This window comes from Saprospiraceae bacterium (genome assembly GCA_016717265.1).
Lineage (GTDB): Bacteria > Bacteroidota > Bacteroidia > Chitinophagales > Saprospiraceae > Vicinibacter.
On the sequence record JADKFX010000001.1, the window covers coordinates 2521274 to 2636616 of the forward strand.

General features: G+C 33.0%; 120 protein-coding genes and 1 tRNA gene (2 of these 121 running past the window's edge). 44 read left to right on the forward strand and 77 right to left on the reverse strand.

Going from position 1 to position 115343, the window contains the following annotated elements; all coding sequences use genetic code 11:
- On the reverse strand, positions 1-30 hold the 5' portion of the coding sequence (locus IPO86_09700; protein MBK9728379.1) for a UbiD family decarboxylase. 1800 nt of this gene lie to the left of the window's left edge; only the first 30 of its 1830 coding nucleotides appear in the window; it begins with the start codon at positions 28-30; its stop codon lies off the left edge, out of view.
- A gap of 108 nt (positions 31-138) precedes the next feature.
- On the opposite strand from IPO86_09700, the gene IPO86_09705 reads away from it, so the two are divergent.
- The 16 genes from IPO86_09705 (at position 139) to IPO86_09780 (ending at position 17646) form a co-directional block, all read left to right on the forward strand.
- Positions 139-933 carry a thymidylate synthase gene (locus IPO86_09705; GenBank protein ID MBK9728380.1) on the forward strand — a complete coding sequence of 265 codons (795 nt, stop codon included), beginning with the start codon at positions 139-141 and terminating at the stop codon, positions 931-933.
- Between the two features lie 218 nt (positions 934-1151).
- Positions 1152-2558, forward strand: coding sequence for a c-type cytochrome (locus IPO86_09710; protein ID MBK9728381.1), 1407 nt, complete (start codon positions 1152-1154; stop codon positions 2556-2558).
- 22 nt (positions 2559-2580) lie between these two features.
- Entirely contained in the window at positions 2581-5784 is a 3204-nt protein-coding gene (locus IPO86_09715; GenBank protein ID MBK9728382.1) for a 4Fe-4S dicluster domain-containing protein, read from the forward strand.
- Positions 5785-5802: 18 nt separating this feature from the next.
- Complete coding sequence (gene nrfD / locus IPO86_09720) at positions 5803-7233, forward strand: polysulfide reductase NrfD (protein MBK9728383.1); 1431 nt, start codon at positions 5803-5805, stop codon at positions 7231-7233.
- Positions 7234-7266: 33 nt separating this feature from the next.
- Positions 7267-7788 (forward strand): DUF3341 domain-containing protein, encoded by a 522-nt coding sequence (locus IPO86_09725; GenBank protein ID MBK9728384.1) that lies wholly within the window; start codon positions 7267-7269, stop codon positions 7786-7788.
- Between the two features lie 2 nt (positions 7789-7790).
- Positions 7791-8606 carry a cytochrome c gene (locus IPO86_09730; GenBank protein MBK9728385.1) on the forward strand — a complete coding sequence of 272 codons (816 nt, stop codon included), beginning with the start codon at positions 7791-7793 and terminating at the stop codon, positions 8604-8606.
- Positions 8607-8638: 32 nt separating this feature from the next.
- The gene (locus IPO86_09735) at positions 8639-9982 is read left to right on the forward strand and encodes a hypothetical protein (GenBank protein ID MBK9728386.1); all 1344 of its coding nucleotides are present in this window, start codon (positions 8639-8641) and stop codon (positions 9980-9982) included.
- A 21-nt stretch (positions 9983-10003) separates the two neighbouring features.
- Positions 10004-11509 carry an OmpA family protein gene (locus tag IPO86_09740; GenBank protein MBK9728387.1) on the forward strand — a complete coding sequence of 502 codons (1506 nt, stop codon included), beginning with the start codon at positions 10004-10006 and terminating at the stop codon, positions 11507-11509.
- Between the two features lie 10 nt (positions 11510-11519).
- A complete protein-coding gene (locus IPO86_09745) occupies positions 11520-13370 on the forward strand; it encodes a cbb3-type cytochrome c oxidase subunit I (GenBank protein MBK9728388.1) in 1851 nt (616 codons plus the stop codon).
- Positions 13371-13473: 103 nt separating this feature from the next.
- A complete protein-coding gene (locus tag IPO86_09750) occupies positions 13474-14283 on the forward strand; it encodes a protoheme IX farnesyltransferase (protein ID MBK9728389.1) in 810 nt (269 codons plus the stop codon).
- A gap of 14 nt (positions 14284-14297) precedes the next feature.
- Positions 14298-14864: a cytochrome c oxidase subunit 3 gene (locus IPO86_09755; GenBank protein ID MBK9728390.1), complete on the forward strand. Its 567-nt coding sequence runs from the start codon at positions 14298-14300 to the stop codon at positions 14862-14864.
- Positions 14865-14878: 14 nt separating this feature from the next.
- On the forward strand, positions 14879-15721 hold the full coding sequence (locus tag IPO86_09760) for a cytochrome c oxidase subunit 3 (GenBank protein ID MBK9728391.1): 843 nt from the start codon (positions 14879-14881) through the stop codon (positions 15719-15721).
- An 18-nt stretch (positions 15722-15739) separates the two neighbouring features.
- Positions 15740-16225, forward strand: a complete 486-nt coding sequence (locus tag IPO86_09765) for a cytochrome C oxidase subunit IV family protein (GenBank protein MBK9728392.1) — start codon at positions 15740-15742, stop codon at positions 16223-16225.
- 62 nt (positions 16226-16287) lie between these two features.
- Positions 16288-16869 (forward strand): hypothetical protein, encoded by a 582-nt coding sequence (locus IPO86_09770; GenBank protein MBK9728393.1) that lies wholly within the window; start codon positions 16288-16290, stop codon positions 16867-16869.
- Between the two features lie 4 nt (positions 16870-16873).
- A complete protein-coding gene (locus tag IPO86_09775; protein MBK9728394.1) occupies positions 16874-17407 on the forward strand; it encodes a DUF420 domain-containing protein in 534 nt (177 codons plus the stop codon).
- A gap of 2 nt (positions 17408-17409) precedes the next feature.
- Positions 17410-17646 carry a hypothetical protein gene (locus IPO86_09780; GenBank protein ID MBK9728395.1) on the forward strand — a complete coding sequence of 79 codons (237 nt, stop codon included), beginning with the start codon at positions 17410-17412 and terminating at the stop codon, positions 17644-17646.
- Between the two features lie 135 nt (positions 17647-17781).
- Here IPO86_09780 and IPO86_09785 read toward each other — a convergent pair whose 3' ends face one another.
- Entirely contained in the window at positions 17782-18270 is a 489-nt protein-coding gene (locus tag IPO86_09785; GenBank protein MBK9728396.1) for a hypothetical protein, read from the reverse strand.
- A 65-nt stretch (positions 18271-18335) separates the two neighbouring features.
- Positions 18336-19010, reverse strand: a complete 675-nt coding sequence (gene ung / locus IPO86_09790) for a uracil-DNA glycosylase (protein MBK9728397.1) — start codon at positions 19008-19010, stop codon at positions 18336-18338.
- A gap of 67 nt (positions 19011-19077) precedes the next feature.
- On the opposite strand from ung, the gene IPO86_09795 reads away from it, so the two are divergent.
- The 3 genes from IPO86_09795 to IPO86_09805 all read left to right on the forward strand — a co-directional run bounded on the left by IPO86_09795 (position 19078) and on the right by IPO86_09805 (position 22369).
- Positions 19078-21156: a hypothetical protein gene (locus IPO86_09795; GenBank protein MBK9728398.1), complete on the forward strand. Its 2079-nt coding sequence runs from the start codon at positions 19078-19080 to the stop codon at positions 21154-21156.
- A 392-nt stretch (positions 21157-21548) separates the two neighbouring features.
- Positions 21549-21622, forward strand: a tRNA-Arg gene (locus IPO86_09800).
- Positions 21623-21730: 108 nt separating this feature from the next.
- A complete protein-coding gene (locus IPO86_09805; protein ID MBK9728399.1) occupies positions 21731-22369 on the forward strand; it encodes a hypothetical protein in 639 nt (212 codons plus the stop codon).
- A 12-nt stretch (positions 22370-22381) separates the two neighbouring features.
- Here IPO86_09805 and yajC read toward each other — a convergent pair whose 3' ends face one another.
- From yajC to IPO86_09820, 3 genes are all read right to left on the reverse strand, one after another.
- Positions 22382-22663, reverse strand: a complete 282-nt coding sequence (gene yajC, locus IPO86_09810) for a preprotein translocase subunit YajC (GenBank protein MBK9728400.1) — start codon at positions 22661-22663, stop codon at positions 22382-22384.
- Positions 22664-22675: 12 nt separating this feature from the next.
- Complete coding sequence (locus IPO86_09815) at positions 22676-23128, reverse strand: DUF1573 domain-containing protein (protein ID MBK9728401.1); 453 nt, start codon at positions 23126-23128, stop codon at positions 22676-22678.
- 99 nt (positions 23129-23227) lie between these two features.
- Entirely contained in the window at positions 23228-23662 is a 435-nt protein-coding gene (locus IPO86_09820) for a DUF1573 domain-containing protein (protein MBK9728402.1), read from the reverse strand.
- 31 nt (positions 23663-23693) lie between these two features.
- Between IPO86_09820 and IPO86_09825 the strand changes: the two genes are divergently transcribed.
- On the forward strand, positions 23694-24230 hold the full coding sequence (locus tag IPO86_09825; GenBank protein MBK9728403.1) for a hypothetical protein: 537 nt from the start codon (positions 23694-23696) through the stop codon (positions 24228-24230).
- A gap of 2 nt (positions 24231-24232) precedes the next feature.
- The gene (trxB, locus tag IPO86_09830) at positions 24233-25171 is read left to right on the forward strand and encodes a thioredoxin-disulfide reductase (GenBank protein ID MBK9728404.1); all 939 of its coding nucleotides are present in this window, start codon (positions 24233-24235) and stop codon (positions 25169-25171) included.
- A gap of 3 nt (positions 25172-25174) precedes the next feature.
- On the opposite strand, the gene IPO86_09835 is transcribed toward trxB, so the two are convergent.
- Together IPO86_09835 and dapB are read right to left on the reverse strand one after the other, a co-directional pair.
- A complete protein-coding gene (locus IPO86_09835) occupies positions 25175-27121 on the reverse strand; it encodes a DNA primase (GenBank protein MBK9728405.1) in 1947 nt (648 codons plus the stop codon).
- Positions 27122-27185: 64 nt separating this feature from the next.
- Positions 27186-27905 (reverse strand): 4-hydroxy-tetrahydrodipicolinate reductase, encoded by a 720-nt coding sequence (gene dapB / locus IPO86_09840; GenBank protein MBK9728406.1) that lies wholly within the window; start codon positions 27903-27905, stop codon positions 27186-27188.
- 156 nt (positions 27906-28061) lie between these two features.
- Here dapB and IPO86_09845 point away from each other — a divergent pair, with 156 nt between their 5' ends.
- Positions 28062-28913 carry an acetyl-CoA carboxylase carboxyltransferase subunit beta gene (locus IPO86_09845; GenBank protein MBK9728407.1) on the forward strand — a complete coding sequence of 284 codons (852 nt, stop codon included), beginning with the start codon at positions 28062-28064 and terminating at the stop codon, positions 28911-28913.
- On the opposite strand, the gene bshC is transcribed toward IPO86_09845, so the two are convergent.
- Complete coding sequence (bshC, locus tag IPO86_09850) at positions 28914-30521, reverse strand: bacillithiol biosynthesis cysteine-adding enzyme BshC (GenBank protein MBK9728408.1); 1608 nt, start codon at positions 30519-30521, stop codon at positions 28914-28916.
- A gap of 56 nt (positions 30522-30577) precedes the next feature.
- Here bshC and IPO86_09855 point away from each other — a divergent pair, with 56 nt between their 5' ends.
- Positions 30578-31627 carry an ABC transporter permease gene (locus IPO86_09855; protein MBK9728409.1) on the forward strand — a complete coding sequence of 350 codons (1050 nt, stop codon included), beginning with the start codon at positions 30578-30580 and terminating at the stop codon, positions 31625-31627.
- Here the strand turns inward: IPO86_09855 and IPO86_09860 are convergent.
- Positions 31617-32252: a PorT family protein gene (locus IPO86_09860; GenBank protein ID MBK9728410.1), complete on the reverse strand. Its 636-nt coding sequence runs from the start codon at positions 32250-32252 to the stop codon at positions 31617-31619. The genes IPO86_09855 and IPO86_09860 overlap by 11 nt on opposite strands.
- A 94-nt stretch (positions 32253-32346) precedes the next feature.
- Between IPO86_09860 and IPO86_09865 the strand changes: the two genes are divergently transcribed.
- From IPO86_09865 to IPO86_09890, 6 genes are all read left to right on the forward strand, one after another.
- Positions 32347-32949, forward strand: coding sequence for a YihA family ribosome biogenesis GTP-binding protein (locus tag IPO86_09865; GenBank protein ID MBK9728411.1), 603 nt, complete (start codon positions 32347-32349; stop codon positions 32947-32949).
- A gap of 22 nt (positions 32950-32971) precedes the next feature.
- A complete protein-coding gene (locus IPO86_09870; protein MBK9728412.1) occupies positions 32972-34678 on the forward strand; it encodes a 1-acyl-sn-glycerol-3-phosphate acyltransferase in 1707 nt (568 codons plus the stop codon).
- A gap of 41 nt (positions 34679-34719) precedes the next feature.
- Positions 34720-35262, forward strand: a complete 543-nt coding sequence (locus IPO86_09875; GenBank protein ID MBK9728413.1) for an exonuclease domain-containing protein — start codon at positions 34720-34722, stop codon at positions 35260-35262.
- A complete protein-coding gene (gene mnmH / locus IPO86_09880; protein ID MBK9728414.1) occupies positions 35243-36307 on the forward strand; it encodes a tRNA 2-selenouridine(34) synthase MnmH in 1065 nt (354 codons plus the stop codon). The genes IPO86_09875 and mnmH overlap by 20 nt, the downstream gene beginning before the upstream one ends.
- A complete protein-coding gene (gene selD, locus IPO86_09885) occupies positions 36291-37340 on the forward strand; it encodes a selenide, water dikinase SelD (GenBank protein MBK9728415.1) in 1050 nt (349 codons plus the stop codon). The genes mnmH and selD overlap by 17 nt, the downstream gene beginning before the upstream one ends.
- A 126-nt stretch (positions 37341-37466) precedes the next feature.
- Positions 37467-37796 carry a hypothetical protein gene (locus IPO86_09890; GenBank protein ID MBK9728416.1) on the forward strand — a complete coding sequence of 110 codons (330 nt, stop codon included), beginning with the start codon at positions 37467-37469 and terminating at the stop codon, positions 37794-37796.
- A 129-nt stretch (positions 37797-37925) separates the two neighbouring features.
- Here the strand turns inward: IPO86_09890 and IPO86_09895 are convergent, their stop codons facing one another.
- Positions 37926-38159, reverse strand: coding sequence for a hypothetical protein (locus IPO86_09895; protein ID MBK9728417.1), 234 nt, complete (start codon positions 38157-38159; stop codon positions 37926-37928).
- A gap of 347 nt (positions 38160-38506) precedes the next feature.
- On the opposite strand from IPO86_09895, the gene IPO86_09900 reads away from it, so the two are divergent.
- Complete coding sequence (locus tag IPO86_09900; GenBank protein MBK9728418.1) at positions 38507-39286, forward strand: hypothetical protein; 780 nt, start codon at positions 38507-38509, stop codon at positions 39284-39286.
- Between the two features lie 172 nt (positions 39287-39458).
- On the opposite strand, the gene IPO86_09905 is transcribed toward IPO86_09900, so the two are convergent.
- The 32 genes from IPO86_09905 to IPO86_10060 all read right to left on the reverse strand — a co-directional run bounded on the left by IPO86_09905 (position 39459) and on the right by IPO86_10060 (position 59268).
- A complete protein-coding gene (locus IPO86_09905) occupies positions 39459-39731 on the reverse strand; it encodes a hypothetical protein (protein ID MBK9728419.1) in 273 nt (90 codons plus the stop codon).
- Between the two features lie 16 nt (positions 39732-39747).
- Positions 39748-40056: a hypothetical protein gene (locus IPO86_09910; protein ID MBK9728420.1), complete on the reverse strand. Its 309-nt coding sequence runs from the start codon at positions 40054-40056 to the stop codon at positions 39748-39750.
- 6 nt (positions 40057-40062) lie between these two features.
- Positions 40063-40512, reverse strand: a complete 450-nt coding sequence (locus IPO86_09915; GenBank protein MBK9728421.1) for a hypothetical protein — start codon at positions 40510-40512, stop codon at positions 40063-40065.
- Positions 40509-41108 (reverse strand): hypothetical protein, encoded by a 600-nt coding sequence (locus tag IPO86_09920; GenBank protein ID MBK9728422.1) that lies wholly within the window; start codon positions 41106-41108, stop codon positions 40509-40511. The genes IPO86_09915 and IPO86_09920 overlap by 4 nt, the downstream gene beginning before the upstream one ends.
- 2 nt (positions 41109-41110) lie before the next feature.
- Positions 41111-41653 (reverse strand): hypothetical protein, encoded by a 543-nt coding sequence (locus IPO86_09925; protein MBK9728423.1) that lies wholly within the window; start codon positions 41651-41653, stop codon positions 41111-41113.
- A 95-nt stretch (positions 41654-41748) separates the two neighbouring features.
- Positions 41749-41919 (reverse strand): hypothetical protein, encoded by a 171-nt coding sequence (locus tag IPO86_09930; GenBank protein ID MBK9728424.1) that lies wholly within the window; start codon positions 41917-41919, stop codon positions 41749-41751.
- Positions 41920-41942: 23 nt separating this feature from the next.
- On the reverse strand, positions 41943-42179 hold the full coding sequence (locus tag IPO86_09935; protein MBK9728425.1) for a hypothetical protein: 237 nt from the start codon (positions 42177-42179) through the stop codon (positions 41943-41945).
- 8 nt (positions 42180-42187) lie between these two features.
- A complete protein-coding gene (locus IPO86_09940; GenBank protein MBK9728426.1) occupies positions 42188-42583 on the reverse strand; it encodes a fibronectin type III domain-containing protein in 396 nt (131 codons plus the stop codon).
- An 11-nt stretch (positions 42584-42594) separates the two neighbouring features.
- Positions 42595-43893, reverse strand: coding sequence for a hypothetical protein (locus IPO86_09945; protein ID MBK9728427.1), 1299 nt, complete (start codon positions 43891-43893; stop codon positions 42595-42597).
- Positions 43887-45500, reverse strand: a complete 1614-nt coding sequence (locus IPO86_09950) for a hypothetical protein (protein ID MBK9728428.1) — start codon at positions 45498-45500, stop codon at positions 43887-43889. The genes IPO86_09945 and IPO86_09950 overlap by 7 nt, the downstream gene beginning before the upstream one ends.
- Before the next feature lie 12 nt (positions 45501-45512).
- Entirely contained in the window at positions 45513-46280 is a 768-nt protein-coding gene (locus IPO86_09955; protein MBK9728429.1) for a hypothetical protein, read from the reverse strand.
- 23 nt (positions 46281-46303) lie between these two features.
- Positions 46304-46678: a hypothetical protein gene (locus IPO86_09960; protein ID MBK9728430.1), complete on the reverse strand. Its 375-nt coding sequence runs from the start codon at positions 46676-46678 to the stop codon at positions 46304-46306.
- Positions 46668-47090: a hypothetical protein gene (locus IPO86_09965; protein MBK9728431.1), complete on the reverse strand. Its 423-nt coding sequence runs from the start codon at positions 47088-47090 to the stop codon at positions 46668-46670. Before IPO86_09965 ends, IPO86_09960 begins: the two co-directional genes overlap by 11 nt.
- The gene (locus tag IPO86_09970; protein ID MBK9728432.1) at positions 47091-47828 is read right to left on the reverse strand and encodes a hypothetical protein; all 738 of its coding nucleotides are present in this window, start codon (positions 47826-47828) and stop codon (positions 47091-47093) included.
- A gap of 3 nt (positions 47829-47831) precedes the next feature.
- Complete coding sequence (locus tag IPO86_09975) at positions 47832-48305, reverse strand: hypothetical protein (protein MBK9728433.1); 474 nt, start codon at positions 48303-48305, stop codon at positions 47832-47834.
- Between the two features lie 93 nt (positions 48306-48398).
- The gene (locus IPO86_09980) at positions 48399-49214 is read right to left on the reverse strand and encodes a hypothetical protein (GenBank protein MBK9728434.1); all 816 of its coding nucleotides are present in this window, start codon (positions 49212-49214) and stop codon (positions 48399-48401) included.
- 35 nt (positions 49215-49249) lie between these two features.
- The gene (locus IPO86_09985; protein ID MBK9728435.1) at positions 49250-49633 is read right to left on the reverse strand and encodes a hypothetical protein; all 384 of its coding nucleotides are present in this window, start codon (positions 49631-49633) and stop codon (positions 49250-49252) included.
- A 111-nt stretch (positions 49634-49744) separates the two neighbouring features.
- Complete coding sequence (locus IPO86_09990) at positions 49745-50005, reverse strand: hypothetical protein (protein MBK9728436.1); 261 nt, start codon at positions 50003-50005, stop codon at positions 49745-49747.
- Positions 50006-50187: 182 nt separating this feature from the next.
- Entirely contained in the window at positions 50188-50634 is a 447-nt protein-coding gene (locus IPO86_09995; protein ID MBK9728437.1) for a hypothetical protein, read from the reverse strand.
- A gap of 65 nt (positions 50635-50699) precedes the next feature.
- Positions 50700-52373: a transglutaminase domain-containing protein gene (locus tag IPO86_10000; GenBank protein ID MBK9728438.1), complete on the reverse strand. Its 1674-nt coding sequence runs from the start codon at positions 52371-52373 to the stop codon at positions 50700-50702.
- Positions 52370-52819, reverse strand: a complete 450-nt coding sequence (locus IPO86_10005) for a hypothetical protein (GenBank protein ID MBK9728439.1) — start codon at positions 52817-52819, stop codon at positions 52370-52372. Before IPO86_10005 ends, IPO86_10000 begins: the two co-directional genes overlap by 4 nt.
- Before the next feature lie 452 nt (positions 52820-53271).
- Positions 53272-53460, reverse strand: a complete 189-nt coding sequence (locus IPO86_10010) for a hypothetical protein (protein ID MBK9728440.1) — start codon at positions 53458-53460, stop codon at positions 53272-53274.
- 87 nt (positions 53461-53547) lie between these two features.
- Positions 53548-54288 (reverse strand): hypothetical protein, encoded by a 741-nt coding sequence (locus tag IPO86_10015; GenBank protein ID MBK9728441.1) that lies wholly within the window; start codon positions 54286-54288, stop codon positions 53548-53550.
- A gap of 6 nt (positions 54289-54294) precedes the next feature.
- Positions 54295-54840 (reverse strand): hypothetical protein, encoded by a 546-nt coding sequence (locus tag IPO86_10020; GenBank protein MBK9728442.1) that lies wholly within the window; start codon positions 54838-54840, stop codon positions 54295-54297.
- 17 nt (positions 54841-54857) lie between these two features.
- Positions 54858-55073, reverse strand: coding sequence for a hypothetical protein (locus tag IPO86_10025; GenBank protein MBK9728443.1), 216 nt, complete (start codon positions 55071-55073; stop codon positions 54858-54860).
- Between the two features lie 277 nt (positions 55074-55350).
- Entirely contained in the window at positions 55351-55629 is a 279-nt protein-coding gene (locus tag IPO86_10030) for a hypothetical protein (GenBank protein ID MBK9728444.1), read from the reverse strand.
- A gap of 891 nt (positions 55630-56520) precedes the next feature.
- A complete protein-coding gene (locus IPO86_10035; protein ID MBK9728445.1) occupies positions 56521-57015 on the reverse strand; it encodes a ribonuclease H-like domain-containing protein in 495 nt (164 codons plus the stop codon).
- Between the two features lie 94 nt (positions 57016-57109).
- Positions 57110-57721: a hypothetical protein gene (locus IPO86_10040; GenBank protein MBK9728446.1), complete on the reverse strand. Its 612-nt coding sequence runs from the start codon at positions 57719-57721 to the stop codon at positions 57110-57112.
- A complete protein-coding gene (locus IPO86_10045; GenBank protein MBK9728447.1) occupies positions 57718-57978 on the reverse strand; it encodes a hypothetical protein in 261 nt (86 codons plus the stop codon). The genes IPO86_10040 and IPO86_10045 overlap by 4 nt, the downstream gene beginning before the upstream one ends.
- Complete coding sequence (locus IPO86_10050) at positions 57975-58274, reverse strand: hypothetical protein (protein MBK9728448.1); 300 nt, start codon at positions 58272-58274, stop codon at positions 57975-57977. Before IPO86_10050 ends, IPO86_10045 begins: the two co-directional genes overlap by 4 nt.
- Positions 58271-58651: a hypothetical protein gene (locus IPO86_10055; GenBank protein MBK9728449.1), complete on the reverse strand. Its 381-nt coding sequence runs from the start codon at positions 58649-58651 to the stop codon at positions 58271-58273. Before IPO86_10055 ends, IPO86_10050 begins: the two co-directional genes overlap by 4 nt.
- Before the next feature lie 392 nt (positions 58652-59043).
- Positions 59044-59268, reverse strand: coding sequence for a hypothetical protein (locus IPO86_10060; protein ID MBK9728450.1), 225 nt, complete (start codon positions 59266-59268; stop codon positions 59044-59046).
- A gap of 418 nt (positions 59269-59686) precedes the next feature.
- On the opposite strand from IPO86_10060, the gene IPO86_10065 reads away from it, so the two are divergent.
- Both IPO86_10065 and IPO86_10070 read left to right on the forward strand, forming a co-directional pair.
- Complete coding sequence (locus IPO86_10065; GenBank protein MBK9728451.1) at positions 59687-60535, forward strand: hypothetical protein; 849 nt, start codon at positions 59687-59689, stop codon at positions 60533-60535.
- A gap of 25 nt (positions 60536-60560) precedes the next feature.
- Complete coding sequence (locus IPO86_10070) at positions 60561-61193, forward strand: hypothetical protein (protein MBK9728452.1); 633 nt, start codon at positions 60561-60563, stop codon at positions 61191-61193.
- An 85-nt stretch (positions 61194-61278) separates the two neighbouring features.
- On the opposite strand, the gene IPO86_10075 is transcribed toward IPO86_10070, so the two are convergent.
- From IPO86_10075 to IPO86_10100, 6 genes are all read right to left on the reverse strand, one after another.
- Complete coding sequence (locus tag IPO86_10075) at positions 61279-61674, reverse strand: hypothetical protein (GenBank protein ID MBK9728453.1); 396 nt, start codon at positions 61672-61674, stop codon at positions 61279-61281.
- A 9-nt stretch (positions 61675-61683) separates the two neighbouring features.
- Positions 61684-62232, reverse strand: a complete 549-nt coding sequence (locus IPO86_10080) for a JAB domain-containing protein (protein ID MBK9728454.1) — start codon at positions 62230-62232, stop codon at positions 61684-61686.
- Between the two features lie 114 nt (positions 62233-62346).
- Complete coding sequence (locus tag IPO86_10085; protein ID MBK9728455.1) at positions 62347-62862, reverse strand: hypothetical protein; 516 nt, start codon at positions 62860-62862, stop codon at positions 62347-62349.
- Between the two features lie 92 nt (positions 62863-62954).
- Positions 62955-63113 (reverse strand): hypothetical protein, encoded by a 159-nt coding sequence (locus IPO86_10090; protein ID MBK9728456.1) that lies wholly within the window; start codon positions 63111-63113, stop codon positions 62955-62957.
- Between the two features lie 240 nt (positions 63114-63353).
- Entirely contained in the window at positions 63354-65906 is a 2553-nt protein-coding gene (locus IPO86_10095; GenBank protein ID MBK9728457.1) for a DUF3854 domain-containing protein, read from the reverse strand.
- On the reverse strand, positions 65855-66088 hold the full coding sequence (locus IPO86_10100) for a hypothetical protein (GenBank protein MBK9728458.1): 234 nt from the start codon (positions 66086-66088) through the stop codon (positions 65855-65857). Before IPO86_10100 ends, IPO86_10095 begins: the two co-directional genes overlap by 52 nt.
- 118 nt (positions 66089-66206) lie before the next feature.
- On the opposite strand from IPO86_10100, the gene IPO86_10105 reads away from it, so the two are divergent.
- Positions 66207-66599 (forward strand): hypothetical protein, encoded by a 393-nt coding sequence (locus tag IPO86_10105; GenBank protein MBK9728459.1) that lies wholly within the window; start codon positions 66207-66209, stop codon positions 66597-66599.
- Between the two features lie 349 nt (positions 66600-66948).
- Here IPO86_10105 and IPO86_10110 read toward each other — a convergent pair whose 3' ends face one another.
- From IPO86_10110 to IPO86_10130, 5 genes are all read right to left on the reverse strand, one after another.
- The gene (locus tag IPO86_10110) at positions 66949-67233 is read right to left on the reverse strand and encodes a hypothetical protein (protein MBK9728460.1); all 285 of its coding nucleotides are present in this window, start codon (positions 67231-67233) and stop codon (positions 66949-66951) included.
- A 19-nt stretch (positions 67234-67252) separates the two neighbouring features.
- A complete protein-coding gene (locus IPO86_10115) occupies positions 67253-67690 on the reverse strand; it encodes a hypothetical protein (protein MBK9728461.1) in 438 nt (145 codons plus the stop codon).
- Between the two features lie 377 nt (positions 67691-68067).
- Positions 68068-69864, reverse strand: coding sequence for a thiol-activated cytolysin family protein (locus IPO86_10120; GenBank protein MBK9728462.1), 1797 nt, complete (start codon positions 69862-69864; stop codon positions 68068-68070).
- A gap of 652 nt (positions 69865-70516) precedes the next feature.
- On the reverse strand, positions 70517-71002 hold the full coding sequence (locus IPO86_10125; protein ID MBK9728463.1) for a hypothetical protein: 486 nt from the start codon (positions 71000-71002) through the stop codon (positions 70517-70519).
- A 540-nt stretch (positions 71003-71542) separates the two neighbouring features.
- The gene (locus tag IPO86_10130; GenBank protein ID MBK9728464.1) at positions 71543-72040 is read right to left on the reverse strand and encodes a ribonuclease H-like domain-containing protein; all 498 of its coding nucleotides are present in this window, start codon (positions 72038-72040) and stop codon (positions 71543-71545) included.
- A gap of 94 nt (positions 72041-72134) precedes the next feature.
- Between IPO86_10130 and IPO86_10135 the strand changes: the two genes are divergently transcribed.
- Positions 72135-72917 carry a hypothetical protein gene (locus tag IPO86_10135; protein MBK9728465.1) on the forward strand — a complete coding sequence of 261 codons (783 nt, stop codon included), beginning with the start codon at positions 72135-72137 and terminating at the stop codon, positions 72915-72917.
- Positions 72918-72931: 14 nt separating this feature from the next.
- On the opposite strand, the gene IPO86_10140 is transcribed toward IPO86_10135, so the two are convergent.
- The 5 genes from IPO86_10140 to IPO86_10160 form a co-directional block, all read right to left on the reverse strand.
- Entirely contained in the window at positions 72932-73006 is a 75-nt protein-coding gene (locus IPO86_10140) for a hypothetical protein (protein ID MBK9728466.1), read from the reverse strand.
- Positions 73007-73066: 60 nt separating this feature from the next.
- Positions 73067-73507 (reverse strand): JAB domain-containing protein, encoded by a 441-nt coding sequence (locus IPO86_10145; GenBank protein MBK9728467.1) that lies wholly within the window; start codon positions 73505-73507, stop codon positions 73067-73069.
- A 174-nt stretch (positions 73508-73681) separates the two neighbouring features.
- Positions 73682-73903 (reverse strand): hypothetical protein, encoded by a 222-nt coding sequence (locus tag IPO86_10150; protein ID MBK9728468.1) that lies wholly within the window; start codon positions 73901-73903, stop codon positions 73682-73684.
- Complete coding sequence (locus tag IPO86_10155; GenBank protein MBK9728469.1) at positions 73900-74238, reverse strand: hypothetical protein; 339 nt, start codon at positions 74236-74238, stop codon at positions 73900-73902. The genes IPO86_10150 and IPO86_10155 overlap by 4 nt, the downstream gene beginning before the upstream one ends.
- A gap of 500 nt (positions 74239-74738) precedes the next feature.
- Entirely contained in the window at positions 74739-74885 is a 147-nt protein-coding gene (locus IPO86_10160) for a hypothetical protein (GenBank protein ID MBK9728470.1), read from the reverse strand.
- A 200-nt stretch (positions 74886-75085) separates the two neighbouring features.
- Between IPO86_10160 and IPO86_10165 the strand changes: the two genes are divergently transcribed.
- Positions 75086-76717, forward strand: a complete 1632-nt coding sequence (locus tag IPO86_10165; GenBank protein MBK9728471.1) for a hypothetical protein — start codon at positions 75086-75088, stop codon at positions 76715-76717.
- Positions 76718-76936: 219 nt separating this feature from the next.
- Positions 76937-77302 carry a hypothetical protein gene (locus tag IPO86_10170; protein MBK9728472.1) on the forward strand — a complete coding sequence of 122 codons (366 nt, stop codon included), beginning with the start codon at positions 76937-76939 and terminating at the stop codon, positions 77300-77302.
- Between the two features lie 500 nt (positions 77303-77802).
- On the opposite strand, the gene IPO86_10175 is transcribed toward IPO86_10170, so the two are convergent.
- The 3 genes from IPO86_10175 to IPO86_10185 form a co-directional block, all read right to left on the reverse strand.
- Positions 77803-78414: a hypothetical protein gene (locus IPO86_10175; GenBank protein MBK9728473.1), complete on the reverse strand. Its 612-nt coding sequence runs from the start codon at positions 78412-78414 to the stop codon at positions 77803-77805.
- A 109-nt stretch (positions 78415-78523) separates the two neighbouring features.
- A complete protein-coding gene (locus tag IPO86_10180; GenBank protein MBK9728474.1) occupies positions 78524-81019 on the reverse strand; it encodes a T9SS type A sorting domain-containing protein in 2496 nt (831 codons plus the stop codon).
- Positions 81020-81646: 627 nt separating this feature from the next.
- The gene (locus IPO86_10185; protein MBK9728475.1) at positions 81647-82717 is read right to left on the reverse strand and encodes a PA0069 family radical SAM protein; all 1071 of its coding nucleotides are present in this window, start codon (positions 82715-82717) and stop codon (positions 81647-81649) included.
- A 94-nt stretch (positions 82718-82811) separates the two neighbouring features.
- On the opposite strand from IPO86_10185, the gene IPO86_10190 reads away from it, so the two are divergent.
- Genes IPO86_10190 through IPO86_10200 form a run of 3 tightly spaced genes read left to right on the forward strand, consistent with a single transcriptional unit; the run spans position 82812 to position 84267 of the window.
- A complete protein-coding gene (locus IPO86_10190; protein MBK9728476.1) occupies positions 82812-83396 on the forward strand; it encodes a hypothetical protein in 585 nt (194 codons plus the stop codon).
- A 28-nt stretch (positions 83397-83424) separates the two neighbouring features.
- Positions 83425-83874: a hypothetical protein gene (locus IPO86_10195; GenBank protein ID MBK9728477.1), complete on the forward strand. Its 450-nt coding sequence runs from the start codon at positions 83425-83427 to the stop codon at positions 83872-83874.
- A gap of 15 nt (positions 83875-83889) precedes the next feature.
- On the forward strand, positions 83890-84267 hold the full coding sequence (locus IPO86_10200) for a hypothetical protein (protein MBK9728478.1): 378 nt from the start codon (positions 83890-83892) through the stop codon (positions 84265-84267).
- Between the two features lie 6 nt (positions 84268-84273).
- Here the strand turns inward: IPO86_10200 and IPO86_10205 are convergent, their stop codons facing one another.
- The 3 genes from IPO86_10205 to gyrA all read right to left on the reverse strand — a co-directional run bounded on the left by IPO86_10205 (position 84274) and on the right by gyrA (position 88731).
- Complete coding sequence (locus IPO86_10205; protein MBK9728479.1) at positions 84274-84750, reverse strand: nucleoside triphosphate pyrophosphohydrolase family protein; 477 nt, start codon at positions 84748-84750, stop codon at positions 84274-84276.
- Positions 84751-84841: 91 nt separating this feature from the next.
- The gene (locus IPO86_10210; GenBank protein ID MBK9728480.1) at positions 84842-86134 is read right to left on the reverse strand and encodes a hypothetical protein; all 1293 of its coding nucleotides are present in this window, start codon (positions 86132-86134) and stop codon (positions 84842-84844) included.
- Positions 86135-86223: 89 nt separating this feature from the next.
- Positions 86224-88731, reverse strand: a complete 2508-nt coding sequence (gene gyrA / locus IPO86_10215; protein MBK9728481.1) for a DNA gyrase subunit A — start codon at positions 88729-88731, stop codon at positions 86224-86226.
- Between the two features lie 246 nt (positions 88732-88977).
- Here gyrA and ubiE point away from each other — a divergent pair, with 246 nt between their 5' ends.
- Together ubiE and IPO86_10225 are read left to right on the forward strand one after the other, a co-directional pair.
- Positions 88978-89655 (forward strand): bifunctional demethylmenaquinone methyltransferase/2-methoxy-6-polyprenyl-1,4-benzoquinol methylase UbiE, encoded by a 678-nt coding sequence (ubiE, locus tag IPO86_10220; GenBank protein ID MBK9728482.1) that lies wholly within the window; start codon positions 88978-88980, stop codon positions 89653-89655.
- Between the two features lie 8 nt (positions 89656-89663).
- Complete coding sequence (locus IPO86_10225) at positions 89664-90344, forward strand: PorT family protein (GenBank protein ID MBK9728483.1); 681 nt, start codon at positions 89664-89666, stop codon at positions 90342-90344.
- On the opposite strand, the gene IPO86_10230 is transcribed toward IPO86_10225, so the two are convergent.
- Positions 90316-90963, reverse strand: coding sequence for a DUF479 domain-containing protein (locus IPO86_10230; GenBank protein ID MBK9728484.1), 648 nt, complete (start codon positions 90961-90963; stop codon positions 90316-90318). The two genes, IPO86_10225 and IPO86_10230, sit on opposite strands and share 29 nt — an antisense overlap.
- A 31-nt stretch (positions 90964-90994) precedes the next feature.
- On the opposite strand from IPO86_10230, the gene ychF reads away from it, so the two are divergent.
- Positions 90995-92089: a redox-regulated ATPase YchF gene (ychF, locus tag IPO86_10235; GenBank protein ID MBK9728485.1), complete on the forward strand. Its 1095-nt coding sequence runs from the start codon at positions 90995-90997 to the stop codon at positions 92087-92089.
- Between the two features lie 18 nt (positions 92090-92107).
- On the opposite strand, the gene IPO86_10240 is transcribed toward ychF, so the two are convergent.
- The 7 genes from IPO86_10240 to IPO86_10270 all read right to left on the reverse strand — a co-directional run bounded on the left by IPO86_10240 (position 92108) and on the right by IPO86_10270 (position 107433).
- On the reverse strand, positions 92108-93004 hold the full coding sequence (locus tag IPO86_10240; protein MBK9728486.1) for a class I SAM-dependent methyltransferase: 897 nt from the start codon (positions 93002-93004) through the stop codon (positions 92108-92110).
- Between the two features lie 79 nt (positions 93005-93083).
- A complete protein-coding gene (locus tag IPO86_10245) occupies positions 93084-96698 on the reverse strand; it encodes a gliding motility-associated C-terminal domain-containing protein (protein ID MBK9728487.1) in 3615 nt (1204 codons plus the stop codon).
- 11 nt (positions 96699-96709) lie between these two features.
- Positions 96710-99124 carry a hypothetical protein gene (locus IPO86_10250; protein ID MBK9728488.1) on the reverse strand — a complete coding sequence of 805 codons (2415 nt, stop codon included), beginning with the start codon at positions 99122-99124 and terminating at the stop codon, positions 96710-96712.
- Positions 99125-99140: 16 nt separating this feature from the next.
- Positions 99141-100163 (reverse strand): PorP/SprF family type IX secretion system membrane protein, encoded by a 1023-nt coding sequence (locus IPO86_10255; GenBank protein ID MBK9728489.1) that lies wholly within the window; start codon positions 100161-100163, stop codon positions 99141-99143.
- 157 nt (positions 100164-100320) lie between these two features.
- Complete coding sequence (locus IPO86_10260; GenBank protein ID MBK9728490.1) at positions 100321-103935, reverse strand: gliding motility-associated C-terminal domain-containing protein; 3615 nt, start codon at positions 103933-103935, stop codon at positions 100321-100323.
- Between the two features lie 25 nt (positions 103936-103960).
- Complete coding sequence (locus tag IPO86_10265) at positions 103961-106414, reverse strand: hypothetical protein (GenBank protein ID MBK9728491.1); 2454 nt, start codon at positions 106412-106414, stop codon at positions 103961-103963.
- Between the two features lie 2 nt (positions 106415-106416).
- Positions 106417-107433, reverse strand: coding sequence for a PorP/SprF family type IX secretion system membrane protein (locus IPO86_10270; GenBank protein ID MBK9728492.1), 1017 nt, complete (start codon positions 107431-107433; stop codon positions 106417-106419).
- A 230-nt stretch (positions 107434-107663) separates the two neighbouring features.
- Here IPO86_10270 and IPO86_10275 point away from each other — a divergent pair, with 230 nt between their 5' ends.
- Positions 107664-109145 carry an NAD(P)H-hydrate dehydratase gene (locus IPO86_10275; GenBank protein MBK9728493.1) on the forward strand — a complete coding sequence of 494 codons (1482 nt, stop codon included), beginning with the start codon at positions 107664-107666 and terminating at the stop codon, positions 109143-109145.
- Entirely contained in the window at positions 109142-109846 is a 705-nt protein-coding gene (locus IPO86_10280; protein ID MBK9728494.1) for an NAD-dependent deacylase, read from the forward strand. Before IPO86_10275 ends, IPO86_10280 begins: the two co-directional genes overlap by 4 nt.
- Here IPO86_10280 and IPO86_10285 read toward each other — a convergent pair.
- The 4 genes from IPO86_10285 to IPO86_10300 form a co-directional block, all read right to left on the reverse strand.
- Complete coding sequence (locus IPO86_10285) at positions 109843-112704, reverse strand: outer membrane beta-barrel protein (protein ID MBK9728495.1); 2862 nt, start codon at positions 112702-112704, stop codon at positions 109843-109845. The two genes, IPO86_10280 and IPO86_10285, sit on opposite strands and share 4 nt — an antisense overlap.
- A gap of 72 nt (positions 112705-112776) precedes the next feature.
- Positions 112777-114021, reverse strand: coding sequence for a hypothetical protein (locus IPO86_10290; protein MBK9728496.1), 1245 nt, complete (start codon positions 114019-114021; stop codon positions 112777-112779).
- Positions 114022-114023: 2 nt separating this feature from the next.
- Positions 114024-114968, reverse strand: a complete 945-nt coding sequence (locus tag IPO86_10295) for a hypothetical protein (GenBank protein ID MBK9728497.1) — start codon at positions 114966-114968, stop codon at positions 114024-114026.
- A 68-nt stretch (positions 114969-115036) separates the two neighbouring features.
- A protein-coding gene (locus IPO86_10300; GenBank protein MBK9728498.1) for a CotH kinase family protein crosses the window boundary here: on the reverse strand, positions 115037-115343 show its 3' portion. It continues 2003 nt past the right edge of the window; 307 of the gene's 2310 nt are visible here — the last part of the coding sequence; the start codon falls outside the window, past its right edge; the stop codon is at positions 115037-115039.

A 115343-nucleotide genomic window follows, 5' to 3' on the forward strand; every position in this document is an offset into this window, starting at 1 on the left:
GCATGCATCCTGTAAGTTGTTGTAAGCCATTGAGTTTGATTCGATGTAAAATTACAGTCTTTAAGATCAGGAAAGAAATTTTTGGAAAAATTATATTATAAAAATTTTAATATGTTTCTTTGCCTTTGATTTTAGAAGATGCAGGTTTATTTAGATCTATTAAGAAAAGTTTATCAGGAAGGTATAGTTCGTTCTGACCGCACCGGGGTAGGTACTAAAAGTCTATTTGGCTATCAAATGAGGTTTAATCTGCTGGAGTCCTTTCCATTGGTAACTACCAAGAAAATGCATTTAAAGTCGATTATTTATGAATTATTATGGTTTTTAAAGGGTGATACTAATGTCCAATATCTTCGGGAACATGGGGTTTCTATATGGGATGAATGGGCAGATGAAGAGGGCAATTTAGGGCCTGTATATGGTAAGCAATGGAGGCAATGGTTAACCGCAGACGGACAAAATATTGACCAAATTGCTATTTTACTTGAGAACATTAAATCTAATCCAGAATCGAGGAGGCTAATTATTTCGGCTTGGAATGTAGGGGAACTTTCTAAAATGGCTTTAAGTCCATGTCATTGTTTGTTTCAGTTCTTTGTCGCCGATGGCAAGTTATCTTGCCATTTATATCAGCGTTCTGCAGATGTTTTCTTAGGAGTACCTTTTAATATTGCCTCCTATGCTTTATTGACAATGATGATAGCTTCTGTTTGCGAACTGAAGCCTGGTGAATTTGTACATAGCTTTGGAGATGTCCATCTTTATTTAAACCATATTCAACAAGCAGAGGAACAATTAAGTAGAAAGCCATTAAAGGCACCTATTATGAATCTTAATCCCGAAGTGAAAGATTTATTTAAATTTGACTTTAATGATTTCCAACTTGTTGATTATCAAAGTCATCCATCAATAAAAGCAACAATTGCCGTTTAATATATTAACAATATGTAAAAGATCTCATAATGCTTAACCAAATCGAATCCTGGCTGTTTTAATTTTAATGAAATTTTAACTTTTTTATAAGATAAATAAAACAATTTGATCAGATGTTTTGGGAAACGCAATTCTGGGCTATTTTTGCAGGAAAATTGATACTTATTAAATTGTATATCTTTTTTTAAAAATTATATTCATTTAGTTTTCAATAATTTATGAGCTACAATAGGATTCTTGCTTCCATTTTATTGGTTTTCTTTTCACTCGTGGCTCCATTCTCAGCCCCTGATATCGAAGTTGGAAAGAGTTCTTTTAAGAATAATTGTGCATCTTGTCATAATAAGAACATGAAAGATGCTTTGACGGGGCCTGCATTAGGGGGTACCGAAGAGCGTTGGGCCGCTTTTCCAAAAGAAGATCTTTATGCATGGATTCGGAATTCTCAAGCTTCTATTAAAGCAGGTCATCCGCGGGCTACAGAATTGTGGAATCAGTTTAAGCCGACTGTGATGACTGCGTTTCCAAATTTATCAGATGACGAAATTGCAAGTATACTTCTCTATATAGATGGTGTTTATAAAGGTACCTATGGTCCTAAAACAGCTGGAACAGCAGTAATTGGAGGCTCTGAAGCCAAACAGGAAAGTGGTTTTTCATTTTGGATGTATTTGATTTTTATACTTTTAATATGCTTGGCGGTATTCTTGTGGACCTTAATGTCTGATTTGGCTTATAATGTTAAAGTTAAATCAGGAGATAACTTAGCTGTCAGAAAAACTGTTTGGCAATTATTAACAAGTAAATCTGTTATCAGTTTTTTGATTTTCGGATTAGTCCTTTTTGGAGGATATACTACCGTTAATAATGCAATATCCTTAGGTAGGCAGCAAAATTATCAACCTGATCAGCCAATTAAATTTAGTCATGAAACGCATGCTGGCTTAAATAAAATTGATTGTAATTATTGTCATGATGGTGCTAGACGGTCAAAGCAATCCTTAATTCCTGCCACGAATACCTGTATGAATTGTCATGCTGCCATTAAAAAAGGTAGCAAATACGGAACTGCAGAAATTAGCAAGATTTTTGCATCTATAGGTTATAATCCTATAACCGACAAATACATTGATAATTATGTAAATCTAAGTGAAGAGGAAATTGCAGCTATTTATAAAAAATGGATCAGTGAAACTTTTGCAAAAGATAATAATATCAGTGCAAATTCAGATGCAGTCGTTCGGGAAACAGACTTGCAATGGGAAGGTATAAAAACATCCTTAACCAGCGAAACGAAAACAACCATTGCAGGACCTATTGAATGGAAACGAATCCATAATTTACCGGATCATGTTTATTTTAATCATTCACAACATGTTTCAATTGGTAAAATAGATTGCGCACAATGTCATGGTAAGGTGGATCAAATGCCTGTTGTTAGACAGTATGCACCGCTGTCCATGGGATGGTGTATTAATTGTCATCGTCAAACCGATGTAAAATTTACTGAAAACAAATATTACGACAGTTATAAAACCTATCACGACGAATTAAAAAATGGTGTAAAACAATCCATTAAAGTGAGTGATATTGGTGGATTGGAATGTCAAAAATGTCATTATTGATTAAGTAGCAACGAAGAATAATATGAAACTTAACGAATCAACTATTTGGATTGACGAAAAGGATTTAGTACAAGATCCGGAATTTATTTCAAAAAGTGAATCAGAATTAAATCCAGTAGCTCTTGAATCTATTATTAGTGATGAAAGAGCGGGTTTGTTCGAAACGAATCGCAGAGACTTTTTAAAAGTTTTGGGATTTGGAATTAGTGCAGCCACATTGGCATCTTGTGAAATTCCAGTTAAAAAAGCGATTCCTTATGTAATTAAACCGGATACTATTATTCCTGGAATTGCTAATTATTATGCATCTTCATTTGTGAATGGTGGGGACTATTGTCCGATATTAGTTAAAACAAGAGAAGGAAGGCCTATAAAAATTGAAGGAAATGCCTCTTCATCCATTTCAAAAGGTGGTACCAATGCAAGAGTTCAAGCTGCTGTTTTAAGTTTATATGATTATAATCGAATTAAGCAGGCTTCCAAAATTAACCAGTCTCAGTTGGTTGAGTCGAATTGGAATGATGTTGATGCTGAAATTAAATCGGCACTCGCAGCAAGCAGTAAAATTAGAATTGTAAGCAATACCTTAATGAGTCCGACAGCTCAAAAAGCGATCGGTGAATTTATTGCAAAGTATCCTGGTGCAAAACACATTAGTTATGATGCAATATCATCATCAGCACTTTTAGATGCAACAATGCAATGTTTTGGTGAACGCGTAATTCCAGAATATAGATTTGATTTGGCTGATACAATCGTTAGTTTTAATGCAGACTTTTTAGGTACCTGGATTTCACCTATTGAATATGCCGCTCAATATGCTAAAAGAAGGACTATCCAATTGGATAATATAAAGAACATGTCTCATCATGTGCAAGTTGAGTCACATATGTCATTGTCTGGTTCAAATGCTGATAATAGAATTCTTGTTAAGCCTTCCGAGCAGGGTGCTGCAATTGCACATTTATATAATGAAATTGCAACAAAAACAGGAGCAACTGCAATAGCAACTCCAGAATTAAATGATAAGGCAAAAGCAACGATTAAAAAATTGGCAGAAACCTTATTAAGTCAAAAATCTAAATCCATTATAGTTTGTGGAAATAATAATATTGGGGATCAAATTTTAGTTTTTGCAATTAATAATTTACTAGGGAATATTGGGACTACGCTTAATTTTAATGCTGCCTCTTATCAGCGGAAAGGAAATGATAATGAATTGTTTCAATTGTTGACTGAGATGAAGTCTTCAACTATTGATACGGTAATTATTTGGAATGCAAATCCTTGTTATGAATTGCCATTTGCAGCTGAGTTTAGTGAGGCAATGGCAAATGTTAAAACCAAGATTAGTTTAAATACTACATTAGATGAAACAACGGCATTGTGTAATTATGCAGCTCCAGATCATCATATTTTAGAATCTTGGGGTGATGTAGAAGCTAAACGGGGTGCTTTTAGTTTAATCCAACCAACCATTAACCCAATTTTTTCTACACGACAAGCAGCACATTCATTATTAACCTGGACAGGTAGTACAAATATAAATCAAAGTGCAGAGCAGCCTTATTATGAATATTTAAAAAAGAATTGGCAGGAAAAATTTTATACTGCAAACAATATGAATTCAGGATTCCAATTATTTTGGGATGAAACTTTGCATAATGGGGTTTATGAGATGCAAATGCCTTCTAAAGATTTAAGCTTTAAAGGAGATGTGCAAATGGCAGTGAATAAAATTTCTAAACCTGCAGCATCTGCTTTGGAAATTTCATTTTTCGAATCGGTAAGTATCGGTTCTGGAAATTATGCAGGAAATCCTTGGTTACAAGAAATGCCGGATCCTGTGACGAGATGTGCTTGGGGTAATTATCTTATGGTCCCGATTAGTTTTGATGGCGATCGAAGATTTATAAATTTTAATAATATAAATGAAAACGGAGAGCAAGTAGAAATTGCTATTTCTGGAAACAAATCCAAAGTTGCTGTTGTAAAACAATTTGGACAAATGCAAGGAACTGTGGCAATCGCATTAGGTTATGGTAGAACATCTGCAGGTGATTGTGGTACTGGGGTTGGTACAAATTTTTACTATGCATGCAAGTGGGTGGATGGCTATATTCAATATTATAATACAGAAGTTGAAGTTTCAAATAGTCTTGGATCTATTGAAAAGCATTTTGCCTGTGTACAGCATCACCATACATTAGGGGTTACTGCAACTGAAAAGAGTAGTGGAAATATTATAAATGCAGATGAAGCTGCATTAGTTGATGATGCATTTAAAGGGATTACCAAAGGTTATCAAGGATCATTGACCGATCGGTCAATATTGCGCCATAGTCATTTAAATGAAGTAGAAGCAAAAATTGACGCACTGAAAGAAGAGCGGGAAAAATTTCAAAAATTAAATTCATATACACTTTATTCCGGGCATGATTATAATTATAATTCAGGTCACCATTGGGGTATGCATGTGGATTTAAATGCTTGTATTGGTTGCGGTACTTGTACCATTGCTTGTATGGCAGAAAATAACGTACCGGTAGTAGGTAAAAAAGAAATATCTAGGCATCATGAAATGGCATGGTTGCGGATAGACAGATATTATTATGGGGATGTAGAAAATCCAAATGTGGTATATCAACCTATGATGTGTCAGCATTGTAATAATGCTCCTTGTGAGAATGTTTGCCCTGTGAACGCAACAAACCATTCTTCCGAAGGATTAAATCAAATGGCATACAATCGTTGTGTAGGAACTCGATACTGCGCTAATAATTGTCCTTATAAAGTGCGAAGATTCAATTGGTACGATTATACAACAGCAGATTTATTTCCAGTAAATCAATTTAATATAGCGGGTGAAAAAACCCAGCCTTATTATTCTGATAATTTAGTCAGAATGGTTTTAAATCCGGATGTTACAGTGCGGTCTAGAGGTGTAATTGAAAAATGTTCGTTTTGTGTTCAGCGAATTCAAGAAGGCAAATTAAATGCAAAACGCGACGATAGAATTTTACATGACAACGATGTTAAGACAGCTTGTCAAACTGCTTGTCCAACAAATGCGATAACGTTTGGTGATATGAATAATAAGGAAGGTGTCTTGTTTAAGAAAATACAGAACCCTTTAAATTATATTGTACTTGAAGAAATTAATGCTAAATCAGTGGTGAATTATACCATGAAGGTTAATAACCGTGATGTAAAATTTGACGCATAATCATTTAAAATTATTAAGATGTCAGGAGGAATTGTAGCCCCGGTAAGAAGACCGCTAATTGAAGGACATAAGACCTACCATCAGATTACGGAAGATCTATGTGCGCCAACGGAGCGAACTCCAAGCAAAGCATGGGTTATTGCTTTTATTATTTCTGCAGCAACCTTGTCTTTTGGATTGTTTTGTATCTGTTGGACAATTTGGATGGGGATCGGATCTTGGAATTTGAATCGAACCATTGGTTGGGGATATGATATAACAAACTTTGTATGGTGGATTGGTATTGGTCATGCCGGCACCCTGATATCAGCAATCTTATTATTGTTCCGCCAACGTTGGCGTACCGGTGTAAACAGAGCAGCAGAAGCAATGACAATTTTTGCAGTTATATGTGCAGCTTTATTCCCAGTTATTCACGTTGGTAGACTTTGGGTTGTATTTTATTTTTTACCATATCCAAATACAAGAGGTGCTTTGTGGCCTAATTTTAACTCACCATTATTGTGGGATGTATTTGCAATTTCTACTTATTTTTCAGTTTCTCTTTTATTTTGGTATACCGGCTTGGTACCAGATTTTGCTACCGTAAGAAATCGTGCTACCGGTTTGCGTAAGAAAATATATAACGCCTTGTCATTTGGATGGACAGGTTCTGCTAAACATTGGCAAAGATGGGAGTCCTTATCATTAGTGTTAGCAGGACTATCTACACCATTAGTATTATCGGTACATACCATTGTAAGTTTTGACTTCGCAACATCCGTAATACCAGGTTGGCATACAACAATATTTCCTCCTTATTTTGTTGCAGGGGCTATTTTTTCAGGTTTTGCAATGGTGCAAACATTGATGATTATGACCCGGAAAATTCTAAAATTAGAGCAATATATTACGTTGGAACATATTGAGTCTATGAATAAAGTTATTCTTGTGACGGGAACAATAGTAGGAGTTGCTTATTTAACAGAATTATTTATTGCATGGTATTCAGGATATGTATACGAACAATTTGCATTTTTTAACAGAGCGATGGGAATTTATTGGTGGTCTTATTTTGGAATGATGACATGCAATGTAGTTTCTCCACAATTATTTTGGGTTAAAAAATTCAGGAGAAGTGTTTTCTTAACGTTCTTTATGTCCATCTTTGTAAATATAGGAATGTGGTTTGAACGTTTTGTAATTATTGCAACCACATTAGCAAGAGATTATCTTCCTTCATCCTGGAGTTATTATCGTCCTACGTGGGTAGAAATTGGAATTTTTATTGGAACTCTTGGATTGTTTTTTACACTCTATTTAATATTTGTGAGAGTTGCACCGGTGGTTGCAATTGCAGAAGTAAAACATATTTTAAAAGTAGGTGGCGATCAATATATTGGAGAACATGCAATCCATAAACACGATGCCAACCATGCAAATCATAGTGAACATAAAACGCATCATTAATTTTAAATAAACGAAGATTAAAGTTATATATCAATGAGACGATACGATAAAGATGTGATCTACGGAATTTATTCAGATGAAGAATTGCTGTTAAGTGCTGTGCGTAATGCAAAAAGCAAGCATCTGGAAATAATGGATGTTTTTTCACCATTTCCAATTCACGGAATGGATCAAGCACTGGGTTTAGCTGAATCTAGAATCCATCAAGCTGGATTTGTGTATGGAGCTATAGGGACTTTGACGGCATTTTTAGGTATGACTTGGATTATGACAAGTGATTGGCCAATTATTTTTGGAGGCAAACCTTATTGGCCGGTACCTTCCTATATTCCCATTGTATTTGAAATGACCGTGCTTTTTGCATGTTGGGGAATGACCATTACTTTTTATACGATTTGTGGTTTATGGCCTGGAGTAAGTAATCCACAATTGGATTTGCGAACAACAGATGATAAATTTTGTCTTGCATTTGATCAAAAGGAAGTATCCGAATCTGCAGCTAGATCTTTTTTTGAAGAGACAGGTGCCGAAGAAGTAAATACTAAAAATATATGATGATGAAAGATTTTGTTAATAGTATACTTTTATTATTATTCTCTATTACACTTTTTCAGTGTAGCCCTGCTGAAGGAAATCACACAGGAACAGAATATATGCCAGATATGGCACATTCAATTGCTTACGAACCAAACGTAAACAGTTATTATTATTACCATAGTTGGGGATCAAAGGAATCCATTTATAAAATGTCAATTCCAAGAACTCCAGTAAGTGGAAGTATTGCCAGAGGCAGTATTGGAAACAGTTTAGATTCTATGCATTCTAAAATGTTTGACGGGTCTTTGAGCCCAAATGCAATGCAAGTAGCTGCTAATGGATCCGTGCATTATTATTATGGAAATACAGAAGAAGAGCGATTGCGTGCGATGAAAGAAATTACTGAAAACCCTGTAAAGCTTACGGATTCTGGATTGGCCCAAGGCAAAAATTTATACACCATTTATTGTGGAATATGTCATGGAGATTTAGGAGATGGAGCAGGTTATTTAGTAAGAGATGATGGGGGTAAGTATCCAGCGCAACCTGCAAATTTTTTGAAAGATGAATTTATTGCTGCATCCGAAGGTCGTTTTTATCATGGGATCATGGTAGGAAGAAATATGATGGGTGCTTATAATGATAAACTTTCATACCACGAACGTTGGAATGTAATTCATTATATCAGAGGGTTACAAGCGAGCTCAAAAAAATTGAAATATACTGAAAAGGAAAATACATTTTCAGGTTCACAGGTCATTAAAGATGCATTGAAAGCAAGTATTGTTGCTTCCGCTACAACACCAGTTGCACCAATTACCACGAATAAGAAATAGTAATTATTTGAAAAGAATTAATTTAAACAACAATGAATTCAATACAATTACCATCCAGAGATAAATTGATTTTAGGAATCATGGGATTCATTGGAATCATTTCACTGGTCGCCATTTTTTTAAATGATGATGCATTGCATACCAGGTTTTGGAGTAGTTTATTGCACAATGGAGTATTTTTTACGTTGATTTCCATGATGGCAATCTTTTTTGTTTGTGTCAGTAGAACGGCATATGCAGGATGGAATGTTGGATTTAAAAGAGTGTGGGAAGCAATGGCTCAATTTATGTGGGTAGGCTTTTTCATTATGATGATTATTGCTTTAGGCGTTTATTTTGGTTGGCATCATTTATACCATTGGTCTGATCAGGAAACAGTTGCAAATGATGCAGTTTTAAAAGGTAAATCCTCATTTTTAAATAAAAATATTTATACATTTTTAGGTTTGGGAATTTTAGCATCCTGGATATTTTTTGCAACTAAAATTCGCACGCTAAGTATTGCAGAAGATGATCATGGTGACGGTAAGTTTGAACATTATAATAAAATGAAATTTTGGGCTGCAATTTTTCTTCCTGTTGCAGGATTTACAAGTGCCGTAGTGATCTGGTTATGGTACATGTCTATTGATCCACATTGGTACAGTACGATGTTCGCTTGGTATACAGGAACCAGTTGCTTCGTAAGTATGATTGCATTGACAATCTTGTTTTTGATTTATTTAAAATCAAGAGGGTATTATCATAACGTAAATCAAGAACACTTTCATGATCTAGGTAAATTTATGTTTGCATTCAGTGTATTTTGGACGTATTTGTGGTTTTCTCAATATATGCTAATTTGGTATGGAAATAATGGTGAGGAAACCGTTTATTTTCAAACGCGTATTCAGCAATATCCAATACTGTTTTTTGGTAATCTTATATTAAATTTTGCATTGCCATTTTTAATATTAATGAGAAATGATAATAAGCGAAAGTATGGTACCTTAATAGGCGTAGGTATTATCGTATTTTTTGGACATTGGTGGGATACCTTTCAAATGGTAAAACCGGGCACACTGCATACTTCCCATGAAGTTCTTATGGAAAGAAATCATGCTGCAGCTGGAAATCCTAGTACCCATGAACTTAATTTATCAAAACAAAAGGATACAGAACATACTAACGCCGGACATGATCAAGGAGGTGCAGAACATGTTGGCCACGATACGAAACCAACGATTGGTTATTATATTCCTGGATTAGCAGATATAGGATTATTAATTGGTTTTCTAGCATTGTTTTTTGCTACAACCTTGCATTTTCTTTCAAAAGCACCGTTGGTAGCTAAGAATGATCCATTTTATGAAGAAAGTTTACATCACCATGTATAGTAATAGATAAAGTATATAATAATGACAGCTTTAATAACAATTCTTTCGGTCATACTATTATTTGTAGTATTACTTCAAATAGCGAAGATTAATGATATCACATCAGAAATTAAGGGTGATGAAGAGACACAAACCCAAAGTTCAGACCTTAATGGAAAGTGGTTAATGATCTTTTGTGTTCTATTTTTAGGATCATTTTTTTGGAGTGCACTTTATTATTCTAACAGATTACTTGGATACGGTCCATTGAAATCTGCTTCTGAACATGGCGGATCCATAGATTCTATGTTTAATGTGACTTTAGTTTTTACCGGAATTGTTTTTATATTATGTCATATTGCTTTATTTTGGTTCGCATACAAATACAGATATCGTACTGGTAAAAAAGCTTTGTTTTTACCGCATGATAATCGATTAGAAATAATTTGGACGGCATTACCGGCTTTGGTAATGACAATTTTAGTTGTTCAAGGATTAGTCACCTGGAATAAGGTTATGGCGGATGTTAGTGTTGGTGAAGATTTCATTGAAATTGAAGCTACTGCCTGGCAGTTTGCATGGAATCTTAGATACCCTGGAACAGATGGCAAATTAGGTGTAAAAGATTTTAGACTTATTAAACCGGGAGTTAATGAACTCGGACAAGATTGGCATGATGAACGAAATTTAGATGATTATAATGCAGATGAATTAGTATTACCTAAAGGTAAAAAAGTTCGTGTTCGTATCATTGCTCGGGATGTTTTACATAATTTTTATTTGCCTCACTTTAGAGTTAAAATGGATGCCGTTCCTGGTATTCCAACATATTTTATATTTACTCCCATTAAAACAACAGATGAATTCAGGCAGGAATTAAGAAAATATCCAGAGTACCAATTGCCATCAGATCCTAATGATCCAAATAGTGAACCTAAATGGAAAGCATTTAATTATGAATTAGCCTGCGCAGAATTATGTGGCAAAGGTCATTATAGCATGCGAAGATTAGTTAAAATAGTTTCTCCGGAAGAGTGGGAGAAGTGGAACAAATCTCAAAAATCTTTTTATTTTAGTGCTATTCGGAATACTGATGAAGATCCATTTAAAGGGAAACCAATACATGCAGAAGCACTACTTAAAGGGGAAGAAATGAAAGGCATGTTAAAAAAAGCATTAGATACAGCAAATGCTAATATGGATGATCGAACCCTTCGTTTAGATAATATTTATTTTGAAACGGGTTCTTCTAAATTAAGTATCGAATCCGAAATTGCCTTAAATATCTTAAAGGAAACATTTGATCAATATCCTAAATTAAAAGTGGAGGTTAGTGGCCATACCGATAATGTGGGAGACCTATCCTTGAATATGAAATTATCTCAAGAACGGGCCTTGGCTGTAAAAGATTTTTTAGTTTCTAAAGGAATACCTGGTGACAAAATATCATCATTAGGGCTTGGACCAAACAAACCAGTGGAATCAAATGATACAGATGCTGGTAAATCTAAAAACAGAAGAATTGAATTTAAAATTTTATCTTTTTAATACATAAACTATGTCAGCAAATCATCCAAACAATGTTGAAAAAGATAAACTAATCCAAGAATTGGGTTATGATGATCATTTTCATGAACATCATCATGGGGATAAATATCAGACTAATTTCTTAACTACTTATATTTTTTCCCAGGATCATAAAATTATAGCTCGTCAATTTTTAATTACAGGAATTTTCTGGGCAATAATTGGTGCAGCGATGTCAATTATATTCAGATTGCAATTAGGGTTTCCGGACGCAGATATGGCATGGTTACGTCCTATTTTAGGTCACTGGATAACTATAAATGATGCCGGAATTGGCCGCTTAGATCCGGAATTTTATTATGCCTTGGTGACAATGCATGGTACTATTATCGTATTCTTTGTATTAACAGCAGGCTTGAGTGGAACCTTTAGTAATCTTTTGATTCCACTTCAGATTGGAGCAAGAGATATGGCATCTCCATTTTTGAATATGTTGTCATATTGGTTCTTTTTCATGTCATCGGTGGTTATGTTTTACAGTCTGTTTATTAGTACAGGACCATTCTCAGGAGGCTGGACGGCTTATCCGCCATTAAGTGCATTGCCACAAGCTTCCATTGGTAGTGGTGCCGGTATGACCTTATGGACTGTTTCGTTGGTGTTATTTGTAGTTTCTGTATTATTAGGTGGAATGAATTATATCACCACGATTTTAAACCTTAGAACAAAGGGAATGAGCATGTGGAGAATGCCTTTAACAATCTGGGCATTTTTGGTGACAGCAATCCTAGGATTACTTTCTTTTCCAGTTTTAGCTTCTGGTTTTTTCCTTTTACTTTTCGACCGTAGTTTAGGTACAAGTTTTTATTTATCGGATATATTTATAAATGGTCAGGCTTTAGACCGAATAGGAGGTAGCCCAATTTTATATCAGCATATTTTTTGGTTTTTGGGTCATCCAGAAGTTTATATTATTATACTTCCAGCAATGGGTATCGTTTCGGAAGTTTTATCAGTACATGCTAGAAAACCAATTTTTGGTTATCGCGCCATGGTTTATTCAATTTTAGCAATCGCATTTTTATCCTTTATAGTATGGGCACATCATATGTTTATGTCTGGTGTGAATCCATTTATTTCAAACTTCTTTGTTGTTTTTACGCTCATTATTGCGGTACCCTCCGCCGTCAAGGTATTCAACTGGATAAGTACCTTGTATGGTGGTAATATTCGTTTAAATACACCTATGCTTTTTTGTATTGGTTTTGTGTCGATGTTTATTTCTGGAGGATTAACAGGTATATTTTTAGGAAATTCAGCAATCGATATTCAGCAACATGATACCTATTTTGTTGTTGCACATTTTCATATTGTGATGGGGGTAGCTGCATTTTTTGGAATGTTTGCTGGAGTGTATAATTGGTTTCCAAAAATGTTTGGTCGTTTTATGAATGAAACTTTAGGAAAAATACATTTTTGGATTTCTATGATTGGTGCGTATGCAGTTTTTGGTCCAATGCATTATATTGGAATGGCTGGTGTGCCAAGAAGGTATTATCGTTTTGATAGTTTTGATGCTTTCAAAGACTTTGATGATTTAAATAAGTTTATCACAATTGCTGCTATTGTTACTTTTTTCGGACAGATTTTATTTGTAGTAAACTTTTTCTGGAGTATGTATCGCGGCCGCAAGATGACAGAACAAAATCCATATGGTTCAAATTCTTTGGAATGGACAACACCAATTGATGCAGGTCATGGAAACTGGCCAGAAAAGATTCCAACGGTTCAGCGTTGGGCATACGACTATGGTAAAGATGATAAGGAATTTATACAACAGCATGTTCCTTTGCAAGAAGGCGAAGAACCAAGCAGTCATTAATTAAATTTTAATATTCAATACATTGAATCATTTTAAAACTACTGTTCTAAATTATTCCTTCATTCACGATGTTGGAATTTTGGTTAAGTTTAAACTTAGCTTGATGGTAGTATTTTCTTCAGCCTTGAGTTATGTGATTTTAGCTAAAGATAATTTTCATATTCAAGAATTTTTATTTTTATGTTTTGGTGGTTTATTTATAACATTTGCTGCGAATGCATTGAATCAATGCCTTGAACGGGATTACGATAAATTAATGCTTAGGACCGCAAATCGCCCACTTGCCGAAGGTCGAATGACGGTATCACTTTCTGTATTAATTTCGGGCTTATTGTGTACCATGGGAGTATTATTGCTGGCTATGATAAGTCCAGAAGCGGCTACTCTGGGAATGTTGTCATTTGTTTTATATGCATTTGTCTACACCCCTTTAAAACGGTATTCAACATTAGCAATTCCAATTGGTGCAATCCCTGGAGCACTTCCAACTTTAATTGCTGGAGTTGCAGCTTGTCAAGGTTTTTCATTTGAAGCATTTTGTTTATTTGGAATTCAATACTTATGGCAGTTTCCACATTTTTGGTCAATCGCATGGCTTGGTCATGATGATTATAAAAGAGCAGGATTTAAATTAATAAAAGATATTGAAGGTAGACCGGACCCCAAATACGGTTTATATTCTTCAATTTATGCTGCATTAAGTATATTTTTTATTTTATGGTTTTATCTCACAAACCAATTGGAAGTAATCATCGCTGCTTTATTGTTGTTTGTTGTAATAACTTATGTGTTTTACGGTTGGAATCTTTATAAATATAATGATGCAAGTGCAGCACGAAAATTGATGTTCTGTTCAATCCTTTATTTGCCAATTATATTATTTCTTTTTTTAATCAATAATATAATTCATTGATGCCAATAATTCAAATGATCGATAAAAACCTTGGCCCAAGCCGTTATCAGGCTTTGCGCTTTGGTTTATGGATTGCGATGGCATCCATAACAATGATGTTTGCAGCATTGACGAGTGCTTATTTGGTTAGAAAACCAGCTGGAAACTGGTATGAATTTAAATTACCATTTCAATTTTTTATTAGTACGATTTTAATTTTTCTTTCGTCCTTAGTTATTGAATGGGCTTTTCAAAGTTTTAAAAAGGGAAATGAGAATTCTTACAAGTTTGGAATTTTAGCAAGTTTTTTATTGGGAATTTCATTTTTAGGATCTCAGATTTTAGCTTGGAAATCATTGACTGCTCAGGGAATTACAATTGATCTTACAGTCTCTGGGTCTTTTTTATATGCTTTATCGGGAATTCATGCAGCGCACGTCTTAGGAGGAATTGCCGCATTAATGGTTAGTTTATTAACCGCTTTTTTAATCAAATTTGAAGTGAGTCCAATGCGAATTTTAAAATTCGATTTGGTAAGACAATATTGGCATTTTGTAGATATCCTCTGGATTTATTTATTAATCTTTTTAATATTACAATAGATAAAAAATTTAAAATGGCATCTGAACAAACTTTACATACACACGATATAAACGAGCAAGAATCGGTTTGGATGGGTGGAAAAGAACCATTTAAAGCGAGTTACGGCAAGCTTATGATGTGGTATTTTCTATTATCAGACGCATTTACGTTTGCAGGATTTTTAATTGCTTATGGAACTTTAAGGTTTAGTAGTGCAACATGGCCTGTACCGGATTTTGTTTTTTCAAGCTTACCAGGCGGAATTCATCATAAGCCATTGATATTTGTAACTTTCATGACCTTCGTACTGATTGTAAGTAGCGTTACGATGGTTCGTGCAGTGCAAGAGGGCCATCGCTATAACAAAAAAGGGGTTGTTTTCTGGATGTTGATGACAATTTTAGGAGGCTTATGCTTTTTAGGATGTCAGGCTTGGGAATGGACGACCTTAATGGGTGGAGAACATATGACAATTCATAAAAATCCATTTGGTACCCATATAGAATCAGGTGTTTATTTAGAAGGAGATGGGCACGATGTAAAGGCAGGTGATACATTTCATATTGGAACTACATATTTAATTCATAAACATGGTGAAGACTGGGCACCTTTAAAATACAAAGTGACTTCCGGGGATATTAAAGAACAGCAATTTGGGCCTAAAGCATTTGGCGCTTTATTCTTTTTTATAACAGGATTTCATGGTTTTCACGTATTGAGTGGGGTAGCGTTTTTATTAATTATTATGATAAATGTTGCTAGCGGTGTTTATGCCCAACGAAAAAATCATTACGAAATGGTTGAAAAAATAGGGCTTTATTGGCATTTTGTAGACTTGGTATGGGTATTTGTATTCTTGGTATTTTATCTACTTTAATTCAAATTTTATAGAAAAATGGCACATTTAAGTTACGAGGAAGGTAAAAAAGTAGTATTCAAAGGTTTTGTACTGTTGGGTATAGTAACGATTTTAGAAGTTATGGTGGCCTTAGTGGGTAAAGGCTATATTATTCATGGCTTTCATTTACCCCGTTCTATCATGTATTTATTGATGATTTCAATGTCAATTTATAAGGCATATTATATCATTTTCGAATTCATGCACATGCGATATGAAGTACCTGGACTTATGAGAAGTGTATTAATGCCAACAATGTTATTGATTTGGGCTATTATAGCGTTCTTTACAGAAGGAAATACATGGTATCATTGGAGAAAACAAGTAAATGATAGACCCATTGCACAATTTTCTATGCCGTCTTCTCATCATAATAAAGAAACCATACATTCAAATACAACGGATACCACCCAACATGATAATATCCTGAATGTGAAGCATAATACAGAAGCTGTTGATAGTAATGCACATAAAGCTCATTAATAATATTAATGAGTTTAAACAATAAAGCCTGTTCGATACTTATATAATCCAAACGCTTTGCTATGAAGAAAGTATTGACCAATCTTATGCTTGCAGTAATTTTGATTGGCTTGCCATTGTTTGCTTGGTATTACTTAGACTCAGGTACAAAGATGCGGAAGGAAGCTATGCTTGATTTAGAACCTAAAGCAGAGATGGGTAACTTTCAATCAGTGACGGATCAAGATTCTTTATTTTACTCCGAAAGCTTAATTGGCAAACGGTGGATTATCGGGGTCATTGGCGCCGATTCACTCAGAGCTAAAAGTGTTGAAATTTTAAAAAATGTTTATAAACAAGCTAAAGAGGAATTTTCAATAAATATGTATTCTATGATAGGCTTATATCCTGGAGAATTAATCGGCGATATGAGTAAGAATTTTTCTTTGAGTCAAGATAGAAATTGGATCAAAACATATATGGCTGAAAAGCATATTTATATATTTGGACAAGATGCTTTTTCTATCCCAGATCAGCTTAAGAATAAAGATCTGATAATTTTCTTAGATGAGTTTGGTAAAATTCGAAATTATTATGATTTGACGAATCCTGAACAGGTAAAACATATGGCGCGACAAGTTCCGGTATTTCTTAGTTTAAAATAAACGTATGCATTGGAGCGAATCAGCGATAAAAAAATTAAATATTTTTGCTACAATATTTAGTGTTTTAATATTGTTAGTTGTGGTATTTATGCGTAAAATTCATGTCGAATCTACCATCGATTTTTCATTCCTTCCGAAATTTCATTCGAGTTTAAATGCCTTGTGTGCAGTCGTATTAATTGCAGCATTTGTTCAAATAAAAAAAAGAAACATTCAGAATCACAAACGGCTAATGACTTTAGCAATCAGTATATCTTTTCTGTTTTTAATCTCCTATGTTATTTATCATATTACAAGTGTAGAAGTAAAATATTGTAAAGAAGGATGGATTCGTTTTATTTATTTTTCATTATTGATAAGTCATGTTGTTTTATCTGGAATTAGTTTTCCATTTATTGTTTTTACATATGTTCGTGGTTTAACGGAGCAGTTTGAAAGGCATAAAAAATTAGCTAAAATTATATTTCCAATTTGGCTATATATCTGCATAAGTGGACCCTTATGCTATTTATTATTAGTTCCTTGTTTTAATACATAATAATGAATAAAATTATAATTATCCTATTTTTAGCATTCGTTATATTATTTTTTAATGATGCTCTATTTGCGCAATGTCCAATGTGTAAGATGGCTGCTGAAACAAATCTTAAGTCTGGTGGTTCTGCGGGGAAAGGTTTAAACACTGGAATATTATACCTTCTTGCAATGCCTTACTTAATTGTTTTTACACTTATTGTGCTTTGGAGAAGGAATAAGAAAAAGTTGCTTCAAACCTAATCTGCCACTTAGAAAATCACTACTAGATTTTAATTATTTATAAGCGTGTTAGTGTAAGAATATTTAAAGCTAATTGTAAAAAAAAAGCCAGATCTAAAATTAGTATCTGGCTTTTATATTTAAAGTTTAATTTATTTATTTAAAAACGTAACGCACTGCAAGGGCACCATATCCAGCACCAAAGCCATCACCAAAACCATTTATAAAAAATGTAGGGATCCAATCAGCGGATAAATTTATTGGATAATCTGCAAATTTATAGTCTAAGCCTAAGCAACCTGAAAGTCCAAAGGAAGAAGATGAAAAATCATTATTTGGATAATATACATCATCAAAAGACCAAAAATAAGCATTGACTCCACCCCCAAAATACCAAGCCAACCCATCTACACTATTAATTGGCATATGGTGTTGATAATAACCACCAATGTTAAACCAGTTGTAGTAAGAATAACTTCTATATCCTGCGGCAATTTCAATAGCAGCTTTTTCAGAAATAAAAGTCTTAAAAGATAGACTCAAAGGAGAGCCTAGTCTTAAACCTATTGCTGATTTGTAATCCTGTGCTTGTAAACTAAATGTAATAGCAAAAAATACGAGAACAATCAAATTTCTGATTTTCATAATGAATTGTTTAAAGGTTTTTTAATAAGGCAAATTTATTCGTTTTATTTTAAAATCAAGTAATATTAGTTAATTTTCCAATCTATTGGTTGTATGTTATTGTCAATCAAATAGTTATTAGCTAATAAAAAATGAGAATTCCCTATGAATCCACCCCTTGCCAGAGGCGAAGGGTGAGGACTTTCTAAAATAAGATGTTTGTTTGAATCGATTAAGGGCTTTTTTGATTTTGCAAAATTTCCCCATAGCATAAACACAATTTGATTTTTATGAGTACTAATCTTGCGTATAACTTCATCTGTAAAATGCTCCCAACCTATGTTTTTATGTGAATTTGGCATTTTATGGCGGACTGTCAAGGAAGCATTTAATAAAAGGACACCTTCCCGGGTCCATTTACTTAAATCTCCATGAATCGGAATTTCAAAGCCAAAACTCCGCTTTAATTCTTTATAAATATTAAGTAATGATGGCGGAATATGAATCCCTTTAGGCACTGAAAAACAGAGCCCCATGGCTTCACCTGGACCGTGATATGGATCTTGGCCAAGAATTACAACTTTTAGTTTATCAAACGGGCAGGAGTTGAAAGCATTGAAGATTAATGGGCCTGGAGGATAAATTATCGATCCTTTGGCTTTTTCGGAACGAATTTGTTCAGAAACTTGTTGAAAATAGAGGGTATTAAACTCATTTTTCAATAATTCTTTCCAACTTGATTCTATCTTTACTGTATGCATTTTAAATTGGCATAGTTCTTTTAGGTAGAATCGCGAAGATATTTGAATAATTTCTAAATTTTTCCAAATGAAAAAAGGTATATTGTATTTATTGATTTTAGTTGCATTTTCATCAAATGCTCAACCCGTTAAATTGTGGAGTAAAATATTTGGTGGCAATGTTTCCGATATTGCCAATGTCATGGGTGTCTATAACGATACTATGTTGATTGCAGCAGGAAGAAGTTCATCTACCAATGTGGGTGGAAATAAAGGAGGTGATGATTTTATAGTTTGTCAATTCAAGCCGACAGGCGATTTAATCCGTTTGAAAACGTTTGGAGGTCCACAATCGGATCAAGTAAACTCCTTTGTGACATTACCAACTGGAAATGTAATCTTAGGCGGCTTTACAAATGGAAAAGGATCGGATGTTTCAAATTTATATGGTCTAACGGATATATGGATATTAGCCTATAACCCAGTTAACGGATCAAAAGTGTGGGAAAAAAGTATCGGAGGAACAAATAATGATCTATTGAATGATTTATTTTATTTAGAAGCAGGAAGAATTTTTATTGCAGGGCACACTAAATCAATCGACAGGGATCTTTTAAATAGTCCTACGAAAGGTGGAAATGATATTTTGGTTTCTTCTATTGATGAAGCAGGTGCTATTGTAAAAACTGCAACTTTTGGTGGTACCAAAGATGAAACGGCAAAAAAAATATTGAGAGCAGAATCATTTGGCGGTCAAATGCTCATTTTTGGTGAGACAGAATCAAATGATCTCGATTTTAATGGTATGAGCAAAGGAAAGAAAGATATTTTTATTTTAAAAATCAACCGAAATATCAATAAAGTTTTTCTTACGACAATCGGGGGGCCAGGTGATGATTTATTTGGGGATGCTGTTAATTTGGGGGATTCTGGCATGATCATTTTCGGCACCGTGAATACAGTAGGTGGGCAGGTAGATAGCCTCAAAGGAGCTAAGGATTTATGGATGGTAAAATTGGATAAAGCTGGCAACCTTCAGTGGAAAAAAAATATTGGCGGAAGAAATGATGAGACTTCAGTGAAAGCTCAATTAGATGCGAACAATGACATTATTTTATTAGCAAATTCGAGTTCCAGAGATCAAGATATGATTGCAAATTATGGAGGAAGCGATGTGGTTGTTATGAAGTTGGATACTTCTGGAAATATCAAATGGCAAAAAAATTATGGAGGTACCTCTGGTGAAAATGCTGGTGCAATGTGTTTTGGAAATGACGGATCCATATATTTTGCAGCGCAATCTTTCAGCGTTAATACAGACTTACCAGCGACAAATACAGTTCCTCCAGATTTCTGGACTGTAAAACTATTTGAATGTACAACAAAAGAATCATTTTATGATCAAAAGGCATGTTTCGGCGATACGATTGTTATACACAGTAAGAAATATTATTCAGGCAAAGAAACCGGAATTGATACTTTAAAAAATGCTACAATTAATGGCTGTGATAGTATCGTTCATATATCTACTGTCTTTTTTCAACCAGTTTTAGAACAAATCGACGACACACTCTGTAATGAAGCTACGATTACCATTAATAATATAATTTTTGATAAGAATAACCCGATTCATACTTTTAAATTTAAAAGCCAATTTGGTTGTGATAGTTTTTTATTAGTGGATTTAAGTTTTTCTCCAGCACTTGAAGTAATTGATACCTTAATCACGAAAGATGATGGCACTCAAAATGGCTGTATTGAAGTTGTTGTTGATGGTGGATGTAAACCTTATCAATATATTTGGACCACTGGAGATACGACAAGTCAAGTTTGTAGCCTTGCAACTGGAAATTATAAATTAGTAATTATTGATTGTAAAGCGTGTTCCAAGGAATTTTCATTTAAAGTTGGCACAACTGTAAAGACAGAGATTTCTGAAGAGGTAGAGCCGAAAGTATCATATACTACTGATCATATATTAATTGGCTTTGATAATCAAGAGATTATAAATATGAAGTTATATACACTTGGTGGTCAGCTATTGTTGAATCAAAATCCATTGACAAACGACATCATAATTTCTAGGAAATCACTTCCAAAAGGGATAATTGTACTTGATTTTGTATTTAAAAATGGTAAGAATCTTCAAATGAAGTTAACGAATTAAGTAAATTTCGCTGATAGTTCTATATTTGCGCCCTATTTAATATTAAAATGGTCTCGTAGCTCAGCTGGATACCTGTCTGCCCGCTTGTCAAAAGGAGAGTAAATGGGTTAGCAGGCAAGCAGGCAGGGAGCAAATTGCATAGGAATAAATGAAAAGCACATGGTAGAATGTTATTTTGTGTATGTAATTAAATTGAAAGTCACAATCGATAAAACAAAAATGGTCTCGTAGCTCAGCTGGATACCTGCCTGCCCGCTTGTCAAAAGGAGAGTAAATGGGTTAGCAGGCAAGCAGGCAGGGAGCAAATTGCATAGGAATATTTGAAAAGCACATGGTAGAATGTTATTTTGTGTATGTAATTAAATTGAAAGTCACAATTGATAAAACTAAATGGTCTCGTAGCTCAGCTGGATAGAGCAACTGCCTTCTAAGCAGTAGGTCTCAGGTTCGAATCCTGACGGGATCACAACTTATTTAACATTGCATGATGAAGCTAATGAAATTAACAACTCTTGTTTTTTTACTTATTAATTCTTTTATAGGGTTTAGCCAATTCACTACTGGAGCACTAAAAATGGAAGTCAAAGGAATTAAAATGAATGGAGAAGACGCTCCTCCAGAAATGGCTTCTGTCTTAGGTGCAATGGATATTTCCATATTTTCTAACGGTACTACCCAGAAATCCGTGATAAATATGATGATGATGAAAACCACCAATATCGTTGATCTTAAAGCAGATTCGATATTTATGTATCTGGATATCATGGGCAAAATGTATAAAATTGCACAACCCAGATCAGCTACTTTGGCAAATGCCGACACCTCAAATCCTGTGCAAATCATAGAACATCCTGAAGATACCAGAGAAATCTTAGGTTTTAAATGCCATCGCTATGATATTAAAATGAGTATCCCATCATCAAATTCAAAAGAAACCGATGTTCAAGAAATGAATTTAAAGTTATATGTTACTAATGAACTCAATTTCGATCCTTCTTTTGTTACACAAAGCAATCATAAATTAAAAATAAAAGGTACACCTTTAGCTTATAATATGGTCATGGGCGGAGGTGCATTTCAAATGGAATTGCTTATGGAGGCCAAAAGTTTTGATAAAGAAATTAATCCAAAAGATATGCTTCCTCCGGAAGGTGTTTATAAAAATTATACCATGGAAGAATTTCAAAAAGAAATGTCAAACAGGAACCGATAAGTCCAAATTGTCTTAATGCTCAAATTGAAATTTGTCCTTAATTGCATCAGTACCTTCCTTGGAAAGTGTGGATTTCAATACTTTAACATAAGTCTTTGAATCAATTTGGAGTTCAATTACTAAGTCTTCAATTTTAGTGATTCGCCCAATAATGCCAGATTGGGTGACAACCTGATCTCCTTTTTTAACTTCAGTAATAAATAAATTTTGTGCTTTCTGTTGTTTTGATTTTGGAAGTATGAAAAAAACATACATAATTCCAAAAAGAATAACATATAAAATAATTATACTCATATATTCAATATTTTATTGATTGACATAACCTGTTAATAATATTTTTGTTGAAGCTGGAAATGTATTAGCAAAAATTGTGATTTCTTTTTCTTGATACATAACCTTATCGTTTGTTGAAAATACAACTTTTAAGATTGAAGAATCTCCGGGTTCTAGTTTTTGTTTTTCAATTTTAGGAATTGCACATCCACAGGAACTGCTTACATTACTTATTAATAAGGTTGCTTTTCCTGTATTATAAAAACGATACTCATGTGTAATCGTATCACCTTGAGTTGCTATACCAAAATTGTAATTGGTTTCTTTGAAATATATCTTAGGAATATTGATGGAATCCTCAGGATTATTTGCAGAAGCAGGATTATTTATAAGTGTATCATATGAATTTGGTTCAAGCTTAGCATTTGGTTTGCAAGCAACAAATAGAGCTATGATTGAAATCAGTACAAATTTATATGAAATCATGCTGCAAAAGTATTCAATTCTAGTTTAATTGTGTGTTTCAATCCTTTTATTACCGAAAGTTTTGTTTTAAGCCACTTCGAATCTGCTTAGTTTGGAAACTTATTTAAATGGTTTTACAAATCCAGTGATTCTTAAAGTTGCCATTGGAGGAATTGTATTTGTACTAATATAGACTTCTTTTTCAACATAGCCGGGAGTTACTGCTGAATGATAAACAACCCGTATAGCAGAAGAGTCACCGGGTTCTATAATCATTTTTAATGCTTTTGGTGTCGCGCAAATACATTGCGCATCCATTTTTGTGATTCGCAGGATAGTGGTACCTTGATTTTTAAATTTAAAATCATGAGATGCACTATCTCCAAAATTTAAGGTGTCAAAATCATATAAATACTCTTTATAATATATTTTTGCTATTTGATTTGAATCCTGATTGCTTTTAGCTTGATTTGAATTTGGCAAAGAATCCGTTGTATTTTTACACCCTGCAATAAAAATTGTAAAAATCAATAAAAGAATTCGAAAAACATTCATAACACAAATATATTGAATTCAAACAAAAGAGATGTATAATTTAAACTCTAGTATTTGTTTTCTAGGGATGCCAGGGTGTGGTAAAACTTGGATTTCAAAAGAGCTTGGTCATCATTTTGAAATTCCTTATTTTGATTTAGATGCTGAAATTGAAATCCGCACAGGTATGCGTATATCTTTGTTTTGGGAGAAGTATGGAGAAATGTGTTTTCGGATTGAAGAACGGGCTGCCTTGCTGGATTTACTCACAGGGGATCCATTGATCCTGGCTTTAGGAGGGGGAACGCCTTGTTATTTTGACAATATGTCGATTGTTCAAGAATTTAGCACAAGTTTTTATTTGAAAAGTTCACCGGAGAAACTGCTTACAAATATTGAAAAAATCAGAAGGCCCGTATTTAATGGTAAATCAGAAATCTTACACCAAATTACTATTTTATTGAAGCAAAGAAGTACATTCTATCAAAGGGCTACACTTATTCAAAATGCATATTTAGATGAACCAAATCTTTTTAAGGATGTTAAACAAATTTGTATTGATCATCATTTAATTGAATATAAAATATAATCATGGAACAAACTATTCACCATACAATTATAATTGGTTCAGGACCGGCAGGTTATACTGCAGCCATTTACGCTGCCAGAGCGAATATGCATCCAGTGCTTTTTACAGGAAGTGAGCCTGGCGGTCAATTGATGATAACAACAGAGGTGGAAAATTATCCGGGTTACCCTGATGGTGTCCAGGGACCTAAAATGATGGAGGATTTTCAAAAACAAGCGCAACGTTTTCAAACGGATATTAAGTTTGAAATTATTTCTAAAGTAGATTTCACAGGACCTGTTCATAAAATATGGTCTGAATCCGGGGATATGTATCAAGCGCATACAATCATCATTTCTTCTGGTGCAAGTGCAAAATGGCTTGGATTGGAATCTGAAAAAAGACTTATGAATAGAGGCGTTTCTGCTTGTGCGGTGTGTGATGGATTTTTTTTTCGTGGAATGCCCGTTGCCGTTGTAGGCGCTGGTGATACAGCAGCAGAAGAAGCTTCCTATTTAGCGAAGCTTTGTCCGGAAGTCCATCTTTTAGTAAGAAAGGATAGCATGAGAGCATCTAAAATAATGCAGGAACGTGTTTTAAATAATCCTAAAATTATTGTGCATTGGAATACAGAAACACTGGAAGTACTGGGAAACGAAGATGTTGAATCCATCAAAATAGTAAACAATAAAACCAAGGAAATTTCTGAAATTCAGGTTAAAGCATTTTTTGTTGCAATTGGCCATCAGCCAAATTCGGGTCCCTTTATGAATTGGATTGATATGGATGAACAAGCTTATATTAAAACAATACCCGGTAGCACACGAACAAATAGACCGGGTGTTTTTGCATGTGGAGATGTTCAGGATCGAAATTACAGACAAGCAGTGACTGCTGCGGGCACTGGCTGTATGGCTGCTTTAGATGCAGAACGGTATCTAGTGTCTTCAGGCGTTCTATAAGCATTAAATGACAACCGTTTTTAATAAGCTTGCTAAATAATTCCGTTCGTTTACAATATGTTGATGAGACTTTAGTTCTAATTCCAGGTCTTCATCATTCAAACTATGGTTTTTAATTTTTTTCTCAAATTCAGAAATTGCTTTATTGTATTTCTTTAATTTAAACCTCAAGATAGAATTTGTAATATCGAGTCTAAAATTTTCCTCAGGTGGTTTTTGTGTGCTTAGATAAATTCCATACCGATCAACCCAATTTTGACTATATTCAAATTTGGACATTGTAAATTCTAAAGCTAAATCTGCAATACTTTTATTTGAATGTGTTATAAAATAATTGGAATCCGGTATTTTGCCCAGGGTCAATTGTTCTGAAATATCAAGAATAATATTTTTAATAAGTTCATTGTCAAAAAATGGAATCGTATCTGAAATATTTTCGATAATATATTCAGCACAAGAAATATTTTCAACCGTATCATACAATTCCTTTCCCCATAATATTAAAACTCTACAAATATCTTTCTCTTGAAATTCATCATTCGTTAAACTAATAATTTGCTGATGACTTACCAGGGTGTCTCCTTCATTTAAATCTTTTAAGATTTGTTGATCCCGATCTAAAGCCTTTCTTTTTTCCTGAAAGGAACGAATTCTATATTCTTCACGCAGGAGCTTATTACAAGCTTCAATTAAGCTTAATTCATCTAATTGGAGTGCTGAAGCAGTTTGTTTTAAATAAATAGATCGTTTGATTGGATCCTCAACTTTTGCAATGGTTTGTATGACATCTTTGGCTGCAACCGATTTTTTCAATGGATCATTTTCTGCATCTTTTGCATGTAAACTCAGTTTATAGAAAATGAAATCTTTTGCATCATTTTTTATAAATTCTTCAAATGCATCTGCACCAATTTTTTTTATAAAACCATCAGGATCTTCATTGTCAGGAATCATAACAATTTTAACATCCATACCTTCCAAAATCAGAAGATCAATTCCACGCATTGCAGCCTTAATACCAGCCGGATCACCATCATATAATATGGTGGTATTTGTAGTAATCCGCTTGATGCTTTGTACTTGTTCTTCCGTTAAAGAAGTGCCTGAAGAAGCCACCGCATTTTCAATTCCAACTTGATGTAAAGCCATAACATCTGTATAGCCTTCTACCAAAATACATTGATTCTTTTCCCGAATTGATTTTTTCGCTAAATGCAAACCATAAAGAGTCTTGCTTTTTTGATAAAGTTCAGTCTCTGGTGAATTAATATATTTAGGTGCCTTTGGATCTGAACCTAATATTCTGCCAGCAAAGGCAATTGGTTTTCCACTTAAATTATGAATTGGAAAAATTACCCGATTTCTAAAAAAATCCTTTTGATGATTGGTTACTAATCCTAATTTTTGTAAATAATCTAATTTATATGCTTCTTTTTGTGCAGCAATTAACAAACTGTCTTGTTGGTCAAATGCAAATCCGAGTTCGAATTTTTTAATCGTACTTTCCAGAAAACCTCTTTCTTTAAAGTAGGATAGTGCAACCGATTGACCTATCTGATTTTCCCATAAATTATGTTTATAAAAATCGAGCGCAAATTGATTTACTATATGAAGGCTTTCTGTTTCTTTGCGATCTTCAACCGATGATTCTTTTTGATTTGTTTCTTCTAAAGTGATTTGATATTTTTTAGCTAATTGCCGAATAGCTTCCGGAAAGCTCAATTGTTCAGCTTCCATCATAAATTGAACTGGGGTACCCCCTTTACCACACCCAAAACATTTAAAAATGTTTTTAGTAGGGGAGACAGAAAATGAAGGCGTTTTTTCTTTATGAAATGGGCACAAACCAATCATATTTGCACCCCGTTGTTTAAGATCTACAAAGTCACGAACAACATCGTCAATACGTGCCGTTTCAATAACTTCTTCAATAGACCTTTGACTAATCATTTTATAAATAGGTTTGTATTGATCTTTAAAGTAATGAAGTGATTCATTTTAGGAAGGTACAAATTTAATCCTCTAAATTTAACACATCTTTCATCGTAAAAATTCCTTGTTTTCCATAAAGCCATTCTGCAGCTATTACAGCTCCTAATGCGAAACCTCGCCGACTAAAAGCTTCGTGTTTAATCTCAATTTGATCAATATTTGAAGTATAGCTTACGATGTGTGTCCCAACTACTGGATCTTTTCGCTCTGAATTAATATGCAGGGTTTTTTCAATTAAAGGATCCGCAAGTGACCATTGATCATAAGCCGTATGATTTTCAATGATATCCAAAGCTAAACTCAGGGCTGTGCCGCTTGGTGCATCTTTTTTGTGGGTGTGATGAATTTCTTTTAAACTACAGGTAAATTCATTTTGATTGGACATCATCGAAGCTAATTTTCGATTTAATGCAAAAAATATTTGTACTCCGACGCTAAAATTAGAAGCATAAATAAGGGATCCGTTCAATTCTTTAGCTTGTTTTTCAACTTCATCCCAATTCTTATTCCAACCTGTGGTGCCACAAATAACTGGCACTCCTTGTTTAAAACATTGAATTATATTAGCAATTGCAGCATCCGGACTCGTAAATTCAATCGCTAGATCAGCTTCTTTTAAATAATCTGGTAAAGATTCCCTGTTGGATCCTGTAATCCTTCCACAAATTTGGTGAGATCTTTCTAAAAGTTCTTTCTCAATAGCTTCCCCCATCTTTCCATAACCAATCAAACACACCTTCATAATTATTTGTAAATCAATTTATTATATATTTAAATTCTCAAATCGCTTCAAAATTAAGAGATTATTCCAAATTACAAGCGTTAAGTGGTGAATAAAGTATATTTTTGCTTTGATCCCACAGACAATTTTATTTGTCAACTAAATTTAAATAAATATATGGGTTGGTTTAAACGACTCAAGGAAGGTATTTCAACAAAAACGAAAGGAAAGAAGGAAACTCCAGATGGTATTTGGTTTAAATGCCCTGAATGTTCTGAAATGCTTACTACGAAGCAATTAAAAGAGTCTATTTATAAATGTCCGAAATGTAATTATCATACAAGAATAAGTTCAGATAAGTATTTTGACCTTATTTATGATGATGATTATGTTTTGTTATTTGAAAATCTGATTTCTACAGATTTTTTGCATTTTAAGGACCTTCAATCGTACCAAAAAAGATTAGATGATGCTCGTGCTAATTCGGAACATAAGGATTCTATAACCGTTGCAATTGGTACTATTGGAAACCGTGAATTAGTCACTGCAGCGATGGATTTTACCTTCATAGGTGGTTCAATGGGCTCCGTTATGGGTGAAAAAATTAGTCGGGCCATCGATGTTTGTATTGAGCGTAAAGCACCTCTTTTGATAATTTCAAAATCTGGTGGTGCAAGAATGATGGAGTCGGCATTTTCATTAATGCAAATGGCAAAGACTTCCGCTAAATTGACACAATTAGCAAAACATAAAATTCCTTATTTTTCATTTCTTACGGATCCTACCACAGGTGGAGTTACAGCATCCTTTGCCATGTTAGGAGACATTAATTTTTCAGAACCTAATGCGTTAATAGGTTTTGCTGGTCCCAGGGTTGTAAAAGAAACTATTAAAAGAGATTTGCCAGAAGGATTTCAACGTTCTGAGTTTTTATTAGAGAATGGCTTTCTGGATTTTATTATTGACCGCAAAGATTTAAAAGCAACGCTTTCTGATTTAATTGAAATGTTGCAACCAATCGAAGTTTGATTATTTTATTTCTTTTATGATCGCAAACTGAGCCAGGTCTGGTTGGTAAGTATCCATTAACATATCTAAATATTTCTGGCCAAAGTTTAAATAATAACTTAAAAAATTAAAATGCCGCTCCTGGATGCTATTATCCGGAAAAAGAACCTCCTTTATTTTGCGTATACTTTGAATTTCTTGCTCGTGTTTTTGCTTTATAGACTTAGTATGCTTCGTTTCAATATGTTCCAGTGATTTGTAAATTTTTTGCAGTTCAGCTTCTATACTAATTTTTGTTGAGCTGTCTAAATTTGAACAACTAATTTTGATTTTTTCGAGTAATAATTTCGTATTGGATAGATCTTCTTCGTTTAGTGTATGGGAGTCTTTTTGTAGTTTTATAAATCCAACTTCTAATTCATTGATGGGCAATAAAAAGTCTATTGGTTTATAAATTGTTTTCGCTATTTTAGATAAAAGAGATTGATCAAAGTGAAATGCAGAAAGCCTTCTGAATAAAAGCGGATACGGAATATCGACTTCCTGGAAACAGTTTTTTAATTGCATCCAATAAGCTATTTCGCCTCCTCCTCCTACAAATGCCACATTCGGAAATAGGAATTCCTGATATAAAGGTCTCATTAATACATTTGGACTAAAATTTATAGGATTCTGTTTTAGTTCATTTAAAATTTCAGATTCAGTCCATTTTATATCTGTATCTATTAAATGAAAATATCCAGCTTCAATGGCTATGCGTTTTCTTCCGCTTGGATGGTGGTAAAATAAATTTAGAGTTCTTGGATTTACCTGGAGTGGGAATTTTAAGGATTCAAAGAATAAACTGCTTTTAATTGCATTCTCATAAATAAATCGTTCGCGTATTTCTTTTTCAATGATGCCAGAAAATAGTGCTTTAGCATCTTCGTCATCAGGGTTAAAATAAACCAAGCCTTCACTTCCAAATAATGCATCGACAAATAATCTGTAATAATCTGCATAGTTTGAACAAATGTTAAGCCATGCTTTATTTTTATTAAAAAATTGTGTTGCAAATTCATTTCTTTGAAATAGATTTTCAACTTGATCTAAAACGGAATGATATTGACCTAAACCCAAACGTCCGGTTGCAATCCCTGGCTGTTCTTGCCATACAATTTTATGTTGAAATAAATTAAGGTGATTGATTTCATCAAAGTCATGATCTTCATTTCCAGCGTAATAAATTGGAATAAAATTATACTCAGGATACTTTAACTGAAGAATTTTAGCAAGTTTTATAGTAGAAGCTATTTTGTAGACCCAGAATAAGGGACCACCCAGAAGACAGGGCTGATGTGCACAAATTACGGTAAAAGTATTCTTAAGTTTGAGTTTTTCAATCTGTTCAATAACTTTCGTACTGTGATTTATTCCAGCATATTGTTTAAGCAGTATTTCTGTAATTTTATTTCTAAATTTAAAATCCTTTCTATTTTCAATTTGCTTTTCAATATTGCTTATTAAAGGTACAGCTGATAATAGGGGCGAAAATTCCTTTGGAGTTTTCCAATAGCTCAGATCCAGGGGACCAAATCCAATAGAACTATTTGGTTCTAGGTATTCTATATCAAAATGAACTGTTTGCATAGGAAATAATTGGGCAAAGGTATTTACTTTTGTTCAATTTAAATCTGCAAGCTTTGATGCGTTTTATTATTATTAAATTAGGTATAATTCTGATCTCAGTCTTTTCAGTGATCAGTCTTATTAGTTTGATAATCTATTTAGCACCTATTGACCCTGCAAGAATTCAGTTTGGCCAACGAGCGGACCCAAAATCAATTGAAATAATGCGAGCTAAGTTGTTCTTGGATAAATCTTATGGTGAACAAATTTATCGATACTTTGAGGATTTGAGTCCTTTCCAAATAATTCATAGGAATAATTATCGGCTTGAAGATTATTCCTATTTGCAATTAGGATCTTTTAGTAACCAGATGATCATACTTAAATATCCATACTTAAGAAGATCCTACATTAGTGGTGAAAAAGTTTCTGATTTAATTGTTGGAGCTTTATTCTCAACCTTAGCACTCGGGTTTTGTGCCATGTTAATTTCTATTGTGCTTGGTTTGTTTTTAGGAATTACCGCTGCTATTCATTTTGGGAGTTGGTTAGATCAGAGTATTACAGCGATTACAACAGTATTTTATGCAATTCCAAGTTATATTTCTGCAATTTTATTTGCGGTTATTTTCGGTTATTATTTTGGTTCGTTTACAGGATTGCCAGTGCAGGGCTCATTAAATGCATTAGACGATTATGGGAATGAGTTTTATGATTTTCGGCGAATCATACTTCCGTCACTTGCATTAGGAATCCGACCAGTTGCGATGATTTGTCAGATGACCCGAGCATCGTTATTAGAAATTTATTCCCAAGATTATGTGAGAACAGCAGTATCCATGGGACTTAAAGAGGGTAGAGTATTACACAAACATATATTTCCAAATGCATTAAACCCAATAATAACAACAATCAGTGGTTGGTTTGCATCTTTATTGACGGGAGCATTTTTTGTAGAATATGTTTTTAATTATCGCGGTTTAGGGGACTTAACAATTCAAGCTTTGAATCAATTTGACCTGCCTGTTGTATTGGCTTCTTGTGTTGTTACTGTAAGTTTATTTATATTGGTAAACAGTTTAGCAGATATCTTATATACCTGGATAGATCCTCGTGTTAAAATTTAATACTTAAGGTTCCAATAAGCCGGGAAGCAGATTTATCGAAATTGTATTTTTTTCCAAAAAAGTTAATATGATCTCCGTATTTGCTAAAATTACCTTCATGACGAATGTCAATACCAATGAATGAAATATCAAATCCTATACCTGCCTGATATCCAAAAGAAGCAGTATTGAATTTATCTTTGTATCCAGAAATATTTGTTAATTCAGAAGAATTATTTATAAAAATATGTGCAACTGGTCCTGCAAAGAGTCTGAGTATTCCAAACTTTAATCCTAAAATTACGGGTATATCAAGGTATTGATATTTTTCTGTTCGAACGGAATCAACTAATTGGGGAATAGAAAAATCATTGAATTTAAAATTTGCCTTATTGGAATTAAAAAGTACTTCAGGTTGGATATAAAAATTTCCAAAATTAATCCGGATTCCAGCACCAAAGTGATAACCATAGGATGCATCTTCAAAAGATAGTTTAAAGGAATCCAAAGAACTTTGATTTGTTATTAGAAAATCATCAGCACTAACATCAACACTATGGAGCCCACCTGAAATAATTAAGTTTATTTGAGATTGCGCAGCGTTACTGCATATAAAGAAAGCTATAAAATACAAATATTTGAGCACTTGGAATTAATTTATAACAAATATACGTAATATTTTTAATATTATTATTTGTTACTTTTAAATTATGATAAACTTAACGAACTTTGCATTTCGTATGGACGCTCAAATACAACATGTTGAATTTATCGGTTCCTTTCCAAAATTTAAAGATTTACCGGAGTCTAAATTTCCTGAATTTTGTTTTTGGGGTCGCTCCAATGTAGGAAAGAGTAGTCTTATAAACTATTTATGTAATAGAAAAGAAATTGCAAAAGTCTCCTCAACGCCTGGTAAAACACAAGCGTTTAACCAGTATCTGATTAATAATTCTTGGATTATGATGGATCTACCAGGGTATGGTTATGCCCGTATTTCCAAAGATAAAAAGGAACTCTGGGCGCAAGAAATAAAACGGTATTTAAACGGAAGGCAAAATTTATGCTTGTTATTTTTATTAGTAGATTCTTCTATTGAGCCGCAAAAAATTGATATTGAAACAATCAATGATTTAGGCGAGAAGAATATTCCATTCTATATTTTATTTACCAAAACAGACAAATCAACAAAACGAAAACTAAGTATTAATAAGCAGAAGTTTGAAAATGAAGTATCTCAATTTTGGGAAACATTACCACCAATGTTTGAAACCAGTGCAGAAAAAGCATTCGGACGAGATGTTGTGGTATCAGCTATCAATGCAATTCTCAAATCAATTTAAATTTTAAAGTTAATTATTTAAAATGGATTTCAAAAATATTTCAACATATCAAAAATTTGAACATTTAGAATCGGATTTAAGTAAATGGCCAATTTCTAAATTTACCAATACAAGAAAAGCATTTTTAAAAAAACTAACAAAAGATGTAATAGGATATTTTAATACACTCCCTAAAGACGATATGGATCAGGCTATTGCCAGAACAATCTATCTTGAAAAGCAACGTGTCAAATCAAATCCATGGAATGCGGATCCTCCAAATGAAATGGAGTATTACCGAAAAATCCAGAATGAGTATAATGAAAATCAATTAGAATCTGACAAATACAAAGCAAATCAGGATACATTAATCCGACTTATAAAAAGATATGGTCAGGAAATTATCGGACATTTTAATCCGAAAACATTTTTAACAGCTCGTAAAATAAGTGATTTTGTATTTCACTTTTTACTATATCCTTTTAGTTGGCAATCTTTAATTAATTTTAAAAGAATGCGGCGAAAAAACCTTGAATCTATTAAAATTAATGGGCATTGTGAGGAAGTTCGCAGTTTGTTTAAAGATCATATTATTGTTTTAGTCCCAACACATTCTAGTAATCTGGATTCCATAATGATTGGCTATACCATTGATGTAGCTTTAGGCATGCCAGCATTTGCTTATGGAGCCGGATTAAATTTGTTTGATTCAGAATTTTTTGCATTTTTCATGAATCGTTTAGGAGCCTATAAGGTAGATCGCCGGAAAAAGAATGTGATTTATTTGCAAACGCTCAATAGTTATTCAAAGCTTTCTATTCTGGAAGGTATGAATACTATATTTTTTCCCGGCGGAACCCGATCCAGATCCGGGGAAGTAGAAACTAAAGTCAAATTAGGACTTTTGGGTTCTTTAATCCAGGCTCAAAGAAGCTTAATTGAGCTCGGTAGTGAAAAGAAAGTGGTAGTCGTACCGGTGGTATTAGGCTATGAAAGTGTTTTAGAGGCACGGTCATTGGTCATCCAACATTTGCGTACGACGGGTCAAGAGAAATATACTGCCAGAGTATTTAAAGATGGGTTTTCAGCTTATTTAAAATTTACAAAACGAATTTTATCAAATGCTTCCAGGATTGTATTGACTTTTGGAAAGCCAATGGATGTTTTTGGAAATGTGTTTAATGAAATTGGAGAAAGTATAGATTCAAAAGCGCATGTTATTCGATGTGCTGATTATTTTCTTACCGATGGAAAGCTCGCTGTAGATTCTCAAAGAGAAATGATTTATACCAGAGAATTGGGTGAGAAAATTGGTCTGGCATATAAAAAATATAATTTTATTCTTCCAGCTCATTTAGTAGCTTATGTAGCCTTTAAATTGTTGTCAAAGATGTATGCTCCTATGGATGTATATAGCGTAGTTCAAGTGCCAGAAGAAGAATTTGCGTTTCCAAAGCAGGCATTCGAAACACTGTGTTTGCAAGTGCGCACAATTCTATTTGATAAATCTCAGAATAACGAATTAATTTATCCATCGGAATTGGAGGGATCCATCGAAACTATTATTTCAATTGGCATCAAATCATTAGGTATTTTTCATATAAATAGAATTTTGTTTATCGATGATTTTGGTCGAATGGTGAGTCAGGATTTTCTAGGTTTATATTTTTACGCAAATAAAATGGCGAACCTGGAAATTGATGAACTTATAGATTGGGCTTCAATTCAATGGGAAGCAGAGCGATTTTAAAGATTAAAGGATATTCAAAGAGAAGTAGCTTATTTTAATGTATGAATTATTTTATTATCGATCTGGAAGCAACATGTTGGGGTGCAGATAATGTTCAACATAAACAAGAAATTATTGAAATTGGAGCCTGTTATATTAATTCGTACATGGAAGTTGAAAAAACATTTTCCAAAATTATTAAACCTGTAGCGCAACCGATTTTATCCGTTTATTGTAAACAATTAACAGGCATAACACAAGTGGAAATAGACAAGGCAAAATCATTTAATTTTGTTATGGAACAGTTTTTAGATTGGTGTGATCATACAGATGAGCCCATATCTCTTTATGCATGGGGTGCTAAAGATCGTCAGTTGTTTAATGCGGATTGTGAATTTCATCGGATTGGTATGGATTGGCTTCGTGAATATTTTGATTTAAAATCGCAATTCGCAAGAATCAAAGGATTGCCAAAACCAATTGGCTTGGATAAGGCTTTAAAATTAGAAGAAATCGACTTTGAAGGTGGCAGACATCGGGCTTTACCAGATGCAATCAACTTATCAAAATTATTTGTAAAATATTTTGAAGCTTGGGATACCTAGTATGGCTGTAATTCAAACTAAAATTAGTGATTTAATAAATAAAAGTTCGATACCATTTATCGATGTTCGGTCACCGGGTGAGTTTCAAAAAGGGCATATACCTGGGGCTATTAATCTTCCATTGTTTTCGGATTTGGAACGTGCAATGGTCGGTACCATCTATAAGCAAACAGGAAAGCAAGCTGCAATACTAAAGGGTCTTGAATTTGTAGGTCCAAGAATTAAATTTCTGCTTGAACAAGCAATTGATTATAGTTATCAAAATAATTTAATATTGTATTGCTGGCGTGGAGGCATGCGAAGTGCTAGTCTTGCCTGGTTATTTAGTCAAGCTGGTTTAGAAATTTCCATTGTAGAAGGGGGTTATAAAGCATATCGTAGATTGGCCAGGACTTTTTATGAGGAGTCTAGCATTAAATTTTTAGTTTTAAGTGGACGTACCGGCACAGGAAAAACAGATTTATTAAATCGATTGCAAATTTTAGGTGAGCAGATAATAGATTTAGAATTTATTGCAAATCACAAAGGATCTGCATTTGGATGGATAGGGCAGAGCGTGCAGCGTTCCAATGAACAATTTGAAAATGATTTATTTCAAGCAATTTATGGATTGGATTTTAATAAAATCATTTGGATAGAAAATGAGAGTAGAACTATTGGTCGAAATTTTATTCCGGAAGAATTATGGAATAAGATAAAATCATCTCCAATTATAAATATTGAAAGGACAATAGAAAGTAGATTGGAACAACTTTTGTTTTATTATGAAATTAAAAATGATAATGCTCTTAAAGTTTCCTTTGAAAAAATCAGAAAGCGATTAGGACATGAATGGACACAAAAGGCAATAGAATTTATAGAGCTACAGAATTATCATGAGGCTGCTAAAATTGCATTGCGATATTATGACACTTGTTATGATTATAATTTAGTTGAAAGTAGTAGTCCGCAAATTTTTAATATAGATTTTAGCGACAAATCAATACAGGATATAACCATCGATTTATTAAAATTTAAACAACTGCATTTTGGAAAGGGAGACTAGCAAAATTCGATTAACACAATTTAGTCATGGTGCAGGCTGTGGTTGTAAGATTGCACCTGGGATTTTAGAAGATATTCTAAAAACAACACGACATCAAATATTTCCCGGATTATTAGTTGGATACGAACATAAGGATGATGCAGCAGTATTGGATTTGGGAGATGGAACTGCAATTATAAGCACTACTGATTTTTTTATGCCCATCGTAGATGATCCATATGATTTTGGCAGGATTGCTTCGGTGAATGCAATAAGTGACGTATATGCTATGGGCGGTAAACCATTATTGGCAATTGGAATACTTGGATGGCCTATTGATAAAATTGCTCCTGAATGGGCTGCAAAAATGATTGAAGGTGCTAAGGCGGTATGTGCGGAAGCAGGAATACCATTAGCAGGTGGACATTCTATTGATTGTCCGGAGCCTATATTTGGATTAGCAGTAACAGGCAAGGTTAATATCGAACATTTAAAGAAAAATTCCGGAGCTAAGCCAGGAGATTTAATTTTCTTAACAAAACCACTGGGCGTAGGAATATTGACGACTGCAGAGAAAAAGAATATTTTGGCTACAGAACATCAAAATCTGGCAAAGGATTCGATGCTTAAGTTAAATGTGATTGGTGCTCGTTTATCTAAGTTTACGGAAGTACATGCGATGACAGATGTAACTGGATTTGGCTTATGTGGACATTTATTAGAAATGTGTGAAGCCTCAGAAGTTGATGCCACTATACATTATGTTAAGTTGGATGTTTTAGGTGATTGTGTATTTGATTATATTGAAAAAGGAGCTATACCAGGTGGTACGCATCGCAATTGGAAAAGTTATGGTCACAAAATTTCTTTAGGAGACGATTCATGGTTTATAATTTTAGCAGATCCTCAGACCAGTGGAGGATTATTAGTTGCGATTGATCCAAAGTTTGCAAATGAATTTGAGGAGGAAATTAAAATGGAAGGATTGGATTTAAAACCGATAGGAGAATTTACCGATATGGGGTCTGGTGATTTTAGAATTCAGGTAGTATAAGAGTGTGTTAAGGGTAGCAAAATAGTAACTTAACATAATATAAATTATGGGACAAAAGTCCCAAGTAATTAGAAAGCAAGGAGTTACAAGTGTAAAACGTCGGATTTTACAATTTAACCTCTATTTATGGAGCCAGAACTCTTTTATTACAGCTTTCAAATTGGCGAATATGGATCCTTAAGATCCACATGGCAATTAAAAGATATCAAAATTGCAGCCTATAATCCCAGACAAGCTATCGTTATGCTTTACTGGATGGATTACTTTAAAAACAAGATGACAATTAGGTCTATGACTAAAAAATCTGAATTTGGAGTTCCACATAAAAGCTATGTGGAGAGATACATCCGACAAGTAATTGAATACCGTGTAAAAAGTAAGGTTTATTACTTTCGAATGAATTTTACCAAAGTCAGGCTTATTAATTATCATGAACTTGTAAAAATGTTTGAGTGAAAATACATTTGGCTTGCAGTATTCTAACATTTGATTTTCTTACTAATTTCCTTCATGAAATATTTAGTAACAATAATTACAAAAAATTCAGCTACTACGTTTAGCAGCTGATTAAGGTCTTTATTGTGTTTATACAATCGGTGAAGATTCTGGATTATGGAGCCTGACAAAAAGCCTTTCAAGGGCTTCATCCAGGTTGTCACCTTTGGATCCATGCTTACGGCCATTGACCGTGCAATCCATAGTAACATGATTTGGTTTAAGGAAGATCCGGATTTTACGAGTACCGGAAATGTGAAGATGTTTTACCATCTGATCCAGGGTTGCCACCTGGTTACTAATTTTTGAATTTGTGACAGTCATAATACAAAGTTTAAAAAATGATCAATACCGGAAGTGACTGTCACCTCCTGCATGAGCAAGAAATCGTTGGACCTTACGGTATCCAACCTTCCGGTTATTCTTAAAATTAACTTCTTTTGAATTTGCCCATTATGAATAGAAAGTAACAGTCGGTACAAAGATAAAACAAAGCTTGGAAAATAAAATGTTAAAGTTTTATTACAATTCAATTCCTAAAGCAAGTCTATTTTCAACAAAGTTGAGTTCATTTTGAGATTTATTTGTTGCCATTTACAAGAATTGGGAAAATAATGACTTTTGATTTTGGAACGTATTTTGTTGATAATAAATTTTCTAATTTAAAAGCAATGGAAAAAATCTTGAATTATTCCTTTTCGATAATTTCTGGTCTTGCATTTATAATCGCAATTTATTGTACAAGACAAATTTCAAACATTAAATCGATTTCTGATCAAACTATCGGAATTTTAAAGCAAATCAATATAAATAACATTAAGGACACTTCAACAACAATAAATATAAAAGAATTGAATGCGAAAATTGCAGATATGCAATTTCAACAAGAATCTTATACTGAAATGTTGGGTCGTCAATCAGATTGGTTTATATTATATGTCACAATCTTGTTTGGACTTTTTGGCCTCATCGGCTTCGGCTACTTCATCAGTAAGGTGAAGAAAGTAAAGAAGGAATGCGACGACACCATTGCAACACAAAAAAAGGACTATAGGATGCATTTGAAAGATTTTACAGACTTAAAGGTAAAAATATTTGATAACATTGGAAATGTGTATTTACTACTTAGTGAATCAATGACTACAGATTTTTCAATGGCTTTTAAATTCAGAATAAATTCAATTGAACACTTTTTGTTTTCATATGAAATAAGCAAATCAAAATATAGAATAGAAACAGTAAAAGCAAATTTGGAGTATGCAATACAAATTATATCTGAAATTGAGAAAAACAACGATAGTATAAATCTTTTTTCTAGAGACATGAAAATTTATGGTAAGGAATTAATTAATGTTTTAAAAAAAGTGATGGAAATAGATGATAAAAATATAGAAAGTCATTGTTCCGATTGTATTTATAAAATTAATTTTTATAGTAAGCAAAAGACTTAATCAAAGATAATTAAAAAGCCAATCACTACATTTAGTAATTGGCCAGGTATTTTTCAAACTATAAAAAAAACTTACACCCGTTTTGTGAGGATTTAGAAAAACCGGCCAACAATTAAGTTAGCCGGCCCTTGGAAGAAAAGACTTCTTCAAACCAATCCCATTATCTCCGAAATTATTGAAAGCGTCTATCACCGTATTCTTGACCGGTAACAAAGCGCAATATTTTTATTAGTACTCCAATTACGACAAGCACCCCACCCCAGACAGCATTTCCATCAAGGCAAATGATATTTTGTTCGCAAAGTTTTTGAACAGCTTCGGTAGAAAACAGAATGCTGAAAGTTCCTACGATTGTTGTGAGCCAACCCAGGATCATAGTTTTTTGTTTTGGAGCTATTCCTCCGAATATTTTTGAAGCTAGAAATGAAAATAATTTTTGTAACATATTTGATGATTTAAGTTTAAGGAATCCAATTTAGTCTTGTCCAGAATTTGACATCTGTTACCGGTGGTACATTTGATTTATAAAAAATACCACCTGGCTCCCAAAGAGTCTTTGCATATCCATAAGTACCGATAGCAAGTTTTACCCATTCTTCCCAGGCTGCAGAATTACGTGGAGGTTCGGCGTAACCATTTTTTTGGTTGAAGGCAGATAATAGGCGGGCATATTCTTCCCTCCGTTTCTTTTCGTTGTAATTTGCGTACAACAAAAATCCTCCGGTCAATACCAGCCCGCCAACTATAAGCCATTTAGTGTTTTTATTCATTTGTTTTTATTTAAGAATTAATAAAAGCGCTACAATAGCTGCAGCTATAAGAATTGGTTTTTTATTGTCAGAGCTAGTCACCGGCCCAGGATCCACGCTTATGGGTGGAACATTAGGCTTAGTTGTAGTATTTGTTGGAACTGGATTTGCAGGTTTTGGAACTTTATTAATAGCTCTTTGATAAGCATTGGCCAGGAAATTTTCTTTAAATGAATTTTCACCTTCGTATAAAATAAATGTAATTGGTGTTGTGTCTTCAATAATTACAGCCGAAGGAGTGGCTACAACTCCAAAGGTACTTGCAAGTTTTGTGTCCGCTTCTTTTGAAGGTCCAGGCTTAAGATCTATGTGTGTTACATTTGGAAAGTTAGCTTTTATTAAAGCAATATCTGTTTTAACAGCCTCACAATGTGGACAATTGGGTTGTGTGAAAATTATAAGTTCTGGGTAATTCATGGGCTTACAAATTTTTGTTTACTTGCTTGTTGTTTATACTTGTAAGAATCGTAAGTCATTTTAACCGCAAACAATAGAAGCCCCCAATACAGAATAGATTTTTTCTTATCGGTAGCTACTTTACTACCGATTAATCCAGAAGCAATCAACCATAAATAGAAAGCAAGTTTACCATGGCCAGTTAAAGTGTTTAAAAGATCAACCAGCCATGCTGGAGCTCCGGCAATTGTAAATATTGGAAACAAACCACGATACGCTCCCCCACTTCCTTCAAGATCAATTAAAACGTCTTCTGGCTTGCCTGGATGGCTGCCAGCCTTAGGAATGTTATTTGGATCTAAACCATTAGAAGTAATTGAGTTTAATAAATCAATTACTTCATTTATAGATGCCGTAACTGGAAGACTGCGATATACTTTTTGTTTAGTATCTGAAATTGGTTCTGCAAAAAACCAACCATTGCGATTGTCGATTCCTTCGGTATCAATTACAAGAAATGAAAATGAAGAACTTGCAAGATCCTGGATAAGATCAAATTCAGAATCTGCAATTGAAGAACCTGGTATTGCTCTATATATTAATATAGTTCTATTCATGATTAGACGATTGGATATTCCATGTTTTTAATGATGGTTGCAGTATAGCCCGCTATTAGATCCGCGCGATCCACGCCATTTACAACTTTACGAGCATTGATATAATCTGCTTGTCCATTGTTAATATATCTTGATAAAGCAGCGCCTGTAAACAATCCTTCGAGCATTCCAATGACTAAAATGTCTGCAGAATAAATTCGATCTAGAGCCAAATCAGGATTTGTAACAAGATCAATTCCTAAAACATTGCCTAGTTTTTTATAATTTGATTCGTGTGTTAATTGCACATATCCACGACCATAGAAGCCAGTATTCCAATATCTTTCTTGTTTAGAATAAACATCGGTACCGGGCGCCGCTCTTTTTTCTTTTACCAATAATAGTTTTGATTCATGCCAGGCAGTTGCAAGAATGTACGCAAGCTTTCTAAGATCGCGATCACCATTTGCAATAAATGATAAAACGATTTGAGCAATTGATTTTGCTTGTGCTTCATTGAGAGCACCAAATGCTTTTGTGAATGAATCTAAAAATAGTTTTACCATTGCGTTGTTATTAGAATTGGAAGATTGACCAAAAGCTTTTGAGCTTAGCAGTGCAAAGCCGGCTATTAGAGCTATTACAATTTTCCAATTTAGTTTCATGCGATTGCATTACCAGTTCTTTTAGGAAGTCCATTCATACGTACATTATCAATGAGTACATAATCATCAAAACCAGAATCAACAGGTGTGTTTTTTGGAGGTGCAATCGCTTTTCTTTTTACGATCGCATTTATTATTACATACCCAAGACCGGCAATGATTGCCATTTTGATTAAGCAGCTAGGTTTCATTACAATTTATTATTTATTTGTTTAATGTCAGATTTGATTTCTTTGATATCGCCTTTAATTTCTTCCGAATGGCTTAAATTCTGATCTACTTTATTTAAAATAGATGCAAGTACTTCTGTGTTTTTGTCAATTAGTTTCACATAAGAACTTACTACTGGTTTAATTATGATAAACAGTATAAATCCTAGAACTAGTCCAAGAATACCATGTTCGGCAAATACATTAAAAATCTCCATATAATTAATTATTCAGTTACAAACCATCCAGAAACTGTGGCAGAATTTTCATCTCCACAAACACTTTTAATATTATAGTGATAAAAACTATTTGGATCTAGTCCTGAGAATGAATGAAGATTGATAGGACTTCCACTGTATGAAGCCCATGGTGACCAATCACCGAAAACTCCTTCTGATATTTTAATTCTAATTCTTACTTCGTAATCTGTTGGGCCTGTTCCTTTCCAACGAATATCTGCAGAACTTGAAGTAATGTTTGAAGCATAAACAGATTTTGGAGTTGGACAAACAATTAATTGAGAAGGAATTAATGAAGTAATAGGTTTACTTGCATCGACAACAAGGCAAGAAAATGAAAACATTGTTGTAATTGAAAGCAATAATAATTTTAAATTTCTCATATAAATAAATTTTAAGGATAAATCGCTGCGGTTATAAAATCTTGAATAGTAACTTGTCTAGGGTTTGTACCAGCACTTTTATAAAATATATGGGAAGCTGTAGCAGTTGCTGCATTTGGAAGATTCGCGTAAATACGTCCTACTGCTACACCATCAATATAATAATGTACTTCTGATCTTGCTTTATCAATTTCAATTCTTAGATCATAATTTGTATTTGTGGCAACAGTAATTCCAAGGTCAAGGGTTGTTTCTGTTCCTCCATTATCTTTTGAAAATCCTAGAAATTTACCAGAATTAGTTCCATGTGTATACCGAATTCCAACACTATTATTGATTGCAGTATTTCCAGTCGTAGGGGAATTGCAAATCCGGTATTCATAAGTATAGGTATCAGTTGCATCTGATAATGTTGGAATATTAATATTGGAGTTGGTATAAATATGTGCGTTACCAAAATAGGTGAATAAACCAGTTTTTAAATGGTAACATATTTCATATTGAGTATTAGCTGATCCTCCAATATAAATACCAGCAAAAGTATTTGAACTAGAAGTTTGCTGTCCTATGGTTCCGGTCGCTGTAGTAAATCCCCATTCACTGTAATCGGCTGCAGTAATTGAATATAATGGTGATCTAATTTTTAATTCTTTTGGATTTTCTCCATCCGATGTTTTAAAAATAAACCATCGATCTGCAATTGTATCGTAAGTAAGAATTGCAGTTTGGCCTGGATATACGAAGATATCCTTATTGCACTTAATTCTATAACTTGCAGTACTTCCTGTGTTTTCACCAGTAAAATAATACGGATAACTACCAGTATTTATAAACTTTTTTTCTTCACCATCAGATTGTGGTGCAAGTCCTGTTATTGCCCTGAGTCCATTATCGCCGCTTATCTTGATGATATTGGCTGCATCAAAACCGGACGGATTATAATCATCCTGGTCAGATGTTAATTGTGATGGATTTATTATACTTTTTGTAAGCACTGCATATTTCATGGCTACCCCATCACCGGTAACGGAGGCGTATACCGTATCACCACGATAAAAAAACGAATCAATACTTGCTGATCCACCACCGCCACCACTTGCACTAATGGAATCGCCTGCAACTGTTAGTCCGGATCCAATTCTTATTTGATCAATTCCTCCATAGCCAGAAGTTTTGCGTCCAATTAAATGCATGTATTTAATGCTATCACCAAGTGCCAATGAATCCCTACCTGGTGACCAGTGTATTTCAGCTTGTGAAAAAGCGAAATTCGAAATGAACAATAATAATAATATGATCCTGGCTACCATGTGTATGAGATTACAAGTTGTCCGGTTCCACTCATTGTATGTGAAACTGTTTGTTTATTTAGATATTTACATTTTTGTTCCGATTTTACTGAATATGTACTTCCTGACGACATTATGGTACTTGTAGTATTTCCTCCATAACGTTGAATCATGAATGTACCTGAGCCGGATTGCTGAAATATTGAAAATGAAGAAAATTTGGAAAGATCCCAACTGCGAGTTCCAACAGTATTATAAAATTCTTGGCCCCAATTACCTTTGTATATGCACCCACCAATTTCACTCATTTGATCACAAGGAATCATTACAGAAGCTTCCGGTGGACAGATTACGTTTTCGCCGTATTGATTGATTACGTTTATTACACCTCCTAATTCATTACGTGTAACATCAAAATATAAATAGTCCTTACAATCAGTTATTCCAAAGTAATATCGACCTCGATTTGTGCCAACGGAATCAAAAATTACATCGGAGTATTGAATAGATATTACCCAACCATCTGCAGATGCATTCTTGGTATTTTCAATAGAAATTTTACCGTATTTATTTGTGTTATGCAGCCACTTTTGAATCGTGTCTTGCAGTTGCTTATGATCTGGCTGTACAGTGGCATAATAATTTCCGTTAATTGGAATTGTAGAACCATTGGCCCAGATGGTTGTAATGGTATCTTTTGTTGAAATCAGAAGATAGTAACTACACAAACTTGAATCCGTTTTTGTGATGTAGCAATTTTGCGAAGCTGGTCTATCACAATCATCTCCACGATTAGATTGATAATTACAATCAATTCGTCGGCCTAATAATCCAAAGGAAGCATCATTAGGATAAAGTGGTGTTGTAGAATAATATGGAAGTATATAATAAACCGCTCCATTTTTTTCTTTTCTAAATACTTCACAAACTTCTTCTGTGGATACACTTGTTACAACTGTATTACCGCCAGTTTTGGTAAGCACTACTGGATTTGGATCTTTTAAATTAATAGTAAAAAGTGCTGTACTTAATTCTATATCCCAATTGTTGCGCACAGTATGAATTTGGAAGTCAAGAGCATACACTCCACGCATGGCCCAGGTTGAGCTATCAATATAATGCACACCTTTACAATCAAGCCAGTCTTTAAGATCGGCCACAAACCGAGAAGCTTCTCGGTCTGTATTTCCGTATGGATAGTTAAGTGGTATTGGCAGCTTTGCTTTTGCCGGACCAACTCCGGATCCCAAAAATTCCTCATAAGTAATCGATCCTAAATAGATATCATCATGGTATGATGATACATCTGATATTGCAAGTTGCCATTTTCTTTTGTTAGATGAATTTGAAACTGCTCGAAGTCTACATTCATTTACTCCATTTAAAGAAAAGCAAGGAATTAGTGTTCCAGTTGGAGTATAAGCAATTGTAGTTGTTTCATCGGTATAATAACCAAAAGCTTTACGGCCATAATCATACAGGCCCCATATTTGTTTTTGATTAGAAGGTGAAACAGAATCTACCATACAGATTGAATATATTTCGTAATCGTAATTAATGCCTGATTGTCCGATAAGAAAAGACAGACAGGCCATTATTATGGCTGGTATTATTAGAAGTCTTTTCATTGTATATGGGTATTAGTCTCCTTTTCGAACGATCAAAAATGTAGTACCACCATTGGCTGCACAATCCCATGTTAAGGAAGGACAACCAAGTAGTTCATTTGATATTGGATCCTCTTGAGAATCACAATACCATTCAGACCCTGGGTAAATATTTTGCACTGTTGAATTTACTGTCACGGTACCAAGGTTAGTTCCTACATTTAAAATATGTATAGAAAATTTTCCATTTGCCGCAGATATAGATCCTGTAGTTGAAGTTGAAATAATATTTTGCAAATTGGTTACAGTTTTATCAACCCAACCGGAACAAAAACCATCCATATAAGTACCAGTAGGTGTATATGAAGCTCCGTTATCTGCTCTAAAATTGCCCATGAATGAAACTGTTTTATTTCCTGGACTAGCAGTAGTTGTTCCAACCCGCCAAATTTTAATATATGGAGTTCCTGTAGCACCAGTAAAAAAGTCACATGCTTGGGTAAAATAATATTGATAAGTTGAATCCGGATTTGAAGTTGTTCCTGAACAAGGTCCTACTTTAATTGTAGATGTTGGCGTATATGCTGAACCATCAGGTTTATAATTACCAACAGTAACAACCGCTTGTCCTGGACGGTATAGATCCAAACGATAAAATGTTGTTGAAGATGCAGAGTCACATAACCAACGCATTTCATGATCATATACCTGGTATCCTGTGACACCAGCTTGTGAAAATAAATTCGATTGTACGATTAATAGTATCATCGAAATGAGAGAGAGTTTAAAAAGATTTTTCATTTTAATATTTTTGGTTTAAAAATTTACAAAGTGAATGGATCTGTTGGATCCGATTGAGGATATTTTACATACACCCAGAATAGTTCACCATTTGGTGAGCTACACGTAATAGGTTGTGAAACATCCTGACGTTTAGAAAATAAATTGATAGATGATTCAAAACTGTATTGACTGCCTACGGCAATTGGATCAACTGGTTTTGCAGATATACTTAATTGCAAATCATTAATTGTAGGATTATAAATATTTATAACTAATGCACCTGCAGGAATAGTTACATTATTAGTTTGAAAGCGGCGATCCTTTGCAGTTTCTTTTGTAAGCGGAAGATCAGCTACTCCCCCACCTTCTACAGCACTATTGCCAGCAAATATTGCACCCCACATATTAGTTAACATAGATTCCTTGAGCTTGATAAGATGAAGTAAATTTATCGGCTAATACGACCTCAATAATTTCAAGGCGATTAAATCCATTCGCATTGAAAGGATCACTAGGAAAATCATATGAATAAATCTGAAAGTTTAGATCTACATTATTAGAGGATCCAAGCTGCAATGATCCATCTGGTTTTAATTTGATATTGCCACAAATCATTATATCCGTGGTTCCAGCATTTTTAAAAATGATCATGTTACGAACATTATCGATGCGACCATTTTTAAAAACCGCACGACCGATGTTTGTAATAAATTCATTAATAGGTCTTCCATCTGCAGTTTTTAATATTGCTCTGCCATTATCTACACGACTTGCATTATTAAATGTTGGAAGTGTTATTCCGACCGATCTTGCAATGATTGGATTCATCTATGCTTGTTTAAAAAATGTTTTAGCCATTTCAGGATTTTTTTCAATCCATTTAGCTAGTTTATGTAAGAAATTAGGAATGTCTGGGAATACAACTTGAATGCGTATCAATGATTCATTGATTGCATCTGCTTGCTCTTGTGTAAGTTCATGCATATCTGCTTGTTCTTGTGGCGGTCCATTGATAGCAGTTTGCGGAACAAACTGAGATCCCAGGTATTTTGAAATCACGGCCATAATAATTTCCTGAATAGGAAGTTCATCAGCCACACGATTAAATACTTTTTGAATTCCGGATCCCTGATTTTTTTCTGCAAGTGCAGCTTTTAATTCAGCTATTTCACGGTCCTTTTCATAACCAGCAATTTTTGCATCAACTTGTTCTGCAACATATACTTCAATTGGTTTACCTGCAATAAAATTTGGATCTCCGGATCCAATGCCAGCTATGCCACTTTGAGAGTTATATGTATTCTGCAATTCTAAAAATTCCGTAAGTCCATTTGAAGTACCTGCCTTATCTGTAATGAATATGGTAAGTCTGCCACCACTAGCTATTTTTCTTCGCAAATGATTTTCTAGAGCATCCCAAGAATCTTGAAGATCCGGAATATCATTATTGACAGCAGCTCTATCTTTTTGATCTTTTCCAAAGCCATTCCATATAGTCCAAAATGGAAGTTTCATGGAAAAAAACCATTCTCTTAGATCATCTATTTTACGAATACTAGGTTTCATTTCTTATAATGGATTTGCACAATCAACTTCATCTGGATTAATATAAATCCATACTAATACAATTGCTTCATTGGTAGTAAGTGTTACACCATCTGCAACCTGGATGTAAGAAGAATTTGGAACAATTCCACTTGGAATTGAAAGTTGGACATAATGGCCAATACCTTCTGCACCATCGCATTTTTTAGAAAGCCAGGCTAAAGGACAATCGCGCAAAGTATCTTTTTGACCTGAGCGAATTGTGATATAAGAACCGTCTATGATTACATCGGAGGCAAGTGTTCTTCCTGTTGGAGACTTAGAGTTAGTTAGTTTACGCAAGACAACTAACCCAATAATATGTTTTCCTTCCAAGAGATTATTATCATCCAGTTTCATTCGGCGATTTGTGCCATCTGTGACAATTTCTTGGATGTGTGTATAACGTGCTGGATGCTCGCGAAAATGCGGATCCATTTGTTGGAGTAAACCGTTCATAATTGTTTTTTGATTTTTTAAAAATTCAGGCGGCAGTATTTCTACCGCCTGAAAAAATTACGTTGCACTATGATAATTATACAAAACAGTCAGTTATGCTCCAAGGCTACAACCTGGTCCAGAAGGAACAACTCCACCAAACAACCATCCGAAAACGTCTACTTGCAATACGTTGAAATTTGCACCACCTGCAATTGCAGCTTGATATCCTTTTAAGAAGGTTTTAATTTGGTTCACTTTATTTGTGTCCATAATTAAGTTCGGAGCTAATTGGATGTAACCTTTTTCTTCCAACGATGGTCCATAAGCTGGCCAAAATGGCTGTGCAGAAGCTACAAGCTCATATTGTTGCCCAGGATTTCTTCTGAATAGATTATTGTCTAAGTTTACTACTCGACCATTGTTATCTGTGATAACATCAGTAGTTCCGTTAAACAAAGAATACATTGAGTTTAATTCGTTTGCTACGGTCAAGTAGTTTGCATCTTCATGTGAAAAAGCTGGAAATAATAATTTGTTCGTTGCATCCCATTTTCTAAAAGCAACCCTTATGAAGGCGGCAAAGAAATGTTGTTTGTCTGGAGCAAGTATTTCAAAAGTTTGAATGTCTGTATTTGCAGCATTTTTACTTTTAATATCCATGGTATAAGAATTCGCTGTATTGCTAAGCTCTTTTATCATTCGGACATTAAATTGTTGCAAGCCAAGTTCTGAAATATCAGAAACGCCATTTACAGCTTTAAAATGTTCAACAGCTCTAGAAAAAGCTGCACGAATTGGATCCGGTGCAATCATCATGGATGCTACAACAATCCCAGATATATTTTCTGACGCGCCTAAAAAGTAAGGCATTCCTAATACTACAACAGCAGCCAGGAATATTGATAAAATGAATTTAATATTTTTCACAATTATAAGTTTTAAAAATTAATAATGATTTGATTTTAAGCGTGAGCTGCAGTTTCAGAAACTGGACAATTGATTCCATTTAATGCAGAAGATTGTCCTGCAATGGCTTCACGTCTGCGAGGTGCAAGTAGCCCATTCATAGTTACATCTTTAGGTGTAACCCCACCACCTGGAGTAAGTGAAGGCAAATATTTTTCAATGGCATCAGTGATACCTCCTACCATAACACCGGTAGCGATATTTCCAACTGTTCCGGATCTTGATCCGAATAACAAACCAAGAGCAATTTTTGCACCTGCAGAAATTGTAGGATTATTATTAATAAAAGGAATAGGAAGAGTGTTAATGAATTTACTCACTACCAAACCCCCTGCGACTTCCAAAGCAGGCTGGAAGTTTTTAAGATTGAGTTTTTTCATGTTTAATGCTTTTATTGATGATTTATTTGATTTACGACGGCGCCGACCAATTCCACGTACTGCAGATTTGCGACTGCATGATTTGCATGCTATGTTACCACTACACATGGCTTAAGCTGTTTTCTTTTTTGCACGAACAAATAAGCAACTACCTCCGGCTGGATTCTTTTTAACCATGGCCGCTTTTCCTCCACGACGTGCAGAAGTTGCGGCTTTATTTGCTGCAGCTTTTGTAGTGTGGCAAGATCTTTTGGTCCATGTTTTGCCAAAAGCTTTTACTGTTTTTCCCAATGGTTTTTTACCGATGGTTGTTTTGCGACGTTTAGAGGTTGATTTTCTCTTGCGTCCGATGGATGATGATTTTTTTGTCATGTCCTTTTTTTTATTTAACTAATGAAAAAATGATTACGATTTTTTCTGAGATGGTTTCTTAGATAATTTTTTTGGCTTAACAATTTTTGGAGCCAATGAAGGTGCTGCATCCGGTCTTGGTGGAATTACAATTCTTCTGCGATTTCTAACACTCATGGTTTTAATGTTTTATTTTGATTAATTTATTTTCTTAAAAAGATGAACAATAACACGAGAGCTGCACCTCCAATAATTAAATTTTTATTTAATCCTAAACTAGCTTCATCAGTAGCTTTTTTTGCATTATTGGTTTGCTCAAGTATTTTCTTTTGCTCATTTAATTTTTCCTCCAAAAGTTTTCTTTCAGCTTCAATTTTTTGAAGCTCACTAGATTTACGCAATTCATTGAGTTCATCCAGTGTATATTCAACTCCCCATTTTTTACTCCAATTATCCCAGTTGCCTTCTTTTAATGAATCTATATTCCAATTATCAATAATTTTTCCTTCTTCAAAAACTCTTAACCAAGGATATTTTGTAACTCCTATTACTGATATATCGGTTCTTGTAAAGGCTTCTTTATCTACATTTATAACTTTAAATGATAGATTTTTATAGAACTGTATTTCATTATTTATAAACTGAATCACTCTTTGTGATTCAGCCCAATTTGAGGACTTAATGTAATTGTCGTCTATAATAAAAACGATTTGTCTCATTTTGATTTTAATAATGATGGTACAATAAATAATGCAGCACCCCCAACAAGTGCATATGGCAAATACTTTGAAAAACTTCCTAAGCCTGAGCTACTTGATGATTCAATAAAATCTTTATAATCAGCTGAAAAATCCGGTGTAGCAGCTCCTGGTAATTTGGATTGTAATTGAATTCTTTTACTTTCATTCATTTGTTGCATCAGTAATGAAAAAGCACTGATTGCAGTAATTAAGGCCCCGATAATTTTTACAATTGCAACCGCAACCACAGATATTGGTTCTCCAATGCTTGGTCCTGAATAATTTTGAATGGCAGCATCCTTTAAAACTTTAATTGCATCACCTGGTGTGATCCCAATCTCATTAGGTAATTTCAAACCTGAGTTAGTTCTTAATATTCCATTTTCGCACATTAAGCGAATATTAGATCGATCGATATGAGCAAGCTGCCCAATGGTAGCAATTCCTGTTTTATGAAGTACAGATTTAGTGGCAACAATGTTAGTTGCAGAATTTGCATCTGTAATAAATTCATAGAGTAAATGATGTGCAGATTTATCAAAACTCTTTGCCGTCAATTCAGCAAACTCATTGGATAAAGCACATTCATTAAGATCCTTTTTCAGATCATTTTGAAAGTTTAATAATTCAAATCTTCTGTCTTCTTCTGAACGAGTTAAACCTCCTTTAAATACTTTACTATTTAGTAGGTTAAATTCATTCAGAAGCTTCTGATATTCATTGCTTATAAGATCCTTACAATTTTTAGGATATAATTTAGGCTTATTATATTCCAAAGTACCAATACCACTAAGCTTAAAGTTAGTACCACTAATTCTGGTATTTTGAGAAGCTTTTTGAATTTGTGCAATCAAATCATTCAAACGAGAATCAACATAACCGGTAGGTAGTGTATTATCGTAATGAAATGAACCACGACGCGCTCTGAATATTAAATTACGAGCTTTTTGAAGGATACCATCAGGATCTCCATAGTAACGCATTAATATTACGATTTGATCATCTAGCAGTTCAAGTGTAAGAGCGCCTTCTGTAAGACCTGCAGGAATAATATTACGACTAGGTGCAGCCTGACGAGGTGCATCAGCAATACGTTGTGTACGTGTTGGTTTAGCTTTAAAGTTAACCATTGGTACACCATGTAAATGAACAATTCTAGTCACGCGATCCCATTTTTTATAAAACTCTACCTCTTCATCAAAAGTGTCATGCACACTATCCAAAATCACTTCTCTATTATTGAGTGTAGCGACTATGTACACGTGTGTTGGTTCTTCACTGCGGCCATAAGCTGCAAATCGATACCGGTATTTTATACCTAAGCATTTCAAGACACTAGCAAGGAAGAGACTGAAACTTTTGCAATCTCCGTAACCGTCTTTCCATGTTACCCGAGGATCTTTTACTTTCTCGAGTCCTGGCCGGTCGGCAACGTACCGGATATTATTATGGACAAATGACCAGAGGTCATAGAGTCCTGCATATGATTTTTCAAACTGTGAAGCAAAATCACACATATATTGACCAAGTTTATTGTCGGCCATCAGTATGACTTTTATGATATCCCAGGTACCACCATCTTCATAATATGTTTTGCGCACTCCATCCGGTTTTGGGATGGCCCGGGTATCAAGTGCCGCTTGGATCATGCATTAAAAGGATTGATGTTTACATCGATAGGAATCGAAAGTGATTCATATGCCAAACTACCTTTTAAGCGAAGGCTTGACAGATATTCACCACGTTTGATAATATCTGCAATGCTTAATCCTATTTTCTGAAAATCTATAAAACTGTCAATTGCAATAATTGAAATACGGTTTGGCTCTATCACTACACTGCGATTAATTATAACAGGTGCTACAGGGCTAGCCCCATAGACGATATAACCGTTAAAGCCTTGTAGTGGAATAGCCAGGCTTGTATTATTTTGGATGTGAAGATTTGCTGTGACGGAAACTCCATTGAAGCTTATGGAGCCAAACTTTACCGTAGCTTTTACAAGCGAAAGGTTATTGGCAACCTTTTTGGCTATGCTGGTAACAAGAATGTACCCGATAAAAAATAAACCGACGAATGAAAGTACGTTCTTCAACAGCTAATTACATTTTATAAGAATTAATTACATTTTACAAGCGATATTTCTATCGAATCAAATAATATGTAATATTAATATACTATATATGTAATTGAAGAAAACTGCGAATTAATACTAAATAATCCTTCTAAGGAGTGGTTCCAAACGAAAGTATGTGATGATTCGTTTGGTTTTAAGAGCATCAAATTTACGGATCCGGTGGTACTCAGCCTCCGTAATTTCAAGCTCTGCAAGAGCTTTATCAGTAAAATATTGCAATTTAAGGGAGCGATAATCAAGATGACCACCAGGGTGATCGAGGCCAAAACACAAGCAGAGCTGCTTTTTGGTTAACGTTTTAGGAAGTATATATTGGTAAGGAGCGGCCAATAATTACATTTTTGTGATACAAATATAACAATATTTGTATATATAACTATAATTAGAAATATATTTGTATAGATTTATTTTTAACTACCATTATAGCAAATTAAAACTGATGCCACATAAGCATCTGAGTTATTCTGATGTAAAGAATGTGAAATACTAATAGTATTTATAGCCTCCCTATATTTAAAAAAATCAATTAATTGTTCATTAATTTGATTCATTGCAACTTTAGGGTCTTTATCTTTTGTAATAAAGTTTTGTATTACCATGGTTTTGTTTTTTTAAATATAGTTTAAAATTAATGCGAAGCATGAAATGTAAAGAATCACATTTTTATGTATAACAATATAAATAAATTAACCATTCAACTTATTTCTATTACTTAATTCCTTATCAAATTCTTTTAATGCACCTATTAAAGGTGTTGAATAAGCAGTTAATCTATTTTGAATAAGATTTGTATTACGATATATTAATAATCCAATTATTATAGAACAGAGCAAAGGCAAAACCCCAATAACAGTAATAGCAAATAAATTGGTATATACCGGGAATTTATTAGTTATATAATCAGTAAAATCAAATATAGTATTGAAAGGATAAAAAATAGATAAAATTAAAATTAAAAATAATAATACATGTCTAACCTTTTCAATAATATGAAAAGTACTTACTATGCAAATTACAAAAAAGAAGAAGTAAACACAAGCAATATTTTTAATCAGCCACACGTAAATCTTTCCATCTTCCCACTCTATTCCAATAGCAAATAGAGTATATAAAATTAACAAGGACGAAACTCCACTCATGACCATGATAATTTCTCTAATCTCATTGTAACTTGCAATAAGTTTATCTTTTTGAGTTTCTAAAAATATAATATCATTTGGATTTAATATTTTAATATTGGCCGTTTCTATTCCTTGGTCAATTATTAATTGATTTGCAGATTTGATTTCATTATTAACTTTGTAAAAATTATTGTTAAGATTTTCAATTTTCATTGATAGTATATCTCTTATTTGCTTTATGCCACTATAGGCAAGATTAATACCTCCTAGTATTTCAATAAAAGAAGAACTGTCAAGTAGTTTCATTTTAAATTATTTCAACAAAATGCTTTCCTTTAATAAGTTTCTAAAGATATTGGATATAATTAATGTTCTTTTTTCATCATTAAAGGAACACATTGCTTTATGCGTAGCACTTTCTGTTTCGTAACGAAACATTTGTTTATCTGCAATGCAGAAATTTAAATTAATATTATCGGTATTATTCTTAATATGCCAAATTTTTACTAACCCATAATCAACATAATCTAATAATATTTGCATTCCTTTTGAAACATTAATACTAACACATTTTTCATCATCAACTATGATTGTGAAATTTACACTTTTAGATAAGGCCATTTTTAACCCGTCAATATAATTATCTTCATTTGAAATTTCGCCTGAGAAATTATTTGCCTTTATATAGACATTATTTTTTGCACATGAAAATATTTTTCCAAGTACAATTGCAGCAAATTTAGAACCCCTATTTGGAAAAACTATAGGTGATTTTGAATTTGCCAATAATTCAACTTTTGCCATAAATGACAATAAATCCTCTTCTTTAGGATTAATGATTATTTTAGAATTATCCATAATTTTATTATAGTGATTTATTGTTTATTATTTTCTATTGTGTATTGAAAATAAGTATTAACCATTTCATCAAGACTTGAAATAGCTTCTTCTTGATTATTGCCATATCCTAAAATATCAAGTGAAGGCAAATTTGCATAGAAAATATCATCTTCTTCAAATAGAACTAAAGGAACATCCATGGAAATTGTAGCTGAATTTCCTTTATGTAGGATTTTTATGATATCAGCCATGAATTGTTTAGATTTTGAACGTCTTAGCAAAAGTACTACAGAGTAAACAAATTTATCAAATTTTTTAATAGATGATTAATAACCAGTCATTTAACGACAATCCCCTCCACTCAAGTATTTTTCTCCATTTTTGATACAACTATAACACATTCAACAAATTAAATGCCAAAATGATTGAAATTCTATCAATCATTAACCAAGCATTATACAGGGCATATATAAAAAAGGATCCTAGCTGTATGCCAGGATCCTTGCTAAAGACATTCTGTGACTGTTTTTAAGACTTAGGACCCATTAAATCAAATACTGTTTTACTTAGAGCTTCCATTTTAGCGAGATACTCTTTTGTAAGCCGGTATGAAGTAACCAGATCTGCACGCTGCATACAGTCTAGATCACTCAGGTCAGGCGCTGTCATAGCCATAAAGAAAAGCTCGTCGAGATCTTCTAAAAAGCCTCCTGGTCTTGCCAATTGAAAATAATCGCGTGTAGCGGTTTCTAAAGTCTCAGGATGTGTAGCGGATCCTGTTTCGCTCTGTGAATTTGTGGTTGTCATACAAATACATTTTAAAAGTGAATAATATAGGCACGGTCACTGACAACCACCTGTTATGCAATAACAGAAGAGCTTCCGGACTCTCACCGGTATGCCATGCCTTGTTCTTGAAATTTAACTTTTGAAAATAATGCATAATAAATGGTTGTCGATACAAATTTATAACAATCCACAATCCTGAAGCAAAATATTTTGTTAAATTTTATTTTGTTTTTGGGTGAAAATGCAAAATATCTATTCCACCGCTTCTCAGCCAAAACCACAGAAATCTCACGCGACTGACGAAAAGTTTTTGGGAAACTGAGTTTTTGGGTAAGAAAATAAAGTTTTTGGGAATTCTCCCAAAAACTATTCTATTATAATACTATTTCTCCCAAAAACTTTTTAATTTCTCCCAAAAACTTTTGCTGTTTTAAATATATTAAAAATTGATAATCAAGCAAGTAATGTTTTGAAAAGTGGGTTTCTCCCAAAAACCCAAAAACTTTTGACCAGTTGAGTAAAAAGCCCTTTTTTTGTTACTTTTTAGTTAATTTGACTAAAATTTCTCCCAAGAACACTCCCAAAAACATTTGAGTTTTTGGGTGAAAACGGCAAAAACATAGCTTTTACCCAGAAACTTTTCAATTTTGACCATTTTGAGTCTGTTTCAAAACACATTTTTAATGCAAATAAATGTACTTGAAATTCAGAATATAAATGATAACCTGTATAAAAAACACAGAATTATATTTGGTTCAAAAAATCCGAAGTTTCCTTATCCTCGTAACTGAAGTTATCGGATTGCTGGGTCGGCCATTGGCCGTTTTGGAAAATGGAGATTGGTGTCTTCAATGAATTGAAGACGGTTTTTATCTGATCACCTGGCGGTGATCAGCGAGATGTTGACAGCTAAACGAGTCTGCAAGTGAGTATTTGCTCGTCTGTAAGATCAAAGCGCCTGCAGATGATCTGGAAGAGTTTACGAAGGTTTACAACATCTTCTTGATTGTAGATGATAACATGTTTGCGCTTTTCGAGATTAAACCAGTCTTTCCAAATGGTGAATACACTGGTTTTGTATTTACGCTTTTGCCGGCCGACGGCATAAAGTTGCTCGATGTAAGCAAGTTTATAACTTGATAGTCCTGGTAAAACCTGCCTAAACAGTTTGAGTGCATTTATGCAGATATAATCATTGCGAAGCTCCATGCCAAAATGCTTTTCCAGATATGCAATGTCTGGTCCATAAATGATGATGTATTTTACTCCCTTCAACAGTGCGATAAAAGCTTTTTGGTTTAGCCTAGACTCGTACAATGCACCAGATCTGCCATCTGCAAAAGCATATCCTAATAGAAAAATGTTTTGATCAAGTGTCCATTCTGCATCAAGGTAAAGGGTCATAGTGTGGGGATTATAATATTAAAAAAAGGCAGGCTACTTTGTCTACTAAAGTTTTGCCTGCCTCCGTTTGTAATCTGACTTAGATTATTCTTGACTAGATTACCCAGCCTGTTTTTGGCCGGAATTCTACTTTTTGTTTTCCGTTTTTATCCTGGTACCAGATAGTTTGCCAGTTAGCTTTTTTAAATGTAAGTACATGAGTCCAGGATCCTGGTATATTACGCATATCAGCAAGTATTCCATTCACAGGAGATTTTGCCAAAACTTCTATTGGTAATGCCGGCAATGAAAATGGCTTAACCAGAAAAGAAATTACTTTATAATCTTTTGCAAGTTTTAAAGCAATCGCATCAAGACCAGCTTTGATTTCATAATATTGAGGAATGATGATACCATCTTGACGTGCATAGGATGCATACGCATGATGTTGATTTTCTAACCAAAGATCTTGATATCCATTGGTGAGTGTTCCTTCATAAGCAAAAAAGATTTCGATACTATCTTTTGTGCTGGATCCAAAACCACGTGCAGTAATGATTTTAGCTGCAGGTATTCCACAAGCAATTAAAAATCCTGTAACCCAATCATTGTTGATATTATCGATTCCAACACTAACTGATTTTCCAAGATATTTAAATGCGACTACTTCATTTGGTGAATAGTCGTATGCAGTTTTGTAAATAAGATTTCCTGTGACAAAATTCATGATTCTATTTTTGAATTGTTAATAATTAATTTTTCAACATGTTCCTCACATTCTTTTTTGTATTCATCTCCTGCTATAATTGCGGCATCAATGATTGAGTCTGCAGTTTTATTCGTAAAAAATTTTACTACATTTAGTGCAGCCTTAATGTACTTCCAGTAATGCATTATTCTAAATAATGGTGGTGTTGAAGGATGTGCAAGTTTAAATTCTAATGGAACATTATTTAGTTCCTCAATTTGTTTTAAAAGTTTCATTTGTTTATTGATTTAGGAAATAATAATTCACCAGCCTTATAAGTCCTTATCACAATAGGACTAGAATTATCCATCATAGCTTTTTTGCGTTGTGCCACTCCATATTTATGGCCATTTTGAGCGCATGCTTGAATGGTTTTAATTAGGATCTGAGCTTTCTGAAAAAGATCATCTGGCTCCTGGCCATTGGCTATAATGTCATTAAGTGCGGTCTTGAAATTATGGTAATCATTATGAAGCCGGTTACGATGTAACCGCATATAAGTTTGCGGATCGATACGGCGTTCAGTAATCATGATGGCTTATACTCTAATTCGTATTCTGATACTTCAATGAAATCAAACTTTACTTTTTTGCGCAGTTCATCGTATAGATTTAAGCAAAAGACATTGCGCTCATATGTTGACTTGCCATTGCCTTCTATGTGTAAAAGCCATTGGTAGACTTGCAGTTCATTTAGACAAAGTATTGATTCTTGAAATTTATCTGAAAAATTAAAATTAATTTCTGTGCCAGTAAGATTGAGATTTGGATGTGAGGCTAAATATTTTAATTCTGCAATTTCATTTAGATTTAAAGCCTTGATTACAGACAGTACATCAATCCATATCACATTATTGATTACTTGGTAATGGATCCATTTTTTGCGATATATGAAAGTTTTTGGTTTCATAACATGATTTTAAAAACGTGCCGGATTTAAGAAGTACCGGCACGAAAATGTATATGTATGCACAAATTCAAATAATAGAAAAAAAACAGCGCAATACTTCATTAAGCATTGCGCTGCAGGAGAAAACAACCTATGAGCTACAGTGGTTGGATTTGCTGTTTTTGGTTGGGAATACAAAAATTCCCGGACGGATGAATACAGGTCATTACGGTCAGATGCAGACAGATCCCGCCCGGGGGTTCTATTGATCACGTTAAAAATCTCATGTTGGCTTTGCATCTGACTAATAAATACAGTGCAAAAATGTAACTATAATTACATATTACCAAACATTATAGGTTAAAAATTACTTAAAATGTAATCAATAGCAAAATAAATGTAATTTAAGTCGATCAAGGGCTGACCTGCTTAACATTCTCAAGATCACTTATAAGCTTTATTAGTGACTTGATAGACCTGGCAAATGAAACCCTGGAAATGGTTTCATGGTTTTCAAAGTCCTCGCTACTGGCAGCCAGGATAAAGAGTTCATGAAGATCACGACCTATATCTTCAAGGTCATGATTATCTTTAAACTCTGATACAATTTCATCAAAGGAAAGATTGGATTTATTCATGGTTATTAATTTACAGGGTATAGTGTCGGTGTTAGGGAGTTTAAAGATAAGAAATTGAGCTTTTAGATATTTGTATTTTTGAAATATATTTTTATTTTAGTCAGGGTTTACCCTGATTTTTATCAGGGTAAACCCTGATTTTTGAATTAAAATATGTTAATTACTTGACACTTACTTCTTTTTACTGTATATTTGAAAAATCATTTTCAAGATTCAAATAACTGTATTAATTGCATTTACTTTTTCATAACAGAAAAAATGAATCAGGAAAACACCTTTTGTTAAATTAAACGCTTCATCTCTTCAAATGTCAAAGTACATCGCGAGTGAGCATTATCTGAACACCTCACTTAAAGCTTAGTAAGTAAGACGGAATCCTTAATTCGTCAATTAAGGAACAATTACTTAATACTTTTATATGAAAAAATTAAGTTTAAATCGTATAATTAATTATACCTTTATTACTATTATTATTTTTATACTTTATGCTTCTTGTAATAAAACGGATAGCATTGAGTCTATAAAAAAGGACTTTAAGTTGAAATCAAGAGGCATTATTAGCGAAGAGTATGTATATCATGGTGTTCATTATATACTTTACTTTAATGACAATGACACTTCTTCTACTCCGAATAATGAAACTACTGCAGACTCTTTAATTGATGCACTTGGTTCAAATGAATACACAATTGCTTATTATGAAGATTACCCAGCATTAACATTTATAGAAGACGTAACAACCGGAGAAGAATCTGACTCAACACTTTCGGCTTGGTCTCCTAATGCATGTTTATATGTTGAATATTTTGCTGATGCAAATTTTCAAGGAGCTTCGTTTTGTGTCGATAACCAATTTGATATTCATGAAGTTCTAGTGGCAAACAATGCTATTTGTGCTGAATTAATTGCTGAATCAAATTTGGCGAATAGATCATACGGTCAAGGCCAATCTTGGAATGATCGAATTTCATCAATCAAAATATATCGGGATGGGGCCTCTAAAACATCTTATGATAACGCTGGATTCACTGGGAATGGCACGATGGTTACAATAACACTATTCCGAGGTGCGAATTTACCTATTTCATTTTGTGATAGAACTAAGTGGGTTATGCGACTACCAGGACCTGGCACTACAGAGTCTGCATGGGAAGTGCCAAATTTAAAGAAAGAAAGATGGGGATTTTTATGTACAAACATGAATGATAAAGCCAGTAGTTTGGCAGTAAGTGCATGTAAATGCAGCGCCCCTTGTTATAATTTTTAAAAATTGAATTACAAAATTGAGAATTATGATTAAGCAAATTTCTTTCATATTATTTTTAATGTTAAATGCATTTAATTTGAATTCTCAGTTTAAATTTAACGCTACGGTGGGAGTGAATTATTCAAATCATTTATTAACGGCATTCCCACCGGATTTTGTTAGAGCTTATCATGATGATTATAATTATATGATTCAATGGAATGTTGGTTTAGGTATAAATTATGTTTACCACAATATTAATTTTGAATCTGGTTTTGCAGTTAATAATAAAGGGTCAAGGGTAATAGAGATTCCTGCTGGATTTCTTGGCCCCTTTAGCTCAGTTTATACCTATTATGAGGTTCCATTACTCGTTGCTTACAAAATTAATAGATATAAAATTGAATGTGGTGGTGGTTTATTATTAGAATATCGGACTGCATCTACAGAAAAAACTAGCGATGATTATTCTAGACCTTATGGTTTAGATATTAGAGGATTTGTTAGGTATAATTATAATGAAAGATTTAGTTTAACAGGATCTTATACATATGGCAATTTTGATAAATTAATCACACAACCTAAAGGTCGATATCATTATATACATTCAGTTTTTGCATTGAATTTGAGCTATAATTTTTGGATCTCAAATAAACTTAAAGCAAAATATTTAAAGTAATTTTAAAGGTATTCAAAAACCTTCCTGAATGTCATTATTATTTTATTTCAACCCATAATTGTCAGCTTATGAGTTAATTTTTGACCTAATCAAATATCGAAAGTTGATATCCAACCCATTTAACAAATCTTGATTTATGCAAGCCAATTGGGAAAGTATAGTATCGTTTGAAGACAAGATCGCCAATCCATTCTCCATGATTAGAATTTTGAAATCTTGTCACATAAGTATCATTAGTTTCACCAATAATAGTTTCCTCGACTTCAACCCTAACCCAACCACCAGGTAATTTATATTCTGCTGGATTTTTTTCTATACGAAATATTCCCTTCTTTGGAATTTGATATTTTTGATAATCAAGTAATAAATTAAAATTATCCATTCGTTTTCTTTTTAATTGGTATAGCCAACCCATGATCCAAATACCACCGATCCGGAAGACGTCCATTCTTACGGAGAAACTCGATGGTATCAGAATCATAGATATAATTCATTTTATTAAGCCTTCATCTGCAAATGAATAATAGCTTGATTGAGTAATGATAATATGATCAAGCAGATTGATATCAAGAGTTTTAGCACCTGTATTTATTAAAGCAGTTAATTTAATATCTGCATCAGATGGTTTTGTATTTCCAGATGGATGATTATGACTAAGCATAATTCCGGTAGCTCCACTTTTTAAAGCTGCAGCGAAAACCATTCTGGAATCACAAACAGTGCCGGTAAGGCCTCCGGAGGATATCTTAATAAAGCCAATTGTAGTATTCGCTCTATTAAGAAGCAAGAGTATCATTTCTTCACGATACTCAATCAAATCAGCATCATAGAGTTTTCTAAAGAAGTCGGCAGCTTCATAAGAAGATTTAAGAGTCGCTTTTTCAAAGTCGCCTCGTTTGTACTTAAAAGTAAGTTCTGGTAATGAAGTTTTGTAATTCATAACAATAGAGTTTTTATGCTCTTTATTGCCTGAATAGCATAGCGTTGGCAAGGCCAAAATAGAAAAAAATACTACCTGCAAGGTGGAGATTATTTTCATTTTGCCAAATGGTTTAGCCTTGCCTGCGCAAAGTGATGGCGCATAGATTTGCTTAAAAACGCTTAATGGAATGACACAAAACATTATCTGATTGAATTAAATGTTAAATGCCGACTAATTAAAAAGCGATAGCTGACCAATTGGTGCTTGCCGGATTTCTATGATTTCTGATTTGAGTCTCCTGATATTCTCTGAAATTACAGATTTGGCTTTCTTTTGATCATCCAGATCCCTTTCTTTGTTAGAGATTAGTTTTTCGCGACGTTCATAAAGCAGCCCTTTTTGTGAGAAATGATCATAAAGTACCTCGTAACACTCTCTTTTGAAATTCAGGAATGCAGTTTTTGCTTTTGGATTAACTTTAGATTCATCAATTGAAAACAACCATCCAAATACATATTTTATTGGAAGGCAAAACATAGCTTGCTTTCTTAATCCAGTAGAATCAGATGCGTATACCGTATCGGTATACACATCTCCTAAAATTGGATCGTTCTTAATTCTGTCATATTGCTTCTGGTGATCAATTTTTAATGCTTGACAAACAGATCTAACAGCAACAAAGTGCTGTTCATTTTCAAAAGGACATTCAATGTCGATGTCATTTACTTTTACAATTTCTAAACTCATGATAATTGGATTTATTGAATTAATAATGGAATTCGTTATTTTTTATACCAAAAGAAGCTTTGTGATCCTTTCCTATATTTATCAATTTTATCTTATGTTATTGTACTTCGTTCTATTACCCAGAATCTAACTTCTTCACCTGAAATGTTTGCAAAAGAATTCGTTTCACTTGTTACAATACCAAATTTTAAATAATTCATTGAAGGACATTCAATGTCGATGTCATTTACTTTCACAATTTCTAAACTCATGACAATTGGATTTATTGATTAATAATGGAATTCGCTATTTTTTATACCAAAAGAAGCTTTGTGATCCTTTCCTATTGGTTCTAATGGTAAGTAAATTTCGTTGTTTACAAATAACACATCTTCTTTGCATACGCATTGTTCGGCCTCTTTTGTCATTTAATTTCTCAATTGTCCATACATGGCCAAAAATACATTTCCAAGTAAAACGTCTCAAATAATTTACAATAATCTTAATTTTTTTCATTTGCTTGAATTTAATAAGTCAATACAAATATTATAGGCCTCAACAAATGTTGAACATTCAATAATTAAAGTATCAAGTGATTCATTGTCACGTTCTTTAAACACAGGAAGCTGTTTTAAAACGGATTTGTTTCTAGTACTAAATTTTTTCCAAAACAAACTGTATCCAAATATTTCTATTTCCTTTTTTTCCATTTCGTTAATTTGCTCAACACTAAATAAATCAAGTATTTCAGAGGCATTAAAAATTGACGATGCTGTAAATGTGTAAAAAATAGATTTCTTGGTTGAAACATTCACAACAGAGCCAGCGATTTCAGAATATTCAATAGAATATTTTTCGTATTCTTTTGACCAGCCTGAATTTTTTAATTTCATTTTCTGTTCTAATCCCCAACGAATTGATGTTAAAGCAATTTTGTTTTCGTCGATCATATCTCTAATATCTTTGGTAGATAAATAAACAATTGCTTTATTGACATTAGACATATGTTCTTTAAGTACATGTTCAATGGTAATTTCGATTCCGGAGCGGGATTCACTAACAACAGCATCAAGTGCATCAGTACGAATAAGATTTGGATGAAACCATTGTCGATGCTCATAATGTGTAACCATCTTTCTATTTTGCAAAAAATGAAGAAAAGCTGGTATTTCTTTACGCAAATTGTCAAACCAGTATTTATCAATTTTATCTTCTGGTATTGTACTTAGTTCTCTTACCCAGAATCTAACTTCCTCACCTGGAATGTTTGCAAATGAAGTCTTGTCATTTGTGGCAATACCAACCTTGAGATAATTATCGATGATATCGGCATCGATACCCTTGTACTCGATCCTACCTTTGTCCGAAGTAACCAGACTTTTTAATTTTTCGATAGTTTCTTTTTTGTCTAAAAATGCTTCATCAATATATACCAATAATGCAGAAGCAAATAGCGAAGTAAATTGTCCGTTCAATTGATGTGAGTTTATAGGTTTAACATTAGCTTGAAAAATTGCGGCTATCCATTCCCAAAATTTGGTTTTACCGGTACCGCGTTCCGACGAAACCAAACATACGATTGGAAGAAATTGAGTAGGTTCTAAATACAATATTTGTAGGTAATCAAGGCCAAGCTCCCATTCATTGTAAATTTTGCCATGATGTGCAACGGTACCGGATCCAAATATGTGTTTTACAAAATCTATTGATATTGTAGTATTTCCAGGCATAGGATTATGACTTAATTGAAGGTATTTATTAAAATACTTCATTGAATGACCTTCCTTATCAGTTGCCAGAAAATCTTTTTTGAAATCAATATGAGCTGGTCTGTTTATAAAGCCATTATAGTATGGAATATCAAAGAATAATTTTTTTAAGAAAATCTTTAAACTTGGATCATCTGCAAAGTTTTTAGATTTTTGTTTGAACATGCCTGCAATGCCTGCAGGCTTAATTGGTTTAAGAGCATTCTCAATTTCTCCATACTTAGTAGGTACCGGTCCTTTAATAAAAAAAGTAGAGTCTACCATTATAAACTGTGTAGACTCCCCACACTTTTCATACCTTACCTTATTGCTAACTTCATCAAATTTATATGCGCTCCTGTGAAATACAAATTCACGTAAACCAATTATATTTTCATACTTATTGTAAAATGATTCAACACCTTCATTCAGACCAAAATATTCTCTGATTTTATTGGACGACTTAGATCCAATTTCCATTTTTTCAAACCAGGTACCAGACTTGGTTTCATCGTCCAATTCTTTTATTATTAGAGCAACCTTTTTAGGATTATCTATAATCAAATCGTCAATTCCTTTGCTAGGTGAATTCTCCTTGATGTGTGCAAATACTTGTTTTAGATTAAAATCACGTGTACGCTCTTTAAATTGCGTTACAGCGTTGCAAAATGCTTCTGCTCTTTTGCCTAAGTCCTTTGCTTCAACCCATTGTACAGTTAAAGTATCAGCGTCGGTTAAAAAAGTGATTGTTTCAACCGAGCATTCAATAATTATCTTTTCTATGTCTTTAAATACACTAGCCTGATCTTTAGCATTCCATATTTGAATGCCAGGAATGCCAACAATATCTAATCCAAACCTTGCTGCACACTTTGCTTTGATTTGGCCTTCTGTAATGATCAGATTTTTGATTTTAGTTTTCTTCTGGTATTTATCTACGATCTCAATAGGGATATAAGGAAAAACTCCATGGCCAGCCTCAAATGGTGTGATTTTACGTTCTTCACCATCAATGATTTGTGGTTTAGCCCATCTTATAAAGTGAAAGATTTGATTTGCCAGGCGAGAATGACTTTTCTTAACATCGACGGTAATAAATTGTCGATCCAGTCCAAAAACGCCAATACAAAGGTTTCCTTGTTCGTCGGCCCAATCTGTAGGCTTTTTTACTTTACCTGCAATTGGTTCATCTGGATTTGCAGTATAGTAAGCCCAATCCAGATCAGGGTTAAAGCCAATCTGGGTTAACCTATTTTGAGCATAGATCATACAAACGACGCGACTACTTGTTCTGGTTTTATACCAATAATGCGACATATTTTAACTACGTCTGTCATTAATGGAGAAGTGTCATTATTTAATAGATGTGTCCACTTGGTTAATGAGATACCTTCACTTTCGAGGACTTTCTTTTGATATGGATTCAGAAGTTTTCCTGAAACTAGCCAGGATTCGCCAGGAGTACCGGCAACGATTGGTTTAACGAGTTCAAGCAACATATGGTTATAAATTGTAATGCAAATGTATAAAAAAAGAAACATAACTATAAGAAAATAGTAATTATATTTTAACAAATAAGCTATTTTAAGGATTTAACTTTGTCAAAAATTACAAAAAATGAAACTTAATACCAAAACAGTAGAGTTTGACGGCTTACATATAGGGCAAATAGTAAGAAAAGCTATAGAAACTCGGCATATGGATTTTGCCAGAGTAGCAGAAAAAATGAATGTTACACCCACTGGTATGCATCACCGCATGAAAAACCCTACATTTTCAGATATATATGATATCATAAGAGTTTCTCAAGTTCTAGAAGTCGATGTTTTTACATTGATATTCAATGAATTAAACAAAAGAATGCCAAAGCTTTTTTCACTTAATGACCATGAATTTAATAATACTAAAATCAAATCTTTAACAGAAATGGTTGAAAAATTAATGCATGAGAACAAAAGCCTATATGATATTATAGCTGTTTATAAGAATTCAGCGCTAAAAGAAATGTAATTAGTAAAATTGGACTCCTTGTTTAATTACTCTATTGGTAATCAATTATTACAAAATATGTAATAATTACTTACTATAAATTATGGGAAAAACTTATACAAAAAATAAATGAAGTAATTGGGTTTTTAATTTCTGGCCATCTGAATTTCCTTGATAAAATCATTGTAACCAACACCCATTGTCTGTATGTTGCTGTTTACCATTCGGCTGTTTATGTATTTAAAATGACTTTGAAATGTAATTGGTCTTTTCAAAGTTTTATCCGGGTAGTTCCAACATTCGTGGCCACCGTTATATCTAATGAAAACTAATCCATCATTGCGATATCTAGAAAAAAGCATAATTATAATTAGTACGTTTTACTTTTTCTTCTTTCAATATACAATAGCGTAAATATTTTTGAATCCTCTGAGATCAAGAAAAATACCCTCCAATTACCGAACTTGTATCTGTAGGTTTTATCTTTCAATTTACCAGACTGAATAAATTCAATGTCGCAATTATGTGTATTCGGATTCTCTAACTTTTTCAGATACTCTTCAATGCTATCATGATATTGCTTATCGACATTTTTACTGAGCGACTTAGTAAAGTATGCAGTCTTGCCGACTTCGATTGGCTCCGGAAAACTCAAGGGGATATTAGCTTAGATTTTATGACTTTACTTCTGCAATGGCTTCATTCAATTCATCAATCAAAGAATTGTCTAAAATAATATCCACCATCTCAAGAACTAATCTGGATTTATTATGAAGCTTTTCAATCAGTTTTTTTAATTTTTGGGGAACATGTGCGGATTCATTTGCAAATTCATGTAAGTTGGCAAAACGTTCATTTAAATTTTCCAGTTTGGGATAGATTGATTTAAGTTCATCATCAGATAATACAGGAATGGAATTATTGATATCTTCTAAATACGCCAAAGCGTTTTGGTATGCTCTTGAAAGTTTAAAATTTAAAAATGGCATTAAAAGAAAGGATAATGGAAAAGTATCTAAAATGATAAATGCCAAATTGATTGTCTTATTGCTTTTTTGAACCGATGACAATAAATCGCTTTGGTGATCCTGCTGAACGGAAACTGAATTCATTTTTTGACTATTTGACTGAATTACAAAGATAAAACAAATAATATTGGTTAGTTAATAAGGTAATAAACTAAAATTAAGCGATTATTTAACGATTTTCCAAAATGAGCACCAAAAAATGGTTTTTACTTCATTAGGAAGTACAAATCAAATCCTTATGAGTAAAAATAATCCATTATTTACCGAAGTTTTAACGGTAATTATACAAGATATCTGCATATAAGCTTCATTCATCCCTTATTATCTTACTTTGATCCAGACATCAAAATTATATCACAAGAAATTTAACATGTATTTATTTCGTGCCAGAATTCATCCAGCAGCATCTTTTAGTACATCGAAAATTGACTTAAAAGAATCGAATGAACTCAACAAATAAATTAGGGAACATATTTATAAATGTCTCTAACTTTAATAATTTTATATAAAACTTCCATATTACAATTACTACCTGGATCACTACTTACAGAAATGCGTAGTCTTTGATTATATTTATTTTTAAACTCGCTGTAAGGAATAATAACATCAAAACCTTGATTTAAGCTATAACCACCAATTGGATCCCAATCTCCTAATAAACCATTAATTGAAAATCCATCAGAATTATTATCATCATACAATATTTTTTTTGAATTATCGATCCTAATTTCTGGGTACCCTTCATTGTTAGCATTTGATTCATTACCAGTAAAATATAGACGATGATCTTTAATGTTTAAGATTTGTCCGTTACCAATATCATCTAATTTACCCTGATCGGAATCATTGCGTATCCAAGCATTGTCTCCATCTACATTAATTTCTCCAAAAACATCTGCAAGATGATCATCAGTTATTCCCCAATCACAATCATTTAGAACTTTTATACCCTCGATTTTTACATAAGCTTCATCACCAATATCTACCGCACTATTTGGCAATGGTGTGCATTCCTTTAAATTGTACTTAGTAGTTTCTACAAACTTCGCATTTGTTCCATTTACTAAATTTGAGAATTGGTAAAATATAGGTTGTAAAGTAAGAATATCAGTTTCTCGATTAAAGTAATCAAGAATTTTTCCAGACCTTAATACTTCAACAACATCATCCAATCGACCTCCTAACCCTGTAGCATTTATACTTGAATTTTTTAAAAGTGCAGCATATTTATAGTCAGAACTCCCACTAAAACCCATATACGATGCTGAAACTGCAGCAATAATGCTATCAGCAGAAGTATTTGATACAACATTAAAAATAAGTATTCTGCCGTAACTAATATTAGAAATATAAACGGGCAAATTTGTATTACTTATAGTTCCTGAATTGAGTTGATCATTTAAGTCTAACATGGTAAACTCATGACTGAACCATCTTGCTGGTGATGCCGGTGGAACAATAAAAACAGAAAATGCCCTTTGAACGATATAAAAAGTGGCTGAGTTCTGAGTGCTTGATTTCGCAATAGAAAGATTTCCTTTTGCTTCGGCTCCCATATAGTTAATAGAAAACCCTAAATTAAAAAGTGATTCTTCTAATTTTTCAGTCTTTGCTCCATAGAAATATATATTATTTGCGTACGGTATATTTTTATTTTTAGCATCTAACAAAAGTTCAGCAATTGCAATTTTTACCGAAGTTCCGTCTGGATTTTCTATATACTTCGCTATTGTTTGGCTAGGTATGTCTAAAGCGATCATCAACGGCGCACGTTTTCTAATTGGAACTTCTGCTAAAGATCCTAATCCGCCTTCAATACCGTTTCCTTGAAGTAATGCACCTGGCCATAGTTTACCAACATCAGGATTCATTGTCACAATTTTATCAGGTGATTTACGTACATCAAGCGCTGTTGTAGTACAATTCAATTTTAATTGACCGCTTTTAGTATTTTGATTATTAAGTGTATCAAGACTTGACGTACTGCTTAAAGTGACTTTTTTTTCAGTTAAATCATGTGTACTGATCCAAGATGGTAATTTCCAAAAGTAATTATTTATTTTGACAGAATTATCTGTATTTGGATATAAACTATCTTGTTTTGCCTTCCAATCATTATAATCTTTCAAATCTTTAACGCTAATTACAGGTTTTTTCCACACTACAGTTAATTTTTTTAATCCATTTAAGGGTTGACTACTAACGAAATTACTAAATAAAATAAAAGAAAGTAAATGAATTAGAATTGAGAATTTCATAATAATGGATTTTATTGAAGTGAACATTAAATTGCCTTCTTTGAAACGAATATTTATAACAGTATACTGCCCATACTAAAAAGTAAACAGGTTAATAAATATAAATTCATTTCATTCTCCCCTATCTAAAATCAAATTTAATAACTTTTCAATTAAGTCTCGAATAAAATTAAATAGTGAATACTTTAAAAATAGTAAATATCGGTTTTCCAATAAATTATTCTATTTCGAATATTATATGATTAATAAAAAATAGACTAACGTTAGAATTTTGCTTTCTTTATAAAGGTCTATAAACTAATTAATTATGAATTAAACATTCGATTATTTAGCTACTATAACGGTTAATCTAAAGGTTAACCGTCTAAAAGATTACGCCAAGCTTCAGTTCCATACTTCTTTCCTGAATTAATCGATTTTGTACCCATGAATTTAACAAGAGTTTAGCTGCCTTTGGATTTAATCCAGCAGCATCTTCTATTAACTTTGAATATCTGTTTCCATACAAACAGAAATTAGGGTGTTACAAGCTTCCGGTTCTCAGCCTGGGGCTTTTTTGTTGTAATTCAATCAGTCCTATTCTAAGGAGAATCATGACTAAAAACCCTCTTGAATTAATCACGCGGTTTTTTATGAGCAAACAGATTTTTAATTAATCGATTTTTTGAATCATTATTTGCGCGAATATATCCCGCGTGTTAGGGATTTTGGAGGGTAAACCAAAGGCATTTGCTCCACCGGTATTATTATGTATCCAATGGTCTAAACTTAATGCAAGATTAAGATTTGTATTATCTATAACAATGGTCCCTAAAATAAAAGACCTTGTTACAATACCTAAACTTAATTCATCATTAGGAATTGCGGAAGAAAATTCTGAAGTTCCTAAGATTTTAATTAACTTAGGACTTCTAGCCTCTCGAAGACATAATTTATGTTCACCAGTTTTATAAGCGGGCGCAGATCCAGATATTAGATAGCTTCCTTGGAAAGGGAAAACTAAATTAAACCCTTGTAACCTAACGAATGGATTTACAGGTGGGATTCCTAAAAAAGTCAAATGACGTTGAGTCCAGCTATTATCAACTGGATTAATATTTGGTTGAGTTTGTTCAACAAAAATAAGAATTTCTACCATGGCAATAATTTAATTTGTGAAGTTAAATTTTTTAATCGTGTAAATGTACAATATTCAATTGATAGTTTGCTTTAATAAAAAACAGTATTATTCCTGTTTTTTATTTCAATTTTAAATTGTATTAGGACATTTTTTGAAACTTTCGAAATTCACGATTGAATTGTAAAAAGTTTCTGAAAACCTGTGTTCCTGTGAATCTTTTTGGATGGAAGAAAAGTTTTTGAGAGCTTACTCAATAACTTATACTCTTTTCTCAAAAACTATTTTATTTCTCCCAAAAACTTTTCAGTGGTTTTCCGAATCAAAAATTTGAAAATCAATCCGGAATATTTAAAGCACAGAAGTGTTTCCCAAAAACTCAGGAAGTACCCGGCTGATTAGGAATGAACCGTTTCCCTGTGAATTTACGAAAAACGGTCACTCAGAAACTCTCCCAATTTCATTTGAGTTTTTGGGTGGACAATAAAAAAGATTGAAAAAAAATTCGATGATTCCTGATCCTCCTTTCAGTAGATCAGGGTCAATCTGAATCCGAAAGGATTAGATAAGCCTGCAGGTCATTATCTGTTCGTCAGTGAGATTAAATCTATCAGCAATGATACGGAAGAGCTTTAAGAGATGGACTACATCCTCCTGATTGTAAATGATTACTTGTTTTCGCTTTTCCAGATTGAACCAGTCGCGCCAGATGGAAAACACACTGGTCTTGTATTTGCGCTTATTGCGGATGATGGAATAAAGTTCTTCTATGTAAGACAAGCGGTAACTTGGAAGTCCAGGTAAAGTCTTGCGGAATAACTTCAATGCATTGATGCAGATGTAATCTTCGCGAAGATCTATTTCAAAATATTTTTCCAGATAAGCAATATCAGGTCCGTATACAATGATGTAATCTACTCCTTCCAGGAGTTGCATAAAACCTTTTTTGGAAAGCTTGGAGTCGTAAAGTGAACCTACAAGTCCATCAGAATAGACATATCCGATTAAAAAGATATTCTGATCAAAGGTCCAATCACAGTCTAAGTAAAGAGTCAGTATTTGGTAGTTAAGTGATAGGGAAGATTAATAATAAATAATTTTCTATATTTGAAGAAGATTAGAATAATTATTTATCACTTAATAATCTTTTAAAATGGTCATTAGATCCGATATGTATGTTTGTGTTCAAGGCAGCCTAAATACCCGGGCAATAAAACAAAATTCTGGAACCGCAAATGAATTAAAGCAAAATTCTGGAACTGGAAATGATATAAATCAAAATTTGGGATCTGGAAATGATATAAATAAAGCTCAACCTCAAGATGTTTTAAATGATGTAGTAGAAGATCCCCTTTCCTATGGCGATATTTCAACATCTAATGTCATTTATCATAATGACCTTCCAGCTTCTGTAAAAGAATATAGAAACTATAAATATATATCTGAGTATAGTGGAAAAACTCATTACTATTATTCATTTGATAATACAAGAGCTTTATTGGAGTTTAAATCTCTTGGCATTTCGTTAATTTTATCAATCTTCAGTTTTTACTTATATTATGTGGCAACTAAACTTTATCGAGAGTATTTCGACAAAGAAAAAAAAGAAGAGATATGGAATTATGGATTTTATATTTTATCACTTCTTATAGTTATTATATGGGTTGGTATTATTATTAAATCAAAAGATTTAATTCCTGATTTTATTTTAAATGAAATCATTAATTATCCAAATCAATTTGTATTAGGTTTAGTTATTTCTAGTCTATTGCTATTCGGAATTGGAATATTTAGATTCATTGTTGTAGCATTCATTCAACATGCGGAAGATCAAATTCGTCTTGTAAAAGATATAAGGTTTTCATTTGTTGGTTTAATGTTTGGTCTGTTGAGCATATTAGCTGATTTAATTGCCCTTTGGTCAATATTTAGATAAAATGCATTTAATTATTACACCCTCCCCTCATCCTCAAAAAAATAAAAACTCTTATCATCAGCAATGATGATGTGATCAAGCAACTTGATATTAAGTGGTTTGAGAGCTTCTTATAATATTTTGGTAAGATCAATATCTTGCGATGAAGGCTACAAACCACCGCTGGGATGGTTGTGGCATAGGATCATGCCCGTGGCCAAAATCAAAATTGCTTTTTGCAAAATGAATTGTGTATCGACTACTGTTGATGAAATTCCACACAATGAAATTAGATCATAACCAATGATGAAATTTGCTCGGTTGAGATAAAGCACAACAAAGAATTCCCGGCGGTCTAATTCGGATTGTGGAACAATTTTTAAAAGTTTTTCGTAACAATCGTTGCTGGATGCTATTTTTTTGAGTTTTGATTTTGGTTTGTTGTATTTGTAGATCAGATCGACATTGGAATGTTGGAATTCCTTTGCTTTTGCAAGTAGTTCTTTTCGTTCTGCTTGGGATTGAGTGGTAGTGAATGATAAATTGAGATCCCTACTCCATTGATCATATCGTAAAGGAGTTTTTCTTTGCGCTCTGGATATTTTCCGAATTGTGCTTTACTGGATTTGTTGAGAAGCAGATAAGCGAATATTAGGATAGCCGCTGCTTCAAAGATGTAATTCTCTTTTTGTTTTCCCATAGTGAAAGGTGTTAAGTGATAGACTTATGAATGATCATTTCTCCGAACTCGTACTTGCGGATTAAAAGGCATGGATCTGTTTCCATTATTTTTTTTTCTTCCGTGCTTCTGCGTATTTGCGTGCATTATTTGTACAAGCCTGAATAGTTTTGATTAGCTCAGAATCTTTGCCGTATATATCATCAGGCTCAGCTCCATTTGCAATGACTTCAATGAGTAATGTTTTAAAATTGTAATAGTCGTCATGCAGTTTGCTACTATGTAGTTGCATGTATTGGAATGGTCCGATCTGTTCTTCATGGATCATGCTTTGCTCAATGATATTGCAGTATCGTTTTCCGGAATTTCTCTAAATTGAAATTTTACCTTACGCCGGAGATGTGTGTAGAAGTTAGAGATAAAAATATCACGCAGATTTGCTTTATGACTAAAACTCAAATGCTCAAGCCATAGATATAAATTCAGTTCAGTGATGCAAAGTGTTTTTTCAGAGTACGATTCGGAAAAATGAAAATCAATTTCACGGGCTCTAAGATCCAGGCTAGGATGCTTACCAAGATATCTGAGTTCTTCAATTTCATCCAGATCGAGGGATTTGCAGACTGATAGTATATCAATCCAAATCACATTGTTGAGAAACATGTAGTGTATCCAATTTTTCCTGAATATGAATGACTTTGGTTTCATACTGCAGAAAGATTTGAAATAAGCTAGGGCCGGGCGACCCTGACTTTTACTCTGCGAAAACTAAAAATTACGACCTTGTAAAAAAAGCAGCACCTGAGCACATCAGACCATGAGCTGTTGTCTGGAAAACCGACTGAGTTGCGAATGCGGTTTTAATTTACTTTTTTTGCTTGGGAATTCAAAAAATCCCGGACGGATGAATACAGGTCAGTATGGTCAAATGCAGACAGATCCCGCCCGGTGGTTCTATTGATCACCTTAAAAATCTCATGTTGGTTTTGCATCTGACTAATAAATACAGTGCAAAAATGTAATTAATATTACCAAACATTAAAGGTTATAAATTGCTTAAAATGTAATCAATAGGCAAATAAATGTAATTTGAGTCGATCAAGTGCTTGAACGATTAGCTTTTTCTAAATCACTTATAAAGATAGGGAGTGATTTAATTGACCTTACAAATGATACCCTTGAAATGTAAAATCCTTGCTACTTGCAGCCAGGACAAAGAGTTCATGAAGATCAAGACCTATATCTTCAAGGTCATGATTATCTTTAAACTCTGATACAATTTCATCAAAGGAAAGATTGGATTTATTCATGGTTATTAATTTACAGGGTATAGTGTCGGTATTAGGGAGTTTAAAGATAAGAATTGATGAGGTTTTTAGAAAGGAAATTGAGCAAAGTATAAAACTTTAACTAAAATTATGTCAGGATTGATTTAGTTGCTAATTTTGGAAATGCAAATACGAAATATTTCGCATATTTTTATATTATGCACAAGCAAAAGACAAAAAAATTGGAAATATTTGAAATAAATAGAAAAGCAAATCCGGATAAGCAGGAAGTACTTGTAAGCAACATTAAAATTAATCAACCATTCCTTATTCGAGGAATCAAAGAGAACATACTCCTATTTACTCAAGTCGAAAAATTAGCAATAAAATTTGAAGGCTGCATATTCGCAAAGAATGTATTCTATGAAATTGATCTTAGCAAATTCAAAATGCGAAACTTATCAATTTCATTCTCTAATTGCTTCATACATGGAGATGATAGAGCTTATTCTAATAAAATAAACACATTTGAATCTTATGAAATTCATATATCTTATTTCAATTGCATTTTAGAAAATATAAGCCTTGATAACTTGGAATTTACTCATCTTAGTGTATTCAATTCCATAATAACTAAAAATTACTTCAGTGTTCGTAATTGCAATATTAACTCCATTCAATTCTATAATGTCTTAGGAAAATATGGAGTAAATAGATCAAAAGAATCGAACATCAACGTAAGCTTTGGAGATGTTAACCTCTATTTACCGTCTAAAGCAATCAAAGATGCATATCAAGAAATTTCACAGAAATTTGGTAGCATATTTTCCTTCCCTACAAGTATTTTAATTACTGAACCTAAAAAATTATATATAGAATTCAAATTATCAAGCGGATCTGGATTTAAAAAATCTTATCTTGGTTATCATTATAGATTAAAAAACGAAGAAATTAAGGGATTAGACATATCCTTTAATATCCAAACTGAAAATGACACAACAGATTCAATTGTAATCAACAAAGCAATATTAGAAGGAATTGAATTGAGTAATTTCTCCAAAGCGAAAATCGAAATACTTAGGAGCAAGATTAATAAAGTATTTATTAGAGATTTAGGATTTAGTTCATTAAAAATATATGACCTTTCTTCACGTGTCAAAGAAAGCAGTGTATTTGAATCGAGAAATGTAGATTTATCCAACGCTACATTTGACAAGACAAATTTGTCTGCTTATGAAATTGTAAGTTTCTACAGATCCACGTTAACTGATATAAATTTTATATCTCCAAAATTTCCAAATGAAATTCATGTTTTGGAAAATATCCATCACCCAGATAAAAAGGAAGAAGGGTATTATAAAATGCAATCAGAAAACTATAGACAGATTAAAAATTCTTTAGTTGATTCAGGTAATCAGATTGAAGCTTTGGAGATTCATTCTAAAATGTACTCAAGTTTGCAAAAAGATAAAACGTTATCAAAAGAAGACCGTGCAATACTATTTTTGAATAAAGAATCTAATAGTCATGGAGTATCCATCATAAGGCCATTTTTTATATTGCTAATCTTAGCTTTTATCACTTTTTTTCTATACAGAACATCGTTAAATGAAGCACCATATGATTTTGGATTCAAGAGTTTTAGATCATGTGGGCAAACTATTTGGGCTAACATAGTTTTTGTCTTTGATGATTTTCGTGTATTCTGGCTGCTGATAGATCCAACACATAAATTATCTACACTTGAAAGTTTAGAACCAGAAAGCAGCTTAAATTCTGCATCACTCTTTTTTTCATACTTTTCACGAATCATTATGGCATGGATTATGTATCAATTTATTATAAGTTTTAGAAAATTTGGAAGAAAATTATAAGGACGAATGCCAGTGCCTAACAAGGGCTATGATGTCCATGCTCCTAAGGTCTCACGGCACATAGCCAAACCGTCAGGTTGTGAAAAAACTCCCACCTTGGCTCAATTTATTCGGATACCTATCTTAGAAATTTTCTAATATTGCATTGTAAATGCATTGAATTTAGGTATTTTCACACACTGCCGTAATGCGCCACTTAACTAAACCAAATTTTCAATAATGAAAACAATAAATTGGAAGTATAGCATAGGAATAATCCTAATAGGTCTCGGAATTTTGACCTTTAAACCTATACCGATTGCATCCGAGCATACCTATTTAATATCCAAAGGAATTGTTGTTGATATCTATGAAGGAGGTCACAAGGATGCTGTTTTCAAATTGAAAGGTCAGAATAAGATATTTTATATAAATCGCGGATTACTCAGAGGACTTGACTTGCTGAATATTAAAAATGAATTAATTAATAAGGAAATTACAATAAAATATCCTAGATATTGGACACCATTGGATCCATTAGGTTTTGTAAAGCAGGTATCAAAAATTGAAACCGGAGGAAAAACTATCTTTAATGAAATGAATTAAAAAGCGGTGCATAATTGAGTAGACGGCCCTGCCAGATCATTCTAACAGGGTGCGCCTCTAACACCACCTGCAACGTTATGATACACTTTTAATTTCTGCAGTATGTAAAATTAAAATTACATAATTTTCAAATAAAAAAACAGACCACCACCTGCATGATGGCCGGTTGTAATCCGAAAGGATCTAAGAAAACCAATCTCATGAAAATGTGTGAACCTATTTGCTATTCCGTTTTATCCATCTTTAAAAACTTTTCATCTCCGTAAGATTGTCCTGTAGCAAAGCGTAAAACTTTTGTGATCTCCCCTATCATTATAGTAATTGCTCCCCAGGTGGCATTTCCTGCAAGGCAGATATGTACTGTGTTGTAAAGACTTTGAATTACTTCTGCATTGACTACAATATTCCATGCACCAAATGCAGTGAGCAGCCATCCAAGGATTAGTGTTTTTTTACCTAATATTTTACTGAGTAAAAGTCGAGCGACTGAAGAAGATACTTTATTGATACTTCGACCAAAATTTTATTTGTTGCAACCTAATAGTATCAGGTTCAGTTCGTTTTCGTCCTTGGTTAAAATCTTCAGAAAAATAATATTGTACTGAAAATTCGCCTTTGATAATTTTTAATGTACTGTCTATTGCGTTTATTGTTATAAAGTTATTTGTTACATTGGAATCTATTGAGTATTCATATAATACATAATCATCCTCCAATTTAAACATTGGTGTAATGTTTGATTTAATAGGATGCCTCCCGATGGAAAATGGGACGTTTCCAATAACGTATAATTCTTTGTCATAATATTCAAAAGGATTTAAGTAACATTGTAATGAAATAGTAATATCTGTTTTTAGTTTATTTGCAAATTGAGCAGAAGAATTTGCTCTAAATTTGTAACAATTTTTATACCCAAAAGCAACTCCATTCGTGGTATCAATATGTGCAAAAAAAATATCAGGTTTCTCATATTTTCCTATATAGCAATCAATTTTAGGAACATCTATTGTATCAATAGGATCCATTGGCTCATCAATTATTGTGATAACATTGTCATCTTTACAAGATGCAACTAAACAAAAGATTATAAACAGCTTAAATAGTCTATTCACAAAATCTAATTATTAAATTTAAGTTTATAAATACCAAGCATAAATTAATACAAATATGTAATTGTCAACGCAAAATAGTCAATTTCCTTAAGTTTAAATTTTATTATTCCTATTTTGTTACTACAAATTTTAAGGCTGCAATTTTATTCTCTGAATTGAGTTTTAAAATGTACACACCAGAAAGTAAGGAACTAAGATCCATTTTAAAAGTATGGATTCCGGCTTGTCTCCTACCCTTCTCAACTACTTTTATTAATTTGCCGTCTTGATTATATAATTCCATTATTATGTTCCTGGATCTGCCAATTCCATATTTAAAATTGATTTGGTTTTGGGCAGGATTTGGATAGGCTTCAATTAATTCAAATAATTCTTCATCATGGTCTTGTTTTATATCAATCAGAGAAGTCGTTATAACGTTTGTATTCTGAAGCACTTCATATGCATCCGTATGAATTAATTCACCTTCTGTATTAAATAAAGTAAATTGAAGTTTTGTGGTTTTGCCTTTTAATAATTTTAAAACAATATTAAATTTTTCAGAAATTTCATCTTTCTTTAATTTTAGTACTTCTTCTAATTCAAAAAATGCGATTCTCTTTCCCATTTTTGCTGATTCAGATTTTGCCAGGTTATTTGGTAATGGATCAGAAGGATGAACAGAACCAGATATTGCAAAAAATTCAGGATTTTCTGTTGCAATTTGTGCACTATCTGAAAAGCCAATAGATACATATTTAATATCTGGACTACCATCCTCTAAGGCTTTTAAACTTATTTGGTATGCACTCAGTCCATATCCGGTTTCTAATGCTATACTGTCATTGTTAAATAAAAATTGTCCAAATGGATTTTTATGTGCAGGCCAAAGAAATGTTGATGTGCAAGAACTGCTGTCACACTTTATAACTTTTATGGTAATATTACCTGTGTATGCAAAATTAGTAGACATTTTAAATTTTATCGAATTTGTTGCTGCAATGCTTCCGTTGGCAGGGAGTGAAAATGGTGAATTTGTGGATGTCCATAGAAAAGGACAAGTAGAACATGGTGTGCCGTCAACAAATGTTTGGGAACCAAAAAATGTTGTAGTTGGGTTATAATATATTAGTACATTGCAAATTGGAGAACTAGGATCTAAATTATTGATCGTTATATATCCATCTCGTTTTATCTGACCAAACGGAACAAAAAAGGCCTTATCAATAGTTGCACAACAAGGTGTTGGCGGACAAGATGGACCGCCCCTAATTTGTCGACATGAACTTCCATCTGCAAATGTGATGTCATACGTTATCGTTACCGGTGAATTTAAATCTTTTTGAATATAACAACAACTAAAAGAATTTGTAAAACAAGGTGCCAGAGTTGTAAAAGTATATGAATTTGTACCATAAAAACCAGGTGGTACATTTCCACAATCCCAACTCGCTTCTGAAAAAACTGCATTATTTAAACTTACATGGAGTGATTTAATTTTACATACGGAACTCAAAGCACTGCAACATGCAGCAGTTCTTGGAAAAGTAAGCGAATCGCAACAACTAGCTTTCGGACAATTATAAAAAACAACAGATTGAACTTGATTACTATTGATTGGTATGGTAATTGTCCCATTTATAGGAGAACTGGGAATCCAACCTGCTTGGTTTATTTCTGTTATCGTATAGCTACCATAGTTTATGCCGGAAACGTAAGCAGTGCCATAAGAATCTGTAATCACATTTGAATTGTATCCTGGGCCAGATATGTTGAAAGTCCATCCAGCTCCTGCCTCCCCTGCATCCAGAACACCGTTGCAATTTCTATCTAAAACTTTTTGAATAGCTATAGTACCCCTTTTTTGACAAGAGTCTGCGCATAAAAAATTGTTTGCAATCGTTCCTGTGATATTTCCAATTAAATTAAATCCGCAAGATTGACTTGAGTTATTGCGCAATCTAACCTGTAAAGAATGGGTAGCATTATTAGCGGGTAGATTAATTACGTAATTATTCACTCTCGTTTCATGTCCTGCTTGAAATGTTCTTTGATCATTCCAGTTATTACAAAAATCACATAGAATATTTTGGTTAGGATTGAATGTTACAGGGTTTCCACCAGGTACTGTTACAGTAGTCAAAGGGACGGGTGCGCCATCTAGAAAAATACATGCGGAGTTATCAAATCTGCATTGAATGTTTATAGTTACAATATCACCTTTTAACATGCAAAACTGCCTTTCAAATATTATTGGAAGATCGGGGCAACTATTATTACATGCCAGTTGATAATCGAATCTAAAGGAGAGCCATTTTGATAATGGATACGGTAGTGCCCAGGTAGGATCGGGAATAATTGCAGCACTTGGACCTCCGCTAACGATATTCGTACAGGTCGATAAATTTGGCATTTGAATTACTTTCCAATAAGGATCATAATCACCAATTTGAATTGGGCCCATAAAAAATAATGGACCTCCTGTGGCATAGAGTGCATTTGTTGAGTGATTATATCCAGTATTTAATAATACTTGATTTTGACATCCTGTTTGAGCCAGAATAATATTATTTTGAATGCTGACACTTAAGAATAGTAAAACGAAAACAATTAATTTTTTCATCATGATATTTTTAATTTGAATATATACCCCAATGGGCTGTTATCTTTAAAAAAGATGTATAATACAATCGGATTTGAGAGACAAATAAATTCAGGTCGTTTAAAATATTATAACGACCGATTGAAATCAGCTTTTGGAAAAATATAGCTTATAAGTCCTAGAATAGAATTTAGATAAATCTACGAAATTTATGAATGGCTTGTATTTTTATTTTTAAAAATCATTCAAATTTGAATATTTAAAATCGTCTTTATTGTTGTAATTATAAGAAAAACAAGACATTTTGAGATTGTTAATGGGGATGGTGGTTTAATTCATTGGTGTTGATAAACTGCTTTAAAGTAGGCAATCATTGGTTTAGAAATTAAACAGCCCATTCAATATGAACAGGCTGTTTGTTCAAAGGACCAAGGTCTATTTCAACTGATAAGAATTTAAACAAATTTTCTAATCCAGTTATGTTAGCATGGTTAAAACTACTTGAATTAATACTAATAAAGTTCTAGAATTATTGAGCTTGCCTGCTTTTTGATTGAATGAACAGACTTTTTGATTGAATTTAATTTTTTAATTGTCAAATTCAATGAATTGTTAAAAATTCAAGAGTCTTGTTTAAAATTTATTCTTGATTTACCAAAGTCTTAGCTGTCCATTTTTTATCGGACTAAACAAATCGCATCTCAAATTAGCTTTCTGGGGATTTGGAAAAAACTTAGCGTAAGCGAGCTTAAATTGTTGGTTTATGATTTCCGAAATGCTACCCTCCCCTTTCATTCGGAAGCCAAATCTTGAGTCATTTAAGTTGCCACCATGGCAGGAACGAATTGCATTTAAAACTTTGGCTTTTCTTTCAGGCATATTCTCTTCCAGCCAATTATTAAAAATTGCTTGCAAATCACCATTTAATCTTACGATCTGATAGGAGGCGGTGTTTGCCCCTGCTTCTGAGGTTAGTCGCAACATGTTAAAGAGTTGACTATCATTAATTCCTGGTATAATGGGTGCTAGCATTCCATGAATTGGTATCTTATTTTCTGCTAACTTAGAAATAGTTTTTAAACGACTTTCAATACTAGATGCCCGAGGTTCCAGGGTTCTTCTTGTCTTATCATTATCTGCAGTAACTGAAATAGCAATAGAACATAATTTCAAATTGTTTAAATCAGTTAAAATATCTAAGTCTCTTAAGATTAAGGCATTCTTTGTAATTATCTGTACCGGATGTTTCCAATCAAGTAAAACTTTTAATAACCCACGTGTTAATTTGTATTTACGTTCGGCAGGCTGGTAACAATCTGTGTTTCCAGATAACATGATGGGTTTTACCTGGTAATTTTTTGATGCTAATTCTTTTTTTAAAATTTCAATGGAGTTCTTTTTTGCTAAAATGGTATTTTCAAATTCATCTCCTGCGCTATATCCCCAATAATTATGTGTTGGCCTTGCATAACAATAACTGCACCCATGCTCACAGCCTTGATATGGATTTAATGAATAATCCATTTTAAGATCCGGTGATTTTACAGTATTTATGATACTTTTGGCAATTACTTCAATGATTTTAGTCTTGGGATTTGAATTGATTTCCAGATCAGAATCTATGGATTGATAAAATTCTTCATCAATACTATGGTTGTATTTTAAATACTTATTTTCAATATGAAGCGTAGAACCTCTGCGACTTATAATTTTATCAGGCATTAGACGATATATTATATATTTATGGACGACAAAATAGGCATTTTGATTCGATTTAAATGAATTCTTTGTTGTATTTTTGTAGAAATATTGAGAAATGGGCATTTTCGATTCAATAAAGAAAGTATTGGGTATTACAAAAGACAAAGAGGAACCAATCCGTTCTTATCCTTATTCTGAAATATCTGCTGAGGATAAATTTGAAGCTATGGCTAATGAAAACCGAGATAACCAGGTTGATATTTCATTCACAGATAAAGCTAAAGAATTTGTTTCAGGTACGCTGGATGAAGTAAAAGAGCAAGGTTCTGCTTTATGGAGTGAAGTAAAGGATAAAGCAGCAGATCTTGACGAAGCGACCAAGGAATACAGAGAGAAAATTGCGCAAAAAGCAAAAGATACCTTGGAATCCTTCGATCAATTTGTGGATGAAACTGTTGAAAAAGCAAAAGGCTTAACCGATGAAGATCATAAAATGGATGCAGATAAAGATGGATTTGCAGATAAACCAATAGATTTTGGCTCAGAAACCAACTTGAAAAATGAATCTTTTTTTAATAAAGCCGAAAAATGGTTGGAGAAAAATAATAAGGAGTCGAAAACTCAAGACATAGAGGAATCGAATGAAGGTCAAAAAGTTATACATCCTTTAGAATTGCCACAAGAACCAGAATCAAAATAATTCGTCACATTTTAAAATATTTAAAATTATGTCCATAAAAGATTTCTTTTCAAAACTATTGGGTAAAACCAAAGAAACTACTAAACAAGCTTATGATAAAGCTGAAGATTTTGCTGATAAAACTTTAGATACTCTAGAAGATAAAGCAGAAATCGCATTTGAACAGGCTAAAACCTGGACAGAAACAAAAGTTCAAGAAGCAAAAAATGTAGCCACTGAAACACTGCATAATGTACAAGAATCAGAGCTTTATAAAGCTACCGAGCAAAAGGCTGAAGCTGCCTGGGATAAAGCTAAGGAAATTTCGCAGGATGTTGTTGATTCAGCTCAGGAATTGGCTGCAAAAGCGACAGATAAAATAGAAGATCTTGCAGATAGAATCCAAGGAGATGATACACCCGTTAAAGCTGCAGAAAAAAGTGCTGAAAACATTGCGCAAAGTGCAACAGAAAAACCTACGGATGAAAAACAAGTTTAATATTCAAAGTTGAATATGCTAAGATTGTTTTATTTTATACTCGTAGTGTGCTTCACAGCTGCATGTAAGCCTAATGAAAATCAAACAACATTTTATGTTGATCCGGATTGGATTGAAGTCCACTTCCATAAGAATATGAAAACCGAAGAATTAGTAGACATTCGCGATCGCTTAGTACCTATGGGAGTTATTTTAAAATATTTAATTATTCAAAGAGATAGTTCCAAGGTTATTAATATGCTTCAAATAGAGGTACAAGATGGAAAAGGAAAACTAGCGAGATCAAGAACAGAATTTTTAGATGAAATTCCTTACGGAATTCGGATTAACCGAAAAGACTATACCGATGAAGGATTTAAAATTGGACCCTTATATTCTAAACGGCCGAAATAAGCTGAACTAAATAAATTTAGATAAATCTGCCGGACTATAATTAATCGACTTCAGGACCTTACCATCTTCAGCACGATAAACTAAGAATACATCTTCTTTCGTACGAATTTCAGAAACGGTATCTTTTTCACGTTGATATTTATCCTGTGTTAATTGTGCTTCTTCCATAGTTTGACATGCTTTGCTCATATTAGAGCGTTGCACTTCTTCAAACATAGTATGAAATTGGTCGCCTAAACCAAATTCATGAATGGCACCTGAAAGTACATATTGTAAATCACAAAAAGCATCCGCCGCTTCCATTAAATCATTATTGTTGATAGCTTCTTTTAGCTCGTTTAATTCTTCTTCTAATAAAGCAATACGGAGTTTACAACGTTCGACAGAAGGAATTTGCGGACTTTCTAAAATAGGTAAATCGAATAATCGGTGAAAAGCCCCTACTCCATTTAGCGCGTTTGCTTCTTCAAATTTTTTTGACATGCTTATGGTTAGAATAGAAATAAATATTTTAATATCTTATAGATTCAATAAATATAATAAATCAGGAATCTCTTATTGAAATGCAAAATTACTAATTTCCTAAGGCTTCTAATTTTACTTTGTAAGCATTTGATTTGTCAAATTGCGATTTCTTAGCAAATATTTCTTTAAGTGCAATTAATGTATTTTTATCTTTTGGATCTTTTAATTCAGCTTTTTCAAAATATGGTAATGCCTTATCAAAATAGGATTCCATTTCAGCTTTTTTCTCGTTATATTTTTTAGTTCCTTCTTTTGTATAGTCAGAACTTAGTTTATTAGCTTCTTTTGAAATAAGCGCAGCCTTATTATAATATAATGCACCTAAGCTGTACAATGTATTAAAGTCATCGGAAGCAATTTTTAATGCCTCAACATAATATTTTTCTGCATTTAAACAATATTCATCTCCTTTCATATTGTTGTTGGCTTCATATTCTTTTTGACAAAGGTTGTCATAGACATTTCCTAAAGTAGTATAAACAGAAGCATTCCCAGGTTCTTTTTCAATAGCCACTTTTAATTTTTCAACGAGCTCATTTAATCTTCCTTTTTTTAAAAAATGGTTAATCTCTGAAAATAATAAGGTAGTTTCATTTGGAAACTTTTGTCGTCCTTCAGCTAATGCATCTTCTGCTTTCTTTTCATCTGTCGGAAGATAATATTTATATAAGCCTTCATAAATGAAAGATTCTGGATAATTTGCTTTGCGAAGTTCTTCTAGATATGGATACGCTTCATTTAGCATGCCTGCATTTACGGCACAAGCTGCGACCAAATATTTTTGTTTCTTTAAATCTTCTGGGTTTGGTAAAATACTTTTCATTCCGCCTGTTGTAACTAAAAGATCAATTTTAACAACGGCATCAAAATGTATATACGCTGATTTATAATCACCCGTTTCGTATGCTTGAATTCCATAATTATTCAGATACCTGGATGTTTCAGTAAGTGCATTTAAAGCATCTTTTGTTTCAAATGATTTAACTGCCAATTCTTTTGATTTAGTCCAAGCATTATAAGCTTCTAAAGCGGCTTCCTTATATTTTAACTTATATGATTTTCCAAACTGTTGCGCCAGAATAATAGAATCACTTTCAAATGAACATATCGCATTATATATTTTTCCTTTCACACTCCAGGTTCTGCTTTGTCCTTTTACCAGATCATTTTCACTGGATGCATCAATTAAAGACTTAGCTTCCCAGAGCTTAGAAATATTTGCAACAGGATCTAGATAATAATTTGCAACTTTACTATCAGCTTTTTTAACATCCTTTTCTGGATCCTGAGTAAATGCTTGTGTTGAAATAAAAACGAAGAATAGAAGTGAAAGGTTTTTCATGTTTTCAGTATTTTTATTTAGTATAACTATAATCTCAAAAAAATAATTCTGTATTTGCTATACGTTTTAGTTAAGTTTTTATTAATAAATTATTCCTCCGATTCGTCTCCAATTATTGGAGGCACTATAATTTCTACATCTTCTATAACTTCTTCTTCACGGTCAATAACCGCTACATCAGCAATTTCATCGCCTTCATCTAAACGTATAAGTCGCACACCTTGTGTCGCTCTCCCCATTACCCGAAGATCTGAAACATGCATCCGAATGATGACTCCTTGTGTAGTCGTAATCATCAAATCTTGCTGCTCTGTTACATTTTTTATAGCTACTAATGCCCCGGTTTTATCTGTAAGTTTTAAAGTTTTGACACCTTTGCCACCTCTATTTGTTACACTGTAATCATTGATATCGGTACGTTTTCCATTTCCTTTTTCGGAAACTACTAAAATCGTGGATTCAGTGTCTGATGGATCAATGCAAACCATTCCAACTACTTGATCACCGGTACTTTCCAGACGAATCGCCCGCACTCCGGCTGCATTTCGTCCCATGGTACGAACTTTAGATTCTGAAAAACGAATGGCTCTTCCTTTTCGATTTGCAATGACAATTTCAGATTGACCATTCGTTAATTTTGCCTCCATTAATTGATCCCCTTCATTGATGCTGATGGCAATAATACCATTGGATCTTGGCCTACTGAAATCATTCACGCTACTTTTTTTAATAGTTCCTTTTTTAGTACATAACATGATAAAATGGCTATCTAAAAATTCTCGATCTTCAAGATTTTGAATATTGATATAAGCCCGAACTTTATCTTCTTTTGGTAGATTTATAATGTTTTGAATAGCACGTCCTAAATTCGTTTTTGCGGCTTCTGGTATTTCATATACTCTAAGCCAAAAACATTTACCAAGTTCTGTAAAAAGCAATAAATAATTGTGATTACTGGCAATAAACATGTGTTCAATAAAATCTTCTTCTCTGGTTTTACTGCCTGTAGATCCTCGTCCTCCTCTGCTTTGTGTACGATATTCAGATGATTTTGTCCGTTTAATATATCCTTGATGAGAGATGGTAACAACCACCTGGTCATTCGCAATAATATCTTCCATATTAATATCACCTTCGGCATGTGTGATATCTGTACGCCTTGGATCCCCAAATTTTTGTTTTATAACTTCAAGTTCGTCTTTTATGATTGTCCGCCGCAATGATTCATCACCTAAAATCAATTCTAATCTTGCAATTTCAAGCAATAAAGCATCGTATTCTTCTTTTATTTTTTCGCGCTCTAAACCTGTTAATTTTTGCAATCTCATGTCTAAAATTGCTTTTGCCTGGATTTCAGAAAGTTGGAACTGGCTCATAAGACCCGTTCTGGCATCTTCAACAGTTCTGGATGCACGGATTAATTTTATAACTTCATCTAAATGATCTATAGCAATTAATAAACCTTCAAGTATATGTGCCTTTTCTTTTGCTATTTTTAACTCATAATTAGTTCTTCGAATAACAACTTCTAATCGAAATTTAATAAATTCACGAATCAAATCCTTTAATCCTAAACTTACAGGTCGTCCTTGAACTAAGGCTATATTGTTGATTCCAAAGGAAGTTTGTAAAGGGCTATACTTATATATATTGCTTAATACAACACTGGAAATAGCATCTTTTTTTAATTCGATGATAACACGAATCCCATCTCTATCAGATTCATCTCTAACATCACTGATTCCAGTAATTTTTTCTTCATTCACTAGATCCGCAATTTTTTGGATCATAAGTGCCTTGTTCACTTGATAAGGGATCTCTGATATTAAAATAAATTCCCGATTATCATTTACTTGAATTTCAGCTTTACCACGAACTATGATTTTACCTTTCCCTGTTTCATAGGCGTCTTTTATTCCGGAAATTCCATAAATAGTTCCTCCTGTAGGTAAATCGGGTCCTGGAATAATCGTCATCAATTCTTCCAAATCAACCTCAGGATTATCAATCATTCGAATAACTCCATCGCAAACTTCAACTAAATTATGTGGAAGCATATTGGTAGCCATCCCTACAGCAATCCCAGAAGAACCATTGATAAGTAAATTCGGAACCTTTGAGGGTAATACCGTAGGCTCTTCTAAACTATCATCAAAATTCAATCTGAAGTCAACTGTTTCTTTGTCAATATCATCCAATAACTCATCCGAAATTCTTGACAATCGAGCTTCCGTATATCGCATAGCCGCCGGACTGTCGCCATCCATGGAGCCAAAATTTCCCTGGCCATCTACTAATGGGTATCGCATCGACCATTCTTGAGCCATCCGTACCATGGCATCATAAACAGAAGAATCTCCATGAGGATGATATTTACCCAGAACTTCCCCGACGATTCTGGCAGATTTTTTATAGGATTTGTTGTAACCGAGTCCGAGCCCACTCATTCCATACATTACCCTTCTGTGGACCGGCTTTAAACCATCTCTCACGTCTGGCAATGCTCTGGCTACAATCACTGACATAGAATAATCTATGTACGAACTTTGGAGCTGTTTTTCAATACTTACGGGAATAATTTTATCGTGTTCTGACATGCTGATTTTGTGCCTTTTAAAAAGTCAGCAAAGATATAAAAAAACGATTTAAAATTCATGGGAAATATTGCTTTTTTTTGAATAATAATTTACTGTATATCAAATCATAATGTATAATTTATTTAATAATTTATCATACATTTTAACATCCTTTTAAAGGAGGTAGTACCTTTGCAAAAATTTTCTCTATTGAATAATATAAGTCCTTATAAGACAGACGATTCTAAAAAAATCCAAATTGCAAAGATGTTTGACCATATATCTGGCAACTATGATTTCCTTAATAGCTTACTCTCATTAGGCATTGATCGATTTTGGAGAAAAAAAACTTTGCAAGAATTGCCAATTGACCCTGTGAATCAATATAAGGTTTTAGATGTTGCTTCTGGTACTTGCGCCTTATCCATACAAGCGGTTACGATGTACCCTAACATAAAAATAGCAGCGACCGATATTTCTTTAAAAATGTTACAAAATGGATTCCATAGAATCGAAAAATTAGGATTCCAAAAGAACATTGAAATTTCAGTTGAAGATGCAGAGCATCTCAGTTTTAGTGATAATACATTCGATGCAGTGATGGTCGCTTTTGGGGTACGGAATTTTGAAAACTTGGAAGCAGGTTTGCAGGAAATGAGACGCGTTTTAAAACCTCATGGCAAAATCGTAATTCTCGAATTTTCTAAACCAAGAAAATTTCCAATTAAGCAATTATTTAATTTTTATTTTAAAAATATTCTTCCAATTATTGGAAATCTGCTTTCCAAAGATAGCAGAGCCTATACTTACTTATTTGAATCTGTACAACATTTTCCAGACTATGAACGTTTTACAGCCATTCTTTCTAACATAGGATTGATTAAATGTTCTTACAAACCGCTGACTTTTGGAATATGCACAATCTATTCAGGTTACAAATTGTAATTCTTTTTATCAGCCTATTCCTATTTCCTGATTTGTTGCTAAGTCAGTCCAATTCAAATAGTTATAATTATTTGGCATTTAAGAGAAAATCGCATTATTTCGGATTGACTATTGGCTATAATTCTTCTGGATTTAAAATTGAACACTCTAGACGCTTTATCAATAATGCCAATTATAAATGGAATGAAGGAATTCGAAAACCGGGTTTAACACTATCCATGATTACTAATTTTAAAATTGGTGAATATTTCGATTTTAGAGTTTTGCCTAGTATTTCACTTTCCTACAGAAGCTTAGGTTACATAGGTGTTAACTCAACCATTGAACGTCAAGACCGGATTGAATCTGTTTTTGGTGAATTGCCTATGTTGATTCGATTTACCTCTGCTCCTTATAAAGATAAACGTGTTTTTTTTATTACCGGTGTGAAGTATTCTTATGATTTTTCTTCTAATAGTCGCTCTGATAAAAATCAATTTCAAATTGTTCGGATTTCACCTCATGATTTTCAATTTGAAATTGGAGCAGGTTTGCAGTTTTATCTCCCCTATTTTATTTTCTCGCCAGAGATTAAATTTTCTCATGGAATAAACAATATTTTAATTTACGATAATAAATTACCGGAATCTACGATCATTGAAAAATTATTTTCAAGATCATTTACTGTTTCGTTTCATTTTGAAGGTTAATTTGTGCTTGTACTTTGGCGTTACATTCTTTAAAAAAGTATCCAAAAAGCTGTTGAAACAAATCTATGTTTTTAGCTAAAACTGGCAACACAAGCCTAAAGTCGACAGGAAATTTCGTTTTCTTATTCATTCGAACATATACGTTTTCAAGTCCTTCGTAATTTTTATATTGAGACATAAAACGATGTGTTGTCATGTTTAAGCAAATATTCGCAATTCGGTCTGGCATAAATTGCATTACTTCTCCTAATATTTGGTAAGTTGTATTTTCAAATTCTTCAAATGTAAATTTGAAATATTGATCCCATTGTAAAAATAATAAATGATCACAAAAAATATCAGAAGCCACGGGTGCATATTTGTGCACTACCGGATGTAAATAAGAATTAATTTCTTTTAAATGTTCACTATTATTGGAAAAATTATCAATCCATTTGTGGAGTTGTATTCCTTCATGGAAGAAAGAATTAATTTGTTTTGATTCTGAGTAATTGAGTAAATCATAAATATAATTTCCTCCAAGAAGTCCAGGATTTGGATAGGAAAGAGATAAATGTGATAAATAATTCATTTTATTGCTAAAGTTAATGATTTCTAATTGAAGGGTTTCCCATTTCATTTTTCCTAATTTTGCTTTTAAAATTAGAATTATGGGTTTACAGTGTGGAATAGTAGGATTACCAAACGTTGGAAAGTCGACTTTGTTCAATGCATTAACTTCAGCAGGAGCATTGGCTGCGAATTATCCATTTGCTACTAAAGATCCAAATATTGGTGTTATTTCTGTTCCAGATAAGAGATTGGATGTATTGGCAGAGATCGTTAAGCCGCAACGTACAGTGCCTACTTCTGTTGATATTTTGGATATTGCGGGTTTGATAAAAGGCGCTTCTAAAGGAGAAGGATTGGGGAATCAGTTTCTAGCCAATATTCGGGAAGTAGATGCTATTTTACACGTAGTCCGGGCATTTGAAGATGATAATGTAGTCCATGTAGATGGTTCGGTGGATCCTTTGAGAGATAAAGAGATTGTAGATACCGAACTCATATTAAAAGATATTGAAACACAAGAGAAGAGAATTGATAAAATTCGGAAGCAGTCCAAAGGTGGTGATAAGGAAATCTTTAAGGAATTAGGAATTGCTGAAGAATTATTAAAGCATTTAGAACAAGGCAAACCAGCTCGGTCTTTTATTACGGATGAAGAAACTGCGGCTTATGTAAAAGCAACGCAATTGCTAACCGGAAAACCGGTATTGTATATTTGTAATGTAGACGAAGCCTCCATTCACACCGGAAATAAATTTACCGAAGCATTTATTAAAGGCATCGCTGCAGAAAAATCAAAAGTAATTTTTATTTCTGCAGGAATAGAAGCTGAAATTGCTGAATTACCAGAATCGGAACGCGCAGATTTTTTTAAAGAAATGGGTCTTGATGAACCTGGAGTTTATAAAATTTCAAGGGCAGCTTATGAACTTTTAAATTTAGCTACCTATTTTACAGCTGGAGAGAAAGAAGTTAGAGCTTGGACTATCATAAAAGGAATGAAAGCACCTCAGGCAGCCGGTGTAATACATTCTGATTTTGAAAAAGGTTTTATTAGAGCAGAAGTCATTAAGTATGATGATTTTATTCAATTCAAATCTGAAGCTGCAATCAAAGCTGCCGGAAAGATGTCCACCGAAGGCAAGGAGTATATTGTTCAAGATGCGGACATTATGCATTTCTTATTTAATGTTTAATTTTAAGAATTGCTTTTGCTAAGTTTTATTTGCGTTTTTAAATATGTAAATTTGACTTGAATATCTGGATGTTCCCGATATCAAAGCGGTGATATTGGAAATAAATCCAATGGTCAATCCTTTAAGAAAATATAAAAGAGAATTTTTATATTTTTCACTCAAAAGTGAAACGTAAAAAGCATCAAAATACATGGGCAGAATTGCATCTAACTTAAAATTATATTTAGATGCTAAAGATTCCATTGTGCTTGGATTGAAATGCCACAAATGTCTGGGCACATCAAAGCCGGCCCAATAATTCTTATAATACTGAGCATCAAAAGAATCACAATTTGGCAAAGCAATGATCAAAATTCCATTCGGTTTGAGTAAATTTTTTAATTGTTCTAATCGTTCATTTAAATTGGGTACATGCTCTAATACATGCCACATCGTAATAATATCAAATGAATTTAAATTTATACCTGGAATATATGTTTCGTCATATACTTTTAAATCAAATTGTTGAATTGATTTTTCTCTTGTTGTAGAATCAGGTTCTATACCGATGGAGTCAAATTTGTATTTTTTTGTTTCATTTAAAAAATATCCAGCTCCACTACCGATATCTAATAAAGTGCCTTGTTTAAAATATTTATGGATTAACTTAATTTTTTGCTTCAATGTAAAGTTTCGGATGAATCGGTATATTTTATTGATAAGACCTTTCGAGGTATCACTATGGGATATATAGTTTGTAGAATTATAATATTGTCCTAAATCATTTACTGCAGGTTGAGGTGATGTCAATATAAAATGACATTTGGTACATTGTATTAATTCAAAATTTTGTCCTGTAATAGAAAAATCCTTACAAGTTAAGAAAGGTTGAAATAAGTTATTACTACAAACTGGGCATTCACTAATGTTTACCATATGTAAGTGTATCTTTGAAAAGGCAATTGAAATTGCAGCATTGAGTTTAAAAAACCTTGTTTTTAAAAAAGCGGCTTCGTTATTTTAAAAGACTTATGTTTCCTTTTTTAATATATTCCTGGTTATCGATGCATTTATATTTTAATCCGTAACCAAAAACATCAGGGGTCAATATTTTTCCATTAAAGCGTCCGTCCCAACCAATATTAATATCATTTGTACTAAATACACGTTCACCCCATCGGCTATAAATAATAAGTTCAATTTTAGTAATTGCAGATGCTCTGGCTCGAACAAATAAAATATCATTTTTGGTATCTTGATTCGGACTAAATGCATTCGGTATAAATACAGCTTCTTCGCAACTTGTTACGACGATGGTCACAATGCCAGTTGCCGTGCATCCATTTTGGTCAGTTGCAGTTACAGTATAGGTCGTTGTCTTATTTGGATTCGCTACAGGATTAAAAATACTAGAATCTGATAAACTGCCATCATTTGGTTTCCAAATATATTTCCAGGTAGGATCAAATGTTGCAATTAATTGTGATTTTTGTCCTGGTACAATCTTTGTAGGGTCTGCACTTACAATAAAATCCTTCTGAAGGTCATTTACTTCAACAGTGAAACTGCGCTCCCAACGGCAACCTTTGCCGTTGGTTATGATGACATTAAAAGTGGTTGTTTCTGTTGGGTTTACAAGCACTATGGAATCTGTATTGCTACCAATAATATTTTGTTTAGGACTCCATTCATAGGTGTACATAGAATCTGGTCTTGCAGTGGCTTTTAATTGAGTTTGATTTCCCTTGCAGATAATATGATTACCTGAAATTTCAGCTTTCAATTCAAAAATAGTCACATGAATTGTATCCCGTGTTTCGCAATCATAAGAATCTATTGCTTTAATTATATAAAATGTTGTTTTTTCCGGAGTGACTTGTATTTGTGGGCCATCACCAATAGATTTATTATTTTCATCACACCATTGGATTTTAATATTCGTTAAATTGGCATTAGATTTTAAGGTTAACAACACAGGCTCACATAAAATAGAATCCGGACTAGAACTCAAAATAATTTTAGGGGGCACTACTACACAAATACTATCTTTTATTGAACAGGCATCAGAAAAGTTAGGGTCCGAAATAATTACGAAAAATTTGGAACTAACCGAAACCGTAGCAGTTGGATTTGCAATGGTGCTATCACTTAAACCTTCCGATGGAGACCATTTATATTTATAGCTTGTATTGCCACCTGGATTTAATGCAACAGATTGTCCTAAGCAAGCAATAACAGAATCTTGTAAAGTTGCTTTCAGTTCAACGATCACGATTTCTTTAGAAGTTGATCTTAGACAAATAGAATCCGTTTCCAACGTAATCGTATACCGACCCGCTTTTTCATATTTGTAAGTCATAGTCTTTAGAATTCCACTACCCTTTCCATCTCCAAAATCCCAATGTATATTCCCTATTGCATTCGTGCTAACCTTAACTTCTAAAGACCCACATATATTCTCAAAAGTGAATTCAGGAATTTCTGCAAAAACTGCAATTATAATGATACTATCATTAAACACACAACCGTATTGATTCTTAGTTGTAAAATGGAGCACATATCTTCCTGGATTTGTTATAGAAATTATTGGATTTAGAACATCGAGCGCGCTAAGAATAATAGCATTTGAATCCCATTTTACAGATAAAATATCACTAGAATTTAGATTCTTAAGGTCCAATTCAAAAGTATCACCTGTGCAGGTTTGTTTTTCTTTAGTGTAGCTTAATTTTACAGAACGATCTGTGACTAAAATTGAACTTGTGTCTTTACATTGTTCTGAACTACCTGCCTGAACATAAAATCTTGTACTTCCTGATATGGTGGTTAATAATTTATTGCCACTAAATAGTATTGGATTAAAGTTTGAATTTTTAGACCAAACAAAAATAGTAGTAGAATCTGATTTTGCATTCAATTCTACGCTTCCATTACAAATGATGGTATCTCCAGATATTTCGACTTTTACTTTATCTAAAACGATTACTTTAATTTGTTTTATTAAGGAGCATAAACCATCTGTTATAGTGACAGTATAGGTAGTTGTAATATTTGGTCTTGCTATCGGATCACTTGGGTTGCGAAGATCGAGACTCGAGGTAGGACTCCATTGATAATTGAAATTTACATTTGGATTTCTAACAAGTTTAGTAGAATCTCCGTTGCATATTTTTGTTTCATTAGCGATAAGATCAATATCTATAATTTTTGCAAAAAGCTCTTTTGTAATACTTGAAGTACATCCATTCTCATCCGTTATAATTAAGTTTATTGTAATTTTTCCATCGCCATTCAAATTGAATACGGGATCTTTTAAATTAGATCTTAAACTATCTGAAGTTCCGATTAATGTCCAGTTGTAATTTATAATTGTTGAATTTGCAGTAGAGGTATTACTTATTTGGATTCGAAGTTTATTAATACAATCTACTTGAAAGTCAAATGCTGCTTTTAATTGTGGATCAATTACAGTGATATTGAGTCGAGCAGTATCATCGCATTCGCCATTTTTTGCAATTAGAATTACTTCATAAATGCCTGCTTTCGAATATTTAAATACTGGATTTGTTGCTGTGGATTGTAAACTTTTATCATTTTGCCAATCAAAGAACCATTGATAATTGATTCCATCAATACTATTGTTCTTAAAGCTTTGCTGAAGGCCATCACAAAGCGCTGATGTTTTATCAAATGCTGCAACAGGTTTTATACCACAGGGTACGATGTTTAATTCAAAATCTCTTCTTGCATAACCTATTAGTTGACCTTTCCGATATTCATATACACAAACACCAACCAGAAATTGTCCAAGAATTGGAGGGGTACCTTCTATAAGACCAGTATTAGGATTAATCGTAAGCGGACTACCAAATAAATTATTAATATTAAATGGACTTTTCCAAGTTACGGTATCATAAGGAGGAAAGCTTGGTCTTCCAGCTGGATCTAATCTGGTTTTGCCTAAGTAGGGAGCACACAAAGTATATACTAAAGAATCTCCATCCGAGTCGATAGCGCCATGATCAAACGTAAATGGTTTATTGGCACAAGCATAAATTGGAGGAAAGGACCCAAAGAGCGGGTTTGAATTTCCTTCAATTAAATTTTTGGCAGTAATCTGAGCGGTATATGTAGCTCCGGTTTCTAATGGATCTACTATATTCGCTAAGGTAGTATTTCTACAACACCTTTGATAGACTAGAATATAGCCCCGTTCATCAAATGGTAATTGCACCGTATCTCTATAAATAGTTTGGTGAACACAAACTTCTTTAAATTTATCAACACAAAAGTTATCAATTGTTTCTGTAAGTGTATCATCAACGGTTTGTTTAATTGGAATTACACCATCAAATCCAATTCTAAATGCTTTTTGGTTATCTCCATAAAATACACCTAATAATGCTGGGTTGTCAAAAGGCACCGTATCTGCTCCATTTATACAATCACGTCGGAATATAATGGATATTTCAAATTGATTTTTGCCAAGATTCCGATAACTGAGCTGCCCTCCTACAATATGTGTTGCATGAATATAATTTGTATGAATAAAGAATAGAAAAAAGCTTAGTATAGACAATATTCTAATAATGCCCTTTTTTAAAATGAAAATAAATGTATCTGCTTTCATAAGGATGTTATTTACTTTATCTCAACAATTTCAACTCTTCGTTCTTTGGAAGCTTCAACAGTAAAGATGGATCGTAAATCTTGTTTATTATCACTAATCCCATTTGGTGCAGTATTCTCACCAAAAGGTTTTTCACTTAATTTTAGTTGACCAGAATTAATATATTTTATTAAAGTACCACTGCGATATTTATAAAATTCATTAAAAATAGAGTGGATTCTTCTATGCGATAAATTTAGATTATACTCACGTTTTGCGAGCGGTGATGCATACCCTTTTACAAATATTTCATATTTTTTTCCTTTTCGTAAATCTTTTTCAAGAATTAATAAAAATTCATTAAACCGATCGTATCCATTTTTAATTCCTTTTTCAAAGAATTCTAACATATCATTTGGGGAGCTGGCGTTTATAAAAGGTTGAATTTTTATATAATTAGTTTGATATTCTTCTTTTTTAGAATAATACTGAAAATACGTTTGAGAATAACTTAATTTCGTTATTTCTGCCAATGTTGAAGGATCCGGTCGATCATTATCAAAATATAAGCTCACTGGTAATAAACTAAAAATGGTATCAATTAAATACAATTTATGGGTAATGGTGCCAACAGAATTACAATCAATGGTAAACTTTAACTCAGCTGGTGAAAATTCTTTTTTTAAGCCAGTGATCTTATAAGTATGACAAGGTATAATATTGAATTGCGTTAAATTACTATTCAAATTTGTAATCGTAATAGGCGGAATTGTCCGATCGTCCAGATCATATAAAGTCACAGTAACATTGTTTAAACTATCACCTGTAATTTTATGAAATGTTAAAACTTCCAGTTTGACATCTTTTGGTTTTAAAAATAATTTTTTTGTAATGATTGTAAATTCTGATGGTTTGCCAGAATATAAGTTTGCAGTATCCGGTATATAGCCTGGTTTTGTAGCAATAATTTTATAATTTCGATCGCAGAGAATATCAAAATTGTACTTATTTGTTTGTTCGTATGATAATACAATAGGTTTTGCCAGGGGTCTGTCTATATCATATAGCGTAACGGTAGCATTATATAATTCCTTTTTACTGTAAAAATTGTAAACCAATGCTTCCAAATTAATATTACATGCTGGGAGTTTTAGTTTAAAAATATCAAGACAACAAGCTTCGCTGGCATCATCAAGAAATTGTGATCCGGTTCTATTGGATGCTAAAAATCCAATGGTATCTAAATCAGAGATCATAAAATAGACATCATCAAAGCTACTATTAATAGGAACTCCTGAGTTTTTTGCAGTGCCCCAATGGTCATCTAAATAATGCGTTGAATACACGTCATATCCACCCATCCCTAAATGGCCTTTTGAGGAGTAATATAAAGTGTTTGATTTCGTATGAAAAAATGGGGTAATATCATCCTGATTTGTGTTCAAGTCAACACAATTTATGGGTTCTGAGTAATTACCAATCTTATCTATTTCAGTATACCAAATATCCAATTGACCTTTTCCACCGCTTCGATCAGAAACGAAGAAGAGTGTTTCCTTGTTTTCAAGTCCGATATAATTTAAATGAGGTTGTGTGGTAGTTGTTCCGGGTTTGTTTATATAATCTGGTAATTTAGTTTTACTACCCCACGTTCCATTTTTATCAACTGGACTTACAAACAAATCGCAGCGTTTATCATAGTCATTCAAATCCTCACAAATTGTAAAATATACCTTTGTAAAATCTTTATTAAAACTAGAATGTGCAATATTTAAACCTCGGTCAATATAATTTTCATCGATTACTTTAACTGGAGAAGTTTCATTTTTAGTAGATAAAACCGAAGCCACATATCGTTTAGGAATATATATTTCTTTTGTATTTTCAAATCGCAAGGAAGAGTACCAAAATTGTTCTTTCCAAAATGCAGGTGCAAAGTCTGAGAATGTAGAATTTATACCTTCTGGTAATCTCACAACTTTAATAGCACTCACTGGATTCTGTAATTGTTGAATAGCCCACTCACATGCTTTTATTTCTTTTGTTGCAATAGCTATCAGTGATGGATCTTCTCCGGAATGTTCTGAAATGAAAATTTTGTAAGCAGTTATTGCCTTTTGATAATCCCCTTGAATTTGATGTGTTTGTCCTAACCAATAACTGGTTTGTGGAAATTGGTTATTATTCTCATGAACTAATAAGGTGTAATAATAGTTTGCTGCGATTTTATAAGCGCCAAAAAGTCTTGCAGATTCTGCTGCTTTATTGATAAAAATTGCATTCGTAGGTTCAAACTCAAGTGCTTCTTTAAATTTTGAATAAGCATCATAATAGTTTTTACTGGATAAGGATTTTTCTCCCGCCTCAACAATTCTTTCCAGGCTTTGACAATTCGACTGAATTGAATTAAATAAGAATATTATAATGAATATATAAAAGGATTTCATAAGGTAATTCCAGTAATTAAAAAATTGGACAAGACTTCAAAACAGTAAGGGGATGCGCTTTAGTCAATATATGTACTAATGAAAATTCAGGACCTCCTTGTTGATTTGTAAAAGCTTTGAAACCTGACGTATTGATATCATAACTTAAACCGGCATACCAATTTTTCCATTCAATAGCAATTTTAGGAATGATTGCATCCTCTAGTCGAGTTCCAATTCCAAGTAATACATTAAATTCTTTACCTCGCTTTTGATTTAAATAAAATTTTCCAAATCCACCAAAAACGATTTCCTGAAACGGATTTTGATTTTGATATTGAGCATAAAAAACGAAATCAAATAAATTTGTAATTTGAAAACTGGGTGTCAAACACAGATTCAATCGAATGGGTAACTTAATTGATAATGTTTGTTGAAAGAAACTTTGCTTTGGTTGATTTAGATGATATGCTGAAATTCCAAAATCGAGTTTAGTTCTTTTTGATTTTTGCCATCTATAATTGATGCCGGCATTGAAATCAAAAAAATTGGTAGATGTTTTGGTAAAATCTTCTTGTGTGATTCTGGATGGGTCAAAAATATCCCCATCCCATTGTGAATCCCATTGCAATTCATCCGGATTAAAATGCCGTTGCGAGATGCCTACCAAACCACCAAAAGTCAAAAAATGATTCGCTTTAAGCGGATAGGTATAGGAAGCACTTACTCCTAAATGTGCTAGACCTAATTTAGAATCTCCGGCACGATCGTAATTAAAAAGGATTCCACCACTCCAGAATCCTTTGGTTTTCCATTTTTTAGGATAAAATCTAAGATCATAAGAGCCAGTTATTGTCATGTACCTAACAATATCATCCACAAACCACTGTCTTCGATAATTTACACTAAATCGGTTATCACCATTAAAAATTCCAGTTAGCGCTGGATTTACATTCAATGGACTTGTATAAAATTGGGAATGGTGAATATCTTGGGCATTTAAATCGGAAGCATAAAAAATGACATAAAGGAATAAAAAATACCGATAAAAATGCTTCATACTCAGTTTGTTATCTCGAAACTACTTATAAGAAATTGGTATTCAACTACTTAAAAATAATTTGCAAATAATAGGTTCTTTAAATTCGGTCGAATTGGGTTGTTTTCGAATCCGAAAGTTATAACAAACTTACTACATATTAAAAACTTTCCTATATTTATTTTATCAATGTGACATTCCCTTTTTTTGAGAATTTTTTGCCATCTACACAAACAACTCTAAAATAATATCCATATACATCTGGCGGTAAATCAACCCCTTTATAGCTGCCATCCCACCACATTGATTTGTCTTTAGTTTCAAAGACTTTTTCACCCCAACGGTCATAAATATAAAGTTCAACGGATTCTAGAAAGTTACTTCGTATTTCTAAAACATCATTTTCCTTATCATTATTAGGACTAAATACATTTGGCATAAATACATCGGTATCATCACAATTAGGTCTAATGACAATAACCCGAACATCTGCTTGATCTTCACATCCATCTTCATTTTTAGCTTTTACCGTATAAAGTGTTGAGAAAAGTGGACTCGCAACAGGATCTGTACAATCTGTGCAACTTAAATTATAAGGAATCACCCAATTATAATTAGAATACCCTAAATTAACGTGCAATACTGTAGATTGACCAAGATAAATTGTATCATCTTCTGCAAAAGCTTCAAGTGGTGGGTTAAAGCGACTAATATTTACTTGGAAGCTATCTTTAAATGCACAACCATATTCATTCACAATGCTTAAATAAAAAATCGTTGTATCGGTAGGCTTTACAAGAATTCTTGATAAGGTAGGATCAGATACTATAAATCGACCTGGCGTCCAATTTAGAGCATATTGGTGTCCATCATTATTGATAAATTCAATAAACCCATCAGCACCTGGACAGAGGTTTACTTTACCGCGGACAATATAATTGGTATCCAAAGGAACGACTCGAAAAGAATCTTTTTCACCGCAACCATATTGATCTGTAGCAAATGCGTATACATACATTGAGTCAATGAATTGTTGTTCTAATTGATATCCTCTTCCTAATAAGATTCCAATTTGATCCGTCCATTCAATATTTGCAGTTACATCTGTTGCAGCTTGTAGTATTATTTTTCCTGGATTGCATAAAATAGTATCATTATTTACACTCAAATTAATGGTTGGGGGTACAAAAACCGTAACCGTACGATCAATAAAACAATCCGGTATGTTTTTATCAAACACGCGCACTTTGTAGATGGTCGTTTCTGTTACTGAAGCCGTTGGATTTTGACTATTTGGATTGTCTAAGCCATTTGCAGGCGACCATTCATAGGTATAAGTTGTATCTGGATTTTCATTTAATTTAACAGGCGTACCTAAACAACTTACTACACGTTCTTTTAAACTTACCATAATAAAACCAACATCTACGATTTTGGATATTGCATTCTTACATTCGGCATTCACACCTAAGCTTACCGTATATCTTCCTGGTTTAGCATACAAATGAACTGGACTTTTATCGGTAGCTGAGGTACTGTCTCCAAAGTCCCAATAATAGTTGCCATTCGAGCTTAAGTTAGAAAACGTGACTAAGGTATTATCACAATTTTTATCAACTTTGAAATCTACTGTCGGCTTGCAAATGACTCGAACTTGTACAGAGTCTTCTCCGGTGCATTTATATTGATTTTCAATTTTAACATGAAATTGATTTATTCCACAATCAGGAAATATAGCAGAAATTTTATTAGTACTTTGACCAGATAATATTGAAGACACAGGACTCCATTCAATTTGAAATTGATGTTCTGGACGAAGATTATTTAATTCCAATTCAAATGTATCGTCTTCACAAACAACTAAGGAATCTATAGTTGTTTGAAAAATAACTTTCTGATTTTCTACAGATATACTATCAGAGCCGGGGCAATTGGCATTACTTTTTGCTCTTACATAAAATGTTTTTTTACTTTGAATGCTAGTATTAAAAAGGAATGAACCTGATTTTAATATATTGCCAAAATCAGAGACATCAGACCATTCAATAGTGCTCTCGACGCCTCCAATAGCAGATAAATTAACTTCATCAGCACAAATTACAGAGTCTCCTTTAATATCTATATCTAACAATCTGGATACGGTAACTAATATTGAATCTTCTTCTGTACAATTACCATCGGTTATCGTGACTTTATAAAGGATGTCATTTGCAGGATTTGCAATAGGATCCGGACAATCGTTACAACTAAGATCAGCTGAAGGAGACCAATTATATTTAAATCTTCCATCTGGATTTGAAATTAGTTTGGTAGATTCACCAATACAAATTGGAATTTTTTCGGAAAGAAACATAGGCTTCAGCCGATTTAATTTAAATTCTTTGTCTAATGAATCTGTACAACCACCAGAGGATGTAACGATCAATCTTACAGATAAAGTTCCGGTATCTGAAAATGTGAATTTCGGATCTTGCTTTGTGGAAGTGACAATGTTATTATTTAATTGTATAAACCAATTCCAATTCGAAATATTTAATAGAGAATCAAATGATTTATCTTTGAATGAAATTTCAATACTATCATCACAGGAGCCATAATTTGCATCAAAGTCACTGCCTAATAGATTTTCATCATAAATAAAAATATTTTTATAATTGGTATCTATACAATCTTTTGCTCTTACTGCAATTAAGGCGACCGTGTATTTTCCTGGTTTAGGAAATGTAAATACGGGATTTGTATCTATTGAAGTATAATTCGTATTTGGATAGTCAAAATACCAGGTATATGCTTTAGAGTTGATACTATTATTCGTAAATTTAACGGTACTATCCCCTTTACATAAAACCGAATTATCAGCATCAAAATTTGATACTGGATTCGTGGTACAAAAACGGACATTATATTGAAAATCTCTACGTACTCTAGAAAGTAGACGGCCATTTCGGTATTCGTCTACACAGATACCCACTAAATATTGTCCAATAGCATTCGGTTGACCAGTTAGCAAACCGGTAGTTTTGTCAATTTTTAAAGTGGGAGTACCCCCAAGTAAATCATTTAAGCTAAAAGGTGATTTATAGTTTACCAAAGGAAATGGTGGTTTACTAGGACGTGTAGGCTTTGAATTAGAAGTATCAGCGCCAGCAAAGGGTACGCATAAACTATAAACTAAAGAATCGCCATCTGGATCTTTTGCGGAATTGTCAAAACTAATAACGCGATCCCCACAAACATAAATTGGGGGAAAAGCACCAAATCTAGGGGAACTATTACAATAACGCAAAGCATCTTCAGATATCACAACACTATAGGTTGCTCCTATTAATTCAGGGTCGGAAATGTTTGTAATGGTTTTATTTCTGCAACACCTTTGATATGCCAAGGTATATCCTCCTTTTGCAAAAGCTAATTCTATTTTTCCTCGATAGGTTGTTGTATGAACGCATACATCCCCTCCTACTACTTCACACTCAGTTCTTAAGATTTCATTCAGTGTATCATCATTTCTAAAATCCAAAAGAAGTAATCCAAATTGACCAACATTTCGAGCTGGATTACCTTCTGTATCAAAGATCCCAATATGTGCAGGATCATCAAATTCAGCTTCCGGACTTCCGTTAAAACAATCTCTGCGCAAGGTTAATGTAATTTCATACACCTGGCCGCCAAGACATTTATAGGACATCTCACCGCCAACAATATGGCTGGCATGTGCTTTCGGTGAGTAAATGCACACCAGAAATAGAATCGTTAAAAAAAGATTTGTGCACTTATTTAAGAAAATTTTCATCGATTTAAATTTAAAATATTTAAGACTATTCTTCAACCCCTTTTAATATTTCTAATATTTCTACCCTTCGTTCATATGCAGCTTTTAGATTGTAAATTGAATTTCGGGTATCATCTAAACTGTCACTTACATCACCTGATGAAAGGGATTCACCAAATGGAACTTCCTTTATTTTAAAATTTTTATTCTTTATGTAGTCATGAAAAACATGTTCATTATATCTGTCAAATTCATTTCTAACACTGGTAACCCGTCTGGATGAAAGATGCTGATTATAATCTGATTTTGCACGTGGAGAAGCGAATCCCTTTAAGAAAATATCAATTTCATGTCCTTCCTCTAATATGATTATCAGTTTTTCCATAAACAGTTTTAGTTTTTCTGCATTGGCTCTGATATTTTGATTAAAAAAAGTGTCAATTTCCAAAATTGCTTGATCCTTTTTACTGCCTTTCATTTTATGCGTAAATTCATAAATGTATTTTGATTTTTTATCAAAATAATCATTATAAATATCTAAGAAACCAACCGAAGTAGTATCTGATTGGGATCTTAAATCCGGCATATCATTTTCAAAAAACAATCTTATAGGGAGTAGCTTTCTTAATTCCGCTATTGCCGCTAATTCTAGATAAAGATTTCTTTTTAAGATAGGTTCTAGGGAAGTTTCCAAAGGGCTAATAGATACACTGGCAGATTCATATTTATTTTTCTTTGCCATTAAATTATACTTTGTTCCCTTAAGTAATTCAAAGTTGAAAAAATTACTATCCGGATTCACAATTGACTTTATTAATTTATTATGATCCAGGTCCCAAAGTTCCACAGTAACACCTTTTAAATTTGCATTTGTGGTTTTCTCAAACGTAAAGGCATTCAATTGTTTTCGCTCAACCAGATACAAATTTCTCGTAATTGGACTAAAATCTTCAAGGTCTATAGCACTGCAGTAAGTTGTATCGCTTATCCAGTTATCTTTGGCAGCAATAATTCTATATTTCCGGTCTTCCGTTATTTTATAATTAAGATTGGACTTGTCAGTCAAATTTGTACTATAAATTAAAGAATCGGATTCCGTAATATCCTTTATAAATATTTGAACATTTCTTAAAGGAGTGGAATCGTATTTATCATAAGTGTTTACAATTAATTCGATGGTAGCAGGTGTATATTTAACTTTGTATATATCATAACAACATGCTTGTATATCTTCATCGATAAAACTTGATGCAGGTTTATTGGAAACCATATATGCTTTGCGAGCTTGCGAATTTTCAAAATAATAGAGATCATCATAACTGCTATTAATTGAAGGGCCAAGATTGATTATTTGATTCGATTCTTTACCTGCGTATGCATATTTGTAGATGTCTAATCCTCCAAATCCTTTATGCCCTTTACTACTAAAGAAAAGAGTGTTCTCATGGGAATTAAAGAAAGGACTAAATTCATTCTCAACGGTGTTAATATATTCAAGATTTTCAACTTGTGAAGGATCATTGGTGTCATTTAATAGGACTGCATAAATATCAAAGCCTCCTTGACCTCCAGGCCGGTTACTTGAAAAAAATAATTTTTCTAATTTGGTTTCAGGATCAATACTTATAAAGGGTTGTGTTGAAGAGTAATTTACCCTGTTTACAGGATCCGGTAATTTAAGCTTTGGAGTCCAACCTTTAGGTGTTTTTAGTTTTACATAAAGGTCACAATGAAGTGTGGTACTGTTTTCTGCATAATTACAAACAGTAAAAAATAATTTTGATTTATCGGCATTTAAACAAGGATGTGCCATATGAACACCTTCTTCAGAAAAACTTTTATCCAATTCTTGTGCTTCCAGTGTTTTCTCATTAAATTTTAAAATCTGACCTGAATTTTTACTGATTTTTCCACGTTTCGATTTCTCATATGTATTTTGTGATGTTATATATAAAGAGCTATCATTAAAAAATGGACTAAATTCATTTTCTTTTGTATTTATTGGAGCATCCAATTTTTTAATAGAAATTAGCGGATCTTTATATTTAAGATTCTCTTTTGCCCAATTAACCGATTCAATCCGTTTCTGAACTTTTGTACTCATTTCGCCATCTGAAACGGTGGATGCTAAATATGATTTAAAATAGATCAACGCTTCACTATAAAATCCTTGATAAAATTGAGATTCCGCTAAATAGAAATCAATTTCTGGATGCCTTTCTACAATGGGTTTGTCAATAATACTTTTCAAATGTTTTGTTGTTTTTGAGAACGCATTTAAATTAAACGCTGTGATCCCTGCCAACATCTGAAATGAATCCATTTCTGTTTCATACTTTAAAGCTTCTAAAATATCAACATAAGCTGCATAATAATCTTCTTGTGCAAGATATTTATTGATTTGCTCTTTATATTGATTTAAAGATTGTGAACTGCAATTTAGGATTGTAATAAAAAACAGAATGCTTATAATATGTAATTTCATTTTTACTATTCTCATGATTAATAAATCGGGCATTTTTTGTAAATTCCAACAGGTTCTACACCTCTAAAAACATATTGGACAGTCAATTCAGGACCGCCACGTTTATTGGATGCTGTCTTAAAATCGGATGTGTTAATATCATAAGAACCTGAAATCAACCAGTTTTTTAATTCTAATGCTAAGATTGGATAAAAGGCATCTTCCAATCTAATTCCACATCCTAATAACAAATTCAATTTTACACCTGGATTTTTATCCAAATACAATCTAAACATGCCAGAACCAACGGTTTCTTCATATTTATCTTGTTGTTGAAATTGCCCACTTAGCATCAAATCTAAAAAGGATCCTATGCCAATATCCAGATTGGCATGCAAAACCATTCGTTGTGGTAATTGAACTTTGGTTTGTGAAAGACCATAAAACGTTTGATCTGGTTCTAATAGGTGAAACATTGCACCTCCTAGAAGAATTCGGGATCTTTTAGTTAAGGAGTATTGATATGCCAATCCACCGGATAAATCTAAAAAGAAGGAACCGGATGTTTTAAAATTCTCTCTTGGAGATAAATTTGGATCATATCGATCACCATTCCACTGATTATTCCATTTTAATTTCTCTTCTGAAAGTCTTCTTTGACCAACATTTGGGCTAAGTCCGATTATGATTAAATGGGATTTCTTTAAAGTTAATCCATAATTTAAGGACACATTTAAAGAAGTCAAACTTAGTTCAGAATCACCTGCCCGGTCATAGTCAAAACCAATACCGGCTCCTATATAGTCACCATTCGATTTTAACTTGATTTTACTGTCGTAAAACATGCTCAAGGTTAAATAAGGAACGGCTACAGTCTGCCATTGATTCCTGTAATTAGCGGTAATTCGATGATTTCCCTGATAAAGTCCTGTTTGAATAGGACTTTGACTTGGGTAGTTCAAGAAATACTGCGAGTAGTGAATATCCTGGCCATTTAAAAAATCGGTTGTAAGGAGTGATATCCCTAAAATAATAAAAATATGCTTTAAAGGCATAATTAATTGATTATTAATTAGTTAATAAAATTAGTACTAAATTTGAATAATGTAAAAACGGAGTGTTTATGGAGAAATCCCTTAGGAATAGCAATATTATGTGATTTCATGCAAATATTCAAACATATTTTGAATTATTTTATACATTATATTAAAATATTTCTTAATATTTGTTAATGATGCCAGCCCAAGTTTTTATAGATTCGCTTATCATTGTACTATAAATTAAAATGTTACCAGTCTATAATGTAAATCAAATTCGAAATTGGGACCAGTTTTCCATTCAAAATCAAAGTATACAATCTATTGATTTAATGGAATCGGTAGCAATGAAAATTGTAAATTGGATCACTAAAACATATGAACCCAGGCGAGGCTTTATCATCTTTGCTGGTAACGGTAACAATGGTGGCGATGGACTAGCTGTGGCGCGGATCTTAACTTTAATTGGTTTTGAAGTGCATGTGGTATTAATCCAGGTAGCTGGTCATGTCTCAGGCAATTTTCAAATAAATTATGAACGATTAGTCAAGATTGGTTTTAAGAATTTTCTCACAACGGAAGCTGGATTTAATTTTTTAGAACAAGTTCCTGCATGCATAATTATAGATGCTGTTTTGGGTTCCGGTGTGGATAGACCAGTTTCTGGAGAGCTTCTATTGCTCGTTAATCGTTTAAACGATATTCATAATTTTAAGGTTTCAGTTGATTTACCAACTGGTTTGGATGCTGACAAAATGACTTCGTCTGAATTTTTTCATACGGATACTACGCTTACACTCCAAGCACCCAAATTATGTCAGCTTATTCCAGATACAGGTCAATATTGCGGAGCGCTTACATTGCTGAATATTGGTTTGGATCCTAAATATTTAGATATAACTCCAGCAAATAAATTTTTTATAGAGCATTCTGATGTTGTATCCCTTTATAAACCGAGATCAAATTTTCAATACAAAAACAATTTTGGTCATACTTTAATAATTGCTGGTAGTGAGGGAATGGCAGGAGCGGCTTTACTAAGTGGTGAAGCGAACCTGCGCACAGGATCCGGATTATGTACCATTAGTTCAGATCCATTAAATAGAGAAATCATCCAAATTGGCCTGCCTGAAAGTATTTTTGAAAATTTTAATCAAATAGATTATGCTAAATATTCAACTATCGTTATTGGTCCAGGATTAGGGATTACGACTAAAATATCCAAACTGTTCATAGAGGTTCTGGATCACTACAAAAAACCTATGCTCATAGATGCAGATGCTTTAAAAATAGTGCATTTGGAAAATTTAATTTCTAAAATTCCTGCTGGTAGCATTCTTACTCCTCATATTGGTGAATTTGATTATTTATTTGGAAAATCGGAAAATGGATTTGAGCGTTTGGATAAAGCAATTTTTGTAGCTGAAAAAAATAATATTTACATTGTCTTAAAAGGGAAATACACAGCAATCGTAACACCTGACAAGAATGTATTTTTTAATAGTTCTGGTAATGTGGGTCTTGCAAAAGGTGGTAGTGGCGATGTATTGAGTGGAATGATTGGTTCGTTATTAGCGCAATCCTATACCGCTAAAGATGCTTGTATTGTCGGAGTTTATTTACACGGATATGCAGCAGATCTGGCTGCACAAAATAGTGCCTTTGAGTCTATGATGGCACGCGATGTTATTCAAAAAATTCCGGATGCATTTCTAAGCCTTCAACGATGAAAACAAAATTAGTAGTTTTAACAGGTGCTGGCATAAGTGCCGAAAGTGGTATTAAAACTTTTAGAGATTCTGATGGATTATGGGAAGGCTATGATGTAATGACCGTTGCAAGTATTGAAGGTTGGAATAAAAATCCAGCTTTAGTTCTAGATTTTTATAATCAAAGAAGAAAACAATTACTAACTGTAAACCCCAATACTGCACATTTACTGTTGGCAGAGTTGCAGGATTTATTTGAACTCAGTATAATTACACAAAATGTGGATGATTTACATGAGCGTGCAGGTAGTTTAAATGTAATCCATCTTCATGGCGAATTGCGAAAATGTAGAAGCGTAGTTGATCAACAAAAATTATATTCACGGGATTCGGATATCGTATTAGGTGATTTATGCGAAAGTGGTTTTCAATTGAGGCCTCACATTGTATGGTTTGGAGAAGATGTGCCTTTGATGAATCGCGCCATAGAACTTACGGCAGAGGCGGATGTTTTTTTAATTATTGGTAGTTCTTTGCAAGTCTATCCCGCAGCTGGTTTGATGTATTATTTAAAAAATAGTACTCCAATCTATTATATTGATCCAAATCCTGTTATTAATTATGAGTTAAAAGATCACCGGCAGCTTCATATTATTAAAGCCTCCGCAAGTTTAGGAATGCAATTGTTTCAAAAGGAACTAGAAAAATTAAAACTCCTTTAGTTTCTACGTTCATCCCAACGCCTCATTCGGTCCTGATCCATTGTATTATTTTGGGTAGCTTTTTTTCCAGAGTTATAGTTTCTTATATTATAAGTAAAAGAAATCATAAGAAACCGCTGTAAACTATTCGTTCTGGAATCTTCAACATAATAATCAGATACCGACTGCAATATGTTAATATTTTGATTAAATAAATCATTTACTCCGATTGCGATTTCGCCACGTTCATTCTTGAATATTTTTTTACCAAATGCAAGATTAAAAAGCCAGATTGTTTGATCAGGTCTGTCCGTTAAACTTTGCGTTGATTTCGAATTCAAATCCATTCTAATGATTAAACTATTATAGAACTGCCATGCGAATCGAACTTTATTCTCAAAATAAAAATAATTATCTTCAATATTTTTTGAAGTGTAATTATTGTATGATGGTCTGAATTGAATATTAAAATCAATTTTTTGATTAATATTACTAGATAGTGAAATTCCCAAAGAAGTATTGTTTTGAGTTGATCTATTTATTAAACTGTCAACCAGACTTGGTGCTTTTGAATAAATATAGGATGCATCTAAGGAAAGATTACATTTAATTTTTGGAATTGGAAAGCTGTACGAACAGAAAGCTCTATACTGTTTTGAGATACCATAATTTTCAGGAATACTCAATTGACTCCCAATAGGAAGGTCGATAATATTAAAAATAGGATGATTTCGACTCCTTATATAAAGATGATTTGAAATATAGTTTTGTGTAATAGTGCCTCCAAGCATGAGGTAAATCATACTGGAGTTTGCATTCGATGAAGAATAGCGTATATTGAAATTATGATTTAACGCTTGTTTTAAATTAGGATTTCCGATGCTAAGCTGAACTGGATTCGAATTGTTTAAAACATTTTGTAATTGGTTTATAGTTGGTAGTTGTGTCGTACTTCTGTAATGTAAATTAAAACTCTTGGTTCTTGTTGGCGTATATCTTAAAAACAATGAAGGGAGAATGTTATTAAATATTTTATTATTATCATTTTGAATTGGAATATATTGTTGATTTAATAATTTTGATGTTTGCCAATGGATTCGGGAACTTAAATTTAATTTTTGCTCTCTATTAAATTGGTACCCTAGTCCAACTTGATGTGATTTTGAATTTGAAGTAAAATGATTACTTAAAGACGAGTTGAATTGCTCGCCATATAATCCATCTAAGGATATATCATAGGTCGACAAATCAGTTTCATCTTCCTGATAACTCATTTTATAATTAAGGACTACGGAATGTTCAAGTGTTATGGGTTCTGTATATTCAATATTAGAACTCAAACTCCATTTACTAATCGCATTGTCTGATCTTTGACTTATAGTATCAATGAATAATTTATTTTTAGTTTCATATGTAGTTACAGAATTTTGTTCAAGATCTTCTGTTTTTGGAGCTATATTATGATTTAGATCTATTGATACGGATCGTCCGATTTTAGCAAACCGGTGTCGGAATAAGAGGCTATTTGAAATATTACTTCCTTGGATATCAGAATTGTTTGTATTTAATGAATGATTTGTAAGGATATCATTTAAATAGGTACCACTTTCACTTGTGACACCTGATTTATTTAATTGTATGGTTATCCTCGGGCGAAAAATTAAAGTATTGAAACTATCCATTTTATATTCAACTCTTCCATTTAATCTATGGTTGACATTTTTTGGTTTTGAATTTGTAGATTCAAAATAATGTTGATCTAAAAAGCCACTTGTCAAATAGGTTCGATCCAGATCGTTTTCAATATTATTACTAGTTAAATTGTAAAAATAAGAAAGGTTTAATTCAATTTTTGATCCGAGTTTATCCGTATAGTTAATTCCAACAGCATTCGTTTTTGCAATACCTCCGGATTGAGGTACAAGAAAGTCATTTACACCATTTCCAGGTCCCCGGCCTTCCCTTCTAGGATTTGTAGGATTTCCAGAATTTGACCTGTTTCTTGAATTATTAGAATTTCCCATTGCGCCAAGAATATCATCTACGGCAAAATTTTGGATATTTACATTATTCGACATTCCGATCAAACTTACTCGCCGGTTTCCATCGAAAAAATTAAGGTTTGTTCCAATTTGGTATTTATCATGCACACCATACCCTGCATAGAGTTTTCCAAATTGTCCATTGTTCATTCCATTTTTCGTAACAATGTTAATAGTTTTTACAGTATTGCCATCATTAATACCTGTAAATTGTGATTGCTCACTTAGTTGATCAAATATTTGAACCTTATCAATAAGTTCTGCAGGCAAGTTTCTTAAAGATAAATTAGGGTCATTTCCAAAAAATGGTTTTCCATCAACTAAAATTTGTTTAACTTCATCTCCTTGAGCTTTTAAAGTCCCATTTTCTTTGTTTATTGAGGGCATTTTTTCTACCAATTGATCAGCGGTTGCATCGTTCATCATTTTAAATGAATTTGCATCAAATTGAACGGTATCATTTTTAATGCTCCCTAATGGTTTCTTATCTTTTATAACAACTTCCTTTAATAGTTTAGTATCCGGTAAAAGGGTAATATTCCCTAGTAAAATATTGAAATTTTGAATACTTATTTGTTTTACAATGGTCTGAGTACCTAAATACTTTATTTGCAATTTGTATTCTCCAGCAGCAATGTTTGTAAACTTAGCATACCCAATACTATCTGTTAGTTGAGATTGTATAGCAATATTCTGTTCCTTTATAAGATCTAAATTCACTCCAAAAATAGGCTTCCCCTGATCATCGATAATGGTGGCATCAATAGAAAGCGATTGACCTCTTGATAGTGGAAAAGCAATAGTATAAAAAAGTATCACTAAAAAAACAATCCGCATTTTATGATATTCAAGTTTTATGATGTTATAACGTGTAAATATACGATTGAATTATTCCTATTTCAAGGATTCTTAGGATTGAGATAAGTAATAACGATTTGGATTTATATAGAATTGATCCGTATAATAAAGAAAATCAATATATCTATTAAATATCTTGAATTCAAGTTCTTTCAATTCCATCTCATATTTAGTTTGCTGTATCATAATTTTTAAAATTAAATCAGTATCGGTAAAACCAATATTCACCATTTGATCAAAGTCATAGGTTTTAGTATACACTGAAATTGAATGTTGCAACAGTTCATATGCATGGATTTGATTTCTAATATCAATATAGATTGAATTGACTTTTAGTTGCTTTTTATTTTGATCCGATTCTAAATTAAACTGTGTTTGAAATTCTTTGATTTTTGAGTTTTCCTCAAGCGCTTTGCTCATTGTGAGGTACGGGATTCTTAAACTGATTCCGGCAGATAGTTTTTTTGACAAAAGATCTTCCGGGTCGGATTGGTATTTTAATTGTACAAAATCCAAAATTTTATTCGCTTCTGATTTGTCTTGGTCTAATTTAATCTTTATTTTTTGTAATGTTGAATTTAGTTTATCAGTTTCAATTGAAATATTTATTATTTTAAAAGTATCCAACGCATTCTTAATAAAAGCAACAGTGATTCTATGATCCTTATCACGAGTGTCGCTTAATTCAATTCCAATTTCTTTAGATAAATTTGTTAATTTAAATTCAGTTTCAGCTTGAGCTCTTTTTGATTTTTGATAGTTTAAATCCTCTTCAAAATAATTTTCTAAGTTTGTTTTATTTGTATAATCTAATCTAAGCTTTGCGTTATTCAATGATTTTTCTCGTAAATTATTAGATTTTAAATGCAATTCATTTAATTCTTTTGATTCCATGAAATCAAGAACAGATTTATATTTTAAATAAGTAGCATGATTTTCAATTGAACGAAATTCAATATTTATAAATTCTTGTTCAATAAGGTTCAATTTATTTTGATATGAATTATACTTAGGGGATGTAAAACGAAATCTTAAGCTATATTCCTGTTGATTAAGTTTATATTCATGAGATTCCGATCTAAGGTCAATTCTATTAATTAACGGACTATGAAAATCATGTGTTTTATAGTAGTCGGAAAGTGAATTCAATGATTTGTATTGAGGCATATCATTGTTTAGAATATAATTTTTATAAGGATTTTGAGCTGCAATTTGGGAAAGACTTAATAGCAGTAAAAAGAGTATTCTAAGAGAATACAGAAAGTAGGTTTGCCAAATCAATCTAAAGAAGTGCATATTTAGTGATTTAGCAATTGAACGCGTACTTTTTCACCTTGTAGAAACAAATTATCCTGCTGAATATTTATTTGTACTTCCCTGCCCCATGCCCGAAGTTCAGGTATTTTTTTTAGACGTTCAGGAAGCGCTGTTATTCTTGTTCCAAGATTAACAACAAAACCTTTAAGAATATAGTTTGTATTAATTAATGAAGAGATAAGAACGGTGTCCCCATTTTGAATCGTGCTTATGAAGCCCTCTCCAATGAATGTATTTACAATATTTGGATGTGTAGCATAAATTTTAAGGATACTATTGTAAGATGGTATTTTGTCACCTGGATTAAATTCAAATTGGCCAATAATTCCATTTTCAGGGCTTAAGAGGAATGAATTTAATTCTATGTTTGAAAGTATCTTTATTTCGGATTTAATTTTTAATGTTTTCGCAACTAAGGCATCATTATTGAGTTGTATATCTTTATTTAAATTTTTAATTTTAAGATCTATTTCTGATAACTCAAGTTGCAGTTTAATATTTAATTCATCTCTTAAATGCGCTACCGAAGAATTTGATATTGTTTTACTTGAGTCACCATATACTTGTATTAAAAGGTCTTTTTGTAGATTTGAATTTCTAATTAATTCTTGTGATTTTAAGTGATAGTTTTTATTAATTTCATTTCGATGATTTAATAATAATGTGAGCTCACTTTTTTGTAATTCTCGATTTACTATATTTTTCTTTTCAAGTTCTACTAAATCAAATTCTAGATTTTGTTTTTCTTTATCAATTTCAATACGTTTAAACCGCGCAATGGTATCTCCAGTTTTGATTGCATCTCCTTGTCGTTTAAAGATCTCAATTATTTCTACCGGAAAGCCAAGATTAATGCTTCGTACTTGATTCTCAGCGATACCAAAAAAAGCATCTGAATTACTTATGGATTTTTTAATAAAAGGCAATATTAGAACGATACATAATATTGCTAATATATATACAAAGTTAATAGTTTTCACGACCGTATAAATGCTTATCGAATGATAAATTTCGAAGATTTGCTTTCAATTTTAATAACATAGAGGCCTGTTGAAAGCAAAGAAACATCAATTAAATTTTTGTTGATATAGTTTCCTTCAAGAACTTTGTTTCCTATTAAATTATAGATTGAAAAAGGAGTTGAATCTTCAAACGGTGTATGGATTTGAATCCATTTGCTTGCTGGGTTTGGAACAATCGTTATAGATGAATTTTCAAATTGGTAATTTGTGATTATAAGATCATTATTCTTATTGAACGTGGGAGCCTGGACGATAAATGATCCGCTACCGTTTGGTTTC

What these genes read in the sequence shown, in the direction of transcription:
- IPO86_09705 (MBK9728380.1), top strand. Translation starts at nt 139, where the DNA reads ATGCAGGTTTATTTAGATCTATTAAGAAAAGTTTATCAGGAAGGTATA.
- IPO86_09710 (MBK9728381.1), top strand. Translation starts at nt 1,152, where the DNA reads ATGAGCTACAATAGGATTCTTGCTTCCATTTTATTGGTTTTCTTTTCA.
- IPO86_09715 (MBK9728382.1), top strand. Translation starts at nt 2,581, where the DNA reads ATGAAACTTAACGAATCAACTATTTGGATTGACGAAAAGGATTTAGTA.
- nrfD (MBK9728383.1), top strand. Translation starts at nt 5,803, where the DNA reads ATGTCAGGAGGAATTGTAGCCCCGGTAAGAAGACCGCTAATTGAAGGA.
- IPO86_09725 (MBK9728384.1), top strand. Translation starts at nt 7,267, where the DNA reads ATGAGACGATACGATAAAGATGTGATCTACGGAATTTATTCAGATGAA.
- IPO86_09730 (MBK9728385.1), top strand. Translation starts at nt 7,791, where the DNA reads ATGAAAGATTTTGTTAATAGTATACTTTTATTATTATTCTCTATTACA.
- IPO86_09735 (MBK9728386.1), top strand. Translation starts at nt 8,639, where the DNA reads ATGAATTCAATACAATTACCATCCAGAGATAAATTGATTTTAGGAATC.
- IPO86_09740 (MBK9728387.1), top strand. Translation starts at nt 10,004, where the DNA reads ATGACAGCTTTAATAACAATTCTTTCGGTCATACTATTATTTGTAGTA.
- IPO86_09745 (MBK9728388.1), top strand. Translation starts at nt 11,520, where the DNA reads ATGTCAGCAAATCATCCAAACAATGTTGAAAAAGATAAACTAATCCAA.
- IPO86_09750 (MBK9728389.1), top strand. Translation starts at nt 13,474, where the DNA reads ATGGTAGTATTTTCTTCAGCCTTGAGTTATGTGATTTTAGCTAAAGAT.
- IPO86_09755 (MBK9728390.1), top strand. Translation starts at nt 14,298, where the DNA reads ATGATCGATAAAAACCTTGGCCCAAGCCGTTATCAGGCTTTGCGCTTT.
- IPO86_09760 (MBK9728391.1), top strand. Translation starts at nt 14,879, where the DNA reads ATGGCATCTGAACAAACTTTACATACACACGATATAAACGAGCAAGAA.
- IPO86_09765 (MBK9728392.1), top strand. Translation starts at nt 15,740, where the DNA reads ATGGCACATTTAAGTTACGAGGAAGGTAAAAAAGTAGTATTCAAAGGT.
- IPO86_09770 (MBK9728393.1), top strand. Translation starts at nt 16,288, where the DNA reads ATGAAGAAAGTATTGACCAATCTTATGCTTGCAGTAATTTTGATTGGC.
- IPO86_09775 (MBK9728394.1), top strand. Translation starts at nt 16,874, where the DNA reads ATGCATTGGAGCGAATCAGCGATAAAAAAATTAAATATTTTTGCTACA.
- IPO86_09780 (MBK9728395.1), top strand. Translation starts at nt 17,410, where the DNA reads ATGAATAAAATTATAATTATCCTATTTTTAGCATTCGTTATATTATTT.
- IPO86_09785 (MBK9728396.1), bottom strand. Translation starts at nt 18,270, where the DNA reads ATGAAAATCAGAAATTTGATTGTTCTCGTATTTTTTGCTATTACATTT.
- ung (MBK9728397.1), bottom strand. Translation starts at nt 19,010, where the DNA reads ATGCATACAGTAAAGATAGAATCAAGTTGGAAAGAATTATTGAAAAAT.
- IPO86_09795 (MBK9728398.1), top strand. Translation starts at nt 19,078, where the DNA reads ATGAAAAAAGGTATATTGTATTTATTGATTTTAGTTGCATTTTCATCA.
- IPO86_09805 (MBK9728399.1), top strand. Translation starts at nt 21,731, where the DNA reads ATGGAAGTCAAAGGAATTAAAATGAATGGAGAAGACGCTCCTCCAGAA.
- yajC (MBK9728400.1), bottom strand. Translation starts at nt 22,663, where the DNA reads ATGAGTATAATTATTTTATATGTTATTCTTTTTGGAATTATGTATGTT.
- IPO86_09815 (MBK9728401.1), bottom strand. Translation starts at nt 23,128, where the DNA reads ATGATTTCATATAAATTTGTACTGATTTCAATCATAGCTCTATTTGTT.
- IPO86_09820 (MBK9728402.1), bottom strand. Translation starts at nt 23,662, where the DNA reads ATGAATGTTTTTCGAATTCTTTTATTGATTTTTACAATTTTTATTGCA.
- IPO86_09825 (MBK9728403.1), top strand. Translation starts at nt 23,694, where the DNA reads ATGTATAATTTAAACTCTAGTATTTGTTTTCTAGGGATGCCAGGGTGT.
- trxB (MBK9728404.1), top strand. Translation starts at nt 24,233, where the DNA reads ATGGAACAAACTATTCACCATACAATTATAATTGGTTCAGGACCGGCA.
- IPO86_09835 (MBK9728405.1), bottom strand. Translation starts at nt 27,121, where the DNA reads ATGATTAGTCAAAGGTCTATTGAAGAAGTTATTGAAACGGCACGTATT.
- dapB (MBK9728406.1), bottom strand. Translation starts at nt 27,905, where the DNA reads ATGAAGGTGTGTTTGATTGGTTATGGAAAGATGGGGGAAGCTATTGAG.
- IPO86_09845 (MBK9728407.1), top strand. Translation starts at nt 28,062, where the DNA reads ATGGGTTGGTTTAAACGACTCAAGGAAGGTATTTCAACAAAAACGAAA.
- bshC (MBK9728408.1), bottom strand. Translation starts at nt 30,521, where the DNA reads ATGCAAACAGTTCATTTTGATATAGAATACCTAGAACCAAATAGTTCT.
- IPO86_09855 (MBK9728409.1), top strand. Translation starts at nt 30,578, where the DNA reads ATGCGTTTTATTATTATTAAATTAGGTATAATTCTGATCTCAGTCTTT.
- IPO86_09865 (MBK9728411.1), top strand. Translation starts at nt 32,347, where the DNA reads ATGGACGCTCAAATACAACATGTTGAATTTATCGGTTCCTTTCCAAAA.
- IPO86_09870 (MBK9728412.1), top strand. Translation starts at nt 32,972, where the DNA reads ATGGATTTCAAAAATATTTCAACATATCAAAAATTTGAACATTTAGAA.
- IPO86_09875 (MBK9728413.1), top strand. Translation starts at nt 34,720, where the DNA reads ATGAATTATTTTATTATCGATCTGGAAGCAACATGTTGGGGTGCAGAT.
- IPO86_09890 (MBK9728416.1), top strand. Translation starts at nt 37,467, where the DNA reads ATGGAGCCAGAACTCTTTTATTACAGCTTTCAAATTGGCGAATATGGA.
- IPO86_09895 (MBK9728417.1), bottom strand. Translation starts at nt 38,159, where the DNA reads ATGACTGTCACAAATTCAAAAATTAGTAACCAGGTGGCAACCCTGGAT.
- IPO86_09900 (MBK9728418.1), top strand. Translation starts at nt 38,507, where the DNA reads ATGGAAAAAATCTTGAATTATTCCTTTTCGATAATTTCTGGTCTTGCA.
- IPO86_09905 (MBK9728419.1), bottom strand. Translation starts at nt 39,731, where the DNA reads ATGTTACAAAAATTATTTTCATTTCTAGCTTCAAAAATATTCGGAGGA.
- IPO86_09910 (MBK9728420.1), bottom strand. Translation starts at nt 40,056, where the DNA reads ATGAATAAAAACACTAAATGGCTTATAGTTGGCGGGCTGGTATTGACC.
- IPO86_09915 (MBK9728421.1), bottom strand. Translation starts at nt 40,512, where the DNA reads ATGAATTACCCAGAACTTATAATTTTCACACAACCCAATTGTCCACAT.
- IPO86_09920 (MBK9728422.1), bottom strand. Translation starts at nt 41,108, where the DNA reads ATGAATAGAACTATATTAATATATAGAGCAATACCAGGTTCTTCAATT.
- IPO86_09925 (MBK9728423.1), bottom strand. Translation starts at nt 41,653, where the DNA reads ATGGTAAAACTATTTTTAGATTCATTCACAAAAGCATTTGGTGCTCTC.
- IPO86_09930 (MBK9728424.1), bottom strand. Translation starts at nt 41,919, where the DNA reads ATGGCAATCATTGCCGGTCTTGGGTATGTAATAATAAATGCGATCGTA.
- IPO86_09935 (MBK9728425.1), bottom strand. Translation starts at nt 42,179, where the DNA reads ATGGAGATTTTTAATGTATTTGCCGAACATGGTATTCTTGGACTAGTT.
- IPO86_09940 (MBK9728426.1), bottom strand. Translation starts at nt 42,583, where the DNA reads ATGAGAAATTTAAAATTATTATTGCTTTCAATTACAACAATGTTTTCA.
- IPO86_09945 (MBK9728427.1), bottom strand. Translation starts at nt 43,893, where the DNA reads ATGGTAGCCAGGATCATATTATTATTATTGTTCATTTCGAATTTCGCT.
- IPO86_09950 (MBK9728428.1), bottom strand. Translation starts at nt 45,500, where the DNA reads ATGAAAAGACTTCTAATAATACCAGCCATAATAATGGCCTGTCTGTCT.
- IPO86_09955 (MBK9728429.1), bottom strand. Translation starts at nt 46,280, where the DNA reads ATGAAAAATCTTTTTAAACTCTCTCTCATTTCGATGATACTATTAATC.
- IPO86_09960 (MBK9728430.1), bottom strand. Translation starts at nt 46,678, where the DNA reads ATGTTAACTAATATGTGGGGTGCAATATTTGCTGGCAATAGTGCTGTA.
- IPO86_09965 (MBK9728431.1), bottom strand. Translation starts at nt 47,090, where the DNA reads ATGAATCCAATCATTGCAAGATCGGTCGGAATAACACTTCCAACATTT.
- IPO86_09970 (MBK9728432.1), bottom strand. Translation starts at nt 47,828, where the DNA reads ATGAAACCTAGTATTCGTAAAATAGATGATCTAAGAGAATGGTTTTTT.
- IPO86_09975 (MBK9728433.1), bottom strand. Translation starts at nt 48,305, where the DNA reads ATGAACGGTTTACTCCAACAAATGGATCCGCATTTTCGCGAGCATCCA.
- IPO86_09985 (MBK9728435.1), bottom strand. Translation starts at nt 49,633, where the DNA reads ATGAAAAAACTCAATCTTAAAAACTTCCAGCCTGCTTTGGAAGTCGCA.
- IPO86_09990 (MBK9728436.1), bottom strand. Translation starts at nt 50,005, where the DNA reads ATGACAAAAAAATCATCATCCATCGGACGCAAGAGAAAATCAACCTCT.
- IPO86_10000 (MBK9728438.1), bottom strand. Translation starts at nt 52,373, where the DNA reads ATGATCCAAGCGGCACTTGATACCCGGGCCATCCCAAAACCGGATGGA.
- IPO86_10010 (MBK9728440.1), bottom strand. Translation starts at nt 53,460, where the DNA reads ATGGTAATACAAAACTTTATTACAAAAGATAAAGACCCTAAAGTTGCA.
- IPO86_10015 (MBK9728441.1), bottom strand. Translation starts at nt 54,288, where the DNA reads ATGAAACTACTTGACAGTTCTTCTTTTATTGAAATACTAGGAGGTATT.
- IPO86_10020 (MBK9728442.1), bottom strand. Translation starts at nt 54,840, where the DNA reads ATGGATAATTCTAAAATAATCATTAATCCTAAAGAAGAGGATTTATTG.
- IPO86_10025 (MBK9728443.1), bottom strand. Translation starts at nt 55,073, where the DNA reads ATGGCTGATATCATAAAAATCCTACATAAAGGAAATTCAGCTACAATT.
- IPO86_10030 (MBK9728444.1), bottom strand. Translation starts at nt 55,629, where the DNA reads ATGACAACCACAAATTCACAGAGCGAAACAGGATCCGCTACACATCCT.
- IPO86_10035 (MBK9728445.1), bottom strand. Translation starts at nt 57,015, where the DNA reads ATGACCCTTTACCTTGATGCAGAATGGACACTTGATCAAAACATTTTT.
- IPO86_10040 (MBK9728446.1), bottom strand. Translation starts at nt 57,721, where the DNA reads ATGAATTTTGTCACAGGAAATCTTATTTACAAAACTGCATACGACTAT.
- IPO86_10045 (MBK9728447.1), bottom strand. Translation starts at nt 57,978, where the DNA reads ATGAAACTTTTAAAACAAATTGAGGAACTAAATAATGTTCCATTAGAA.
- IPO86_10050 (MBK9728448.1), bottom strand. Translation starts at nt 58,274, where the DNA reads ATGATTACTGAACGCCGTATCGATCCGCAAACTTATATGCGGTTACAT.
- IPO86_10055 (MBK9728449.1), bottom strand. Translation starts at nt 58,651, where the DNA reads ATGAAACCAAAAACTTTCATATATCGCAAAAAATGGATCCATTACCAA.
- IPO86_10060 (MBK9728450.1), bottom strand. Translation starts at nt 59,268, where the DNA reads ATGAATAAATCCAATCTTTCCTTTGATGAAATTGTATCAGAGTTTAAA.
- IPO86_10065 (MBK9728451.1), top strand. Translation starts at nt 59,687, where the DNA reads ATGAAAAAATTAAGTTTAAATCGTATAATTAATTATACCTTTATTACT.
- IPO86_10070 (MBK9728452.1), top strand. Translation starts at nt 60,561, where the DNA reads ATGATTAAGCAAATTTCTTTCATATTATTTTTAATGTTAAATGCATTT.
- IPO86_10075 (MBK9728453.1), bottom strand. Translation starts at nt 61,674, where the DNA reads ATGATTCTGATACCATCGAGTTTCTCCGTAAGAATGGACGTCTTCCGG.
- IPO86_10080 (MBK9728454.1), bottom strand. Translation starts at nt 62,232, where the DNA reads ATGAAAATAATCTCCACCTTGCAGGTAGTATTTTTTTCTATTTTGGCC.
- IPO86_10085 (MBK9728455.1), bottom strand. Translation starts at nt 62,862, where the DNA reads ATGAGTTTAGAAATTGTAAAAGTAAATGACATCGACATTGAATGTCCT.
- IPO86_10090 (MBK9728456.1), bottom strand. Translation starts at nt 63,113, where the DNA reads ATGAGTTTAGAAATTGTGAAAGTAAATGACATCGACATTGAATGTCCT.
- IPO86_10095 (MBK9728457.1), bottom strand. Translation starts at nt 65,906, where the DNA reads ATGTCGCATTATTGGTATAAAACCAGAACAAGTAGTCGCGTCGTTTGT.
- IPO86_10100 (MBK9728458.1), bottom strand. Translation starts at nt 66,088, where the DNA reads ATGTTGCTTGAACTCGTTAAACCAATCGTTGCCGGTACTCCTGGCGAA.
- IPO86_10105 (MBK9728459.1), top strand. Translation starts at nt 66,207, where the DNA reads ATGAAACTTAATACCAAAACAGTAGAGTTTGACGGCTTACATATAGGG.
- IPO86_10115 (MBK9728461.1), bottom strand. Translation starts at nt 67,690, where the DNA reads ATGAATTCAGTTTCCGTTCAGCAGGATCACCAAAGCGATTTATTGTCA.
- IPO86_10120 (MBK9728462.1), bottom strand. Translation starts at nt 69,864, where the DNA reads ATGAAATTCTCAATTCTAATTCATTTACTTTCTTTTATTTTATTTAGT.
- IPO86_10125 (MBK9728463.1), bottom strand. Translation starts at nt 71,002, where the DNA reads ATGGTAGAAATTCTTATTTTTGTTGAACAAACTCAACCAAATATTAAT.
- IPO86_10135 (MBK9728465.1), top strand. Translation starts at nt 72,135, where the DNA reads ATGGTCATTAGATCCGATATGTATGTTTGTGTTCAAGGCAGCCTAAAT.
- IPO86_10150 (MBK9728468.1), bottom strand. Translation starts at nt 73,903, where the DNA reads ATGATCCATGAAGAACAGATCGGACCATTCCAATACATGCAACTACAT.
- IPO86_10155 (MBK9728469.1), bottom strand. Translation starts at nt 74,238, where the DNA reads ATGTTTCTCAACAATGTGATTTGGATTGATATACTATCAGTCTGCAAA.
- IPO86_10160 (MBK9728470.1), bottom strand. Translation starts at nt 74,885, where the DNA reads ATGAATAAATCCAATCTTTCCTTTGATGAAATTGTATCAGAGTTTAAA.
- IPO86_10170 (MBK9728472.1), top strand. Translation starts at nt 76,937, where the DNA reads ATGAAAACAATAAATTGGAAGTATAGCATAGGAATAATCCTAATAGGT.
- IPO86_10180 (MBK9728474.1), bottom strand. Translation starts at nt 81,019, where the DNA reads ATGATGAAAAAATTAATTGTTTTCGTTTTACTATTCTTAAGTGTCAGC.
- IPO86_10185 (MBK9728475.1), bottom strand. Translation starts at nt 82,717, where the DNA reads ATGCCTGATAAAATTATAAGTCGCAGAGGTTCTACGCTTCATATTGAA.
- IPO86_10190 (MBK9728476.1), top strand. Translation starts at nt 82,812, where the DNA reads ATGGGCATTTTCGATTCAATAAAGAAAGTATTGGGTATTACAAAAGAC.
- IPO86_10195 (MBK9728477.1), top strand. Translation starts at nt 83,425, where the DNA reads ATGTCCATAAAAGATTTCTTTTCAAAACTATTGGGTAAAACCAAAGAA.
- IPO86_10200 (MBK9728478.1), top strand. Translation starts at nt 83,890, where the DNA reads ATGCTAAGATTGTTTTATTTTATACTCGTAGTGTGCTTCACAGCTGCA.
- IPO86_10205 (MBK9728479.1), bottom strand. Translation starts at nt 84,750, where the DNA reads ATGTCAAAAAAATTTGAAGAAGCAAACGCGCTAAATGGAGTAGGGGCT.
- IPO86_10210 (MBK9728480.1), bottom strand. Translation starts at nt 86,134, where the DNA reads ATGAAAAACCTTTCACTTCTATTCTTCGTTTTTATTTCAACACAAGCA.
- gyrA (MBK9728481.1), bottom strand. Translation starts at nt 88,731, where the DNA reads ATGTCAGAACACGATAAAATTATTCCCGTAAGTATTGAAAAACAGCTC.
- ubiE (MBK9728482.1), top strand. Translation starts at nt 88,978, where the DNA reads ATGTTTGACCATATATCTGGCAACTATGATTTCCTTAATAGCTTACTC.
- IPO86_10230 (MBK9728484.1), bottom strand. Translation starts at nt 90,963, where the DNA reads ATGAAATGGGAAACCCTTCAATTAGAAATCATTAACTTTAGCAATAAA.
- ychF (MBK9728485.1), top strand. Translation starts at nt 90,995, where the DNA reads ATGGGTTTACAGTGTGGAATAGTAGGATTACCAAACGTTGGAAAGTCG.
- IPO86_10240 (MBK9728486.1), bottom strand. Translation starts at nt 93,004, where the DNA reads ATGGTAAACATTAGTGAATGCCCAGTTTGTAGTAATAACTTATTTCAA.
- IPO86_10245 (MBK9728487.1), bottom strand. Translation starts at nt 96,698, where the DNA reads ATGAAAGCAGATACATTTATTTTCATTTTAAAAAAGGGCATTATTAGA.
- IPO86_10250 (MBK9728488.1), bottom strand. Translation starts at nt 99,124, where the DNA reads ATGAAATCCTTTTATATATTCATTATAATATTCTTATTTAATTCAATT.
- IPO86_10255 (MBK9728489.1), bottom strand. Translation starts at nt 100,163, where the DNA reads ATGAAGCATTTTTATCGGTATTTTTTATTCCTTTATGTCATTTTTTAT.
- IPO86_10260 (MBK9728490.1), bottom strand. Translation starts at nt 103,935, where the DNA reads ATGAAAATTTTCTTAAATAAGTGCACAAATCTTTTTTTAACGATTCTA.
- IPO86_10265 (MBK9728491.1), bottom strand. Translation starts at nt 106,414, where the DNA reads ATGAGAATAGTAAAAATGAAATTACATATTATAAGCATTCTGTTTTTT.
- IPO86_10270 (MBK9728492.1), bottom strand. Translation starts at nt 107,433, where the DNA reads ATGCCTTTAAAGCATATTTTTATTATTTTAGGGATATCACTCCTTACA.
- IPO86_10275 (MBK9728493.1), top strand. Translation starts at nt 107,664, where the DNA reads ATGTTACCAGTCTATAATGTAAATCAAATTCGAAATTGGGACCAGTTT.
- IPO86_10280 (MBK9728494.1), top strand. Translation starts at nt 109,142, where the DNA reads ATGAAAACAAAATTAGTAGTTTTAACAGGTGCTGGCATAAGTGCCGAA.
- IPO86_10285 (MBK9728495.1), bottom strand. Translation starts at nt 112,704, where the DNA reads ATGCGGATTGTTTTTTTAGTGATACTTTTTTATACTATTGCTTTTCCA.
- IPO86_10290 (MBK9728496.1), bottom strand. Translation starts at nt 114,021, where the DNA reads ATGCACTTCTTTAGATTGATTTGGCAAACCTACTTTCTGTATTCTCTT.